Here is a 115,343-nt window from a genome sequence, read left to right on the forward strand (position 1 = left end):
GCGTTCGAGAAATAGCGGACCGCTGATGGCCGGGCGAATGCCCGCCGCGGCGATCAGACGATGGTGACTGTCGTACAGCCCCAGTAGCTCAGGCAGATAGTGATGGACGTCGGCGTGGTGAATGGACTGGAAGCGGGCATGGATGAACTGTTCCAGTTCGGCGCGTCCTGGGTCGGACACGCCATGCAGCAGCAGATGGGCCTGGCGCTCGGGATGCACGCCTATGGCCAATGGAAACATCGCGCCGCAATCGTTCTGGGTCATGGTATCCCCCTGGGTTCATGCGTTCGGCGCAGTATCCCGGAGAAATCTGAAGCCAGTCTGAAGTGGCTGTCCTGCGTTCACAGTCTGCAAGGCGTCCGCTACAGTTGCCCTTGCTCACCGCGTATTACAACAAGGAACAGCGATGCGCCACGAATTCAGCGAAGTGCTCACTGACTGGGTCGACTACTTTCTGGTCGGCGATATCCAGTTGCTCGAAAGCTACAAGCAGGCCCATGGCCTGCCAGACGATCTGGCCTACGAGTTCACCCATGGCGACAGCGGCGACCAGGCCGTGCGCGAGGGGGTCGTGCTGCCTTTGGCCGGCGTCGACAACCTGCCCTACCGCATCCTTTTCACCCTCGACGGCGACCCGCCCGCGCTGCGCCAACCCGGCAGCCGCCTCAAGCATCAACGCTCCGGCTATGTGTTGCGGGTTGAGAACCGCGCGCTGATGCTGTTCACCTGGCGCATCCTGCAACACTTCACCCCCAAGACCTTGGGCGACCTACTGGCACGTTACCAGGAGCCCGGGCGGCCGATCATCGAGCTCGATAACGGCTGGTATGACGTGGAGGTGCTGGCGGGTGCCGTGGTGCGCGAAGGGTTGTACGAGCCGGCATTCGAGTTCGTGTTGAACAAGCGCTGGAGCCGGGGTGAGGCCGCGCAGGTGGATATCGGCTACGCCTTCACCCTGCGCGGGTACTTCGATTGAGCAAGCACCTGCAGCGGCCCTTGGGCGGGTAAGCCCGTTCCTGGCTGCGTGGGAACGAGCCTGCCCGCGAAAGGGCCAATGAAGCCTCAACTGTGATGGATATCCCGATCCTTGGTCTCCGGCAAGAAGAAGATCCCCAGCACCGCGGTCATCACCGCAATCACGATCGGATACCACAACCCATAGTAGATATCGCCGGTCGCCGCCACCATGGCGAATGCCACCGTCGGCAGGAAGCCACCGAACCAGCCATTACCGATGTGGTATGGCAACGACATCGAGGTGTAGCGGATACGCGCTGGGAACAGCTCCACCAGCCAGGCGGCTATCGGCCCGTAGACCATGGTCACGTAGATCACCAGAATCGTCAGCAGCAGCAACACCATGGGGTAATGGATCTTCGCCGGGTCGGCCTTTTCCGGATAACCGGCATCCTTCAGAGCGCCCGCCAAGGTAGCGGTGAAGGCATCGCTCTGGGACTTGAAGTCAGCGGCCGCGAGGCCACTGCCATCGAAGCTCGGAATCACCCGCTCGCCGATACGGATCTGCGCGACGCTACCCGGCTCGGCCTTTTCGTTCCCATAGGGGATCGCACGCTTGGCCAGCAGGCTTTTGGCGATGTCGCAGGAACTGGTGAATTTGGCCTTGCCGACCGGGTCGAACTGGAAGGCGCATTGGTCAGGATCGGCCACCACCACAACAGGGTTCTGCTCCTGGGCGACGAACACGTCCGGGTTGCCGTACTCGGTAAGTGCCTTGAAGATCGGGAAGTAAGTCAACGCCGCGATGATGCACCCCGCCATGATGATCTTCTTGCGTCCGATGCGGTCGGAGAGGCTGCCGAAGACGATGAAAAACGGCGTGCCGATCAGCAACGAACCCGCAATCAACAGGTTGGCGGTCTGCGGGTCGATTTTGAGCGTCTGCAGCAGGAAGAACAGCGCATAGAACTGCCCGGTGTACCACACTACGGCCTGGCCGGCGGTCCCGCCAAGCAGCGACATGATCACCACCTTCAGGTTGTCCCAACGGGCGAAGGACTCGGTCAGTGGCGCCTTGGACGCTTTGCCTTCGGCCTTCATCTTCATGAACACCGGCGATTCGTTGAGCTGCATGCGGATGTACACCGATATCGCCAGCAGCAGGATCGACAGCAGGAACGGAATGCGCCAGCCCCAGGCTTCGAATGCCTCGGTCCCCATCGCGGTGCGGCATGCCAGTATCACCAGCAGCGACAGGAACAGCCCCAAGGTAGCGGTGGTCTGGATCCAGGCGGTGAAGAAACCTCGCCGCCCTTTGGGCGCATGTTCGGCCACGTAGGTCGCCGCGCCGCCGTACTCGCCTCCCAGAGCCAGGCCTTGCAACAGGCGCAGGCTAATCAGAATGATCGGCGCCGCAACCCCGATGGTCGCATAGCTGGGCAGGATACCCACCACCGCGGTGGACAAGCCCATGATGACAATGGTGATGAGGAAGGTGTACTTGCGCCCGATCATGTCGCCCAGGCGACCGAACACGATGGCGCCGAACGGCCGCACGGCAAAGCCTGCGGCGAAGGCCAGCAAGGCGAAGATGAACGCGGTGGTTTCATTGACGCCTGCGAAGAAGTGCTTGGCGATGATGGCCGCCAATGAGCCATAGAGGTAGAAGTCGTACCATTCGAACACCGTACCCAGGGATGACGCGAAAATGACTTTTCGCTCCTCTCGGGTGATGCCGCGTTGGGGTGCGCTATTGCCCGTGGTTGCGCTATCGAGTACCGCCATGGGTTGCCTCCGTCTTGTTGTTCTAAGGCCGGAGTACCTCACACCCATTTCAGCGTCGCACCCAGGCCCTGGGGCTTGCATTGGTTGCGCGAAGCACGACGAGGCAAGCCGCCTCGGATCGCAGCAAGGACAGTAGAAGCATAATCGGCTTTTCCAGGATATCCACTGGCCAGCATCGCCAGTGAGCGCCGAGGGCCCCGCGTTCCTCGCCCTGGGGTTCAGTCCTGCACTGGCCCCTTCAACTCGACCTGATTGCCGTCGGGGTCATAACAGTACAGCGACAACCCTTCCCCTTCGGCACCGTAGCGTCGTTCGGCAGGTTCGACACGGATTCCCTGCTCCAGCAGGTAGGCGGTCAGCGCCTGCTCATCGAAAGGCTCGATGCGCAGGCAGAAGTGATGCAGGTTGCGCCCTTGCGGCCCAGGACCCGCACCGCCCGGTTTACCCAGTGGACCATCGAGGGTGACCAGATCGATCATCGCCGAACCGGTCGCCAAGTGGACCATGCCCAGATCCTCCCGCTCGCGACTGACCCGACAGCCCAATACATCGCGGTAGAACGCAACGCTGCGCGCAAGGTCCGTGACCCTCAAGACCAGATGGTCGATATGGGCGATGGCGAAAGGTCGCATGCCGAGCCTCCCTATGGCATCCAGGCAATCATTGCCTGTCACCATAGCTCAGGACCTGACACCGTCGCCATAACCGTCACTCATTGACCCGTCGTTGCAGCAAGCTCCCCTCGTGGCGGGCCAGGATGCGCAGTATCTGGTCGACCAGCGCGCGATCAGGTGCTTCCAGGTGAAAATGGTGGCCACCCGGATGCCAGGAAACGCGGGCATGTTCAGGCAAGGCCGCCTTGCGTTGCTCGAACCCTTCACCGGTGAACGCCCCCTGGCGACCGAACATCAGATACAGCGGACAACGGATTTGCCGAAGCAGGTCGCAGGCTTCGCCCTCGGTCAGCGGCATGGGTTCGGGCAGCACCAGCCGTGGGTCGTGACGCCAGCAGTAGCCATCGCCCAGTTGCAGCAAGTCGCGCAGGGCCAACAGTCGCGTGGCCTCTTCGGACAATTCACCGTCCAGGCGCTTGCGCCGTTGCGCCAAGGCCATCTCGATGGTGTCGAAACGCTGTGTGTCAGGCTCGCCGAAGCCTTGCAACTGGCTGCGCTGGACCATGCGCTTGAGCCGATAGGCGCGCGCCAGGTGCTGCACGCGGTCATGCTCGGCAACCGTGAACGGGGCTCCCATGCCGTCGAGGAAGATCATGCTGGCGATGCCACTGGTCATAGCACCAAGCAGCGATGCGACCCCGGTGCCCATGCCATGGGCCAACACATGAAACTGCGACAGGCCCAGGCTGTCGGTCACCGCCAGCATGTCCTCGGCATGCTCCCACAGGTAGTAGCCGCTGTCATGGCGTCGATGGTCGGAGCGCCCGTGGCCAACCATGTCCGGGGCCACCACGAAACAACCGTCGAGCAACGGCCCGAGCCGTTCGAACGAAGCCGCGTTGTCCAACCAGCCGTGCAGGGCCAATACCGGGATCCCATCTTCAGGCCCCCACGTGCGCACGGCAATTTCAATGCCTTCGAGGTCAAGCAGATGATCCTTCGGACCGCATAGCGAACGCATGCAACTACTCCCTGGCTAAACCTGGCGCCATGGCCAGACGGAATTCGCCACCGTCCTCACGCCTACCCGGTGACACCGTGTATAGCCACACCATCCTCCAGAAGCCCCGGCAACGCTGCCCTCGTACCGACCCATACATGCGCGAGACCGACCCTTGTAGGCAAGTATCTACCGCATCCTGACCGCGAAACGAAGGTCGACTATCGCCTCTGAAGACCAGAGGCTCTCGCCATGTACAGCACACCCCCGCTCCACCAGGCATCTATCAGCCGCGCCCTGCCCGAATGGGTCACGATGTTGCATCCAACGCATACCCAGTACATCGTCGAGCAATTGCGTGCCGACTACCTCGCCGATGACGGCGCCCCCTTCAGTTGGTACAGCACCGCCTCGGATGATGATCGCCAGCGACTGCGCGCACTCATCGAAGCGCGCAACACCCACCAACGAGCCCTGCAAAAGAGCCTGCGCGGGTTCCAAGGGATCACCGAATTCTGCAAACCGTTGCTGACCCGCCGACTGAACATCGCTGTGGCCGTGGACAAGGCCCACTATGTGTTCCAACCCTTCGAACCCGCCAGCAGCAACTGGCCAGGCGTTCCCAACCCGGAGATACCGCTGGTACCGGAGCGGGAAGTGGACATCCTGGCCACCCGACCTGTCGGCGCGCCGCAGTCGCGCAGCCTGTTCGAGGCGGCCCTGCACAACTTCGAAGGCCTGGATGAAGTCGGCGCCTACAGCACACTGATCAACGCGCCAGACGATGACAGCCCACTGCAAGGGCTATCGATGGCGAGCTTCGTCAGGCATTGCCGGGAGCTGGACCTGGGTCGACAGTACCAGGCCCATCTTCAGTCGTACTATGACGGCCCGCGCAAGGCTGAAATCGAGCGACTGACCCTCGACACCCTGCGCCATTCATTACGGGTGCGGGCGCAGGTCGCGGCCCTTCAGGGACTGCTTAGCCAACGCGGCCTCCGCGGCCTGAACCAGCTGGCCGAAAACGCAGCTCGGCCAACCTATGGACAACACGACCTGCACTGCTGGCGCCTGAGCCTGTTCGACATTCCCCTCCACGACCTCCTGCTGATCGGGCCAGACCAACCCGACCAGAACAATCCATGCATCGTCTACATGCCGAATGACAGCGAACACCCGGTCAGGGAGTTCAGCTCACGCCAGGAGGCTGGACGGCATCTCAGCCACAGGCTGCTGCAGAGCACGTTCCGCCGCCTGTTGATCAATTGCGCCTACCAGGACAGACAGGCGGAGCTGAACCGCTTGCTTGAGCAGGCACTGTTCGAACCGCGTGACGGCCTCGTCCACCCGCGCCGAGAGATCGATCTGCGGTTCACCCCTTCGCGAGTCAATGGCGGGCTCTGGTCGGCGCTCTACGCGGCCAATGTCTCGCGGATGAAAGCAGATGCCAGGGCCATCGCCGTCCCAACCGCCGATGTCGACGCCAAGGCCCGCCAGGAACGTCTGGCCCATTGGGCCGAGACGGGCGTGAGCCTTCTCAATGTCGCCGCCTTTTTCGTCCCCGGCCTGAATACGGTCATGGCGGGCGTGTTCGCCTATCAAATCATGGATTCGGTGTTCACCGGGTTCCACGCCTGGGAGGAAGGCGATACTGCCCAAGCGTTGGGGCAATTGACCGCACTGGCCATCAATGCGGCGGTAACGGCGGGTTTTGCGGTAGGTACGCGGCTGGTGCAGGCCTCTGGCTTCGTCGATGCCTTGCAACGCGTCTGGCATGACGGGCAAGCATTGCTGTGGCACCCGCAAATGGCCCGTTATGCCAGCTCCACAGTCTTGCCGGAGGGTGCAGTGATGGACGCGTCAGGCTATTACCGGGTCGAGGGTAAGATCTACTGGATGCACGATAGCGCGATGTTCGAAATCTTCCGGGACGCCGAACAGCAGTGGCGTGTTCGCCATCCCCACGACCCCAATGCTTATGCCCCTCTTCTGCACCACCACGGTGACGGTCGTTGGCAACTGGCTTTCGAACGACCGGTGGAATGGGAGCCAGCCCAGTTGCTGCGCCGCCTGGGCCAGTTCAGCGCCGGGCTCGACGATGCCGAACTGGCCGCCGCCCTGCGTACTACCGGCATCGACAGCACGGTCCTGCGGCGCACCCAGGCTACCGGGCTGCAGCCTCCGGCACTGCTGCGCGAAACCTTGCTTCGCCTGCGCCTGGACAACCAGGTAGAGCACATCGTCGGCAGCGTACGCCATGGCCAACGCCTGGCCGCCTACAAGAACTACGCACTGCCAGAACTGCTGAACATGCCGCAATGGCCCCTGGATCATGTGCTGAAGGTGTACGACGGCCCGGAGCCTTGGGGCGATTCGGTGCGCTACGGCGCGCCACCGATGCTTGGCCAGGTGGAAATCGAGATCACTCGCTCGGACCTGGAAAGCGGCCATTTGAGCCAGACCGTGCTGGCCCAGATGGGTGAGCAACAGCGGCAATCCCTGCTGGGCGATACGCCTTCCGCGCAGCGTGCCAGCACCCTGGACCAACGACTGGCCGATCGCCTGGACAGCAAGCGCCAAGCCATTTTCGACAGCTTGCGGCACAGCCAGGGCAAATTGCGTAGCCCTGCCGAGCAAACACTGGCACGGCAGTTTCCTGGCCTACCGGACAGCGCGCTGGAGGAGATACTCAGACACATCGGTCACGGCGAGCGGCAACGACTTGCATCGGGGCGGGTGCCTTTGCGCATTGCCGAAGAAGCACGGTTGCTGCAAGCCCATGCACGGCTCGATCAGGCACTCCTGGGCTTGTATCGGCCCTCGCTGGCCAATGCCGACAGCCATTTGTTGAAACAGGCGTTGCTGGCCGAACACCCCGGCGCAACGGCCACCGAGCTGTTCGGCCACGCCACCGCCGACCGAGGGCATTGCGCTGCCCTGCTCGGCCAACAGCCCATCAGGCCGAGCGTGCGATCACCCTTGCGCCTGGCCAACGGCCGTCTGGGCTACCCGCTCAGTGGCCGAGGCGCCTCCACGAGCGTCGCCACCGGACGACTCCGGGCCCTCTACCCAACGCTCAATGCCGAGCAGCTCAGCGCGCTGCAAGCGCAACTGTCCCAAGCCGGTGACTTGGGCAGCGCAATCCAACGACTCGAAGAAGAACAGCGCACCTTGCTGAGCGCACTGAACCGCTGGCATCAGGCCGTCGAGCAGTCGCCCCTGCGTGACCAACGCCGGCAATGCAGCGAACGGCTCATGAGTGCATGGCGCCAAGAAGGCGAGCCCGACGCCTCGGTGCTGGTACTCGATGACCTGGAACTGACCGAACTGCCGGCAATCAGCGCACGCTTCCCCCAGGTCCGCGCCCTTACCCTCGAGCGTCTGACGTTGACCCGACTGGAAGGCGCCTTTCTGGCGTGCTTCCCAAACCTCTCGCAGCTTGAAGTGATCGACAACCCGCGAATCGACGCTGAGTCACTGTTCGACGCCCTGAGGTCGACCCCTAAATTACAGGCGCTGTCGCTGGGCGAAAACCGCCTCACCACCCTGCCCCCCACGGCGCTGCGGGCCCTGGGCGCCATGCGTGACCTGCGTGTGCTCAATCTGCATGGCAACCTGCTGGAGCTCAACGATGCCAGCCTGGATTGCCTGGCAGGATTACCGCTGGAGGCCCTGGGCCTGTCGGACAACCACATCACGCTGAACCCGGCACTGGCGGCGCGCTTCCAGGACCTGGTGCATCTCAAGGTGCTTCGACTGAGTGGCAATCCACTGCAATTGGCCCCCGACCTGCGTTACATGGCGCGGCTGAGGCAACTCGACCTGGACCGCTGCGACCTCAGCCAATGGCCCAACGGGCTGTCCACCCTAATGCGCCAGCCGCAGTACCAACTGCGCATCCTGGACCTTTCCCACAATCGCATCGGTACAGTCCCCGATCTGTCCGACGTGTTACAGACACCCTTCGCCCGCGATGTTGCCGCCCGTGTCGAAGGACGCAGCTGGCTGTTCAATTTCAACCCGCTCGAAGGCCCAACGCGTACTCGCCTGGCGAACGGTGGTGTCAACGTGACCGAGCGTACGCCACGACAAGGGGATCGGGGGATATGGCGTGACCAGGCCAGCAGTCACCAGCAACGACTCTGGAGCGACCTGTTCGAACACGGCGGGAACCGCCATCTGCTCAACGCTTTGGAGCGTTTGGCGCAATCGGCAGAAGCTCGCCAGGACGCACAAGGCGTTGCGACGCGCGTGTGGGCCATGCTCGAGAAAGCCGGACAGGACACCGGGCTACGAGAGCGCCTTGAACAAGTCGCCCAGGACTACCCACCCACCTGTGGGGATGCCGGTGCCGATGCTTTCAGCGCTCTGGAGATCGAGGTGCTGGCCCACGAGACGGCGGGTCGGCTCGGTGATCGCTCGCAAACGCTGCTGCACCTTTACCACCGGTTGTTCCGGCGCAGCAAAGTCAATGAACTGGCCGACCGCATCAGTCTGCGAAGAACGCTACGCAAGCAGGCCCTGCAAGATGATGTCTTTGACGAAGACTTGCCGCCATACGATGAGCTGGACGAGCCTTTGGCCTATCCGGATCTGTACCTGCAAACCGGCCTGGTCGACGATATCGAGGTACGACTGGCCTTGCGTCAATCGCTGGCCGCGCGCCTGGACTTCCCCGAGCCGAGCCGGGGCATGCTGTACCGTGACACCGCCAGAATCACACAAGGCATCATCGACAAAGTGGCTGCCGAGGTGGAACGGCTCGATCGTGACCACCAGGCTCGGGAGCGCTGGTTGATCGAGCAACCAGGTTGGGTCATGCACATTAAGACCCGCTATGCCGAGCAGTTCATCCTGCTCACCGATTTCTGGCGATCAGGCCATGACTACCTGTTCTACTGCCTGGATCGAAGCAATGAGCCTGTCACGCGCCTAGATACCTCGGTCACCACCGCTCTGGCGAAAGTCATGCCGGCCAGTCCCCTGGACGAACAGCACCATGTGCGCCGCGTGCAGCTCAACGACGGGCAGTTCAAGCAAGCCATGGATGCCCTGAACGCCGAGCAACAGCAGGTCGAACATGGCCTGTTGCTCAGCCTCACCCACCAGGTGGCAACCCTCGGCGGCTAGGTCGCGCTCACTGTCCGCGCAGGTCTTCGAAGAAGGCCTGCCGGCCATCCACCTGGCTGGACGCACGCGGCGCACTCGCCGCCTCGCCATTGGCAGCCTCGACATGCCAATAGCAGTGCCGGACCGCCCGCGTCACCGCTACGTAGGCCAAGCGCTGTACCTCTTCTTTCTGCGCGGTATCGAAAGGCTGGGCATCGCCTGAACGGCCCAATTCGGCCAGTCGATAGACCTGGTTCTTGTACGGCGAACTGGTCAGGTACTGGCAGTCGCCCAACATGAACACCGCATCGGCCTGCAGGCCCTTGGCGCTGTGATAGGTCAACTGACGCAGCCGACGCTGCTCGGCGGGCAGTGCCGCTTCGGCTTGCAGTACCGTTTGCAGGTGCTCACTCATCAAGGCCCGGTCACTGCCCTTGCGGTACAGCATCATCACCGACTCACCGCGCTGGTAGTGCTCGATCAAGGTTTGGCCCAGTGCCGCCTCGTCACGGTCGAACACCCGGACCGGCGAGCCCGGCAATTCCGCAGCCGGCCCCGCGGCACGCGCCTTCTTGCCCGCGATGGCCGGGGTCCCCTTGACCAGATGCTCGGCGGCGTCGATCACCTGCTGCTGGCAGCGGTAATTGTCGACCAGCATCACCCGGGTATTGGCCGGTGACGGGAAGGTCTTGGTGAACTCCATGAAGTACTTGGGCGAGCTGCCACGCCAGCCGTAGATCGACTGCCAGTCGTCCCCCACGCACAGCAACGACGAGTGCTGGGCATTACGCCCAGTATGCATGGCTGTGCCACGCCGGCGAATTTCAGCGAGGCTGGCCCGGAGCCAACTGACGATCTGTGGTGAAACGTCCTGGAACTCGTCGATCATCAAATGGGCCAACGGGCGCAGCAATGGGTCGGGCAACAGCTGCAGGTTCTCGGGATTGTTTTCACCAAACAGGGCGAACATGCGGTTGTAGCTCATCACCGGCGGCGACTGGGCGAGCAAATGCGCCTCCAGCGCCTTCCAGTACAATGCCAGCGCTTCGAAGAACAACCCATCACTGTCGCCTGCGGGGAAGCTCATCGCTGCGACCGCTCTGCCGACCTCAAGGCCAAGGTTCTCGATGAAACTTGCCGCGCCGACGAAGGCATCGAGCAGCGGCGCCGCTGCCAGTTCGCCCTTGACCTTGTACTCGAAACCCGGTCCCGACACCGCATCCCCCGCCAACGACGCCGCCAGGCGCCGGGCCATCGCGTAGTTGTCGAGCCAGATCAGCGGCTTGTCACAGTAGGCCTGCAACAGCGTGCGCTTGACCGCCCATTCCGCACGCACCGCAAGCTTGGCGCCGGGGCGTTGGTACTGAGCACTTTCCGAGGGGTCGAAGCCCAGCACCACCCAGGTATCCAGCCCTTCTAGACGCCCGTGGACATGGAAGCGACTGCCGCGAATGTCTACCGTCTCGCGGCACGGCTCGATGCCCCTGATCGGCCAGGCGCCCGCCGCGAACCACAGGTCCTCGATCACATCGCACAGCTCTTCGTCACGCTGGGCGGCCAGCTGGGTCACCTGCACACGCTTTTGCACGTCCGGGTGGTCCGGGTCCAGGGGCTTGAGCTGCAGGGCCTCGCGACGCAAGGTCGCGATGATCTGGGCAAAACGCGGGCTTTGATCGAGCAGTTGGCTGTAGCACAGGTTCAGCTGCTGACGCTGGGCGTCGTTCAGACGTAGATCGAACGGATTACTGTCAGCCTCAGCCTCTTGGCCGGCCGGTATCTCGCTGCCCAGTGTCTCGAATGCCCGTACCTGGCCAAAACCCGGCAGGCTGCGGACCAGCGGCAGAATGCGCGAATGGAAGGTTCGTACCATTTCCCGGGCACGGGCAGGCGACAGATCGATCTGCCAGCGTGCGAAGACCTGCACCAGGCGCTTGATGAAATCCTTGCGTGACTCGCGGGTGAAGGTGACCACGGTCATCGCGTCAAGCTCGTAGCCCAGGTAATGGCGTAGCAGCAATATCCGCAGCACCAGCGAGGTAGACTTACCCGCGCCGGCCCCCGCCACCACGCAGGTGGACGGTGTGTCGCTGAAAATCAGCTTCCACTGCGCGGCGCTGGGCTGGGCCTCGGCAGGCAGGCGCTGGGCGACATCGGCCTTGAAGCGCTTTTTCAACTCGGCGCTCAGCGGCAGACGCCAATCATCGAACAGTTTGTCGTCCTGGCCGGGAACCGCAGGCGCATCGGGGCGAGTGTCGCGAATCACCAGTACCTGGCGCCCGGCTTCGTAACCTTCCAGCCGTCCACGCTCGAAACCTTCTCGCAGGCCGTCAGCGTGGCCGCTACGTTGGCCAGTGGCGTGCCCCAGGAACCAGGAGTCGCGGTGTTGCGCTTGCAGACGGCTCAGGCCACGCCCAAGCAGGCGTGCGGCCAGGCGACGAAACCAAGGCAGCTGGGCTGGAGGGGTAAGGTCGGCGGGCGCCTGGGTTTGCTCGTGGGCCACGATCACTCCGTTGAAAATCGAATCAGCAGCCATGTTCGCTGCATCTAAGAAAAATCGCCAGCGAATCAGTGCATTAGGCGACAAAGCGGTCAAATGCCATCTGCAATTCAATCTATTTTATAGATTGTTTTAAGTCGATATTTACGCTTTTTTTCGATCTTTAACCCACGCATCATGGCGTCATTCCACCGAATCAAGGAGCACGACCATGCTGCAACTGCGACCGTTCGAAAGCCTTGGCCACGCCAATCATGGCTGGCTCGATGCCCACCACCATTTCTCCTTCGCCGAATACTACGACCCGGCGCGCATGCACTGGGGCAACCTGAGGGTCTGGAACGACGACTTGATCGCGGCCGGCAGCGGGTTTCCACCGCACCCGCACCGCGACATGGAAATCATCACATACGTCCGTGAAGGCGCCATCACCCACCAGGACAGCCTTGGCAACAAGGGCCGTACCGAGGCGGGCGATGTCCAGGTGATGAGCGCCGGGACCGGCATCGTTCATAGCGAGTACAACCTGGAAGACGTCGACACGCGGATCTTCCAAATCTGGATAGTGCCTGAGCGGGTTGGCGATGCGCCGTCCTGGGGAACCCGTCCCTTCCCCAAAGGCGAACGCGGTGAGGGCTTCGTCACCTTGGCCAGTGGCCGTGCCGGCGACGAAGACAGCTTGCAGATTCGCACCGATGCAAGACTCGTGGCAGCCACCCTGCGTGCAGGGGAAAGTGCCGAGTACCGCCTCGATGCAGGGCGCCGCGGTTACCTGGTGCCAGCCAAAGGACTGGTGGAAATCAATGGACTGCGAGCCAAAGCCCGCGACGGGGTGGCGATCGAGCAGGAAGAACTGCTGCAGGTGACCGCGATCGAAGACAGCGAGATCGTGCTGGTCGATGTAGCTTGAGTGAAGGGAACAACCGCCAGCAAGCTGGCTCCTACATCGCAATTTCTGTAGGGGCCGGCTGGCTGGCGATTGGGCTGCACGACAGCCCCTGTTTTAACCGTTTCGATCAGGCAATCGCCGCATCCACCAACACCTGGGCTTCTTGCACCAGACGCTGCAAATGCGCTTCGTCGATGAAGCTCTCGGCGTAGATCTTGTAGATATCCTCGGTACCCGAGGGCCGCGCGGCGAACCAGCCGTTGGCGGTCATCACCTTCAGCCCGCCAATGGCCTGGCCGTTGCCCGGTGCATGGCTGAGGATCTGCACGATTGGCTCGCCGGCAAGTTCCGTCGATGTCACCTGCTCTGGCGCCAATTTGCTCAGCAAGGCTTTCTGCCGTGCATCGGCCTTCGCCTCGACACGCGTGGCATACGGTTTACCCAGTGCTTTGGTCAGGTCGGCATAGGCCTGGCTTGGGTTGCGTCCGGTACGGGCGGTCATTTCCGCCGCCAACAACGCCGGGATCAAACCATCCTTGTCAGTCGCCCAGACCGTGCCGTCCTTGCGCAGGAACGAGGCACCGGCACTTTCCTCACCGCCAAAGCCCAACGAGCCGTCGAACAGGCCCTGGGCAAAGAACTTGAAGCCGACCGGCACTTCGTACAATGCACGCCCCAGATGCTGGGTAACCCGGTCGATCAGGCCACTGGACACCACGGTCTTGCCCACGGCGGCATCGCTGCGCCATTGCGGGCGGTGGCGGTACAGATAGTCGATGGCCACTGCCAGGTAGTTGTTCGGTTGCAGCAGGCCGTCGGGCGTGACGATACCGTGACGGTCGTGGTCCGGGTCGCAGGCAAACGCCACATCGAACCGCTCGCGCAGACCAATCAGTCCCTGCATCGCGTATGGCGAAGAGGGGTCCATGCGAATCTGGCCGTCCCAGTCGACGGTCATGAAGCGGAACGTCGGGTCAACCTCGGTGTTCACTACTTCCAGGTTCAGTTGGTAACGCTCGGCGATCGCCGACCAGTAGCGCACCCCTGCTCCGCCCAGCGGATCGACGCCCAGGCGCAGGTTGGCGCCACGGATGACATCGAAGTCGATGACGTTCTCAAGGTCTGCGACATAGCTGGAGACATAATCGTGACGCTGGGTGGTCGCTGCCTGCAGCGCCTGGGCGTGGTCCACTCGCTTGACGCCGGCAAGGCCCGCCGCCAGCAGTTCGTTGGCCTTGGCCTCGATCCACTTGGTCACATCACTGTCGGCAGGGCCGCCATTGGGCGGGTTGTACTTGAAACCGCCGCTCTGGGGTGGGTTGTGCGAAGGCGTGATGACGATGCCGTCGGCCAGGCCCTGGGTGCGGCCGCGGTTGTAGCAGAGGATGGCATGGGACACCGCGGGCGTCGGGGTGTACTCATCGTCCTTGGACAGCATCACCTGCACGCCGTTGGCGGCCAGTACCTCCAGAGCGCTGGCCGCTGCCGGGGCAGACAAGGCATGGGTATCGGCACCGATGAACAGGGGGCCGTCGATGCCCTGCTCCTGACGGTACAGGCAGATGGCCTGGGTAATGGCCAGGACATGATGCTCGTTGAAGCTCAGTTCAAGCGAACTGCCCCGGTGCCCCGAGGTGCCGAAGGCCACGCGCTGGGCCGCCACGGCGGCGTCGGGACGGCCGGTGTAATAGGCGGTGAGCAGGCGGGGAATATCGACCAGCACGCTGGCCGGAGCCGGCTTGCCTGCCAAAGGACTGAGCGTCATGCAAAAACCTCGAGTTCAACGGATGTTGGTGTTGGAACACGCAGTGTACTGGGAGTTGCAATACTGCGCGATGGGCCCGCCGAGGATTATTCGCCAGCCATGTGCCACCATCCCGGAAACATCTGCTGGACCCGCGCCTGGGCAAAGCGCTCGTCGATCAGCACCAGCACGCCACGGTCCTGATCGCCTCGTATGACCCGACCAGCGGCCTGAATGACCTTGCGCACACCTGGGTACAGATAGGCGTAGTCGAATCCGGCGCCGAACTGGCGACCCAGTCGCAACTTGAACTGTTCGTTGACCGGGTTGACTTGCGGCAGACCGAGGGTCGCGACAAAGGCGCCGACCAGGCGCGTACCCGGCAAGTCGACCCCTTCACCGAAGGCGCCACCAAGGACCGCGAAGCCAACCCCCTGGCCGTCGGCGACAAAGCGGTCGAGAAACGCCTGACGCGCCTGTTCGTCCATGCCCGGCGACTGCAGCCACAATGGGATCGTCGGGTGGCGACGGGCGAGCACGTCGGCGACCTGTTGCAGGTATTCGAAGCTGCTGAAAAACGCCAGATAGTTGCCCGGCATCCGCTGATACTGCTCGGCGATCAGGGTGGCAATAGGCTCCAGCGAGGCGTGCCGTTGGTGGTAACGGGTGGACACTTCGCTGGCGATACGCACTTGCAGCTGTTCACCCCGAAATGGCGCCGCCACCTCAAGCCATGCGGTATCCGAGGGCATGCCCAGGAGGTCGGCATAGAAATGCCTGGGGCTGAGCGTGGCCGAGAACAGCGTCACGCTCCGGGCAGCCTGCATGCGCGGGCCCAGCAGCCGCGCCGGCGTGACATTGCGCAGGCACAGGGTGGCCAGACGCCGATTGCGCTGACCGCTGCGCAAGCTGATATCGAACAGGAAGTGCTCATCGAACAGCTCGGCCACCCGATTGAACTGCAAGGCCTGGAAGAAGAACTGCAGCACCTGCGGGTCCACTTCACCATTGGACTGGTCCAGGCGTTCCTGGATGACCCCGATGCATCCCTGCAGGGCTCGCAGAAAAGCCTCCGGTAGTTTGTCGCTGGCCTGATACGGCGCCTGTTGGGCCTTGAACACGGCATTCCACTGCCGGTTCAGACGGTCCAGCGCGCTGCCAAGGCCCACTGGTTTACTCTGGCGCAGCGCAAGCAACTGGCCCTGGTCGAGACTGGCGCTGTACATGCCGCGGCCGCGCTCGATCAGGTTGTGGGCTTCGTCCACCAGCACCGCGACCCGCCACTGGTTGGCCTGGGTCAGGCTGAACAGCAACGCATGGGCATCGAAGTAGTAGTTGTAGTCGGCCACCACCACATCCACCCAACGGGCCATTTCCTGGCCCAGGTAGTACGGACACACCTGGTGGGCCAAAGCCACCTCGCGAAGCAGTTGCCGATCGAGCATCGGCAGGCGTGCTGCTGCCTCTCGCGCCGCCGGCAGGCGATCATAAAAGCCCTGGGCCAAGGGACAGGACTCGCCATGGCACGCTTTGTCGGGGTGCTCACAGGCTTTGTCGCGAGCGATCAACTCCAGGGTCCTCAACGCCGGCTGCGCCGAGGCATCGTCGATCTGTCGCAGGGCGTCGAGGGCCAGTGCCCGGCCTGGGGTCTTGGCCGTCAGGAAGAACAGTTTATCGAGCTGTTGCGGTGCCATGGCCTTGAGCAACGGGAACAGCGTACCCAGGGTCTTGCCGATCCCCGTGCTGGCCTGGGCCATCAGGCAACGGCCAGTGCTGACCGCCTTGTACAGGGTCTCGGCCAACTGGCGCTGGCCCTGGCGAAACTGCGGGTATGGAAAGCCCAATACCTGCAAACCCTGGTTGCGCTCGACCAGGCGCTGCTCCTGATATTGGGCCCAGGCGAGAAATCGCTGGCACTGGGTTTCGTAGAAGGTTTGCAATTGGCCAGCCTGGTAGCGCTCGCTGATCAGCGTCTGGCCATCGTTGTCGACGTCCAGATACACCAGCGCGACGTCGATTGACGCCAGCTGCCGGGCCTGACACAGCAGCCAGGCATATACCTTCGCCTGCGCCCAGTGCAGTTGCCGATGGTTGGCCGGCTGGCGCGCCAGATCGCCACGGTAGGTCTTGATCTCCTCCAGCCGATTGCAACTGGGGTCGTAGCCATCGGCACGCCCGCGCACCTGCAAACCCCGATACTGGCCTTCAAGGGTGATTTCCGACTCATAATCGGCCGCGCGCCGGGCCACCACTCGCCGATGCCCTTCGATGCCTTCCAGCGCCGTGGGCGATGGCGTGAAGCGCAGATCCAGGTCACCGACCTTGGCACTGAACTCACAAAGCGCACGTACTGCTACCGAGTAGGTCACGGCGCCTCGCTCCAGCGAACATGACACACCGCCACCGGCAAGTCATGCTCGGCGCAGAATGCCAACCAGCGCAACTGGTTGTCCTGCAGGCGATCTCCCGGCCCTTTGACCTCGACCATCTGGTAACGGCCTTGCTCAGGCCAGAACTGAATCAAGTCGGGCATGCCCGCACGGTTGTTGCGAATGTCCTGCAACAGCCGCGTGAAGCAGTGTTTCAGGTGGGCGGCTGGCAAGCAGTCCAGTGCCTGGTCCAGCAACGCCTCGCTCAACTGCCCCCAGAACACGAACGGCGACTGCAGGCCGTGCTTGGCGATGTAGCATTCACGCATGGCCTGGCGATAGCTACCATCGTCGAGCCTTGCCAGGCAGGCGTCGAACAGGGCGGCACGACGCTGCTGAAAGTCGCTGTCGTGCAGGTCTTGAGGCCCGCTCTGGAACGGGTTGAAAAAAGCCCCCGGCACCGGAGCGAATATCGCATCCCAGCACAAGAGGCCGAACAGGCTGTTGAACAGGGTGTTTTCCACGTAGTGGACCACTGCGCCCTGCCCGGCCAGATGTTGCCGCACCGCTTGCTCGACGCCCAGCGCTGCCAGCTCGCGGGGCAGCTCCAGTTCGAGCAGGGTCAAGGGCGCCGTACGGCTGCGTTTTTGCGCTGGACCACCGAGTTTGCGCACCAGCCTGGGCAACATGCGCTCAAGGGCCTGGACCTCAAGGGCGTTGGCCGGTGCGGCGGCCAACTGCTGGGCCATTTCAAGGGCTTGCGGCCACCGTTCACTGCGCTCCAGCACCCGCACCTGGCGGATCCGTGCCTGCGCATGGTTGCTTTGGGCGTACACCGCCAGGGCCTGGTCCCAATCGCCGAGGCGCTCGCACTGCTGGCCAAGGGCAAACAGCAAACGCGAACGGCGTCGTGCCAGCCAGGGGTTGTCACAACTCAGGCCTTGCAAGGTAGTGAGGATGGCCACCGGTGACTCGCCCTGCTCCAGGCCCTCGGCGCACCGATGCAGCGTCATCGCCAGATCGACCTCGGCCCGTTCACGCAAGGCGCGGGAGTCGTGGCTGAACGGCACCGTTTCGAAGCGCAGCAAGCCCAGGTCGGCGAGCACGAACTCTGACCAGTCCTGGTACAGGTTGCCGAAGAACAGCAGACGAATACGGTCGCACAGCACCTGCAGGCGCCACTGAACGATGCGCATGGGGGCATCGACGTACCATTCGGCCAACGGCCGGGGTTCGAGCGCCAATGGCTGCAGTTGCGCAAACATATCGCTTTTCGATGCTCTAGGCCGGGTCAACTGGCCCGCGAAACATGCCGCCAGCTCGTCCTTGCGCAGCAGGGCGAACAGGTGCTCCAGGCTCAGCGACGCAGGCTCAGCGACCCAACCGAGCGCTTGCAACGGCTGTAGCGCCAGCATGGGGTCACCGATTTCGGCGTAGTCCAGCCGGTCGCTGCGAAACAGCTCGCCCTTGCGCATGACCATGCGCACCATCAATGCCTGTGCTGGCACTTCCAGCTGGGCGAAGGCCTGGATGAACGCCAGCTCGTGCGTATCCAGCAAGTCGGCGTAACGTTGCTCGACCCACAGCAATACCTGACGAAAGTTATGCAGGTAGTAGAGCGGGTCGTCGACGGAATGGGCAATCACGAGTAGGGTCGGGCCACGGTCACAAAACACTGTTTATACATACAGATCATGGCGACTGGCAAGCGTGACGGATCAGCGGTCAGACCCGATCGGCCTCAGGCCAGCCAGCACAGGACTCCAGAACACGGGCCAAGCGCTGCAGTGCTTCTGCCAGCGCGTGTGGTTGATCAGCCAGCCAGGTCAGCGCGATGTGCTGGCGATACTGCCCCGAGGCGCTGTAGCGCTGCCCGGGCATGACCTGCAATACAGGCCCGGACAAGGCACCGAGCGGCTGCGACCGATGCAGGCGGACCCACAAGGTTCGCCCGCCTTCGGGCATCTTGAACGCCACCAACGCACCCAAGTGCCGCTCGACCAGTTCGCAGAGCAGTTCCATGCGCTGGCGCCATTGCCCTTGCAACAGCGCCAGATTGGCATCGACCTCGCCCTTGGCCAACAGTTGGGCGAGCGCCAACTGGCGCAGTGGCGCCAACAGGAAGCCCCGTTGCGCAATGGCCGGGCAGAGCAACGGGTTGCGGCATAGCACATAGGCATAGGGCGCCTCGGCCCCGACACTGGCCTCCAATGATCCGAGCACCATCAACCAGCACGGGTCGACCCAGTCGCGCAGGCGCGCAGCCGGCGGTGCATCGAAGCAGTGTTCGCTATCGAGATCGTTCTCCAGCAACCACACGGGATGCTGATCGAGCAACTGGGCGATGCGCCGTTGATCGTGCTGTGGCATCAGACGCCCCAGCGGCATCCCCAGGCAGGACGGCATCACCAACATGCGCACCGACTCGCGACCGAGCAAACACGACAAACGCTCCACATCCAGGCTGCCACAGTCGCGCAGAGGCACCTCCAGCACCTGCATGTCGCAACGTTGCAAAACCTGCAGCAGACGCCAGCAGCACGGTGAAGCGACCACTACCGTGGCACCTCGCAGCGACAATGCCTCCAGTACGGTCTCCAACAGCCCCTGCACATCGGAACCCAGGTGAACATCCTCACCGCACCAGTATTGCTGGGAGGACCGGGTGTAACGCTCGGCCAAGGCGTTACGCAGCCGTATGTCGCCGGTGTTCTCCCAGGTGGACGCCGCCCGCTCCCGTTGCCGGGCCAAGCGCCGCTCGTGAGCCAGCAGCACCCGCTCCAATGCCGGGTGTGCAGGCACGGCAGGCCGGCCAAGTGTCATTCCTTGTGACACCTGAACGCCCCGCTGCGGATCGGACTGTACGAAGTACCCCGACTTGGGCACGGACACCACACGCCCTTCATGTTCCAACAAGCTGTAGGCGCTTTGCACGGTAGCCAGCGACACACGTAGCCGCCTGGAGAGATCGCGTAACGAAGGCAAGCGCCGCTCTCCGCTTTGCTGGGCATCGGCGATCAGGGCTTGGAGATAGTGATACACCGTCTGGTAGGCGAACTCGCCCCGTGGCGATCGCACCATCAGGGGGATGCCTTGCACGGCGCTGGAGTCGAATGGGGCTGGCGGCGCAGCAACCGCAATTGCACGTCGCGCCGAGCCAGGGACGTCAGTATCTGCCTGGCTGAGGGCGGTATGCGCCCCTCGTAGATCGCCCTCATCTGCGCCAAGGTCAAGCCGCTGGTATTGACCAACCAGTCTTTGACCGGTTCAGGGCACGGCTTGCCCTGCAAGGCACGATGAAGGTACGGCAAGGCGACCAGCATGTCAGGCTGCCGGCATTGGAGGTAACGCTCCAGATCACGTCCGCGGTGGGCGAATGGGCTGAACAGCGCACAGGTAAGCTGCGCCTGGCTTATGCCATAGGTCTTCGCGAATCGGGCCTGCACCGCCTCATAAGGCCGTAACAGGGAAGACGCATTGGCCAGGCGCAATGACAATCTGGGGGTATCGGGATCGATGCACTGCGCACGCATCTCATGCAAATGCGTGATGGCCAGCGGATCGAGAAACGCTCCGAGCGGCTTGCCATCGAGGTTGGATTCAAAGCGGCACCCGAGCAGTTCATCCAGTGGGTCCGAACCAGGTTGTGACACGCACAGATCATCCACGGCGATGACCCTCAGCATTGCGGGCTCCGACGCCGGTAGCTCTGGATCGCGCGCCGGGTCCAAGGCTGTCCCGGCGACAGCATGCAAGGCACCCAGGCCATCAAGCACCTCAGCCAGGCACTGGGGCATGCCGCGCAGCCCTTGCTCACCTGCTTGGCGCAAGGTCCGCCGGGCCCAGGACAGGTAACGTCGCCGCTGACGCGCAGGCATGGCGGTAAGCACCACGTCCCCGCCTTTCTGCCCGGCCAGGGCCTGGCGCAAGGCATCGGCCAACTCCAGGTGCATACGACTGCCGAGCAGGGCTTCCGGGCGTGCATCGATCATGTGACCGAACAGCAAAAGGGCATTGCGGGCCAGTGTCCAACGCTCGGCCTTGGGCGTTGGGCGACGGCTGAATGGAACCACTTCACCGCCTTCGATCATCTGCAACTGCACCCGGACGTCATCGTGCATGAACAGAGTGTTGAACAAGCGCTCGTGGCTTTCCAGCTTGTGGTTGCCAAGCGCCGGCAGGCATACAACCAGCACCCGCAACCGGAACGTTTCCGGCGCGCGCAGGGCGATGGTCAACTGGGCGGCACGCAACAGGGTCAGCAGGCGGGCACTACCGCGGTCATTGCCCTGCACCACCAACAAACGCAGAGCCCCCATGTATTCCACGCCCCCAGCGGCCACCAGAAGACGCTGAACCAGTAATTGCAAAGATGCACGCTGCGCCTGCGACATGTTGCCCAACACACGCTCGAGCACCTGTTTGTAGATATAGTGCATCGCTTGGTCGTGAATAGCACTCATGCTGTCACCTCATCAACTTTATCCGTTCGCCACGCATGCTGAGAAAATGCATCGACGATTAGAAATTGAAGAAATTTCCTACAACTTATGGAAACAAAGAAGTGACAGATCACTGTCGCCAAGCCATTGAAAAAAAGCCATATCCCTGATGAAGGAGCGCTACCGTGCACTGCTCACCGCCTGGCCAACCCTCGCTCATTCCACGCTCCTTGCGCCAAACTATCACTGCGCCATTATCGAGCGTTGTAAAGTGAATAAAAGATACAGAGAGGGGTAAAAAAACCATTCAGCCCGTGCGTGTACACACAATGCCCATGGCTGCCGGCCAGTTCAACGGCCAACACTTTCCAGAATATTTCCCAGACAATCGGCGCACCTAGAAAGTATGTAGGAAACTTCCTTCGACAACGCCATTAAATGCCCAAAAAAAACCCGGAACGTTGTCCGGGCTTTTCGTATCGCCATTTTTCAAGGCTGCAGCATGTCCAGCGCCACACGGCCGCCGCAAGGGCATTCATCCATCAGGCGATGGGCTTCGACCACTTCACTGAAGGGGTACACCTTGATGTTCAGCGGCTTTACCAACTGGTCCGCGGTGAACTGGTTGATGTCACGCAGCGCACGCTGCAGAGCCACCTGGTCCTGACTGATGCCCAGCTCAGGCTTGCCGGTGAAGTTGCCGATGCAGTGCACGTAGAACTGGATGTTCTTGCGGAACGCCGCGCAAGCCGGGAACGGCGTCTGGTTCCCCCCCTGCAGGCCGTACAGCACCAGGCTGCCACGTGGCGCCAGGACATCGCCCAGCAGCGACATCTGCGGCCCCCCCATGCCATCGAGCACCATGTCGACCCCGCGCCCATCGGTGTACTTGCCCACCTGCATGACCAAGTCCTGCTCCTCGGTGACGATCACCTTGTCGGCACCCAGGCCCAACAGGTATTCACGTTGATCAGGATCCTTGGTGGCGGCGAACACCTTCAGCCCCAGTGCCTTGCCCAATTGCACGAATGCAGGTCCGGCACAATGGCTGGCATCGGTGATCAAGGCGGTTTGCCCGGCCTTGGCCCGGGCCAGGTCGACATAGGCGAAGTAGGCGATCAACAACGGCGTGTAATGCACGCTGGCCTGGATAGGCGTAAGGATGTCCGGGTAACGGGTGATGGCCGTGCGCGGCAGGACAATCACATCGCCGTATACCGGATGCTCGTTGGCGCTGGTGGCAGGGAAGCTGGCAACACGATCGCCGACGGCGATGTCATCGACGCCCTCACCGACTGCAGTCACAACACCCGCCATCTCGTGGCCGATCCCGGCCGGCAAGCGCGCCTGGGACGGCGCAAGGTTCTGCCGCCAAAGCACGTCGTACCAGCTAACGCCGATTGCCTCGACGCGGATCTGCACCTCACCCACAGCAGGGGACGGTTCGGCCTGCTCTTCGCATCGGAGCACATCGGCCGCACCGAACTTGTGGAAACGGATCATGCGGGACATCGCATACCTCGCCTGTTTGAACCTCTATTACCACGGACTTTATCCGGGCTTTTGCCTTTAGACCATCAGTGGCTATTAATAGTCGACATGCCTGTCATTGATTGGGCACCCCACATTCCTGTGCATTGGCCCCCGGAAATCGGTGCAGGTTAACAGCCTTTGGCCTTAAGATTCACCCCTGCCCCACTTTAGGTGAAGCGCACCGATGAATCGAAACGACCTGCGTCGCGTAGACCTCAACCTGCTGATCGTGTTCGAAACGCTGATGCACGAGCGCAGCGTGACCCGTGCCGCCGAGAAACTGTTTCTCGGCCAGCCGGCGATCAGCGCCGCCCTTTCGCGCCTGCGCAACCTGTTCGACGACCCGCTGTTCGTCCGCACTGGCCGCAGCATGGAGCCTTCCGCACGCGCCCACGAAATCTTCGCGCTGCTGTCGCCGGCGCTGGACTCGATTTCCACCGCAGTCAGCCGCGCTGCCGAATTCGACCCGGCCACCAGCAATTCGGTTTTCCGCATCGGCCTGTCCGACGATGCCGAGTTCGCCTTGCTACCGCAATTGCTCAAGCGTATCCGCGCCGAAGCGCCGGGCATCGTCCTGGTAGTACGCCGGGTCAATTACCTGTTGATGCCGACGCTGCTGGCTTCGGGAGAGATCTCGGTGGGTGTGAGCTATACCAACGAGCTCCCCGCCAATGCCAAGCGCAAGGTCCTTCGCCGCAGCAAGCCCAAGCTGCTGCGAGCCGACAGCGTGCCTGGCAGCATCACCCTGGACGATTTCTGCGCACGCCCCCACGCGCTGGTTTCCTTCGCGGGGGATCTGTCGGGCTTCATCGACGAAGCGCTGGAGGAAGTGGGCCGCAAACGCCATGTGGTCCTGGCCGTTCCGCAGTTCAACGGGCTGGGAAGCTTGTTGGCGGGGACCGATATCGTCGCCACCGTGCCGGACTACACCGCCGATGCACTGACCGCAGCCGGCGGGCTCCGGGCCGAAGACCTGCCGTTGGACGTGCGCAGCTTTGAATTGCACATGGCCTGGCGTGGGGCGCAGGACAACGATCCGGCCGAGCGCTGGCTGCGGTCGCGGATTCAGATGTTCTTCGGGGATCCCGATAGCTTGTGAATGAATCCCACTAAGCTCCAAAAAGCCAATAAAAATCAGTATATTATGATTTTATCCGTCCACTACCACCCGTCATATTCCACTCGATTCCGCAGCGCGTGGGGGCATACTTGGGGGCAACCACCGCATTCTGAAAAGTGATGCCCCCAAATGATATCCCCGGAAAAATCACCGATGCTTAGGCGAAAACTCAGCGACGCTTACATTCGCGCTTTGACCGAGCCAGGCAAATACACGGACGGTGAGGTGCCTGGCCTTTACCTAGAGGTCAGGGCATCGCGCAAGAGCGGAAAACCTGTATCCAAGCACTGGCGCTTGAAGTACCGACTGCACGGCAAGGAAAATCGTTACTCGATTGGCGGCTACCCAGAGGTAGGACTAAAGGCTGCCCGAGAATCTGCGCTGAGCGCGCGGCGGGACATTGCCAACTCCATAGCCCCCCTGAAAGCCAAAACTTCCAAAATCGAAGCACTACTACTGAACGAAGCGCGCACGTTCGAATATGTGGCTGAGCAATGGCTCACTTTCAAATCCGGGGATTTGGTCAGCAAATCGCTTGCTGGATTTCGAGGTGCACTGGATAACCATGTCCTCCCAGCGATTGGTAAAAAACCGGTCTCTGATATCAAACTGGAACACATTGGCTCGATCCTCACCACGCTTAGGCGGCGAGGTACCATGGCAATGGCAAAGCGTGTACGCACGATCATTCGGGCTGTGCTAGGTTTTGCTGAAGGGCGCGGTTGGGTAGATCGAAACGTCTCGTTAAGCAATATTGAGGAGCTCAAAGTCCGGCATGTAGTGACTAGCAACCCTGCGATAGAAAAACCTGCCGACCTTGGCAAATTTCTACTCCGGCTGGATGATTGCAGCCTGGGTAGCGTTTCGACAGCGATGCGGCTGCTGGTACTGCTACCGGTCCGCCCTGGAGAACTGGCGACAATGCGCTGGGAAGATGTCGATCTGGTAGGTGCCGATTGGCGCTATATCGTCGGTAAAACCAAGCATCTAGATAAGAGCAAACACATCGTGCCGCTGCCTCAGCAAGCCTTGGCGTTACTGCGAGAACTGTGGACGGATAGGGTAGCGGATGATCAAGGCAAAGGCTGGGTGTTCACCTCCCCCGTTTATCCAGGGCGTCCCATCAATCCGACCTCGATGCTCAAATCGTTCCAACGCATTTGGCCTGAATACAACATTACAGCCCACGGATTCCGCGCCACTTACCGAACCATTGCCCACGAACATCTGGGCATTGATCCGATCGTGCTCGAGCTCTCGCTGTCGCATAGGATGCCGGGCGCCCTAGGTGCCGTCTATGCCCGAGCCCAACTACTTGGCCAGCGTCGAGAAGCGGCGCAGATGTGGGCTGACTATCTCGATCAATTACGGACGAATGCAGTAAAGGACACGGCATACTGAGAGCAGTGGTCAGCGGCAGCCTGTGCCGATTCATTCGGAGCGGGAAATGATATTCGCATCTAGCTTTCGGATCGTAGGAACCGCAGAAATCAAGGGATTCAGTTATCCCTAAAATTGGGAGAGCCTTGATTCTGGACTCATTCAGCATCACTAACATGCCCGTTCAAGCGTACGTCGCTGGGCAGGACTACTTGCTGGCGGCCCTGTTCACGGTCTTCACTTTCGTGGTGCGTTTGACCGTTCTCACTCTGGCCACGCCCCTATTCTTGCTTGCTGTGATTACCGGCGTGGTCGATGGGCTGATGCGCCGCGACCTGCGCAAGTTTGGGGCGGACCGGGAGAGCAGCTTTGTCTACCATCGTGCGAAGCGGACGTTGCGGCCGCTGATGGTGGGCCCTTGGGTAATCTATCTGTCACTGCCTTGGTCGCTGAATCCGAACTGGATATTGCTCCCATGTGCTGCACTGCTTGGCTGGATGGTGGGAGTCACAGTTACAACGTTCAAAAAATATCTTTGAATGGCTTCAATCGCCTCAGAGCCAAAACTACCGCACTTTATACTCAAGCCCTGGGTTACTGGCGATGCCATGGTGAACGCCCCCCTGAATAATCGGAGCACAACCTCAGGCATCAAAAAGCGGCTTTGAATGTGGGGTTCATGGATCGCTTACCCCTCAATCTGGTCCTATAAGAGCTCAAATAATGAATGAGGATCACGGAGGAACTTTCACCCACAAGATTACGTCCATGCTAGGCGCACAGGAAGAATGCTCCGTATCTTACGATACAGAGCATTTTCTTAAAGGGCCGGACAGATTGCTAGCTTTTCACGCTGCCTGATCAAGCCTATATTTTACGACGATCCTAAGCTGAATCCATTACTACGCCATCAAGTTCTGAATCGCTGCACCAATCGATCAAGCTCTGCAGAAAGACCAGCAAGGTCATGAGAATCCCGGCGTGCTGCATCAGCAAGCTCAGCGACACTCTGTGCATCGCCATGAATTGCGTTTATATGCCGGCTGATGTCTTCAGCTACTTGATGTTGTTCTTCTGCGGCCGTGGCGATCTGTGTGTTCATGTCGCGGATGACCTCCACTGACTCCCGAATAAGCCCGAAACTATTACGTGCCAACCCGATTCGACTGACTGATTGCTGTGAGATCTCCAGACTGGCAAGCATTTTCTCTGAAACTTCTGCGGTGCGCAAACCCAAGTTGGCCAATAAACCATCAATCTCAGAGGTCGAGTCAGCCGTACGCTTGGCCAATGCGCGGACCTCGTCCGCGACAACAGCGAAACCGCGCCCTTGCTCACCCGCCCGGGCTGCCTCAATGGCGGCGTTTAGGGCCAGTAAGTTAGTTTGTTCCGCGATAGAGCGAATGGTGCTGAGGATCGACTGGATGTCATGGCTGTCGCGCTCCAGTTGCCTTATCGATTGAGCGGATTGATTAATCTCTTGGCTCAGCAGATCTACGCTATGTACGGCATCGTCGATTTGCTGCTGTCCTTCCCGAGCCTGTCGCAGGCCGCTATCTGCCGAGCTTGCGGCTAGATTGCAGGAACGAGCGACCTCACTAGCGGTGGCTACCATTTCATGGAATGCTGTAGACACCATATCCACAGCCTCACGCTGACGACTAGCTGCTTCAGCCATATCACCGGACACTTGGATAGACCTGTTTGAGGTGCTCAGAACCTTCCCTGCAACCATGCCGATATGCTGAATCAACTCCCGAATCGCGCCAAGAAACTGGTTAAACCAACTGGCTAACTGGGCGGTTTCATCGCGACCTCGGATTTCCAAGCTGCGTGTGAGGTCGCCCTCCCCTTGAGCGATGTTTTCGAGGCCATTGCTGACGGTGTTAATCGGCCGCACGATCAGTTTGGCGAAGGCCGCGCCAATAAGAGCAAACACAAAAGTCAGACCTAATACCACGGCACCGATCAACCACGTCAGCCTCGTCGAACTCTGCATGACTTCATCTTCTCGGATCAGACCTATGAAGGTCCAACCAAGTCGATCATCAGGGTAAACGTTGGCCATGTAGTTTTCACCGTTGACTATTACTCGAAGCACGCCTCGGCCTGCTTTGGCCAACTCCGCGTAACCGCCTCCCAAGCTGCTCAACCGTTTGAAGCTATGGCCTGGTTCACGAGGGTCGACGAGTACATTGCCATTGTTCTCTACCAGCATCAGATAGCCACTGTCGCCCAGCTTTATTTTGCTGAAAATCTCAGTTAACCCATTGAGCGTTACGTCAATGTTGACTACACCACCTGCCTTATCAAGACGATTTTCTACTGCACGTACGGTACTGATTAGCACTTGGCCGTCCGCGGCACCAGGATAGGCATGAGTTCGTATGGTCTTTCCCGGATTTGCCATTGCCAGTTGATACCACGGGCGTACCCGCGGGTCGTAGCTGACTAATTTCTGTCCTGGAGGCCAAGCGAAGATCCCACCATCACTGGATGCATAAGAAATGTAAGTATAATCAGAATGTGACTTCCCCAACGTATCGAAAAGTTTGTGCAGTTTTTCTTCATGCTCGCTCAACACTAAAACCGGAGTAGTGGCCATATACTTGCCCAACTCATGACCTGTACCGACTATAAGGTCATGAGCAGCAAGAAATTCAACGTTGTTCGAAATCCCGCTAAAGAAAATCGTCATGGATCTACTGATCTGTCTGATTTCCCGTGTACTGCCATCAATGAAAGCATCACGCGCCTCATTACGCAGATTAACAACGATCCATGAGGCGACAATTACAACGGGGATACAGGCGATGACTGCAAATGCCAGCGTCAATTTTTGTTTTATATTCATCAGCATTTCCACGACCAGCGGAGATCAGGCAACCCTGCTCACAGGGACAGAGTTGTGCCCTGCTACATTCTGGCCAAAACGTTGGCGAATGAAGTAGACCATTACGATGAAGCCTGTCACCCCAGCCGTGAGCAGCGTCTCATAGCGGTAGGCGTCAGTTAACAACATATACCCCAGGACAGTTAAGATCGTGCCGATCACTAGCCAAGTCAGCCAGGGGAACATCCACATTTTGAAATCAAGGACAGTTCCATCACGATCAGCGCGAGCGCGCATGCGTAGTTGCGATATGGCGATCACGAGATAGACCAAAAGCGCAATAGCACCGGTGGTCGAGAGCAAAAATCCGAATACTTTCCCTGGGAAAAAGTAGTTAACAATGCATCCGCCGAAACCTGCGAATGTCGAGAGAACCACTGCAACTGTCGGCACTCCGTTTCCTGAAATTCGCTTGGTTACTCCCAACGCTTCGCCCCTCACCCCGAGCGAATACAACATGCGTGACGCGGTATACATACCTGAGTTCATGCAACTAGTGACCGACACCAATACCACGATGTCCACCACGAGCTTCGCGCCTGGAACATTCAACACCTCCAAAACCCGCTGGAAAGAGCCTACAGTCGTCAGACTCGGGTCATTCCACGGCACGAGCGAGATCACGAGGAATATCGAAACTAGGTAGAAGAGCGCAATCCGGTATACGACAAGATTGGTCGAGCGCCGGATTTTTTCTTTTGGGTTGGACGTTTCCTCAGCAGCAATCGTGACGACCTCCGCCCCGAAGAAGGAGAAGATGGTAATCAATACACCGCCGAGAACTGCTCCCCAACCGTTTGGTACAAACCCGCCATTGGCCCATAGGTGACTTACACCAGAGGCCTCGGCTAATGGCCAAACCCCAAACACGGCGGTAGTACCAATGGCGATGAACGCCAAGATTGCCACTACTTTTATCAGAGCAAACCAGAATTCAAACGCACCGAAATTCTTCACGCTAACCAGGTTGCTGCCTGCCAGCCCCCCCATAATCAGGAAAGCAAACAGCCAGGAAGGCACGCTGGGAAACCAGGCGTGGAGGATATCTGCGCCAGCAATGGCCTCGACCGGAATGATCAGTACCCAGAACCACCAGTAAAGCCAGCCAATGGTGAAGCCAGCCCAGGGTCCGATGGCCTCGCCTGCATAGGTAGAAAACGAGCCACTGTTGGGGTTTGCCACGGCCATCTCGCCCAGCATGCGCATCACCAGCAACACCAACAAACCGGTCATGGCATAGGAGATGAGGATGGCCGGTCCCGCAGAGGCGATAGCGTTGGAAGAGCCGATGAACAGACCAGCACCGATGATACCGGCGATGGAAATCATGGACACTTGGCGCGAGGTCAGGCCATGTTGCAGGGAACGCTTTTTTTCTTGTTGGAGCGACGTCATCTGTAACCTTCAATCAACTTCACCGTCGCATGGGCGACGGCGAGACTAAGCAATGAATGCCCTTCAAGCAGCGGCAGTAATAATGATTTCAACCAACATGCCGGACTTGGCCATGCGCGCCTGCCCGGTAGAACGCACAGGGGCATGTGCCTTCACCACCCAGGCGTCCCACACACTGTTCACTTCTTCAAAGTCGCGGAGGTCGTCCAGCCAGAGGATGGCGCTGAGGATCTTGGTCTTGTCGGTGCCGGCCAACGCCAACAGATGATCGATCTTCGCCAGTACCTCTCGGGTCTGCTCCGCTGCAGACTCACCTGGCGTGCCCACCTGCCCGGTCAGGTACACCACACCGTTATGCTTGACAGCATGGTGAACCCGCGTATCGAACTCATACCGCTGAATGTTGCTCATTGCGCACGCTCTCCCAATAAGATGTAAGTCCCACATAGTCATCACTCCCCAAGATAGGCACGCTGGACCTGCTGGTCGTGGAGCAAGTCTTGGCACGCCCCCGTCAGGGCTATGCGCCCAGAGTCAATGACATAAGCGCGGTCACAGGTTTGTAGTGCCAGGCGGGCGTTCTGCTCTACCAGCAGCAAGGTCACGCCACCCTTCACTACCTCGCGGATGGTCTCGAAGATTTTCTGCACAATGATCGGCGCCAATCCCATGGACGGCTCGTCCAGCAGCAGCAACTTTGGCTTGCCCATTAGTGCACGGGAGATCGCGAGCATTTGCTGCTCGCCACCAGACATGGTGCCCGCCAACTGGAACGCGCGCTCTTTCAGGCGCGGGAAGATGCCGTACATGCGCTCGATATCGGCACCGATGGCATGCTTACCATCACACCGAGAAAACGCACCCATCTCCAAATTCTCGTGCACCGTCAGTTTGGGGAAGATGCCGCGCCCTTCTGGCACCAGTGCAAGTCCCTCGCGGATCAGGTTGAAGCCCTTGATCGCCGCATGCGCCTTGCCGTCAAAGGTGATTTTCCCGCCACTTGGGGTCAGCAAGCCGGCCAGAGTTTTCAGAGTCGTGGTCTTGCCCGCACCGTTGGCGCCGATCAAGGCGACCATCTCGCCTACGCCCACTTGCAGGTCGATACCCTTGATTGCTTGGATCGCACCGTAGGCAACCTTGAGGTCGTTCACTTCGAGAATGTTCTTCATGCCTCAGCCTCCGCACCGAGGTACGCCTCGATGACCTTGGGGTCTTTCTGCACGTCGGCGGGCAGGCCGTCGGCAATCTTTCGGCCAAATTCGAGTACCGTGACGTGGTCGCACAGGCCCATGACGAGCTTTACGTCGTGCTCGATCAGCAGCACTGTCTTGCCATCCGCCTGCATCTTGCACATCAGCTTGCGCAGGCCTTCGGTTTCCGAGGCGTTCATGCCAGCTGCCGGCTCGTCGAGGGCGATCAGCTTGGGCTCGGTTGCCAGGGCGCGGGCAATTTCCAGACGGCGCTGGTCTCCATACGAAAGGTTGCGTGCCAGCTCGCCACCCAGATGGCCAATGCCGACATACTCAAGCCAATAACGCGCAGCCTGGCGGATCTCCCGTTCTTCGCGGACACAAGCCGCAGTGCGTAGGATCGCCCCGAACACCCCGCTGTGTGTGCGCACATGGCGACCAATCATCACGTTCTCCAGGGCCGTCATGTTGTGGAACAGGCGGATGTTCTGGAAGGTCCGCGATATGCCGGCTTCCACCACCTTGTCCGGCTTACTGATGCGTAACGGCTTGCCATCGAAAATCACCCGCCCTTGCTCAGCCTGGTAAAGCCCCGTTAGCACGTTAAATAGAGTGGTTTTGCCGGCGCCATTTGGGCCCAGCAGACCGCGGATCTCACCCCGGCGAATAGTGAGATCGATGCCATGAAGGGCCTGAAGACCACCGAAGAACTTACTGACTTGGTGAAGTTCAAGAAGAACGTTGCTCATACCTTGCCCCCCTCTTTAACCGGGTGCTCAAAAGACGCTTGCGTGGCTGGAGCATGAACCACGGTATTCAAGGCAGTTGCTGGGGTTTCAAGCTCTGGATCACCCTCTTGAAGCTCAGCTCGACGCCTGTCCGATGGCCATAGGCCCTCAGGGCGAAAGCGCATCACCAGAATCAGCGCGAAACCGAACACCAGCATGCGCAGGGTCGAGGCATCCAGCACGTTGCGCAGGATGTCGCGACTAATGAAGGTAACGTTGTCCATCACCCAGGGCTGAATCCAGTTGACCAGGTCACGGAACAGTTCGGGCATCACCGACAAGATCAAGGCCCCCAGCACCACGCCACGGATCGAACCCATGCCGCCGAGCACCACCATAGCCAGGACCATGATCGACTCCATCAAGGTGAACGACTCAGGACTGACGAAGCCCTGGTAGCTGGAGAACAGCACACCGGACACGCCACCGAAAGTCGCACCCATGGCGAAGGCCAGCAACTTGAGGTTGCGCTTGTTCAGGCCCATGGCCTCAGCTGCCACCTCGTCCTCGCGCAGGGCCATCCAGGCTCGCCCGATGCGCGACACCTCCAGGCGTTTGGACAGCACGATGCAGAGGATGACGATGAACAGGAAGAACAAGTAGTAGCTAATCACCGGCGACACGTTAAGGCCAAACAGACTCCAGCTTTGCTGCAGCGACAGCACCGGTATGGCACCCTCGCCAGGCGCGTGCGCCCATGGCCCGAAATCTACGTGAAGTGGGGTAATGTTGCTGATGCCCTGGGGGCCGTTGGTAAGGTTTACCGGCTGGTCCAGGTTGTTCATGAAGATACGGATGATCTCGCCGAAGCCAAGAGTGACGATTGCCAGGTAGTCGCCGCGCAGCTTCAGCACCGGTGCGCCTATCAGCACGCCACAGAAGGCTGCGACTACCGCGGCCAGCGGAATAATCACCCACAGCGGCCAGTCCATCACCCCACTGGCGAGGCCCGCCATGTTCAGGTGGGGCGAGGCCAGCAAGGCGTACAGGTAGGCACCGATGGCGTAGAAGCCGATGTAACCCATGTCGAGCAGGCCGGCGTAGCCGATAACGATATTTAGACCCAGCGCCAACAGCACGTAGAGCATGGCGAAGCCAAGAATGCGCACCCAGGTCGGGCCGAGCATGGGAATGGCTTCGACCAGGAACGGCAATGCGATGAAGCCGAGGATCAGCAACAGGTATTGGGTTTTGAGACTTTTCATGGTTGCCACGCCCTCACGCCCGGTCGGCCTGGCGTTCGCCAAGAAGGCCATTGGGCCGGAACAGAAGCACCAGGATCAGCACCGCGAAGGCGAAGATGTCCTGGTAGTTGGCGCCCAGGAAGCCGCCGGTGAGCTGCCCGGTATAACCCGCAGCCAGCGACTCAATCAACCCCAGCAGCAGGCCGCCAGCCATGGCCCCGAACAGGTTGCCGATGCCACCGAGCACTGCCGCCGAGAACGCCTTGAGACCCAGCAGCAACCCCATGTAGGCGTCGGCCTGGCCGTAGTTGATAGCGCGCATCACCCCGGCGATCGCACCCAGGCTGGCACCGATCAGGAACGTCGCGGAGATTACCCTGTTGATGTTGATACCCATCAATCCGGCCACCTCCTGATTCTGTGCAGTCGCGCGCATGGCCTTGCCCACGCGGGTCTTGTCGACCAGCAGCCAGAGGCCGAACATGATCACCACGGCAATCACCATGATCGACATCTGCACGTTGGTCATGGTCGCGCCGAATACCTCGACAGGCTGGACCTCGACCACTTCCGGAAAGGTCTTGTAGCCACGACCCCAAATCATCATCGCCAGGTTCTGCAGGGCGATGGAGATACCGATGGCGAGAATCAGCGGGGTCAGGCGCGGCGCCTTGCGTAGCGGCCGGTAGGCAAATTTTTCCATGCCTTGGGCCAGCAGCATGCACACCACCGCCGCGGCCATGATCGCCAACAGAAGGGTGACGATGCCTGGGGCGAAACCGGCACCGGCGAGCATTGTCAGTACGGAAATGGTCACCATCGCACCTACCATCACCACCTCGCCATGGGCGAAGTTGATCAGGCCGATGATGCCGTAGACCATGGTGTAGCCCAGGGCTACTAGAGCGTAGATGCTGCCCAGTACCAGGCCGTTGAGGACCTGTTGCAACAAGATATCGAAATTACCGTCCACGAGCTGAATCCTCGAAACTGCGTTGTCGTCGGCGCGCATCGGCATTGCGCTACGCACTGACTGGCCTGGCAGGTGGGAAAAGTCTTCTTGTTATGTGGCGGGCCTGAGCCCGCTTGTTATAGTGTGGAACTCAGTCGCGCTCGACAGACAAGGTCTTCCAACCACCGTCGGCGAACTGGAACACTGTCGCCGCCGGGTTCTTCAGGTTGCCCTTGTCATCGAAGGCGATGGTGCCAGTCACGCCTTCGTAGCTCTGGTTCTTGAGCACCGGCAGGTACACTTTCGGGTCATCCGAACCGGCCTTGACCATGGCGTTGATCGCCGCCCAAGTAGCGTCGTAGGCAGCCGGTGAGGACTGCACCACACCGACGCCGAACTTGTCCTTGAGCTTCTGCTCGAAGGCCGCGCCCTTGGGCATATCCAGCAGCGGTGTGCCATAGTTCCAGGCGTAGGTGCCCTCGGCTGCGCTGCCCGCCATCTGCTTGAACGAGTCGTTAGGCAGGTTGCCGATGTTCATGAAGCGCGCCTTCAGGCCCAGGTTCTTCATCTGCTTGGCCATCGGTGCGGCCTGATAGTCAAGGGCGGCGAAGAACACCGCATCGGCCTTCTGAGCCTTGGCGGTGGTGAGGATGGCGTTGAAGTCAGTGGACTTATCGTTGGTGTACTCACGCACCACCACATTGCCACCAGCGGTCTTGACCGCCTTGGTCACTTCATCGGCCAGGCCCTGGCCATAGGCGGTGCGGTCGTCGAAGATGGCAATGCGCTGGGCCTTGAGTTGGGTCACCAGATAATTGCCGGCGTAGCGCCCAAGGGTGGCGTCGTCGTTGACCACGCGGAACACCGACGGGATGCCTTGTTGGGTCAGGGTCGGGTTAGTAGCCGAGGGCGAGATCTGCGGGATGCCGGCTGCGGCGTAGATCTTCGAGGCGGGGATGCTGGTGCCCGAGTTGTAGTGACCGATCACCACCGCCACTTTCGAGTCCACCAGACGTTGCGCGACTGCGGTGCCGGTGCGCGGGTCGGCCACATCATCCTCGGAAACCAATTTGAACTCAGCGACCTTGTCACCGATTTTCAGCTGCTGCTGATTGGCCTCATCAATCGCAATCTGCACACCATGCTCAACGTCCTGCCCCTGGTGAGCCGATGGTCCGGTCAGAGGACCGGCGAAGCCAATTTTCACGACCTGGCTATCCGCCGCCTGCGTCGCACCCATAGTCATTGCCAAAGTAACCGCAGTCGTGAGGACGGTCAGCCCACGCACTTTGTTGTTTTTCTGCATTTCTGGTGCTCCCAGTAGTGGTCGTATCAACATCGGGACACAGAGCAAGCGGGTGAGGAGCTAGAAAGCAATACGAGCACCTCGCCATCGCTCACCACACGCATTGGCGAAAACGACAATGCACTTGTAAGATAACAGTCAGCAGCTAACTGTCAATAGGGCTATGATTAGGTCGCGAGCATGGGCTGACGAGTTACGACGCTATCAAGTCGAGAAGGAGGAAATGAATCAGCAGAGATTTGTCGCGAAAACCCGCAAATTAGCGCGATTCGAGCTTTACCCCCGAGGAAGAAGTGACCAGAAACCAGTCAGAAATGAGCAATTGGTGATGAGACCAGCAACATGAGGAGAAAAACGTTATGAATGTTTCGTCAGGTACACGTCGCGCCAATTTGGCCGAAACCGTGATCCAGGAACTAACGACCCGGATCGACAATGGCACGTGGGGACCCGGGGAAAAGCTCCCGTCCGAACAAGAGCTCTGCAGAGAGTTCAGCGTTAGTCGGCCAGTGGTAAGGGAAGCAGTAGCCTCGCTGAGACTGGGTGGTCGCTTGCTGGCTCGCCAGGGGGTAGGGGTTTTTGTCGTTGAACAAGATGTGAAAAAAATCGGATTCGCAATCGACAGTGTCGTCGACGATGTGAGAGCTGCCGCTCAGATTCTAGAGTTACGCCTAGGCATCGAAAGCGAGTCAGTAGCTCGCGCGGCAGAACGCCGCAGCCCTGCCAGCTTAGCGCTGATCACTGAAGCATTTGATCGATTCAATGCTCTTGAAGATGCCTCGCTGGAAGAAGAGGCGAACGCCGATTTCCAGTTCCATCTCGCGATCGCTCGTGCCACGAACAATCCTCACTTCACTGAGCTACTAGAAGCCTTGGGACCAGAAATCATCCTGGACCTGAATATCAAGCACAGGCAGGTTCATGAAAAAAACAGGCAATCTCATATCCGCAAGATCGCCCGAGAGCATGGGGCAATCCTTTCAGCGATTAGCATGGGGGACGTCGTAGGTGCGCGTACAGCAGTACGCAAGCACCTTGATGAAAGCCTTTCCCGCTACCAGCGGCTGCTAGATAGCTAAGCTGCGACTAAAGGGTTACCGATGAGCTGCTGCCTGGTCAAACCAGCTTCAGTGTAACGATGCGGACGAACTCGCTTACGTCGGCAAAATCTTTTGAGACCTGCCACAGGGAAATCGCATCAACCGTTTGGCGGCCTCATGAAGGTTCTGCGTTCCGAGTGTCGCTGTAATAGGCATGCTAGAGGTGCTGGAGCCCGATTGGCATGGTCATCCTAATTTCCAACCCGATTGATCAGTTATTTGATAACATACAAGCATAATATCATTCCGTAATTTTTTGACCGTGACACCCAAGCTTTTGTGGAGACTCATCAATGGATGCATCTATCAACACTCGGAGGGGTAACCTCGCAGAATCTGTTATCCGCGAGCTGTCAAATCGCATCGACTCTGGAATTTATGGGCCTGGGGAGAAGCTTCCATCCGAGCAAGCCCTTTGCAAAGAATTCAACGTCAGCCGACCTGTTATACGCGAGGCTGTAGCGTCGCTGCGCTTGGGAGGCCGCCTCATCGCTCGCCAGGGCGTCGGTGTTTTTGTTGTAGAGCAAGATGTTAAGCGAATAGGGTTTGCCATCAGCAGCATCGTTGATGACGTTCGCGCTGCTGCGCACGTGCTGGAATTGCGCCTTGGCATCGAGACGGAGTCTGTAGCCCGTGCAGCCGAACGACGCACCCCTGCCAGCCTAGCGATGATCACCGAAGCTTTCGACCGCTTCAACGCCCTGGATGGGTCAAATCTCGAAGAAGAAGCAAAGGCGGACTTCGAATTCCACCTGGCTATTGCCAAAGCCACCAACAACCCGCACTTCCCTCAGCTGCTCGAGGCACTAGGCCCAGATATCATCCTGGATCTCAATCTCAAGCACAGTCAGGTTGGCGGAAAAAATCGTCTAGCGCACATCAAGAAGATTGGGCGCGAACATGGTGCCATCCTATCGGCGATCACCATGGGTGACGTAACAGGTGCACGAAATGCATTGCGCAAGCACCTTGAGGAAAGTCTTTCTCGCTATCAACGACTTTTGGCCGAAAGCAATTAATTGCTCCGCCATTGTGCAAGACCTCCAAGCGCTTCAGTCCAAACCGACGCATAGCCGACCTGGCGCAGCAATCGGTTTGAATCTGAAGTGGGAGGCAGGCGATCAAAGCCCGAGGCAGACGTACTTGATCTCGAGATAGTCCTCGATGCCGTAACGAGAACCTTCACGTCCAAGCCCGGAAGACTTCACCCCGCCGAAGGGGGCAACTTCGGTAGCTACCACCCCGACGTTCACTCCAACCATGCCGTACTCGAGCGCCTCCGAGACTCGCCAGATCCGCCCAACGTCTCTGGCGTAGAGATAGCACGCCAGGCCAAATTCCGTATTGTTGGCCTCAGCAATCACCTCCTCCTCCGTAGTGAAGCGGAAGATAGGTGCAACCGGGCCAAAGATCTCTTCCCGAGCTACGCGCATTTGCGGTTTTACATCGGCCAAAAGGGTCGGCTCGAAGAACGCCTCGCCCAGTGGATGACGGCGTCCACCGGTGACTACGCGAGCACCCGCCTCAACAGCCTCGGCGACCATTTGCTCCACACCTGTCGCTGCGCGGCCATCAATCATCGGCCCCACCTGAGTGCCAGGCTGGTCGCCCTTCCCTACTACCAGTTCCTTGACACGCTCAGCGAAGCGCTCAACGAAGCGATCATAAATTCCATCCTGGATGTAGAAGCGATTGGCGCACACACATGTTTGGCCGCTGTTACGGAATTTCGCGATCAACGCCCCTTCTACCGCTTTTTCCATATCAGCGTCGTCGAAGACAATGAAGGGCGCGTTGCCGCCAAGCTCCATTGTCACCTTCTTCACCGTCGCCGCGGATTGCTGCAACAGCTGGATCCCGATCGGCGTAGAACCGGTGAACGACAACTTTCGCACGATAGGGCTTGCTGTAATCTCGCCACCAATGGCCGCCGAATCACCTGTAACAACGCTTAGCACACCCGCAGGAATACCTGCGCGCTCGGCCAGCACACACAGCGCCAAGGCACTGAAAGGGGTTTGCGATGCTGGCTTGAGCACCAGGGTGCAGCCAGCTGCTAATGCTGGTGCAGCTTTGCGAGTGATCATCGCGGCCGGGAAATTCCATGGCGTGATTGCTGCACACACGCCGATAGGCTCCTTGGTCACGAGCAGTCGACGATCACCGCTTGGTGAAGGGATCACGTCTCCATATATCCGCTTCCCTTCCTCGGCATAGAACTCGACGTAAGACGCAGCGAAAGCGATCTCACCACGAGACTCCGCTAGCGGCTTACCCTGCTCAGCGGTCATGATCTGAGCGAGATCTTCCTGGTGGTTCATGATTTCGCGGAACCAAGCCTGCAAGCGAGCGGCCCGCTCTTTAGCGGTCAGCGCACGCCATGCAGGTAGTGCCCGTTCGGCGGCTTCGATGGCACGACGTGTCTCAGCCGCGCCCATTCGAGGGACGGAACCTAACATTTCGCCAGTGGCGGGATTGATTACATTGATGCGCTGGCCGCTATCTGCCGGCACCCAATCACCGTTGATGTAGCAAACTTCACGCAGCAAACCAGAATCGGCAAGTTTCATGTCGATTAGCTCGTTCGAAGAAAGAAAAAAGTGGGGCCGGTACCGCGCCCCACTTGAGGTGAACCTTATTTGGAGGCCAGAGCCTTTTCGCGGATTTGACTGAGCGTCATCCGAGGCGTCAGCGCTTCGGGGTCGACCTGCACTTCGATCAGTGCGGGTTTACCCGAAGCCTCGCAGCGCACAAACGCAGCAGCAAAGTCTTCGGTACGAGTGACCGTCTCCCCGTGCAGGCCGAACGCACGAGCCAGGGCTGCGAAGTCAGGGTTATGCAGTTCCGTACCGGAGACCCGGCCTGGATAGCTACGCTCTTGGTGCATCCGAATGGTGCCGTACATCCCGTTGTTCACGACAATTACAATCAGACGAGCGTCATAATGCGCAGCGGTCGCCAGCTCCTGGCCGTTCATGAGGAAACATCCATCACCCGCAAAAGCAACGACCGTGCGCTCCGGGTACGTCAGCTTCGCCGCGACTGCCGCAGGAACGCCATAGCCCATCGACCCATTGGTGGGACCGAGCAAGGTACGGAAGGTCCGGTGTTGATAACCACGGTGCACCCATCCGGTGTAGTTACCCGCACCGCAGGTCAGAATGCTGTCGATTGGCAGTGACTTGTTCAGCCAAGAGATGACTTCGCTCATCTGCACATCGCCCGGCGAACGAGGTGTTTCAAAGTTACCGCGATAGCCACGATTCAAACTGCTGACCCAGTCGGTGAAAGCATCAGGTTGGACTGGGGGCAGGTCGGCAGCCTGACTCAAGAAACTTGCGGGACCTGCGTTGATCCCCAGAGTAGGCTGATAGACACGGCCGATTTCTTCCGCACTTGGGTGTACGTGAATCAGAGTCTGCTTAGGAACTGGAATGTCCACCAACGCATATCCGCCGGTGGTCATTTCGCCCAGGCGCGCACCGATCACGATCAGCAGATCAGACTGCTTGACGGCGTCGACGAGTACCGGGCCAGCAGCCAACCCCATATCCCCTGCATAGTGCGGATCGGTATTGTCAAACAGGTCCTGGCAGCGAAACGAAGCAGCCAATGGCAGATTCTGCTTTTGCACGAACTGCTGGAGGTCTGCTACAGCATCAGAATTCCAAGCACCACCGCCGGCAATTACCAGCGGTTTCTTGGCCTTCGCCAGCAGCGTCTGCAGCTCGGTCATTTGGCTTGGAGCAGGCGCGGCTTCCACACGCTGCGCTGGCCGTGCGTCAGGCACATCTACCAAATCGGTCAACATGTCTTCAGGCAGCGCCACGACAACCGGACCTGGGCGGCCACTAATTGCACGCTGGAAAGCCTGGTTTACCAGCTCTGGGATCCGAGCAGCGTCGTCGATCTGGACAACCCACTTGGCCATCTGGCCGAACATCCGGCGGTAATCAACTTCCTGGAAAGCTTCGCGCTCAATCTGGTCCCGGGCGACCTGGCCGATAAAGAGGATCATCGGCGTTGAGTCTTGGAAAGCAGTATGCACGCCCACCGAAGCGTTGGTCGCACCTGGCCCGCGGGTAACCATGCAGATCCCAGGCTTACCTGTGAGTTTGCCGTAGGCCTCCGCCATGTAAGACGCACCACCTTCTTGACGGCAGACGATCAGTTGAATCTCGTCTTTCACGTCATGAAGAGCATCTAACACATCGAGGTAGCTCTCACCTGGTACGCAGAACGCGCGGTCTACGCCGTTGACTCGCAGTGCATCGACCAATACTTGCCCGCCGCTGCGCTTGCCTTTGGATGGATTATTCATTGTGTTGTACTCCTCAGGCCTGGGGTCAAATGACCGAGTCTTCCAGGAATGGCTTGTTGTCGATCACGCGCTGATAGGACAGCGCACTGAGGTCCAGCGAGCGGTAACCGCCGTAAGTGATCAGCTCGGACAGGCCGCGACCGATAGCTGGTGCTTGCTGCAGACCGTGGCCGCTGAAACCGTTGCAGAACAGGAAATTACTTACTTCGTTATGTGGACCCACAATGGCGTTGTGGTCCAGCACGCAAAAGTCGTAATGACCGGCCCAGTAGTTGACGACTTTGATGCCCTCGAAAGCCGGCACGCGCTCCGCCAGAATTGGCCAAACCTCCTCGTCGAACTCGTCGTGTAGGACTTCAAAGTCTTCGAAATCCACCTCCGGATCGTTCTTGGGATAGGTGCCACCGAGGTAGAATTTGCCCTCGGGCCGGAAGAAGACGCCAGTTGGATCGATCGTCAGCGGCACAGTACCTTCTAGAGGCGTGCGGCAATCGAACACAAACAGCGAACGCCGACGTGGCTCGACTGGAATGTCCAGGCCTGCCATACGCGCGACTTTGGTACCGCGAGTACCGGCACAGTTGACCAGCAGTCCACAACCGATGCGTTCACCGCTTGCCAGCTGTACGCCGGTAATGCGATCGCCTTCGCGCTGAATGCTAGCGACCTCGTTTTCGATGTACTCGATACCCATCGAGCGGGCTTTACGGCGGAATCCGTTGAGCATGCCCAGGCTATCGAACCAGCCTTCACCGCTTTGGCCATAACTCGCGCCCGCCAAGCCCTCGGTGTTTACCCAGGGGAATTTGCGCTTCAGGTGTTCTGGGTCCAGAAGATGGACGTCGGCACCGTGAGAGACCTGGGTATCGTGCAGACGCTGCAGCACTTCATAACCACGGCTGTCACCCAAGAACAGGTAGCCATTTTCATGGAAGGCCAAATCTGGACGGTCGCCATCTACTTCCATCACATCAGGGAAGTTGCGAACGAATTCAGCACCGAACTTGGAAATCTCGATATTGATCGGGTTGGAAAACTGCTGACGAATCGAGCTGCTCGAAAGAGCGGTCGCCGATTTGTTGTAGGTCCAGTCTCGCTCAATCACCAGCACCGAACCCTTGAAGTCTGGGTTATTGGCCAGAAAATAGGCGGTGGAGCTACCGTTGACCGCGCCGCCAACGATCACCACATCGTAGTTCTGTTGTTTTGCTGTGGAAGCCATGGAATAAGCTCTCTCGTGATGTGGGGGTTACTTGGGGTCTTCGAAATGCCCAGCCCCGGCGAAGTTGCCGCCGTGATATCTGGCCGAGGGCTCGTTAGGATCCAGGGGCGGATGCTCCGCAAATACTTTCTCGCGGTAATCGTCGGCGCTGTCTTTAGGTACATAGCCAATCGAGGAAGCCATGCGGTTGTCCCACAAAGACTCGCGGTTATTCGACATGCCGTAGACCACCATGTGGCGCACGCGCGGAGCCAGCAGAGAGCGCTCAGTCAGCTGGGCAAAATCGTCAAATGACAGCCAGGTAGCGAGCATTCGACGATCGAGAGGCTCAGGGAACGAGGAGCCGATTCGAAGGTTCACCGATTCGATCCCAAACTTGTCCCAGTAGTACCGACCCAGATCCTCGGCAAAGCACTTACTTACGCCATAGAGGCTGTCAGGCCGGTGTGGAACACCGGCGTCGATAGTCTCGGTACGGTCGTAAAAGCCAATTGCGTGGTTCGAGCTGGTGTACACTACTCGTTTGACGCCATTGCGTCGTGCAGCCTCGTAAATGTTGTAGGTACCTACGATGTTGCCGTTGAGAATGGCTTCGAAAGTGTTCTCAACTGGTACACCGCCAGCATGGACGATGGCGTCCACGCCTTCAGTCAGCGGCAATACATCGTCAAAGTTACCCAGGTCGCAGCGAATCAATTCCTCATGCGGAGCGGCCTGCCCCATGTCGGCGATATCGGTCAGACGCAGCTCATCTGCAAAGGCTGCAAGATGCTTGCGAAGGACGCTACCCAGGCGCCCTGCGGCGCCGGTGATCAGCAGTCGTTTGAACGGCTTGCTCATGTCTTACCTCGAATCAATCAGTGTTCAGACCAGTGCAGCGAAAGCTTCACGCAACTGACCCAGGGCCTGCTCCAGCTCCTGCTGGGACGTGGCAAAGGAAAGACGTACGTATGGCTCCAGCCCGAAGGCTGATCCAGGCACAGTCGCGACCTTGCCAACTCGCAGCAGATAGGCAGAAAGATCCGCATCGTTTGCGATGACCTGGCCATCTGGCGTGTGCTTACCGATGAACGCAGCGACATTCGGGAACGCATAGAACGCGCCTTCGGGCATCTGCAAAGACAACCCATCAATCTCTGCGAGACCTCGCACGACCAGCGCTCCGCGAGCTTGATACTCACGATTTGCTTCGCGGACAAAGTCCTGAGGACCATTAAGCGCGGCTGCTGCAGCCAGCTGCGAAATTACCGATGGGCACGTGGTGGTCTGCGACTGGGTCTTGTTCATCGCAACGATCAATTCTTTCGAACCGGCGGCGTAACCCAAGCGATATCCAGTCATGGCATAGGCTTTCGAAACGCCGTTGATCAGCAGCGTACGCTCGCGCAACTGCGGACACGCGACGACGAAGGACACAAACGGCTTGTCACCCAGAACAATGTGTTCATAGATCTCATCAGAGATCACCAAAACATGCGGGTGACGCTCCAGTACGGCACCGAGCGCGGCAAACTCTTCCCGGGTGTAGATGGCACCACAAGGATTGTTTGGCGAGTTCAACATCAACCAACGTGTGCGAGGCGTGATTGCTGCCTCCAGACGCTCAGGGTCCAGCTTGAAACCGTATTCTGCCCCGCAAGGGATAACCTTTGGGACCCCGCCATTGAGCATGGCCATATCGGTGTAGGACACCCAGTACGGCGCTGGTGTGATCACCTCATCTCCAGGCTCCAACGTGGCCAGGAAAGCATTGAACAGAAGCTGCTTGGCACCGTTGCCAACACAGATTTCATCCAACCCATATTTGAGGCCATTTTCCCGCTCGAACTTATCTACGATAGCCTGGCGCAATTCTTCCAGACCGTTCGGGGCGGTGTAGTGGTTATTGCCAGCCAGCATGGCTTGGTGAGCGGCTTCGATGACGTGAGCCGGCACATTAAAATCGGGCTCACCCAAACTCAGGTTGATCACCGGCTCGCCTTTGGCAAGCATCTGTTTGGCAAGAACCGACACAGCCATGCTCGGTGAGCTTTTGACCGCGCGAACGCGGCTGCTTTGAATTTCCATGACTCAGCGCTCCTGAGCGGCTTCGAAGCCGTAGTCTTCACGCGCCTGTTGGGCGCTGATATATCCGAAGCGAACATCGCGAGCTACTTGATCACGATCACGCTTCAGCGGGTCGCCATAGCCGCCGCCGCCAGGAAGGCTCAAGATCAGGCGGCGATCGGCTGGAACGAACTGCTGGCCTTTGCCTCGCAGCACCGTGCCGTCATCCAGGCCGACAAAGCCTTGAGCGCCTGACTTACCACCCTCCAAGCCACGAGCTGCATACTGGATACGGTCAAACATCGCGCTGAAGCGGAAGCTGTAACCTTCAGCAGCAGAAACTTCGATCTCCTGACCCAGACCACCACGGAGCTCACCGGCGCCACCCGAGCCTTCACGAAGCTCTTTGCGCCAAACAACGACAGGCCCCGCGTGTTCGGTCGCCTCTACTGGCATGGTATGCACCCCGCTTGGGAAAGCGGTTGCGCTCAAGCCATCCATTGCCGAGCGAGCCCCCATACCACCGCTGTTGAACATCAGCATTTCTGCGTTGCGCCCATTCGGGTTGCTCTCCAGCGGACGGACGCTCAGGTGCAGGTTCCACAGGGCGCTGGCGCCTTCAGCGGGCACCTTACCTGGCAAGCACTTATGCAATGCACCCAGCACCAGGTCCGGAACGAAGTGGCCCAGCACGTGACGCACTGAAACAGGAGCTGGATGCTTAGCATTCAGGATGCAGCCTTCCGGTGCCGTTACTTCAAACGGTGCCAGCGATGCAGAGTTGTTTGGAATTTCCGGAGCGACGATGCACTTCAAGCCGTAGCAGGCGTAGGCTTTGGCATAACCCAGCGGAACGTTGATACCAAATTGACTCATGCCGGAAGTACCGGTGAAGTCAGTGGTAATCCCGTCAGGACCGACAGTGAGGGTTACGACCAGGGTCACTGGCACATCGTAACCATCCAGGGTCATGCTATTGCTGTAAGTCCCGTGCGGAAGCGACTTGAAACACTCCAGAGTAGCGCGGCGGCTGTGCTCCAGAATGAAGCCACCAATGTGCTCCAGATCGTCCAGCTGAAATTCTTCCAGCATATCCAGCAAACGCTTGTGACCGGTCTCGTTACAGGCCGACAGTGCATAGAAGTCGCCAACGACGCGGTCGTTTTCACGCACATTGTTACGCAGGATATTGATGAAGTCGCGATTGACCTGGCCGCGCTCGAAGAGCTTGAGCACAGGGATCATCAGACCTTCCTCGTACACTTCACGCGCATCAGGACCAAAGCCGCGGCCGCCAATATCCACAACGTGAGCAGTACTTGCGAAGTAGCCGATCAGTTTTCCCTTGTAGAAAGACGGCGAGACGATGGTGATATCGTGCAGGTGGCCCGTCCCCTTCCATGGGTCGTTGGTCACGTAAACGTCACCTTCAAAGATATTGTCTGCACCAATGTCGTTGATGAAGTGCACCACTGCCTCGGCCATGGTGTTCACATGACCAGGGGTACCGGTTACAGCTTGGGCCAGCATGTTGCCCGCACGGTCGAATACACCAGCGGACAGGTCACCCGCCTCACGAACGCTAGTGGAAAAGGCGGTACGGATCAGCGTCAGGGCTTGTTCTTCTACCACCGAGACCAGCCGGTTCCACATCACCTGCATTTGAATGTCGATCATGGTTTCGCTCATGGTTCTTTCTTCCGATGTGGGGCGTTAGCGACGAACAACCAGGAGGCAGCCGTCGGGCTGGACCGTGGCGGTGAAGTTCGAAGTGACGAAAGTGGAGGTCTCGCGCTCGACAATGATGGCCGGGCCTTCGACGCGCGCACCAATCTGCAGCTCTTCACGCGGGTGAATACCCGCATCTACAAAGCCACCCGCAGCGACGTCAAATACCTTGCGACGCGAGATTTCTTGAGCGCGATAGGCGGCTCCGACTTCGTCGATGCGCTTCACAGGGGGAAGCGGCGAACTGGCTTTGACCGACCAGCTGACAATTTCAATGTCCGGCCCTTCGATTGGACGACCGAAGAAGCGGGTGTAGGCCTCTTCAAAGAGAGCCTTGAACTGGACGGTGTCAGCTGCAGTGAACGCTTTGAACGGCAAACCGACAGGGATTTCCCAACCTTGGCCGACGTACCGCATGAAAGCAGTGCAATCCATTTCAGCCTCGCCTTCCGGCATACCTTGGCGCAGGAAACCCATGGACTCAGCTTTCATTTCTTCGATCAATTTGTTGACTGCGGCTGCGTCGAACTCCGAAAGGCGAACAAAGGAGCTTCGAACAGCTTCATAACCGAACGGCGCGCGCAGGAAGCCAATTGCAGAACCGACGCCCGCACCGGCTGGTACTACGAATCGAGAAACACCCATCTTTTCGCACAGGCGCGCTGCGTGCAGCGGGCCACCGCCACCAAAGGTGATCATGGTGTAATCGGCGATATCTTTCCCGCTTTCGACTGCATGGACGCGACCAGCGTTAGCCATGTTCTCATCGACCACTTCGCAGACACCGAACGCTGCGGTATCAGGATCCATGCCCAGCGGGTTACCAATCACCCGCCCCATGGCTGCCGACCCCTTCTCCGTGGATAGGCGCAGGGCACCGCCAGCGAAGTTGTCAGCATCCAGTCGACCCAGCAGCAAGTTGGCGTCGGTAATGGTCGGCTCCAGGCCGCCTCGGTTATAGCAGGCTGGACCAGGTTCGGACGCAGCGCTGTGAGGACCCACACGGATCTGGCGCATGCTGTCGATGCTGGCGATAGAACCACCGCCTGCGCCAATCTCGACCATCTCCACAACCGGGATGGAAATCGGCATGCCGCTGCCCTTCTTGAAACGATAGGTCCGTGCCACCTCGAAGGTTTTTGCGGTCTTAGGCACCTGGTTTTCAATCAAACAGATCTTGGCAGTCGTACCACCCATATCGAAGGAAACAACCGAGTCAAGCTTGTAACGACGGGCGATATCTGCTGCGAAGATAGCGCCGCCAGCTGGCCCCGACTCAACCAGACGCACCGGGAACTCAGCAGCACTCTCAACCGAGATGATGCCGCCGCCGGAGTGGATCATGAAGACCGGGCAATCGGCGCCTTCTTTTTTTAGCGTGACAACCAGGCGGTCCAGGTAGGACTTGATCAGTGGCTTGACGTACGCGTTGGCGCAGACAGTGTTGAAGCGCTCGAACTCGCGCATTTGTGGCGAGACTTCGCTGGAAATCGAAATGGACAACTGAGGCAAACGCGCCTGCAGTGCATCGCGCAACTGGCGCTCGTGGGCACCGTTCACATAGCTGTGGATGAATCCGATCGCGACACTTTCATAGTCGCCTTGGGCGATTCGTTCCACCAGAGCGTCAATTTCCGCTTTGGCCGGGGCGATCAGGACATTACCTTTCACACCCAAGCGCTCGCGCAGGGTGAAACGGTCTTCTCGAGGGATCAGCGGTGGCGGCAAGGCGATGTTGATGTCGTACTGCTCGAAGCGGTTCTCGGTACGCATTTCCAGCGTATCGCGGAAACCTTCAGTGGTGATGAAGGCAGTGCGTGCACCGCGGCGCTCGATCAGCGCGTTTGTCGCCAGAGTCGTGCCATGGATCAACTGATGGATGTCAGAGAGAGTCAGGCCGGCTGCTTCTACGACCTGCTTGACGCCGGTCATGATCGCTCGCTCAGGCAACTCGTAATCGGTCAGGATCTTAGTCGAATGGAGCACGCCATCCACATCCAGCGCGATATCAGTAAAGGTGCCGCCAATGTCCACGCCGACCCGGCATGATGTCGCAGTCATCGTCATATCCCCTGCTTTGTAGTTGTATCCGCCCACTAAATGGCCGGCTTCAATGTAAGTTATATGTTGTCTTACAGGTGGTCAAGGGGTTGGGCACCAAGATTTGAGGCCAAATGGTCATAAAAAATGATTCGACCCAAAATAAAAGCCACCCCTCCAAGAAGTCTGGATAGCTCCAGACCTTTTCCTTGCAAGGGCGGCCTCGCCTTTTACCCGTGAAGCTTCATGCCAAGGCGTTAGCCAAGTGTTTTGACCATCCTTGCCCCGCCGACAGCTTGCGCAGTCGGGAATACTTCGAGACGGGACACATCAACGGCGGCAGGCATGCGCAAAGCGGCCAGCAGCAGCTCAGCGATGTCTTGCGGCTGAATAGACTCATAGCCGTCATAAAGTTCACTACCAGCAGCTTGCATGCCCATAGCAGTGCGGTACAGCTGGGTCTGAACGCGGCCAGGCGCGATTTCTGTAACACGAACACCTGTCCCCAGAAGATCACAACGCAACGCATCACAGAACAGGCTCACGCCGGCTTTGGACGCGCCGTATACCGCAGCGCCTGGATGTGGAGCCCGCCCGGCACTGGAGCCAATGAAGAAGAGATGACCGGCGTGTCGCTCGACCATGCCAGGTAGAACTTGCCGAGCGAGGTAAAGCGGCGCCTTGAGATTGATATCGAGCATGTTGTCGATCTCAGTCTCTTCAATTTCCTGGAAGGACGCGCGCGTGGAAAGGATACCGGCGTTATTGACCAACACATCAATCGCCTGTCCTTCGAGAGCAGCCTTGAGCGCGCCCACATCGCGAACGTCAGCCTCGAGAGTAGTGACGCCTGATTCACCAGCCAGCTCTGCTAGCGCTTCGCGACTCCGCCCAACGGCAATGACTTCCAACCCTGCATCGCGCAAGGCCAAGACGATTGCCTTACCAATGCCACTGGTAGCACCAGTGACTAACGCGCGTCGGTAGCCTGCCGGCAATACTGCATTAGGCATAGATGTACCCCCCACTAACGATGACGTTTTCGCCGGTGGCATAGCTGTTACGGCTGCTACCCATCATCACGATCCACTCAGCAATCTCAGCCGGTTCAGCAGCACGACCCAGCGGGTTAGCTGCGGCCAGCTCGCCAAGGAAACCAAGCTGCTTAGCACGCTCAGTCGCGAAACCTGCCGGAGCTACCGAGTTCACGAGAATCTGATCCTTTGCACACGCATGAGCAAACGACTTGGTGAGGCTCACGACTGCAGCTTTGGTTGCAGCGTAATGGGCGTTCTGCGGGTGAGCCTTGAAAGCATCAACCGAGGTGACGTTGACGATACGGCCGGTCACAGCCGGGGCCGCGACGTATTGCTGCATGTGACGCACAGCAGCCACCATCATATGGTACGTGCCCTTGATATTGACCGCGTTCTCCAGATCCCACTCGTCATCAGTGATCTCGAGAATGTCTTTCCGAGGGTAAATGGCGGCACTGTTCACCAAACAATGCACACGACCAAGCGCATCCACGATCTGCTGGAAAGCAGCATGGGCAGTTTCCTGCCGAGCGATGTCACCGATCGCAGTTGCCACCTCGACGCCCTGCCCACGTAACTCCTCAGCAGCCTGCACCAGCAACTGCTCGTTACGGTCGATCAGGCCAATCTTACTTGCCCCACGCTTCACCATCAATCGAGCCGTTTCCAGGCCCAAACCCGACGCACCACCCACAATCACTACGGTTTGATCGTTCATGCCAAGCTCCTCCGATAAAAGCTTTACTGTAAGATGCCTGTTGTCTTACATTTAGTCAACCAATCCCGGCAATAGCGAAATACAAAAGGGCCTCGGTCATGACAGCTTCCGACGTGAAAAACGCCCGCGATCGCATCCTAGAGGGCGCTTGCGAGCTCTTTGCAGCTTACGGCTATCAAGCAATTGGATTGCGGGATTTGGCAGATCACGTTGGCATAAAGGCTGGGTCCCTTTATCACCACATCGAAAGTAAGCAGTCCCTCCTATTTGAGCTCATGGAGGACGCGATCAGTGAGCTGCTGTTTTACACACGGCAGAACCTCCGCCGTAAAGCGCAGGCGAATGAACGACTGAACTGCTTCATCGACACCTTCCTTGCCTTCAAGCAACGCTCGAATAGCAGAGCAGCCCTGCTGGCTCGTGAGCAGATCAACCTAACCGAAGCGCAAGTAGAAGAATTCAATGCCCTTAAAGCCGAATACATCCAACTGCTTTCGGACATCATCAGGGACCTCATCAGGACAGTCCACCTGCCGCAAACGACACTCTCGATGGCTGCGGACGCGGTCATCGGCATGCTTTTCAACCAGGCGCAGTGGCTCAATACGGACATCAACGTCAGCCAGAAAAACCCCGTTCTAAAGCGTTTTGCTTACGGGATTATCGCAACGATGAATGTCGAGGCGGCTTAAGTTGCGGACGGTTGTCTGACCGACTCGTCCGGAGATGAGCCCGAGCCGTGAGCAGGTACTACTGACCCTGTTGCACCGAATCGGGCTGCTACACCTCGCACGCAAGCCGTGAAACCGCAGGCAATACATGCCTGCTTCTACTGAAAATAACTAAGGTAACCGCCCAAATGGCCAAGGCCGCTGATGTCGTCGTGCAATGCCTGGAAAACGAAGGTGTCGAGTATGTGTTCGGCATTCCCGGTGAGGAAAACCTCGACCTGCTGGAATCCCTGCGCAAGTCGAAGATCAAGCTGGTTCTGACCCGCCACGAGCAGTCCGCGGGCTTCATGGCCGCCACCTATGGTCGCCTGACCGGCAAGACCGGCGTCAGCCTGTCGACCCTGGGCCCTGGTGCTACCAACCTGGTGACCGCCAGTGCCTACGCCTACCTGGGCGGCATGCCGATGATGATGATCACCGGCCAGAAGCCGATCAAGAAGTCCAAGCAGGGCCGTTTCCAGATCATCGACGTGTGCGGCATGATGGACCCCATCACCAAGTACACCCACCAGTTCGCCTCGGCCGACAACATCCCGGCCCGTATGCGCGAAGCGTTCCGCCTGGCTGAAGAAGAGAAGCCGGGCGCCGTGCACCTGGAACTGCCGGAAGACATCGCCGCCGAGCAGACCGATGCGCTGCCCATTCCACCAAGCCTGCACCGTCGTCCGCTGGCCGAGCATAAAGCGATCGAAGCCGCCATCGAAAAACTGTGCACTGCCCGCAGCCCGATCCTGGTGATCGGCGCCGGCGCCAACCGCAAGATGACCGCCAAGGTCCTCAAGCAACTGATCGACAAGACCGGCATCCCGTTCATCACCACCCAGATGGGTAAAGGTGTGGTCGACGAGCGTCACCCGCGCTTCCTCGGCAACGCGGCGCTGTCCTCCGGTGACTTCGTCCACCGCGCCATCGAAGCGGCCGACCTGATCATCAACATCGGCCACGACGTGATCGAGAAGCCGCCGTTCTTCATGGTCCGTGGCGGCACCGAAGTCATCCACATCAGCTTCCGCTCCGCTGAAGTCGATGCCGTGTACTTCCCGCAGGTGGAAGTGATCGGCGACATCGCCAACGCCGTGTGGCAGATCAGCGAAGCGCTGACCGACACCACGCATTGGGACTTCACCCGCCTGATGACCATCCGTGAAGCGAACGAAGCGCAGATCGCCGAAGGCGCCGACGACAACCGCTTCCCGGTCTACCCGCAGCGTATGGTCGCCGACATCCGTCGCGTACTGCCGTCCGACGGCATCGTCGCCCTGGACAACGGCATCTACAAGATCTGGTTCGCCCGCAACTACAAGGCGCACAAGCCGAACACCGTGCTGCTGGACAACGCCCTGGCAACCATGGGCGCCGGCTTGCCATCGGCCATGGCAGCGCACCTGGTATACCCGGACCGCCCGGTCATCTCGGTGTGCGGCGACGGCGGCTTCATGATGAACAGCCAGGAGCTGGAAACCGCAGTGCGCTTAGGGATGCACATCACCGTGGTGATCCTGCGTGACGACGGCTATGGCATGATCCGCTGGAAGCAGGCCAACATGGGCTTCACCGATTTTGGCCTGGATTACGGCAACCCAGACTTCGTCAAATACGCCGAAGCCTACGGTGCTCAAGGCCACCGCGTGGAATGCGCAGACGCCTTGCTGCCGTTGCTTGATCACTGTATTTCTAACCCAGGTGTACATGTGATCGATTGCCCAGTCGACTACAGCGAGAACGATCGCATATTGAATGCAGAACTTCGGGAGCGTGCATTGGCAATCTAACGGGGGCGGCCGCCGCTTGCGGACGAAACCTCGCGGGCCGTGGCCACCATTCGAGAATCGGCAATCATTTCAGGCTGGATTTCTTATGCACCCTCAACGCTTTGCCTTACACAACGAGCTCCATGCCCGACCTTCCCTTTACTTCAATGGGCCGGCTCACGTCTTTCATGTCGCATTTCTGGGGGACAGATCCGACTGCAAAAAGGTATTAGAACGCTGCGGAATCGAAACAGAAAGCACTGAGGTTGCTCAGGGCATCACAAATTTTGCCGATCACCCATTCAAGTGGGAACAACACAGTGAGTTTTTTACACTGACGCTGGTGGTATCTAGCAACAGAGATGAACCTGATTGGCGGGAGATGCCACCAGCGTTGACGGAAGCCATCTCGCCCTACTACAGTCAAGTTATAAATGCCATTCAAATCATAGTACGCAGCGACCAGGATCTCGACGTCAGTCGCTATGGATTTAAGGATCCGTGTGGCTCCTGCGTAGGCGGTGGTGATGCTGCTGTATGGAGCGATTTCCGCCTGACTGATGATGGTATTAACCGGTTCCTGTTTATCAATCGTCGCCTCAACGCCTATCGTCAAGGCCGTATGATCAGACGTCTATTAGAAATCGAAACCTATCGAATGATGGCCTCGCTGACCCTTAGCACTGCAAAAAAACTGAGTCTAGAATTGGACCGTTTTGACAATATACTGGTGAGTCTATCGGAGCGAAGCGCGCGCAACGATGCCGATGACTCAAAAGGACTACTGGAAGCAATCGCCCACCTATCCCGTCAAGTGGTCAGCCGCACGGTCACCACCCGTCATAGATTCGGAGCAACTCAAGCCTACGCTCAGCTAGTTTTTGAACGGCTTGGAGAACTAAGAGAAAGCCACGTCGGGGATTGCCAACGGGTTGGGGTATTCATCGAAAGGCGGTTCAAGCCTACTGTGCGTTACTGCGCAGCCACAGAGCAGCGACTGGAGCAACTGGCCAAGAACGTGGCGAACCTAGGAGACCTTCTTCAAGCTCGCGTGCAGGTAGAGATGGAGGAGCAAAACGCAGAAATTTTGCGAGGGTTGAACGCCCGAGCCGATGCACAAGTGAAAATTCAGCGCGCCGTTGAGGGGCTCTCAATTATAGCAATAACTTATTACCTCTTAAATTTATTCAAGCTGACCTATAACGGCCTCAACGTAGTCGGAGTTCACTTGACAGCCCGCGAAGCCATTCTGAGCATGGCACCCTTAGCGTTGATTTCACTAACACTAATATTTATTAGAATACGCAAGGCCAAACACCACTGAGGACGCATCAAGCATAGACCAACCCGAGCCTACGCAAAGCATCGCCCCAAAACTTACAGACACACGCCTTATCTAAAACATTGCACAGGCACTGCTATCACCATGCGCATTCAAACCTTCATTGTTTATTACCAGATATAAAAAATTTTTTATCTAGCTCAGCAACTTTGTCAGCCATCCGAACTATGGTGCGGGCCATGCCACGAGCAAGATTGAGCAGCAACAAGCCAAAAGCCTCAGGCTCCTGCTGATGGAGCTCAAAAAATTGTTCAATACTAATCTCCAGGATAACTGCATCCTGTTCAACAATCGCTGTCGCAGTACGATTGCTTAAGCTAATCATATGCACGAAACCTAAATCATCACCAGGCTCGTGATGTCGCGAGATAACCATAGATCCGTCTTGGCCGGGAATAAAATTATTAATACTGCCTTGAAGAACTATATAAAAGTAAGCTGTCCGATCTCCCACCGAATAAAGGACTTCGCCACTTTTAAGTTGCAACACACGGCCCGCCGTGAGCATATTCAACAAAACAGCATCCTGTATGGCGCCGAAAGTAGATAGCTCACGAAAATAACCAGGCCCCAAATCCTGCCATATTTGACTTGCGTTCACTTGTTGCATGATCGGCTACCTTATTACGTTTTCGAGCCATCCGTCTCAGTATAGTAGGCCTGCGGGATTCAATGGGATGGTCGAGACCTCAACGCCTTACCTGTATTCCAACTCGGCCCATGCGAAAGGCAGCACCCTATCGACGTAGGGCGAGCGCCCATCGCCAAGGAGGTCAACGAATGGCTCGTCGAAACGCACGCTCGGACACTGGGTGATGCAACGGCACAGTTGTTACCGACATCCCGAAGCGCACTCGTTTCAACTGACCTGCCAAATAGGCAGCGAACAGGAAAGGGTCCACGACCGGCTATAAAGGGTCGAAAATAGACGCTTGCAGGAGGTCGCTAGCATCAACAGGCCCTGGCTCGAGGGTGTATGATAGAGTGTAATCAGGATACGGGGCGGACGGCGAACCAGTTGCTCGCCAGAACCCAAAACGAGATCCGAGCGCTTAAGTCAGATGGCCGAATTCCGAGGCTACAAACCACTCTAGGGGACCATCTAGCTGCGCGTCCATTATCGGCCCGCTCACGCAATCCTCGAACGAAAATGACCCCACACGATATAGATGCCCCTCAGGCATTCGCTGCAGTATTCGTGAGGCCTGCAGCGCTCGCAGATTGGTATCGTCCCCCGAAAGGTTGAACTCCAGCCTTACCCCGCTTCTGTCAACCTCGCAAGAAAGCGAAAGGCCGAGAATCCCTTTAACTCGTGCCTCAACTCGCCCGCGCAGTAATGGTGGTGACCAGAGATTGCTCTGGAGCCCGCCATGAGGACGTACGCCTTCCCGTTGCTTGTGATTTGTTTAGCAACAGTCCCAGTTGTTGCACAAGAAAGTCGCGAGCGCTCGGATCTAGTACTCGTACAACGACAGCTCGTTGCCATCGAACAGTTGGCCGATCAGGCGGAGAACGGCTCAGACGAAGCCGCTGGGGCGCGTTATCACTTCGACTATCCGAGGTTTGCGGCTGACCTCGAGCGTATGCGTCAAGGCATCCACAAATACCTGTCGCCCTCCCGCGCGCAGCCAGCCGACCTAGTGGAACTGACGGGTCAGTACCGAGCTGAAGCGCCTCACACGAGCCACTCCGATGAGCATGACTGATGCCCAACTCAGCGCGTTTTCGGCCGTTGCCGGGTTTTCCCCACAGCTCAGTTCGGTGCTGTGGCGCTCAACGCCTGCCTATCGCGAGCCAGATGGCCCATGCGCATCAGCTGGATGAGGCGCAGCTCCACGCCCCCAGCCAGGCAGTAGTCGAGCATCGGGAGGATCTGTTCGTGGTTGTAGCCACGCAGCGGCACCATGTTGCTCTTCACACGCAGGCCTGCGGTGAGCGCCTGGTCGATGCCCGCCAACACCTCAGTCAGCTCACCGCCACGGGCGATACGGCGGAATGCAAGAGCATCCAGCGAATTGAAACGTTGATGCGTTTGATCCCGGCCGCAAGCAGCACCCGCAGCTTGCGCGACAGCAGCTGACCGTTAGTGGTCAGCGACACATCCTCGAAATCGAAGCGCCCCAGCGCCGCCATGAAGTCGTCGAACAGCGGGCTGATCAGCGGCTCGCCGCCGGTGATGCGCAGAGTGCGCATATCGTTGACCTGCTTAAGGTACTCCACCGCCAGCAACAGCTTGGCCAACGGCAGCGCGTTTGGGTCCGGATGCAGACGTTTGCCGTTGGGCACGCAGTACACGCAGGCGTAATTGCAGGCACTGGTCAGGCTCACCCGCAAGTTACGCAGGTGCCGCCCCTGCCATCGACGATCGGGCTGGACGGCTGGTTTGGCGTGACCGCCTCAAAGCGCATCGCGCGGCCGGCCCCGGTAAACGCGGACAACATCGGCGATGGCCGCCAGGGCTATCTCCGCCGGCGTCTTACTCCCCAGCGCCAGGCCTACGGGCATGTGCAGGCGGGTAATCTCGGCTTCGCTCAGGCCACCGACGCGGCGCAGCCGTTCGGCGCGTATCGCCGAGGTGCGCTGCGACCCCATGACGCCGATGTAGAAGGCGGGCGTGCGCACGGCCTCGATCATCGCCAGGTCATCGATGCGCGGGTCGTGGGTAAGCGCCACTACCGCCGTGGCACGGTGGCAACCATCGGCGGCGATGAACTGCGAGGGCAGCTCCTTGCGCAGTTCGACGCCTGGCACATCGAACCCCGAATACGCCTCCTCGCGTGGATCGCAGACGATGACCTCAAAGCCCAGAGTACGGGCGAACTCCGCACAGATCACCGAAACCGGCGAGATGCCGGCGATGATCAGACGCGCCGCCGGGCCGACGCGAATCTGCAGCGAGAACCCGTCTGCGGCCTCGACTACGCGCAAGCCCAGGCCATCGTCCTCACTCAAGGTCGCCTGGCCGTTGCGCAAATCGACACTGCGCAACAGATGCTGTTGGCCATGCAGGGTCGCAAGCAGGCGCTCCAGTTGCGCCCAGGTAGCGTCATCGGCCGGCAGGCGCTCAATCAGGACCTTGAGAATGCCACCGCAGGGTAGCGCTATGCGCGAGCCTTGTGGCCCTTTTGGGTCGCCATAGCGCAGGACGGTGATTGCTTGTTCAAACTCACCCTCTTGCAGGCGTTCGAGAAAATCTTCTTCGACGCAGCCGCCTGACAGTGAGCCGACATGGCCGCCATCGCGCCGCGCCGCCAATAGCGAACCTGGTTCGCGCGGGGAGGAGCCGAAAGTGGCCAACACGGTGCATAGCCACACCACCTCACCCGCCCGCGACCAGGCCAGGGCCTGCTCGATAACCTGTACATCCAGATGCTGCATGCTCAACCCACCAACTGCTGTCCAATGGGCAGACGGCCAATACGCTTGCCGATGGCCGCCGCCAGGGAATTCAACACGGCAGGCGCCAACGGCGGCTCGCCGATACCGGTCGGCGCGGTCGCCGATGGCACAATATGCACCTCGACCTTGGGCATATCGGAGATACGCAGCGGCATGTAGTTATGGAAGTTGGACTGATCGACCTTACCTTCGGTAAAGGTGGCCATGCCGCAACCAAACTTGGTACCAGTGAGCTGCAGGGTGTCGCGTAGAACCCACAGCAGAGGGGTATCAGGCGCAACGCCGACGCGTTGATCCTGGCCATTGATATTCAGAGTAATCATGGGTTGTTCCGATCTAAGTTTGAAGACTGAAACGCCTATGCCACGCACCAAGATCATCAATAAAACATAGCGGAGGCACAGCCTAAGGCCATGCTGCCGAATCGCGCCGTCACCGCTACGACGCCTATGGCCTGGCGTAGCGCAGAGCATCCACAACCAGGGTAAAGGCCGGGGATGGCTGCCTGCGGCTCGGGTAATAGAGGTAATAGCCCGGGAATGACGAGCACCAATCCTCTAGCACACGAATCAAGCGTCCCTCTTCAAGATGAGGAGCGAATTCCTCTTCGGGTAACCAAGCGATACCCAGTCCCGCTAACGCAGCATCCACGACATTGGGTGAGGTGTTGAAAATCAGCTGCCCATCAACTCGGACATTCACCTGCTTATCCTTGCGCTGAAAACCCCACACATAGAGGCCCCCACCGGACTGCATACGCATGTTGATGCAGTTGTGGTTGACCAGGTCGTTCGGTTTTTTCGGTTTCGGGTGCGCAGCGAAGTAGGCCGGAGCCGCTACGACAGCCATGCGCTGCTGCGGCCCGATGGGCACTGCGATCATGTCCTTGTCTATGGTGTCGCCCAGGCGCACGCCGGCATCGAAGCGATCGGCCACGATATCGCGGAAGCCGTAGTTGATATCGAACTCCACCTTGATGTCTGGGTATTCCAGTAGCAAGGGGGTGAGCTTGGGCAGAAGCACCGTACGCTGGATGTGATCCCCACAGGTAATACGGACCGTGCCGCTTGGCTTGTCGCGCAGGGCCGACAGCTCATCCAGCTCCGCTTCTATTTCGTCAAAGCGATTGCCAATGGCGTTCAACAGGCGCTCTCCCGCCGCAGTGGGAGAGACGCTGCGCGTGGTACGGGTGAGCAGGCGGATCTGCAGCCGCGCCTCCAATCCGCTTATCGCCTGACTCAATGCCGACTGCGTCACGCCCAGTTGGGCGGCGGCGCGGGTGAAGGTGCCCTCGCGCGCGACGGTGACGAAGGACAGCAGGTCGTTAAGGTTACGTTTGATCATGGCCGAAGTTTTCCACGAATCATTGATTAGTGGAACTTATAACCTCTTTAAGAATTGATTAGCTAGTAACGACTGGTCGCATGCCTGAAGATGCTCCGGGAATACTCAACGTTGCTCTCTTTTCTTGGGGCAAGCCATCGCCTCTCCCGGTCGCTCTCATTGCAATCAGCGGCTTTCATTTTTCGTTAATTCTTTGAAAACCAGGTTCTGCATGACAGACAGCACAACCACTACCGTCTACGACATCTCTGAGCAGTCGGGCTCCTGGAGTGGCGTCCTGGCCATTTCGGTTTGCGCCTTTGCGCTGGTCGCATCGGAGTTCCTGCCGGTCAGCCTACTAACGCCCATTGCTGATGACCTGCGTGTTACCGAGGGTATGGCAGGCCAAGGTATCGCCATCTCGGGGGCCTTTGCCGTACTCACCAGCTTGTTCATCTCTTCACTGGCCGGCAGCCTGAATCGCAAGACACTGTTGCTGGGTTTAACGGCGGCCATGGGTGTATCCGGTGCCATCGTCGCGCTGGCACCAAACTACTTAACCTACATGCTCGGTCGGGCACTGATCGGCGTGGTGATAGGCGGCTTCTGGTCGATGTCGGCCGCCACGGCCATACGCCTGGTGCCAAGCCGTGATGTGCCGCGTGCACTGGCACTGGTCAATGGCGGCAACGCACTGGCGACAGTGGTTGCCGCACCGCTGGGCGCCTGGCTCGGGACTTTCATCGGCTGGCGCGGTGCCTTTCTCTGCCTGGTGCCAATTGCGCTGGTCGCACTGGCCTGGCAATGGAAAGCGCTGCCGTCCATGCAAGCCGCTGCGCGCGCCTCCGGTCTCCGCAACGCGTTTCAGGTGTTCACACTGCTCAAGCGCCCCAGCGTTATAGTCGGCATGCTGGCCAGCAGCCTGTTCTTTATGGGCCAGTTCTCCCTATTCACCTATGTGCGCCCGTTCCTAGAGAACGTCACCGGGGTGCATGGCGCCGAAATTTCACTCGTACTGTTGGTGATAGGTGCGGCAGGCTTCATCGGCACCCTGCTGATCGGTCGGGTGCTGCAGCGGCGCTTCTTTCAGACGCTGATCGTTATGCCGTTGCTGATGGCTCTGATTGCCGTAGCCCTGACAGCCTTCGGTCACTGGACCGCCATCGTTGTCGCCATGCTGGGGCTGTGGGGGCTGATCGGCACCTCGGCCCCTGTCGGCTGGTGGTCCTGGATCGCCATGGTGTTCCCCAAGGATGCCGAGGCCGGTGGTGGTTTGTTTGTCGCCGTGGTGCAACTCTCGATCGCACTGGGCTCCACTTTGGGAGGACTGCTGTTCGACCACAGTGGCTATCAGGCTACCTTCTTCGCCAGTTCAGCCATGCTGATGTTAGCGGCCTTGCTCGCTTTCCTCACCTCGCGCTTGCCAATACGGCATGCGGCTTGAGCCGAGCGCCACGCCCGGAGGGTCCAGGACCATGAGCCTCGTTACTCCCCGTACCAGCGACTGCCAGACTGCCATTGGACACCATATCTCCTGTTACCCGCAGGCCATACGCGTGCTGTGCCTGTTATCCAGCCTGCTGATCCTTGGCGGGCGTGCCGAGGCTCAATCAGCCACGGTCGCTCCCAGCGACTTCTCGACCACTGCGGCAACGGCAACCGTACAAACGGAGGAATCTCGTATGTGGATGACCGTCGGCGAACGTCGCTTCGCCATCACCCTAGCCGACACCGAAGCAGCTAGCACCTTCGCCGCCATGCTGCCGCTCACGATCGACATGCCCGATCTCAACAGCAACGAGAAGCACGCCAAGCTGCCGAAGGCACTACCGGCGAGCAGCAGTCGCCCCGGCACGATCCACAACGGCGATCTCATGCTCTACGGGGCACAGACACTGGTTCTCTTCTACCTGACATTCGATTCGATCTACTCGTACACGCGCCTTGGCCGTGTGGACGCCCCCGCTGACCTGGCGCAAGTGCTCGGCAGAGGGACCGCACGGATCACGTTCTCCAGGGACTAGCTAGCCATCGGCGAGGCAGTTCTTCATGAGAATGCTTGTGCTTCTGTTCGGCTGCCTTGCTGCTCTCCTGGGCAATTATGCCCGCGTAGCTAACGCCAAACCCAACACGAACGGCGACAGACCTGAGGCCTACCGCTGACTTTCGATGCCCAAAGGGAACGGATCGGAGTAGTCGCACCCTCCATATACTACTTACAGGAGATACGATGACCGCAGCAACCCTGAATCTTACGAACATAAAGCGTCGCACCACCCTCGGGGAGTTTGTCCGACGCTCAATCCTTGCCAGCCTGGCTCTGGCCTTCGGCGATCAGGTGGCACAGGCGCAGACCTCCTCGGCAATGCTCCAGATGGGCGGTCTGCAACTGACGCAGGAATGGGACAAGGTATTTCCCAAGAGCGACAAGGTCGACCACCAGAAGGTCACCTTCAAGAACCGCTACGGTATCACCTTGGCAGGTGACCTATACCTGCCGAAGAATCGAGGCAACCAACGGTTGGCGGCTCTCGTCGTCGGCGGCCCGTTCGGCGCGGTGAAGGAACAGTCCTCTGGTCTGTATGCGCAAACCATGGCCGAACGCGGCTTCGCCACGCTGGCCTTTGATGGTTCCTACACAGGGGAAAGCGGCGGCGAACCGCGCAACGTCGCTTCGCCGGACATCAACACCGAGGACTTCATGGCTGCGGTGGACTTCATTGGCCTACAGCCCTATGTCGATCGCGAACGCATCGGGGTCATCGGCATCTGCGGCTGGGGCGGCTTCGCATTGAATGCTGTGGCGGCCGACAAGCGCGTCAAGGCCGTCGTTGCCAGCACCATGTACGACATGACCCGTGTCATGTCCAAAGGCTACAACGACGTCGTAACCCCCGAACAACGCACGCAGACATTGGAGCATTTGAGCCGGCAGCGCTGGGAAGACGCCGAGAACGGCAAGCCAGCCTATCAGCCGGCCTACAACACCTCGCCCAAGGGCGGCGAGCCGCAGTTCATGGTCGATTACCACGACTACTACGGGACACCGCGCGGCTACCACCGCCGCGCAGTGAACTCCCTCAACGCATGGACGGTCACCACACCACTGTCGTTCATGAACATGCCGATCCTGACGTACATCAAGGAGATCTCGCCGCGTCCCATCCTGATCATCCACGGTGAAAAGGCCCACTCGCGCTACTTCGCGGAGACGGCCTATGCGGCGGCGGCAGAACCCAAGGAGCTGGTGATCGTTCCGGGGGCCAACCATGTCGACCTTTACGACCGTATGGACAAGATCCCCTTCGACAAGATGGCGGCCTTTTTCGACGAACACCTGAAGCAAGCGGCAGCAAAATAAATATAAGGAGTCCAAAGAGCATGAAAACTCAGCGCTTACCTCGGCTCACACGGCTTACGATGATCACCTCGTTCATCCTGGCTTTGCTGTCGACAACCACGGCGTTCGCGCACCATGGCTGGGCCTCCTTCGAGACGGATCGCCTCGTCTACATTGCCGGGACGGTGTCATCGCAGGGGGTTTGGGGGAATCCGCACTCGCTCTTCGATGTGACCCTGGATAGCGAGTTGCCTGCCCAGACGCCCAAGCTGGCGATTCCCGAGCAGCTGCAAGCCCGCGAAGACAGCGTTCGAGTCAGTGCCGCCCCCTCATATAGGGGGCCTCACCAGAAATTGGAGATTGTCATTGCTCCCCCGGCCTGGTCAGGCAAGTGGGGCCTTGGCCGTGCGCTGGCCATCGGGGAGCGCTTCCAGGCAGTCGGCTACATCAAGCGTGCCGATGATGGTCTGTTTCGGCCAGTTGTGTTCTGGTTCGGGGATGATGCCGTGCCGGTGAACCAGGTACTCGGCAATACCCTCCCGGTTCGTGCGCCCTTACCTGACCCTGCGCGGTATTGAGGTGGTACATATGCCTGACGTGCTCAATACATGGCTGATGCTGCTGCAGGACTCCTCACTCGGCGAGGGCGTCAGGAATGGCCAATTTCTTTATCCCGTGCTGGAGTCCATACACATACTTGGGATCGCGCTACTTGTGGGGCCAGCGTTCACTTTCGATCTTCGATTGTTGGGAGCTGGGCAGCGCGTCATATCAGTAACCACCGCCGCGCGTTTTCTGCTGCCCCTCTCCCATGCTGGCCTGGGTATTGTCGCAATTACGGGCATCGCACTGCTCAGTGCGCAGGCCACTGTGGTTGCCGCTGCAGATGCGGCGCCCTGGAAGCTCGGGCTCATCGTTGTGGCCGGGATCAACGTACTGGTTTTTCATAAGGGCATCTACCGCACGGTAGCGGATTGGGATGTCCATGCTGCTCCGCCACTGGCAGCCAAGGTTTCTGCATGGGTATCAGTTCTTGTATGGACTGGAGTGGTCGTCGCCGGCCGCTTTCTCGCGTACTGATATCAAGAACACCTAGGCCACTAGAGCCGAAAATCAACTCGAAGGCGTTCACGTTGGCATGAAAATATTCTGGAGCCGTTTCTCCGCTGTCCTAGTTGGCATTTCCATCCTCAGCGTGATGGGTGTTCTCGGCTACCTGCAGCATCCCGTTTTCGGTGAGCTGCCCAGCGGCGAGCGACTGGCACGCATCGAGCGCTCGCCCAATCATGTCAACGGAGAATTTCACAACCAGATCGACACACCGATGCGTACGACCGATCAATCCGAGTGGTCAATGTGGATGCAAACCCTCTTCGGCAAGAAAGGCCAACCTCGCCCACCGGGCGTGATTCCAGCGATCAAGACTGACTTAAAGGCGCTCGCCCGCACACAAGATGTGGTGATCTGGCTGGGGCATTCCTCCTACTTTCTGCAATTAAGCGGACAGCGCATTCTGATCGACCCGGTGTTCAGCACGAATGCGGCGCCCATCCCTTTCGCGAACAGAGCCTTCGACGGCACCAACGTCTACACGGCCGACGACCTACCCGAACTCGATGCGCTGCTGATCAGTCACGACCATTACGACCACCTCGATTATCCGAGCATCCGTGCGCTCAGGCCCAAGGTCCGGCAGGTGATCGTGGGACTTGGCGTTGGAGCGCACTTCGAGGCCTGGGGGTATGACTTGCGCCGCGTGCACGAGCTCGACTGGAACGAGAGCGTCGAGCTGAAGTCGGGTGTGCGGATTCAAGCCACCCCGGCACGCCACTATTCCGGGCGGACCTTCGAGCGCAATCAGTCGTTGTGGGTTGGCTACGCTCTGCTCTCGGCTGAACGCCGTCTGTTTTTCAGCGGTGACAGCGGCTACGGGCCGCACTTTGCAGAGATCGGTCAGCAGCTCGGCCCATTTGATTGGGTAGCACTCGACATGGGCCAGTACGACCCACGCTGGGCCAACGTCCACTTGACGCCCGAGCAAGCTGCACAGGCTGCCGAGGATCTGCGGACCAGAGTGCTGACTCCCGCACATGCGGGCCGATTCTCGATCTCGCCGCACGATTGGGACGACCCATTCAAGCGCATCACTGCCGCCAGTAAGAGGCGTGCCTTTGCACTGTGGACACCGGAGATCGGCCGCCCGATCCAGCTGGATGGGCGAGCGCAGACCTTCACTGCATGGTGGGCAGAAGGCTCTGATGGTTCACCCAGGTTCACGTCTGTCGCCGAGTAACCTTAGTGGCCGCCAGATCTCGCCCTGGTTTCTTCAGGGACTCCAAACTCGCTTGAACTCTGGGCAATCTTGGCGGCTCAATTACGCTGTAAATGCTCAGGCTGCAGCAGCGGCCCGCCACTCGACTCAGTAGCGAGGAAATAGCCTGAATGAGAGCTTGCACATCGGCTTGAGTGAGGAAGGTTGATGCGAGGACAAGGCGATGGGTACCCACGCTCCTCGCACGACCCATCCCCTGGGCGCAATTCTTTCCCGCCAGTCCTACTACGCATACCGCGCCTGACTCGTTTAACTGCCCTCGGCGGCTTTCATCATGCCGGTCAAGACCCTAGCCGCTTCGAGTGCGTTGCCCCAGCCGCTGTAGAATGCGACATGAGCCAGCGACTCGCCGATCTCCAGCTCAGTCACGCCGAGTGCCAGTGCATGGGACAGGCCGGCCGGCAACAACCCAAGCTGACCTTGAGCCGCATGTGAGACGAGCGTCGCCAGCGCACGGTCGCGTGCCGCCAACCCGGGTCGCCGCCAGACCTCACCGTACAGCAGCTCGTCGCTGAAGTGCCGCAATGCCTCGGAAGCCTGAGCAATGTGGGCAGTGAGGAATGCCTCGCGGTCTGACCCGCGGGGCAACACATCTTCCGTCGCCAGCAGCGCGGGCGACGCACCAGGCAACTGGTCGATGCCGATGCTGCGCTCTTCGAAGATCCCCTTGAGCACTCCCACTGCGCCAAAGGCATAGCCAAAGCCGGTGTAAAACGCTAGATGGGCAAGCAGCTCAGACAGCTCGGCTGGAGTCACGCCTATGTCCAAGGCCTTGTTCAGGTAATGGGCATAGGCGCCGCTAGCGTTGCGCGATACCAGAATTGCTACCGATACGATGGCACGCTCTCGTGGCGCAAGACCGGGCCTGCTCCAGAGCTCGTCCACGATCCGGATCTTGGTATAGGGCACCAGCACTGGAGCGACGGCGCCGATCATCTGGAACAACGGATCAGTTTCCTGGATGTCAGGCAATGAGCTCATGCTTCTTGCTCCTGCAGAGTGGCCATATCGATAACGAACCGATACTTCACATCGCTCTTAAGCAAGCGTTCGTAGGCCTCATTGATCTGCTGCATCGAGATCACCTCGACATCCGACACGATGCCGTGCGCGCCACAGAAATCGAGCATCTCCTGCGTGGCCGCAATACCACCGATGAAAGAACCTGCGATGGCCTTGCGGCCGAATACCAGTGCGCCCGCTGCCACGGCCTCGTCCAGCGGGCCCATGTAGCCAACTAGCACAAGCGTGCCGTTGAGGGTCAGCGTCGGCAGGTAGGGGTTGACGTCATGCTCGTAGGGCACGGTATCAACGATCAGGTTGAACTGGCCTGCGACGGCGGTCATCTGCTGCGCATCGTTCGACAGCACCACGTGATCGGCGCCCAATCGACGCGCATCAGCCTCTTTGCCGGGCGAACGGGTAAACAGCGTCACCTCGGCACCTAGCGCTTTGGCCAGTTTAAGGGCCATGTGGCCTAGACCACCAAGACCGACAACGGCGACCTTCTTACCGGGGCCCGCGCCCCATTGGCGCAACGGTTCCCAAGTCGTGATTCCGGCGCACAGCAGGGGCGCCGCTCCGGCCAGGTCCAACCCATTCGGGACGCGCAAGGCGAATTTCTCTGACACGACCATCTGCTTCGAATAGCCACCGAACGTCGGCAGGTGGTCGTGGCGGTCGGTGCCGTTGTAGGTGAACACCGCACCCTCTGCGCAGTGCTGCTCGTAGCCGTGCTGGCACGGATTACAGTGCTGGCAGGAGTCGACCATGCAGCCAACGCCGATGGTGTCACCGATCGTGAAACGGGTTACGGCACTGCCAACCTGAGTTACCCGGCCGATAATCTCGTGTCCGGGTACGACCGGGTAGCGCGTGAAGCCGGAATGATTGCGCGCAATGTGCAAGTCGGTGTGGCAGACACCGCAGTAGAGGACGTCCAGCACAACGTCATCGGGCCGCGGTTCACGCCGCACGAACTGCAATGGTGCCAGTGCGTCGGTCGCAGCATGCGCTGCATATCCCAAGGTCTTCATGAAGGCGTCCTCCGCTATATCAGCCGCGTCCGGCGACAAACTGCTGGGTCAATTCGGCAACTCGTTTGCCGAGGTGCTGGGCCGTATCCAGGTCGCTCTTGATGGGCGACAACTCCGGTGATTCATCCTTGGAGAACGCCATCGCACCCAGCCACCCGCCGACACGGTTAAGTTCATCGTTGCTCTTACCCGGAAACAGGTCCAAGCCGACCCAGACCATGCCGTGCTGGGCCGCAAACAGAGCCAAGGTGATCAGGGAGTTAAGCTTGTCGCCATGCATGGAGCCAGAGTTGGTGAAACCGGCGGCAATCTTGTTGCGCCAGGTTTGCGGCACCCAGGCGGTCCGGGTCGAATCCTCCATGAACTGCTTGAAGCGCGCGCTGATGGTGCCATTGTAGGTCGGCGAGCCGAAAATGATGGCGTCGCTAGCAGCCAGTGCTTCCCAATCGATCGGGCCATCGGACACAGCAGTCAAACGGACCTCGGCGCCTGGAACGCTGCGGACGCCTTCGGCAACAGCCTCAGCCTGCTTCTTAGTGTGGCCATAGCCACTGTCGTAGATGACACAAATGGACATTGGAGCTCTCCTGTTCAGAATATGGCGCCCATGGTGCCTCCCATGACAATTAACCAGAAGTAGATGATTGGTTGTTTCCATGAAAACTATTTGTTAACAATAGACACGATCGTCGACTGACTTTGAGGGTGGCCGGATCAGGAGGACACATGGATTCAGCACATCGGGTACGGGCCATCCTGTCGTTTGTCCAGGCGGTGGATGCAGGCAGCTTTGCGGCAGCCTCTCGGGTGCTGGGAGTAACGTCAGCCGCTGTCAGCAAGAACGTCGCGAGTCTCGAAGCGTCGCTGGGGGTACGTCTGCTGAACCGCACGACGCGCACCCTCAGCCTCACCGATGAAGGCACGGTGTTTCTGCGACAGGCACGGGTCGCTCTCGAAGCACTGGATGCCGCCGTTGATGCCGTCGCAGCGCAACGCGCCGAACCCCATGGCCGCGTGCGCATCTCGACCAGCGCCGCATTCGGCAGAGAACAGTTAATGCCTGTATTGCCTGGCCTCCTTGCGCGTCATCCGGGGCTATCTATTGCTGTGGATTTCGATGATCGCGTGGTCGATCTCGTTCGGGACGGTTATGACCTGGGCCTTCGGGGGGGGCACATCAGGGACTCGGCGCTGGTATCGCGTCCGGTTTGTCATCTCAACACGGTGCTAGTTGCATCAGTCGACTACCTCAACCGCAACGGGGTGCCGCGCACAGCCGAAGACTTACGCGAGCACAGACTGGTCGCGAGACGATTCTTGAGCGGTACGGTGGATGTTTGGAGCTTTAAGGATGCCGAAGGCGGCATCATCACCATCGACCCCGCGGACTCCGCCATTTTGACGCTTTCCTCTCCAGAAGCCCTGGTCGATGCGGCGTGCGATGGGATTGGTATCGCCCAGGTCGCCGTGCATCTCGCCTGGGAGCATTTGGAGGCTGGAAGGCTGAAGGCCGTCTTGCGACAAAAGCATCACCCGGGTACCTACGAGATGGTGATTCAGTATCCGCATCGCGCCCTCGTTGCCCCCCGTGTTCGAGTCGTGCTGGAGTATCTGCTAGAGGCGTTTGCGCAAAACAGTACGCTCCACGTACCACTTGAAAGACTTGCTGAGTACGCCAGCTAACGCCTTCGAATCGAGCCTATTTTCTTAGGCACGGCCTTATCTCGCAGCGTCCGACGCCTACTCAGAGTTGAGTAGAGCACTACGCATAGACCACCAACTGGAACAACCTGGCACCCAGATAGGATTTCCAGTCATTGCTACGGCGCACATCGTGCTACCTCACCAGCCTAGAGTCGGCTCTAGAGTACTTATAACTAACCAAACGCGTCGGCAGAAATCCTGGCACCACGCGGTTCGGTTGCTTGGTTGGCAGCGGCTGGCAGGTGCCGCCACCGTGCGCCGGGTTACTGACTGGCCAGATGCCGTTCCAGTGCTAGGCGGGCCCGGTCGGCGGCCTCGCTATTGACGCGCTTGCCCAGCAGCAGAATCAGTTGGCGCAGCTTTGCGGCACTGATGCCGGTGTTCATGCTCATGCGCATGTGCGCCTGAAGCTGCGCCTCGGTGCCAGGCAGCGCTGCGAGCATGCTCACGGTGGCCAGCTCTCGACTCTGCCAGTCGAGGTTGTCCCGCTCGAAGATGTCACCGAACAGATGGTTGCGCAGGTATTCGTTGGCCACCGGCGCGAAGTCGAACAGTGGACCTTCAACCACGGCGCCAGCCAGCTTGGTCTGGTTTTCAGTGCCGACGGCCAACAGCGCATCGCCTTTGGGTGCTGGATGGCTGGGCTCTCGGCCGGGTGCATCCTTGATCCCTCTGGCCTTGCGCGCCTCGACCACCTTCATCAGCTCGGCCAGTGCATTGAGGCTGCGCGGGAAACCGGCGTAGGCATACAGTTGCACCAGTACCTCGCGGGCATCACTGATAGTCATCCCGGCGTCCAGCCCTTGGTTGAGGGCCGAGCTGAGACCGGCAATGTCTCCAACAGTAGCAAACGCCGCTACCGGCACAATGGCCTGCTGACGAACGCTGAGAATTTCGCTGACGTTTACAGCAGCAGATTCGTTCATGCTCGCTTGCTCCTTGGCAATGGCTGTCTGGCTCAATTCACCCAACCCCAGCGTGACGCTCAGCGCTCCGATGACAAGGCCGGACTTAGTCTTCATGCGTTTGGCTGTACTGCTCATCGCTCACTTTCTCCATCCAGTTGACGTTCTTGCCATCCAGGACTCCAGTGACAGCCATGTGCGTCATCGCCGTGGTCGGCGCGGCGCCATGCCAGTGCTTGACGCCAGGCGGACACCAGACTACGTCACCAGGACGTATTACTCGGATCGGTCTGCCCCATTCCTGGGTCAGTCCAACGCCGGAGGTGACCACCAGACGCTGACCAGCCGGATGGGTGTGCCAAGCGGAACGCGTTCCCGGCTCGAACGTGACCTGCGCACCGGAGGTATTGATGTGCTCATTGGCTTGCCAGACTGGATCGATGCGTGCACGCCCGGTAAAGAACTGCTCTGGGCCGGCAATCGATGCCTGCTCACCGGCATGGACAATCTGCTGCCCGGCCGTAGCCGCATCTTCGGCACTGGCCAGACCGACGTGCAGAACCGCAGCACAGACTGCCAGCTTGAATATCTGCTTGTTCATGCTCTTCAACTCCTTGAGTTAACGCGTGGCATAACGCTGCCGCAGGAACCTCAGTCTTTCTTCACCGGGCCCGCGAGGAACACCTCGTCGGTCACAGGCTCCAGCCAGTCGACTGGCTTGCCGTCGAGATACTCGTTTATGGCTACGTGCTGCATGGCCGTGGTGGCGGTAGCGCCGTGCCAGTGGCGACGTCCACAGTTGCACCAGACCAGATCGCCGGCACGAATCTCGGTCTTCGGTCCACCTTCGCATTGAGTCCAACCCACACCGTCGGTGACCAGCAGCGCTTGGCCCAGCGGATGGGTGTGCCAGTTGGTGCGGGCACCTGGCTCGAAATTGACCACGGCGACACCAACCCGAGCCGGGGCTGGAGCGGTGAAAACGCGGTCAATGCGCACTCGACCGGTGAACCACTCGCGCGGGCCCTCAATAGCTTTGGTTGAGCCAGCGCGATGGACTTGCATGCCTACATTGGTCGGATCGGTGTCATTCATGGCGCTTTCCTCGCTTGGTTGAGACCCTGGAAATTTAGCCTCTGACAATTATTTCGCGTATATGCAAAATACAGAACTCGGTATGAAGCAGGGCTTAATAATGTTTGTAAACGGGATGAACGATCTGGTGGTCTTTGTCACAGTGGCGCGGGAGGGAAACTTCACCCGCGCAGCCGCGCACCTGAGAGTCTCCCCCTCAGCAGTAAGCCAAACGATTCGTGGGCTGGAAGAGCGACTGGGCGTGCGATTGCTGACACGCACCACCCGCAGCGTGACACGCACAGAGGCAGGTGAAAGACTGTTTAATGAAATTTCCCCGCTGCTGGACCAGCTAAACCATCATCTGAGTGCTATCTCTGACCTGCGCCAGCACCCGTCTGGAACTGTGCGAATAACCGCCGACGAGTTCGCGGTCCGCCATGTTCTATGGCCGAAGCTGCTTCCTTTGCTGGATGCCTACCCGGACATAACGGTGGAATTGATCACCGACTACGGACTTACCGATATCGTTGCCGACAGATTCGATGCTGGTGTGCGCATAGGCGGCATCATTGATGCCGACATGGTGGCCATTCCGATAGGCCCTGAAATGCGAATGGTCACCGTCGCATCACCTGAGTACCTGGCCAAATATGGCTCGCCTCCTCGTCCAGAAGATCTCACCGAGCACCGCTGTATCAACCTTCGGTTGCCAACGCATGGAGGCCTTTATCCCTGGGAGTTCGGTAGCGGAGAGAACGAGTTTCGTGTTCGGGTCAACGGCCCATTGGTCATGAACAGCGTACTGCAAATTCTTGATGCATGTCTCGCTGGCGTCGGAATTGCTCAGTTACCCGATGGCCAGGTTAAACCACATCTGGATAACGGCACCCTTCAAGAAATTCTAGGGAAATGGTCTGAGCCTTTTCCTGGATACCACCTCTACTATCCGAGCCGCCGGCAACAGACGGCAGCATTTCGCGTGGTGGCTAATCAATTACGTTTTGAGAAGTGTGAATCGCCCCGGCTTTCGTAGACACTCAACGACGGCTTTTGGCCGTTTGCGGCCCTCTGCGAACGGCCGCTATGGGTCGATAGCGGCCATCCAGTATCCACAATTCGCAAAGCAGTTGGTTGGATGCGGACATCTGGCGATTAGTCAGCCGCTTGACGAGCAGTAGTGCGAACCTGGCCTAATTCATTGCTGTTTAGCCGTCATGACTATCGTGGCAGCCGTAGCCGACGCCATCACTGCTCCCAAACACTACGTGCAGCGCGCCCAGTTACGGCTTACGCACACCAGCCGCGCGGGTTGAGCGAGCGATCAAGTTGAAGTGATAGATCCGCACGGAAGCGGTGAAGTCCTACCACGCGCTTGGCGCCGTACACTAGGCAACCAATCATCAGGCATGCTCCGAACAAGCCGAGACTGGCGTACACTGAAGGCCGCTGAAGACCACCCTGGTCCGTGTCAGAAATCGCCAGTCGCGATCGCCTACGCACCCGCTGAGACTGGGGGCAAAATTGGGGGCATAGCTTTAAAATCCCATCCTGAAACGACCGCCCTAGAGCCTAGTCAAAATGTTCTTTGGGGCCCCTGAGAGTCTTTAGGTGTCGTCAGGCCAGCTGTTCATCTGATCATTTCTGCCTTTTCATAGGCCATGGAGATCCATCCATTTCCAGAGGATCACTACATTGGGGGCATATCTGAGGGCATGCTTTGGATGGTTTGATAAGGTTTCCCCCAACCGAAGATGCTCACCGCCCGCCTGGTTGGCTCACTTGAGGCATCCCAGATGTATCGCCTTTACTCGTCCTCCAGCTCCATCGCGCGCCTTTCGTCTGCCTGCCGATCTATGTTGTCCTTGGCGTGCTGAAGCAGTCCCCCGTAGAGCCTATACGCTGGGTCCATCCTGCTCATACCTTTGAGGGTCTTTTCTGCATGTTCCCTAGGTTCTGTATGAAAACCTTTGAAACCTCACCGGAGTCTCTGGAGGCCTGATTTTCCGTAGAGTTCTCGCTTTTTAGGCGAAGGATTCTGCCATGTCCAAGCGATACGAACTTTCCGACGCAGAATGGGAAGTAGTCGCGGATCTCTTTACCGCACATCGACGTACAGGACGCCCAAGAGTTGACGATCGCTTGATGCTCAACGGCGTGTTGTGGGTGCTGTGCTCAGGTGCAACCTGGCGGGACATGCCTGAACGATTCGGGCCGTGGTCGACGGTCTATCAACGATTTCGAGACTGGCGAAACCAAGGAACCTTCAACAAAATGCTCAAGCGGTTACACCTCAAACTCAATGCACAGGGCCAGATTGACTTGACCACCTGGTGCATCGACTCAACCGCCGTGAGGGCCACCCGAGCCTCTGCCGGAGCAGGCAAAAAAGGGGGGCTGAAGAACCAAAGGACCACGCACTTGGACGAAGCCGGGGCGGGTTGACGACGAAAATTCACATGGTCAGTGACGCCCGTGGCATCCCACTCCACTTCACGCTCTCTGGTGGTAATGCCAGCGACATCTCCCATGCTCAGCGCCTGCTGGACGGTGTCCACATCCCTTCGAATCGAGGTAGGCCACGCAAGCGCTGCCGCTGGCTCCTGGCCGACAAAGGCTATGACGCAGAATCCTTGCGGCAATACTGCGACCGCTATCGGATACAGCCGGTGATTCCGCTGCGTGACATGAAACGCAAGCCGAAGCCGGGCTTGCCGCGGCTATTTGACAAGCCCAAGTATCGGCAGCGGAACGCTATCGAACGGCTATTTGGTTGGTTGAAGGAGCACCGCCGCCTGGGTACACGCTATTGCAAGCTAGCGGAAAGCTTCGCTGCGATGGTCACGCTGGCTTGCTGGCGGCGGTGTTTACGACATTACTTTTCGTACAGTGCCTAACCACCTTCAAAAACCGGGCTGCTTCAGCAGACCTGGCGCGGAGGATTACCGGCCCTGACCAACGACCAGAGACTGCGGTAGTGCTCGCGACTGGGGATCCAGAGAGTCTTTGAGAGTGCGCCAAGCCAGTAAAGGAACGCCCGCAACCCTCGCAGCACCCCGCTTGATCAGCTCCTAGACCTTCGGCATACCCACAGCACGGGTTACGTATCGCACGCAATGCACGCACCCACCACTTCCCTGATAGCCACTTAACACTATAAGCTTAGGATCCAATTTTACGCCAACGGCTATTCAGGGACTTCTATGGAACAGAACGCTATCTGTCGCCCCCTCACATTCGACGAGTCGCACCAACTTCTCCAGTCGGATGAACAAATGCTGGCCGCACTGGACAAGGTGGCCCAGCTGGACTTCTCCATGCTGGGGCGCAAACTGATGGAGGAGCGCGGCTGGACTCGAGAATACTGCGATGAGGTCGAAAGCCTGTACCGAAAGTTTCTGGCGCTCAACGTGCGCTACCCGGGCAAGAAAATCTGCCCGTCGGGGCCTATCGATGATTTCTGGCACGCGCACATTCTCGACACGCATGCCTACTTTGCGAACTGTGAGTTCCTGTTCGGTGAATACCTTCACCACTTCCCGTACTTCGGCATGCGAGGCAAAGAGGACCGGGCAAACTTGGAAGCCGCTTTCGAAGAGTCGCTGAACCTGTTCGTGCTGCACTTCGGTGTGGACCCAACCGCAGGCGATACTCAGGCGCGGAGCTGCCGTCCGCAGCGGTGCCCTTGAGTGTCAGAGGTCATCCGCACCTACTTCTTCGATCATGAAGAAGACCAGCGCCTGGAAGAACGCAACATCCATTTCTGGCGTGCGCTCGCCGGCCATATACAGGCGGATCGAAGCATGCCTTCTGACGCCACGGTGCTCGACATCGGCTGCCACCGCGGCGGCCTTCTCGAGTTGCTGCAAGAGCGGTTCAGGCCGGCAAGACTTCTGGGCATTGAACCGCTCGTGAGTGCAAGGCGAGTGGCTGAGCGGCGTCTGGCCCGGTTCGCAGCGCACAGCCAGCTGTTTGGTGCAGAGAGCTGGTCGAAAATTCCAGATGCCGGGGTGGATCTGGTCGTGGGCCATGAAGTACTGCAGTACATTAGCGACCTGTCGCTATTGATGACCAACTTACGCCGTGCCATCAGACCTGGCGGTTTCGTGTACCTCGCCTTGGGCTGCCATACGGAAAACCCTCTATGGGTCACCTGGAAACATGAGTTGGAAGCATTGGGTCACGGTGTGTATGACCACTCCCCCCTGGAAATAATGGCAGCGGGAGCACGCGTGGGGTTGGCGCCATCGGTTCGCCCCTTAAGGGACACAGGCTGGGTCTATCACGACCCCAGCGTCTCGGAGTCATTCTCCTATCCCTCGGTCGGTGCGCTGCTTGAGCACCAATTTCGCCACAAGTTGCTTTTTCGATTCGAGTGCTGCACATGAGCCTTCCAGAACTGACCCTGCCCGCCAGCGTGAAAGACGCGCTGCTGGCTGTGACCGCGCGCGACACACTCGAATCGCTGGAGACGCGCGCACTCAACACGTCACTGCGACGTGTACTCGCCCGAGAACTGTCATCCCTCGAATGGCAAGCCTTTCTCGTCGAGCTTTCACACGCATGGAACCGCTTTGATCATGTAGTGGTACGCGGCACCCCCGCCTTGAGCGACGAGCGAATCGCCCTGCTGCTCGCACTGGCGCTGGATTCTGGGTTCAAACCCTACCGTGGAAGCAAGATCGTCAAGCATTTCAAGATGTCGCCCTGGACCACAGAGCTGTCTCAAAGCCTGCGCGACGGGCACTTTCATACCGACCTGAACACTGCGAGCGAACCTCCGCGCATCACCTTGATCCATTGCCGGGTGCCCGATCCTACCCCGGGCTATGGAGTTCTGCGCGTCGCCCGGGTTCGTGACCTACTCGCAGAGCTTCGACGACGCGGTGCCGACAAGGCCCTTAGACTTCTTCTACGCGACACCGTAGACATGGTAGATGATCGAGCGCGGGGGGCTTGGTCAGGCACCATGGCTAGCGAGTCGACCATTCGCTTTCATCCCGAAACCTTGAAAGCAGCGCAACGCCGAGGCGCGAGCTTCATCGACCCACTCGAGGAGCAACTGGATACGATCCATCAGGCGGCGCTGGCGGTGTCCCATCCCATCGAGCTTGGCATGGGGGACACCTTGTTGGTATCAAACGTCCGCGCGCTCCACTACCGCGGCGAATGCACGGTTCAATACCTGGACTTCCCTCGACACTTCCAGGCTCGGCAGATACACGTACTTCACTTGCTCGATGAGCCCTCATGGCCCGAATGAAAAACGATACCATCGATGTCGTCGGTGCGGACGCCAACAACCTGCGTGATCTCAACATCAGCTTCCCAGTCGCAGAGGTGTCGATGGTGGTAGGGGTCTCAGGATCGGGGAAGACCTCGCTGCTCCTGCACACCCTAGCGCGCGAAGGGGGCAAGCGTTTGAGATCCTTCCTGGGAGTCAACCAGGATCACCTCGCCCCCCCCATGAGCCGCGCCTTCGTCGGCCGAATGCCGCCTACCCTCCATATCGGCCAGCGTGCATTCCGGGCTTCTTCACGCACGACGGTTGGAACCTCGAGTAGTCTCCTCCCTCTGCTCCGGCGTATGTTCATCAAATGGTCCAATCCCGTTTCCGAACACAGCGGTGCCCCCGTACCGCCTCCCGGGATCGGCATCTATGCCGCGTGGTTGCTGCAGCATCAGCAAGGCCCGCTCGATATATGGGCAATCCCCATCTCATTTGAGGCCAGCGACGGGATAGCCATGGCGGAACGTCTGCGGGCCCTAGGCTTTTCCAGCGTCATCGTGCGCAGCGAGACCGACTCAACCAAACAGTGGGAAAAAGGACGTGTTCTCAAACTGGATCGATTCAAACCACTCGCCGTGCGCACCCGGCATATTGTCGAGACCCACGTCGGAAGCGTAGAACTCGGTACGGGGGAGACCACAGCGCTACAATTGGAGCAACTGCTAGCACTGGCCTTCGAGGCTGGCGAAGGGCGCGTTCTAGTCGACTCTCCCCAAGGCATCCTGCTGGACTCCCGCTACCACTGGGTTACACCAGCGGACCCTTGCCGATACCGGCCCGCAAGCGAGCACCTACTCTCGTTCAACGCTCCAGACCACGAGGATACGGGTGCCTGCCCAACCTGCCGCGGGCTCGGTGAAAGTACTATCCTGAACCTGGACGCGCTGGTAGCGCACCCGGACCGATCCCTGCACCAGGGTGCCCTCTCGCTCTGGACAGAGAAGAACTACAAGTACGTCAACATCCAACATGAGACGATCGAAGGCCTACGCGACCTCAACGGCTTCGATCCCGATCTCCCATGGTCGAAGCTCGATGCGAAGGCTCGCCGCCTGATCATCGAAGGCGCGGGTGAAGCGCTGATTGCCGACCGCGATCTCAGCAATGGGCGCACGACAAGCACACCACGCCGTTTCGATGGGTTTCAGTCGGCGATCATCGAACGGGTGAACAAGCGTGGCACAACAGCCGAACGGCTGGCCTACCTAGTGAACAATGGCTCGTGCCCCAACTGCTTGGGTAGCCGCTGGTCAGTCCAGGCCCTCGCCTTGCGCCTAGGTGGATATTCGATCGGCCACCTTCTGGCGCTGCCTTTCGAAGCACTGTCTTCGCTGTGCAGTCCAGGGTCCGACTTTTCCAGAGCGCTGCCTGACCAGGCGGCACCGTATCTGAAGCAGCTGCACCGGTTGGCCCGAAGTTTCGTTGGTGCAGGCCTTGGCCACCTAAGCGGCGACCGCGGAATGCTGGAAATCAGCGAGGGAGAGTCACGCCGCTTGCGCTTGGCAGCAGCCCTGGACGGCCATCATTCTGGCCTTTGTCTGTTGCTGGACGAGCCGGCACGCGGCCTGCACGATGAAGACGTTGATCGGTTGGCTGCAACGTTGGCCGAATTGCGTGGAACCCACAGCCTGATCATCAACGATCATCGTCGGCGGTTGGCAGCCGCCGCCAGCTTCTTCGTCGAGATCGGCCCCGGCGCCGGCCCCGAAGGTGGGCGTGTAACCTACTCAGGGAAGGTCCCGGAACACTGGTGGTCAGAGGATCCCCGACTGCAGCGCAGCGCAGTTCCTGTCCAAGTGCAGACACCGAGGCTCCTGCTCAAGGACGTCCACATCCATAATGTGTCGGGCGTCGATGTGGCCGTTCCACTGGGTCACCTGATCAGTGTGGTGGGTGTTTCGGGATCCGGGAAGTCTAGTTTCGTTCTCGGAGCACTCGTACCGGCACTCGCAGTCGCGTTCCACACCGCGCAAGACGCTCTGGAAGTGGATGTTCGCCGCGGGCGCTGGGCATCGCTATCGGGCACCGAACACCTCAGCGGGTTCGTTGCTTTGGGCCAGCGAACGCCAACACCGAACAGGCGAAGCACGGTGGCCACCTTTCTGGGGCTCGCTGAACAGCTGCGAAACCACTTCGCCAAGCTGCCGGGTGCTGCCGCCGCCGGCCTCCAAGCCAGCGATTTCGGGCTCAACGCTGGGCAGGGGCGCTGCGATCGGTGCCTAGGCATCGGGGAAATAGAAGAAGCAGGCCATTGGGTCGTATGTCCGAGCTGCGCGGGAAGCCGTTTCGGAACCACCGTGCTGACCATTCTCGACGAAGGGTACGACATCGCCCAGATACTCGATCGCTCGATCACTTCGCTGCGCTGCGCACCCTTCCCCGCTTTCGACCAACAACTGTCGCTTCTGGACACCCTGGATGAAATGGGGATCGGGCATCTGTCTCTCGGACGTCGGCTCGACACCCTCAGCGGTGGCGAACTCCAGCGCCTTCGCATCGCCCGAGAGCTGAGTAAACACGCCTCGCAACGGTTGATGTTCATTCTTGATGAGCCTGCGGCGGGTCTGCATCGCGACGACGTCACGCGCCTACTCGGGACACTGGATCGAATGGTCAAGCAGGGCCACACTGTCCTGCTGGTCGAACACAATCTTGAACTCGTCGCTGCGACCGACTGGATCATCGAATTCGGCCCCGGCTGCGGTCCGCTGGGAGGCCAGTTGATCGCTCAAGGCCCTCCGAGCCACGTGCGCGAGCAGGATACCCCAAGCGGTCGAATGCTCCGAGAGGCATCGAAACCGCGCGAGAATGCCGGGCAGCTGGAACGCTATCAACACCACCGTCCCTCTAGCCTGCCCGAGGCCAGCAGCGCGGCGCGCTGGTTGAAAAGATTACTCGGCCACGACCTGCCACCGCTGGAGCAGGAACTTGAGCATGAAGGCGGACAACCGGCAGTCGTGCTAGACGCGCACAACTTGAGAGATCTACGCCTGCTTGAGTTTGGAGGGCTCGATCATGAGTTGGCCTTGCTCATGCTCGAAGGCGGGAACGCGCAACAAGCAGATATCACCACGCTGGTGGATGTCTGGGAAACCGCTGCAGATGCCGAACTGACAATCTGCCCCCTACTCCAGGCGATCCACACGTGGGGCGCACACGTTCCCGCGAGCGTCGTCCGGGACCTGCGCAGACAACTAAAAGTACAGGGACTGCGATGGACAGAACACGAGGTTGCATCCCGCATCCGTGCATTCGATGGCCCTCTTGCCTGCGACGCTGCTAGTGATCGCAGTGCACGAACACGTGCGGTGAAACTGGCGCTACTGCTCGGTGGCGGCTACATCGAGCTGGTCAGAGGGCAGGAAGTGATAGCGACCTGCAATGAACGAGCGACGGATCTTGATCGTTACCTGATTGGCCCCCGCGTAGTATCTGCCTCCGATTTTGATCGACACACCGTGCGCGGGCAGTGCCCATGCTGCCTAGGTCGCGGCCAGGTCGTCAGTTACGATCCGAGGTTGTTGATCAACGACGAAAAGAAGGCCGTGGAGCAGAGCGGCTTCCTGCAGCCAGAGGCGCTGGACGTGCTCAAAGGCGTACATCGCAATGCACTGGTGCCTTTCTTCAAACGCCTGGTCAAGGAAGAAAGATGGCCGGCCGAGCGTCCCATCGAGCGACTCTCGACCCAGGAGTACAACGTGCTCCTCCATGGATTCTGGGTCCCCTCCGGTGCGGGTGCATTTCTGCGCACCCCGACGAGCAATCCGAAGGAAGTCGCGAGCTGGTTGCGCTGGGACGGACTGTTTGCGCATGTGCGTGACAATCTTTCGCGCGGCTCCCGCCCCTGGCGCGACAAGGTACTGGCTTCCCAGCGCATGGTCCGCTGCCCCCTGTGTGTTGGATCAGGCTTGCGCCAACATGTCTTGTTGTTCGAGCTCGGTAGTCGCAGCTACGCGGATTGGGTCAAAACAGGGACCGTTGCCGAGCTCTGTCAGGCGTTGAAGCATCTGGCCTCACCCAATGCACGCAGTGCGCGCCGACAGTCTCGTCTGGTCGAGGCACTTGCCCCCCTCGATAATGAACATTTCGGCGCCACGAGGCTGTGCGATCTGGCGGCGGACAGCCCCTACACCCTCTTCGGGCCTGCCGTCGCGCAAGCCTTCACCACCATGCCGGTGCTCACTCAGGAGGATCTATGAGCGATGATCGGACCTACAAACTCTACGGAGAGTTTGGGGATCGCTACGACCTGCATACGCCACCACACCACTACGCCGATGATCACGGCTTCGTGATCGAGCGGGCGCGTGGCCTGAAGGGGCAAGGCCGAATGCTGGATCTCGGTTGCGGGACCGGCATACTGCTCGAAAAAGCGCTGCAGGCCGGCCTGGATCCGGTGGGTCTCGATTCGGCGCCCCGCATGCTGGAATTGGCGCAAGCGCGCGTCGGCACGGAACGCGCACAACTCCGACGTATGCAGGAGCTGGACCTCAATCAGCAATTCGATTGCATCGTGTCACTTTCCTGGTCGCTCAATTACTGCCGGGGCGTTGCCGAACTCCGAGATATACTCCTGCGCTGCCATCACATGCTGCGCCCAGGTGGCGGCTTGATCCTGCAAGTCGCCCATGCCCCCAACGCCCAGCAAAACAAGCCGCCGTTCACCGTCGACCGAGAGCTGGGGCCTGGCGGGCCGGAGGATATCGTATTGAGCTACCGTTTCTGGTCGGACGGCGCCGAAACGATGCTCGCCGACTACCGGTTCGAATGCATCTCCACCGCGGAGCACTTCGAGGAGCGCCATGAACTGAGCGTGGCAAACGTGCAGCTGTTTACGTCACTCTTGAACGACCTCGACTTCAGTGAAGTCGAGGTTCTCGACAGTTGGCGGGGCGAGCCCTTTGATCGTGCCATCAGCCCCTTTGTTGCCGCGCGACGTAAGCCTTGATGATCAATCAGATGCTGCGACTGAGCCGATTCATCGTCTTCGTAGATTACGCCGACTTCATCGAGGTGCAGCACGCGGCGCGCGGGGAGCGGCACCGTATCGATCTTGCGACATACGACGAGCTGCTTGGCCATGCCAGGTTTCGTCGCGCCTCGCCTGCCGCTGCGCAATGGATCGAGCGCGGTGTACTCGTCGCTCCATTCACTGACATGCTCCTCCCGGAGGGGGCTATGCAAGGCTCGGAAACAGCCTTGGCGGCGGACTATCACCGCTGGTATTGGAAGCACGAGGTTGAAAGTGAGCGGGATTACCGTTGGTTCGGCGAAGTCGTGCTCAAGATGCCGAGCGATCTGTTCTACCTTCAGGAGCTTCTCACTGGCATGCGCGCTCAACGCGTGCTGGAACTCGGCAGGGGGCGTGGCGGTGGCGCCTGGTTCCTCTCGAGCATCCTGCAAATGCAGGGAGGTGGCCTGGTGGTGTCGTTGGACATCGACCCCCATGCGTCCGCCATCGATGGGTCCCGCTGGACCGAAGTCGAACAACATGATTGCGTCGGCGATGCAATGAACCCAGAAACTCTCGACCGGGTGCGCAGCATTTGCTCTGCATTTGAGTTGATCGTCATTGACCTGGGTGGAGACCCGCAACGAAATCTGCGTGCGTTGCGGCTCTGGGCTGAGCTGCTAGCCAGCGGCGGGACCGTGGTGATCGAAGACTTGTGGGGCAGCGATGAAGCAAGCGCGGTACACGAACTTGACCGTTTCCTGTTGGATAACCGGCAATTCTCATTATGCCCTTGGGCCCTGCGGCATCCGCTGTTGAAAGGTATCGGGTTGAGAAAAGACTGACGTGACGGTATGCCTGACACGGGGGGCAGCAGAAAACCAAAATTGACCAAGTAAGGATAATTCCTTACCACTCATTCGAAACATCTGGGAGAACGCTCATGCCTGCCATCCACGAAATCGCCACATTGACCTCGAAGGGGCAGATCACACTGCCAAAATCCGTTCGCCAGCTACTGGGCATTGACGCAGGTGGAAAGATTGCATTCGACGTGCGCGGGGGTGAGATCGTGGTCAGCCGCGTAGAAACCACCCACGAAGACCCTGCCATCGGTGCGTTCCTGGGTTTGCTGGAGGCTGATATCCGAGGGGGCCGCAACCTCACCACTCTGCCGGAAGACTTGGCGCAAACCATGCTCGCCAACGCAAACCACTACGTGAACCTCGACGAAGATATCGATGGTGAGGTCGCGATCTGATGCTGCGAAATGGTTGGACACTGTTGTTCCATGAAGGTGTGACTTTACAGCTACGCAAATTGCACGACGCCCGAGCAGAACAGAACGATCCGCAAGGTTTTGAGAGCAACGCCAACGTCAAGCTGTTCCGGGCATTGAGCCATCTGATCATGGAGGCTGTACCTGCCGACCCAGGCCGTGATGAGTTCCACCAAGGCAACACGCTGGGCACCGCCTACAGACATTGGCGCCGCGCAAAAATCGGCAGGCGCTTTCGGCTGTTCTTTCGCTACGACTCAAGGTCCAAGGTCATCGTCTATGCATGGGTCAACGACGAAGACACCCTACGCTCCGCTGGCAGCAAATCCGATCCCTACGCAGTATTCGAGAAGATGTTGGGCTGCTGTAACCCTCCTGATGACTGGGATGCGCTGACTGCTGCGACGCGTAGCGACTGGGACGACCCCAAAGCATAAGTTGCGCGACTGGGTGAGGGATAAATCTTCTCAATCATGCGGTCGCCGATGTACTTACCGGTGTTCTGATCACAGCTGTTCCGTTAGCTGCTATTTCTGTACTCGATCAGAACAAAGGCGAGTTCCTATTCCGCCGCATCGACACCAAGGCACTAGACGTCCCTGACGTAACCGCAGAGCCGAGGCCGACATCGGTATTAGCGGTACCTGGGCACGCGGGCGCTCGCATTCGACCGCCCGCGAGCCGCGCCTGACTACCCGACACATGTCGAAACCGCACCGGCCACTTTGCGTTAGCGGGGCCGAACAAGAACTGGGCTGCGCATAACCAGCTTTGGTTTCCAGGTCACCGAGGGAGAACATCTGGGCGTTCCACTTCCCTACCCCAGTTTGGGCGTACACTGAAAGCCACCCAGAGCCATGCTGGAATTTGTCAGGAATCGCCATTCGCGATCGCTCGCACAGCCAATGCGGTTGGGGGCAATAATGGGGGCACATTTGACTTTTTTCTGCCTGAAAATACCGTCCTAGAGCCTAGTCAAAATGTTCTTCGGGGACCCTGACAGTCTTTGAAGCCTTGGGGCAGACGGGCTGTTGATAAGGATGAATGGACTGAGGGAGATTTGTGCTCCGAGCACGCCCTCCTAGGTCATGGCTCAGTCACCGTGAGCATGTCGACCAATGCGCTGTACAAATGCAAGCAGATGTAAAAAAGGTGATGGCATAACGCCTCAGCAACCGGCAAAATCCACATGTCCCCAACGGATTTAAGGACCGGTTCCGATGACATGGCCAGTCATGCTGCAACTTGACAGCGCAGCCTACCCGCTCAGCGTAGTGCAACGCGCCGCTTACTCTCTGGCCGACACCGTGGCGATCCAGATCGGTATTGAAGCGGATCAGATAAGCCTCACGGTCCTTCCCGCTGCTGCAAGGCTGACGCTTGCTTCTGAGCAGGCTCACTCGCTGATCCTCCAGCATTTGAACGACTTCGCCCTACGCGACCATATCAATCGCGAAACAGCAGGGTTGCGCGAAGTCCTTGTCCGAGCCGCACTCTCTGGCTGTGGAATTGCCCAGTGACTCTCATTGCCACTGACGCTAAGCAGTACCGCTTGCTGCCTTTTCGATTCATGCGGATGAACAATGGAAACGACCGTGACATCTTGCTCACCGCCGATACCGGGGAGTATTTGCACGTGAACGATGTGCAACTACAAGCACTCAGTCACTTCGACGTTCAAGCAGGCACGCCTCTTTACAAGGATCTGCTGGCCCGCCACTTCATCTACGAACCGGGCCGCTACGACCCGCTTCCGGTAATGGCCGCTCAGTATCGCAGCCGCAAGGACTTCCTCTTCCAGGGCCCTGCACTGCACTTGTTCGTGGTTACACTGCGCTGTAACCACACCTGTCAGTACTGCCAAGTGTCGCGGGCCCCTCTGGGTGGATCCGGCCACGACCTGTCGGAAGCGGATGCACAGGCGGCGATCGATCGCCTGTTCGAATCGAACGCTCCCGCCCTGACTGTGGAGTTTCAGGGTGGCGAGCCGCTTCTGGCCTTCGAGCGAGTCCGCCAGATTGTCGAATGGATCGTTGAACGGAACGTGGTCGAACAACGGGATATCCAGTTCGTCATCACCACCACGCTGCACCACCTGACGGAAGAAATACTCGACTTCGCAGAACAACATCGCATCCAGTTTTCGACCTCGCTCGATGGGCCAGCGCCCCTGCACAATGCCAACCGCCCTACCCCGTCACGAGACTCCTACGAACGCACTGTAAAAGGCATCCAGTGGGTCCGTGAGCGCCTAGGCCATGATGCGGTTTCCGCACTGACCACGCTGACTTCAAGAAGCCTCGAACAACCTGAAGCGATCATCGATGAGTATGTAAACCAGAGCTTCTCCAGCATCTCGCTTCGGCCTCTGAGCCCTTATGGGTTTGCCACCAAGAGTGCCCATCGACTTGATTATCCTATTGAGCAGTACGTGGCCTTTTACAAGAAAGCACTGGCCTATTTGCTGCACATCAATCAACAGGGCGTATACCTCTCTGAGAGTTATACGAGTCTGTTGCTGAAGAATATCTTGACCCCTTTCTCCTCCGGCTATGTAGACCTGCGCTCCCCTGCTGGCGCTGGTACTGCCGCGCTGGTTTACAACTATGACGGTTACGTCTATCCCTCGGACGAAGCCCGAATGTTGCTGGAAATGGGTGAGGACGGCTTGAGGCTTGGCACCGTACAACAACCCTTGTCTGAATTGCTCGCATCGCCCGTTATGAATGCGTTGCTCGCCAGTGGTGTTGCAGAGGCGCTGCCTGGCTGCTCCGATTGCGCACTTGTCCCGTACTGTGGTGCTGACCCCATCGAACACTATGCCCGCCAAGCTGATCCGATCGGACACAGAGTGTTCAGCAACTTCTGCAAGAAGAACATGGGGCTGCTGAAGCATCTTTTCGGCCTGCTTTGCGATGGCAACGACAACGTGCAGAGGGTTCTGCTGTCTTGGTTGAACAGGCGCTCTTACAACGATGTCCGGTTCCCGGGTTACAGGGGCTGAAGGCGATGCTGCGCAAAGATACCCACTTCGAAATCCATCACCTGAATGAGCCGAAACTGCTCAAAGTCATCACTCTTGATGAGTTCATCGAACAAGGCCTGGCTGTTTGTGCCGGAAGCGCTGAGTTCGGTGATCTGCTGCTTTGGTTGCCAAACGAAGAACGGCTACGGAGCCCGCATCTGCTCTCGTTACCATTGGGTGGATTCCTGATACCGGAGCCATTGATCGGCGACTTCAACAGCGCGCGGCCACATCTGCACACCCCCAGAGATGCGGATGTCGTGCAGCCCGGCGATGTCATTGCCATCACACCAGGCAACACGTTGGTGCGAGTGCTCTATCGACGAGGCTCAGACAGCAACCTGCTGTTCATGACCGATCGTTGCAACAGTGTCTGTCTGATGTGCTCGCAGCCGCCCAAAGATATCGATGACCGTTGGCACATCGAAGAGAACCTACGGCTGATCGACCTGATGGACCCGGGCGAGGAAAGTCTGGGAGTCAGCGGCGGAGAACCAACGCTTTATCGCGACGGCCTGCTCGAAATCCTGGCCAAGTGCAAAGCCATTTTGCCGCAGAAATCCATTCATGTGCTCAGCAACGGGCGTCTGTTCCACGACACGAGCTGGATCGCAGCGCTCTCTGCAATCGGCCACCCTCAGCTGAGCTGGGGTATCCCGCTGTATGCCGACAATGCCGAGGATCATGACCATGTAGTACAGGCTCCAGGCGCGTTCAGCGAAACCCTGCAAGGTCTTTACAATCTGGCGCGCGCCAAGCAGATCATCGAGGTACGCGTGGTGCTCAATCGCCTGACTACGCCACGCTTGCCAGAGCTCGCCCACTACGTGTTCAGGAACTTGCCCTTCGTGCGGCATGTTGCGCTGATGGGTATCGAAAGCACCGGCCTGGCCAGGAAGAACTACGAAGAGCTGTGGATTGACCCGGTGGACTATCAAGAATCGTTAAGCCAGGCTGTGTATTTCCTGTTCAACCGCGGAGTGCCGGTTTCGATCTACAACTTGCCTCTGTGCCTAATCCCGGCACACCTTTCGCGTTTCGCTCGCCAGAGCATCTCGGACTGGAAGAATCTGTTCATCGATACCTGCCAGCAATGCGCTGCAGTGAAACATTGTTCTGGCTTCTTCAAATCGCATACCGACCGCTGGCAGAGCCGCGGCGTACAGCGACTATCGACAGAGGCGTTTAGCGCCTATGCAAGGAGTGCACAGTGAAATTGTTCGACCGCTGGAAAGTCCTGATTAGTGGGATCAGCTTGCTGCCAATGGCTGGTACCACCCTGGCCCAGGCGGGGCATCCGCCGCTCGCCGATGTGAACTGGCAACCCAACGATATGTTACAGCCCCCGGTATTTGCCGATACGCTCAATGCGCCAGACACTGTCAACATCTATGCGGCACATCGCTCGCACAGTTCGCACCGTTCCCACAGTTCGCTCAGCTCTCATCACAGCGGCTCGGGTGGCTATAGCGCACCTCGCTATTACAGCCCACCCGCTACCAGCACCCGAAGCTATAGCGCGCCGAGTGCTTCGAGCGGCACGTCCAGCAGCAACAGCCTTTATCAGTCGTCTGGCACTACGAGCGGGACTAGCTCGAGCAATTCAAAGAGCCGTGCGACCAATGAGCAGAAAAGCAACCTGATAACCCGTGTGCAGACCGCGCTGATGGTGCGCCAGTATTACCAAGGCACCATCGATGGGGTGATGGGCAAGGCGACACGTGGTGCGTTGATGGCCTTTCAGATGGACAGTGGGCTGACCGTAAATGGCCGGATGGATACGCCATCGCTGAATGCGTTGGGTATCAAGATTCCATAAGCCGCTTCAGGGTTAAAGCGTCCATTCAGCAACGAAGGAGTTATCCAATGCAGCACATCATTCAAGTCGACCACACACTCTGGGCATTGATCAGCCGCCTGAAAGGCAAGGAACTGCAAACACCGTCGCGTAGCGCCCGTTTCCGTATTACGACCGTTGATGCAAATCGCGTTGTGATTGAGACCGGATCAGAAAACTCGCAGTTGGCGCTGACTCGAGCAGCTTTTCAGCAAACGCTGGCCTACCTCGCCAGTAACAATCATTTCGGCCAAGCACAAGCTGTGGAAATCAGCTCTAACCATACCTACGAAAAAGCCGGCCCACTTTGCCGGGCGGCCCGTTACAGAGCAGAGGGTAAACCGGGCCGTACCAACATCACCTACATTCTGCCGATTCTGGAGCAGTGCCAGGCAGTCGGCATCCGGTCCACCACCCCCAACAGCACTTGGCTGCTGCCCTGAACAGCTCCTGATATCTTTACAAGGACGCCAACATGTACGCCAAAATGGACACCTTCCGCCCCAGCAGTGCCGCGTCGTTTGATCAACCCTGCAAGGTTACGATCGACATCGAGTTTATCACCGTATCCTATGACGACGCGGGGCAGACCTGGCAATACCGAGGCCAAGCAAAAGGCCCGGGGCATTACGAACTGCAAGCAGAAGGCTTCGACGGCAGAGCAACGCTGCACTGCTTCGAAGGCTCGAATGTGCTGGAAGGCACTTGGGTCGAAGACGGCGTACGCGGCATGTGGCGAATTGTCTGCCAGCCGATTGATTCGTCATTCGTGCCCACATAAATAAACTGAACTCGTGGGGGTTTGATGGGCCGCCTAGGGGTCATCCACCTCAACTGGCAGAACAGGACGTACATCAAGGCGGCCAAGTATTGCTATCCGCATGGATTTTTTTGGCGTTCGTCTACAGCCTGCCGAAAATTACGATGTCATCGTGTCGACTATTCCGCCTTTCAAGGTTGCAATGACAACCATGGCAGACACGTCAAGCAATCCCCCGCGCTGATTCGGCTGCTCAGCAGCGCTGCTTCAGAGATTAAGCCTTACTCGATGCCGCGTTAGCTCTGGTTGCTGAGCCAGCAGGACGGCAGCTTAAGACATCAGTGGATGAGTAAAGGTGCATCAGTGGCTCTCCACCGATCCATTTCTTACAGGGGCATAGAAGAGCTTAAGCGGCGGGATCTGCATCTTCCAGCCCCTGAACCTCCAAAACCAAAAAAGCCGTCGATACAGATAAATGGCTTTAAAAAGACAATGGAGGAAAGACTTTGATCTGGTATGGACTACCAATAGGACCCTATTTGTTCCTGATCAGGAGAGACCAAGATTGACCATGTAAGGATTATTCCTTACAATTCATTCTGTACATCCGGGAGAACGCTCATGCCTGCCATCCATGAAATCGCCACATTGACCTCGAAGGGGCAGATCACACTGCCCAAATCCGTTCGCCAGCTTCTGGGCATTGACACTGGTGGCAAGATTGCATTTGACGTGCGCGGGGGTGAAATCGTGGTCAGCCGTGTAGAAACCACGCATGAAGACCCTGCCATCGGTGCGTTCCTGGGTTTGCTGGAGGCTGACATCCGAGGCGGCCGCAACCTCACCACTCTGCCGGTAGACTTGGCGCAAACCATGCTCGCCAACGCAAACCACTCGGTAAACCTGGACGAAGATATCGACGGTGAGGTCGCAATCTGATGCTGCGACATGGCTGGACATTGTTGTTCCATGAAGGTGTGATTTTACAGCTACGCAAATTGCAAGAAGCCGCCGCCCGGGCCGAGCAGAACGACCCGCAAGGTTTTGAGAGCAACGCCAACGTCAAGCTGTTCCGGGCATTGAGCCATCTGATCATGGAGGCAGTGCCTGCCGATCCGGGCCGTGATGAGTTCCGCCAAGGCAATACGCTGGGCACCGCCTACCGACATTGGCGCCGCGCAAAAATCGGCAGGCGCTTTCGGCTGTTCTTTCGCTACGACTCAAGGTCCAAGGTCATCGTCTATGCATGGGTCAACGACGAAAACACCCTACGCTCCGCAGGCAGCAAATCCGATCCCTACGCGGTCTTCGAGAAGATGCTGGGCCGCGGCAACCCTCCTGATGACTGGGATGCGCTGACTGCTGCGACGCGTAGCGACTGGGACGAGCCCAAAGCATAAATTGCGCGAGAGGGTGAGGGATTGCACCTTTGAAACCGATCCCTCCTTGTTGCGTCCACTGCAATCCACTCGTAGCTGCTGTTGAAAGGGGTACATCTGCGGGTACAAATCCAATTTCCCATTCATAACCATTTGCTTTATGTGAATGTCCAAATGTTCTTTGGCGACCCTGAGAGTCTTTAAGGGCTTCGCGCACGCTTGTTAGCTGATCATTTCTGCCTTTTCCTAGATCATGTCCCTGGTAGTGGTGTAACTCACCCTGTGGCGCTACTAAGCGTCCTCCCTGCCTGTGCTTGATCAGCAGAAAACCAAGATTGACCACGCAAGGATTATTCCTTACCAGTCAATTAACAGATCCGGGAGAACGCTCATGCCTGCCATCCACGAAATCGCCACGTTGACCTCGAAGGGGCAGCTCACACTGCCCAAATCCGTTCGCCAGCTGTTGGGCATAGACACTGGAGGCAAGATCGCACTCGACGTACGCGGGGGTGAAATCGTGGTCGGCGCGGCAATCCTCCTGGGATGCGCTGACTGCTGCGACGCGTAGCGACGGGGTCGAGTTCAAAGCATAAGTTGCGCAAATGGGTGAGGGTTTGCAGGTTCTGCGCCCGCCCCGCCCCCGGTGCGTCCACTGTAATCCACTCGTAGCTGCTGTCAAAAGGGGTGCATCTGGGGGTACAAAACCAGTTCCCCATTCATAACCAATGGATTTCCATGAATGGCCAAATGCTCCTCCGCGACCCGGATAGTCTCCAAGACCCCGTCTGGAAAACACCCTGGAAGCCCTTGAACACGGGGTTTCATCCACCATTGAGCCCAGGATTGGGGCACGCGCGAGTTACCAATCCCTCATTGTTCATGCCCCCCTCCAGCCGCGTTGCCACTGCCATCGCCACCTCGATGAAAACCCGCACTGCGGCACTCTGATAGGCCCCCTTGCGACGCACCAGCGCAGCGGTGCGCTGTAAGCGCACTGGCTCGAGCGCGATGGCCACCAAACCCTCATGGGCCAGTGCAATGTTGGCGGGAAGCAAGGTCGACAGTGTGGTCCGACGGACGATCTCGATGACCGCGCTGATGGTGTTGGCCTCCATCCGTACCTGCGGCTGAATGACGTGTTGCTGGCAGAATCGGTCGATCTGCTCACGAGTAGCGAACTCCGGACTGAGCAGCACCAGCGACTGCGCGCTCAGTGCCTCCAGCCCGATGGAACGCGCCGTGGCCAGCGAGTGCCGCTCGTTGACCACCAGCGCCAGCGTCTCGACCAGCAGCGGACGGGCTTCGACATCGTGGGCCTGTACGTCCTCGAACGCGATCCCCACATCCAGCAGATCCGCGACCAGCAGCTCCTCCATGCGCTCCTGGGAGAGTTCACGTACGTCCAAGGTGATAGACGGGTAACGGCTGTGAAAGGCTTCGACCAAGGGGCCCACGAGGTAGGTGGTGAAGGTTGGCGTGACCGCCACCCGCAGCGAACCCCGGCTGAGGTCGCTGACATCGTGTAGGGCGCGCTTGGCCTCCTGCAGCTCTTGAGCTGCCCGGCGTGCATAGCGCAGGTAGACCTCACCCGCATCGGTCAGCCGCGTCGTACGCCCCGACCGGTCGAACAGCTGTGCGCCAAGGCTTTCCTCCAACTGCCTGACCTGCTGCGACAGGGCCGGCTGGGATACATGCAAGGCCGCCGCGGCCCGCGTGAAGCTCAGATGCTCCGCCACGGCGAGGAAGTACTGGATGTGTCGGGCAAGCATGACCACTCACATAAGATTATCTGATTCATTCGATAATAAATGAGACTTTTACCTTATGCCATCTGCTCCGTAACCTTTGCCTCACACACCGCGAGACCGAGGCAACAGCCATGAAAGACATCATTGATGGGTTCCTGAAGTTCCAGCGAAACGCCTTCCCGCAGCGGGTCAAACTGTTCAAGGACCTGGCCACCCAGCAAAACCCACGAGCGCTGTTCATCTCCTGCTCCGACAGCCGTCTGGTGCCGGAACTGGTGACCCAGCGTGAGCCAGGCGACCTCTTCGTCATCCGCAATGCCGGCAATATCGTGCCGTCCTACGGACCTGAACCAGGCGGTGTATCCGCCTCGGTCGAGTATGCGGTGGCGGCGCTCAAGGTCGCGGACATCGTGATCTGTGGCCACTCTGACTGCGGCGCCATGACCGCCATCGCCACCTGCAAATGCCTGGACCACATGCCCGCCGTCGCCGGTTGGCTGCGCTATGCCGACTCCGCCCGGGTGGTCAATGAAGCCCGTCACCATGAAGACCAGCACGGCAAGGTCAGGGCCATGGTGCGTGAAAACGTCATCGCGCAACTCGCCAACATCCAAACCCATCCGTCGGTCCGCCTCGCCCTCGAAGAGGGCCGCGTCACCCTGCACGGCTGGATCTACGACATCGAGAGCGGCCTTATCGACGCATTCGATGGCAGCACCGGCAAATTCGTGCCCCTCGCGGATAACCCGCAGGTACACGCTGTTTCCCATCCACCCAAGCACGTTGCCTGAATACGGCTATCCACCCTAGGAGAAAACGCCATGATCCAGACCCAAGCCACCCAAAGTGTTCGCCAGGCCCTGACCGAAGTCATCCTTATGGCCAAGGCCCGCAAAGACCTGTCGTATGCCCAGATCACCGAGGGCACCGGCCTGTCCGAAGCGTTCGTCACCGCCGCGCTACTGGGCCAGCACCCGCTGCCCGCCAGCGCAGCGCAAGTGGTCGGCGACAAGCTCGGCCTTGACGCCGATGGCATTGCCCTGTTGCAGACCATACCGGTGCGCGGCTGCATGGAACGCGGTGTACCCACCGACCCTACCATCTACCGCTTTTACGAGATGCTCCAGGTCTACGGCACCACACTCAAGGCGTTGGTACACGAGAAGTTCGGTGACGGCATCATCAGCGCCATCAACTTCAAGCTGGACGTCAAGAAGATCGAAGATCCGGAAGGCGGCTCCCGCGCGGTGATCACGCTCGATGGCAAGTACCTGCCGACCATACCGTTCTAATTCCACGGTAAACGGCCCGACGCCGGGCGGCGTCTGGGCCCCTCCTCCAGGACAGGTAAACATCGATGAAAGCATTACTGACTCTGCTTCTTTGCGGCCTTTGCTCCCTGGCGATGGCAGAGGAGCCGTCGGCCGACACCGGGCATATCCCAGTCGAGCCATACAGCTATTCCCACCCCCTGGATATTGCCAGGGTCGTCTCCCTCAGCAGTGTCCCAGATGTCTGCGAAGTCGTGCCCGCGCGCATGACTTATGACGACTCCCATGGCCATCGACACATTGTTGAGTACCGCGTCTTGGGCAATGGGTGCTCCAACAACTGATGCACAACTGATCGCGGCTCTCGCTGACAACTTCCGTCAGTTGCAGCGCCAGCCCCTCTTCCCCGCGCTGACCTGCTGGAGAAAGTCAGCGATACCGGCGGAGCGAAAAAATCGTCTCATGCCAACTGGATGAATACCGCATAGGCGCCGAGGATCACCCAGAACACCAGAAATATCCATGGCGTGCGCAGAGAGAACAACAGCGACTTACGGTGCCCGACCTGTGAAGTTTCCGCCTCGCTGAACAGCGGCGATTCGTCATAGGCCAGACCCATCAATGGCTCGCTGCGCAGCAGATTGCTCTGTTTCAATTGCCAGTGTTCGATGATCTTGTAGGCCGCGCGAATACCCGGCCAGGCATTGAGCGAGCTCAATACGCCCAGCAGGGCGAGAAATGGAGGGACGAGCAAGGTGAACATCTCGCCCCAGCTTTGGTTGAGGTTGCCCATCGACGATACGAAGGCGATCACCAGAAACGACTGGGCGGCAAGATAGGCGTCAGTGCGGTTGGCGAGAATGCTGGTCTCGTATTGGATTTCGCAACGATAGAAATCCAACCGTTCCTTGGGTGACCCGAACATGCGGGCGTTGTGCTCACTGATTTCGTGTTCAGGAGTGGTCGGGGTGATGATTCGCGGCACGCGCTGGCTCCTGGGCATTGACCGTTCGTGTCCGGTAGATGCGGCTGAAGCAACAAAGATTCAGTGCAATCGAGTCAGGTCATCGACGACGAACCCATACCGCAGCCAGTACACCCAATAGCCGGTGCGCTGATCATCCGCATTGAACCTTGCCGCTTGCGCCCTGCTCCACTGCTGGCAGCCGTAACTTTTCCCAGCCGTGAAGAGGTGCCCCATGAACGCAATCGAATTGTTGATCCAAGACCATCAACTGATGAAGAAACTGCTTGAAGAGTTGTCCTCGACGACCGAGCGCGCGGTGAAGAAGCGTGCCGAACTGCTTGCGCGTATCAAGCAGGAGGTCAGCATCCATACGACCCTCGAGGAGCAGATCCTGTACCCGGCGATCAAGCAGGCAGGCGGCAAGGAAGAAGCAAAGATGTACTACGAAGCCAAGGAGGAGCACCGCACCGTCGACTCATTGGTCCTCCCCGACCTGTTGCAGACCGACACCGGCACGGTTGAATTCGCCGGTCGGGTAAAGGTGATGAAGGAATTGCTGGAGCATCATATCGAGGAAGAGGAAAGCGACCTCTTCCCGACAGCCCGAAAGCTGCTGGGCAAGACGGCGCTGGAAGAAATGGGCCAGGCCATGGAGGCGCAGAAAAAACTACTCAAGGGCGAGCTACGCGCCGCCTGATAAAGCAACCTGCGCGCCTCCCCGGCGCGCAGGTTTGACCGTCGGGGAAGCCCCAAGGAAGACGCGATGGCCCAATGGCGTCCGTCCGTCGATCTCGATGCACCCTTGCCCAAGCCTGCAGGACCAACAGAAGGTGAACATACCCAAAAAAGGACCATCACCATGAACGTCATGAAGCCCCATTCACTGATGCTCGCGCTGTACCTGGGCGCCTGCCCACCCTGGGCCCTTGCTGCCCCTGACAGCCAAGATCAACCGCGCACGCACAGCCAGGACCACAGGCAAATGGACGACCGGGGACGAGCCACAGGGTCCGGCACCCCTGCGGATGGCATGGGCACCGGGTCGGGTGGAACCGACAGTAATGACACCGACCGCACTGGCGGCGACGGCACCACCCACGACTCAAGCCAGGGGTCTGGCACCGATGGTTCTAGAAGCAATGACACAGGGACTGACAAAGATAACGGCGCAGGTTCCGGCAGCGGCGGTACGGGTGGTAACGGTGGCTAAAGAATCGCCATGACGACCCAGGCATTGCAGCGGCCAAGCGGTGATTCGGGCCAAGAGCGCTTCTACGGTACTGTTCTCCATCATCTTGTGCCCGTACATTGGCGCCACGGCGCCAACTGCGTTGTCGTGCCGCCTGTGCAGCTGCTTGCGATTGCGCCTCCCCACCAGCGCCGGCATTGCCGGTGAATACACAGGCATCACTCCGCCGCTCAGGAGTTCACCCCAGCACGCTAACGGGGTTAGGTCGACCTGACCATCGATAGCTCGCTCTGGATTGGCGCAGCGCTGGGCGCGATGGGCGCAGTGGTCCTTGGCCTTGGTACTCACCGACGTTGTGGGGTGTCGCAGCCGACCGGCGCTCGCTCAAGCACATCGCCCCGGCCGCTTCGCAGGTCAGCGACAATTGAGCGGTGCCGCGCCGGCGGTGGGTTTTTCCTGGGGCTGAACCAATGACTGGGCGAGCAAGCGCATCGGTTGCGCAGGCTCGCCCCACCGCATCACCAAAGCGCAATATCGTAGGTCAGGTAAATCCGATTACTGTCGCGACCGCGCGAGAAATCAGAACGGTAGACATAGTTGCGCAGTTTCACGCCCAACCCTTTGATAGGCCCGGATTGCACCACGTAGGCAAGCTCTACGTCTCGCTCCCATTCGCTGATCCCTGCGTCAGCGGAGCGACCATTGTCGCCGCTCAGGTAGCGTGCCATGAAGGTGAGGCCCGGGATACCGGCCGCCGCAAAGTTGTAGGCATAGCTCGCCATCCAGGTTTTCTCTTCCTCCTCGATGAACTTGCCAATACCAACGTTACTGAACGAGTAGACCGTCGCACCGCTGATGTACGGCAATCCCGCGTCGCCATCGAGGACCTGGTACCCGGCACCAACGGTATGCCCGCTGTGGGCGTAGGAAACCTGACCGCTGAACATGTCGTTGTCGATCTTGCCACCGTAGGCGGCCCCGCTGTCGCGGCTCTTGAAATAGCGCAGGTCGGTGGTGAACACGCCGCCGGCCAACGGCAGGTCGTGTACCAGCCCGGCATAGTCCTGGCGGTAGAAGTCCTCGAGCTGCCCATGGAAATAGCTCACGCGCAGCTGCTTGCTGATGGCGTAGTCGGCACCTGCGAAGCTGAAATCGCCAGACTCGTCGCCACCATAGCCATCGAGGTACAGGCCTGTACTGTCGGAGGAGTCGCGCTGCTTGAAGCGGTCCAGGTGGCCGGCAGTCAGGGTCAGGCCGTCGATGTCGTTGCTGGTCAGTTGCGTGCCCTGGTAGGTCTGCGGCAGCAACCGCGCGTCGTTATAGACCAGCACCGGCGTCTTGGGCAGCAAGGTGCCATGCTTGACCACGGTCTGGCCCAGGCGCGCCTTGGCGGTCACCCCGGCACTGGCGAACTCGTCGGCGGCGCGACCATCGTCATGCACCGGCAGCAAGCCCGTACCGCTGCGTCCGCGCCCCGAATCGAGCCGTACACCGACAAGCCCCAGGGCATCGAGCCCCAGGCCGAGCGGGCCTTGAGTGAACCCTGATTGGTAGTCGAGCAGGAACCCCTGCGCCCATTCCACCCGCTCGCTCTTGGCGTTCGCGGCAGCACGGGCGCTCATGCCCTGCTCGTCGCGGAAGTTTTCGTTGAAATAGACGTTGCGCAGCTGCAGTTTGAGCTTGCTGTCGTCGATGAATCCGGAAGCGCCGGCAACAGGCAGCCAGCCGCAGAGCAGGCCACAGGTGGCCCCACGGAAAACAGCTCGGGACATGATCGGTACTCTTTTGTTGTTCTTGGATAGAGTTGGGCGCCACGGGCGCCCGGTGCAGATCAGACGAAGAAGGACAAGGCTCCGGTGAGCAATGCCAGCGCGGTGATGACCAACGACGTCAGCACCGCCCATTTCACGGTGGCTTTCTGGAAGTCGCCGATATCGCGATCGACCATGCCCACCAACAGCAGGGTCGAGGCCACCAATGGGCTCATCAGGTGCACCGGCTGCCCCAGCACCGAGGCGCGGGCAATTTCAACCGGGTCGATGCCATAGGCCGCGGCCGCGTTGGCAAGGATCGGCACCACGCCGAAGTAGTAGGCGTCGTTGGACAGCACGAAGGTCAACGGCATGCTGGTCACCGCCACCACCAGCGGGAACCAGTGGCTCCAGGCCTCGGGAATCCAGTCGACCAGGGTCTGCGCCAGGGCATCGACCATCTTGGTACCGGAGAAGATGCCAGCGAAGATCCCCGCGGCGAAAACCAGCAGGACCACGGTCATGGCGTTGCCTGAGTGGGCGAGGATGCGCTCTTTCTGAAGTTCCAGCTGCGGATAGTTGATCATCAGCGCCGCAACGAAACCGATCATGAACAGCAGCGCGGAATGCATGACGCCCAACACCAGGGCGGTCATCACCGCAATCACCAGCGCCAGGTTCACATACGCCAGCCGAGGACGCTTGTGCGGGTTGTCGCCGAGGATTTCCTTGATATAGCAGTTGCCACCACCGGACTCCAGGGCAATGTTGCCGATCCGGCGACGCTCGGCACGACCGAGCAGGTAGGCGGTGAACACCACCCAGACAGCGCCACCGATCACGGTCGGCAGCATTGGAATGAAGTATTCGGTCGCATCCAGTCCGAGCGCAGCGATGGCTCGAGTAGCCGGGCCTCCCCAAGGGCTCATGCCACTCATGATGCTCAACGACAGCATCGACACCGTGGCCAGGATCATCGGATTCATGCCAATGCGCTTGTACAACGGCAGCATTGCCGCGCAGGTGATCATGTAAGTGGTGGTGCCGTCGCCATCGAGTGCTACCAGCAACGACAACAGCGCGGTACCAATGGCGATCTTGATCGGGTCGCCATTGACGCGCTTGAGAATCTTGCGGATCAGCGGGTCGAAAAGACCGGCATCGATCATCAGGCCGAAGAACAGAATCGCGAACAGCAACAGTGCTGCCGATGGCGCCACCATCTTCAAGCCATCGAGCATCATCTTGCCCAGTTCGGGGGCAAAGCCACCGATCACCGCGAAAACGATGGGTACCACGGTGAGCGCAACGATCGGCGACAGGCGTTTACTCATGATCAGGTAGGTGAAGGTCACCACCATGATCAGGCCCAGGAGTGCGAGCATGGTTTTTTCTCTTGTTTTTATTCTATTGCGGCCATCGCCAAGGCAGACGGCCCCCTACCCCACTCGACATCACTGGGATGTTGAGTGGGATTCTAAGTCAACGATGGGAAGTGGAAGCGACTTTCAGCCGTGACGCCGAGGCTCGGCAGACCATTCGACCTCTTCGGCTCCCGTTTCTGCCTGCGCTACCGGAACGCCATTCAGGCGGCGCAGCAGGGTTTCCCGTTCACAGGCGTTTTCCGACAACGAGATGACCACGGTCGCCACAGCGTTACTTGCCAGGCTGGTCAGCGCGCGCGCTTCCGACATGAAGCGGTCGATGCCGATCAGTAAGGCCAAGCCGGCCAGCGGGATGTCGTGGATGACCGTCAGGGTCGAGGCCAGCGCCACGAAACCACTGCCGGTCACACCCGCAGCGCCTTTGGACGACAACAGCATGATTGCCAGCATCGTCACCGTCTGCCCCAGGGTCAGGTCGATGTTGCAGGCCTGGGCGATGAACACCGCCGCCAGCGACAGGTAGATGGCGGTGCCGTCGAGGTTGAAGGAATAGCCGGTTGGCAACACCAGCCCCACCACACCCTTCTTACAGCCAAGTTTCTCCAGTTTCTCCAGCATGCGCGGCAGAACGGGCTCGGTGGACGATGTGCCGAGCACCACCAGGAACTCCTCCCGGAAGTATCGCAGCAGCTTCCACAGGCTGAAGCCATGCGCACGGCAGATACCACCGAGCACCACCAGCACGAAGAACGCGCACGCGATGTACAGCGTCCCGACCAGCTTGGCCAATGCCCCAAGGGACGTCACCCCGTACTGTCCGACGGTGAACGCCAGCGCACCGAAGGCGCCGACCGGGGCAAAGCGCATCAGGTAGCCGAAGATGCGAAAAACCATGGTCGAGACGGACTCCAGCACATCGAGCACCGGCTTGCCCTTCTCGCCCATCGATGACAGGGCGAAACCGCTGAGCACCGCAATGAACAGCACCGGCAGCACTTCACCCTTGTTGAATGCACCGATGAAGGTGTCAGGGATGATGTGCATGAAGAAATCGACCACGCTGAGCTTCGCCGCAGAGGCGGCGTACTGGCCAAGCCCCTCGGTGCTGAGCGTGGCGGGGTCGATGTTCATGCCGACACCTGGGCGCAACAGATGCACCGCTGCCAGGCCGATCACCAGGCTGACGACAGTCAGTACCAGGAACAGCAGCAACGTCTTGCTCATCAACCGCCCCAGGGAGCGCTTGTCGGTCATGCCGGCAATACCGGTGACGATGGTGCAGAAAACCACGGGGGCGATCATCATCTTGATCAGCTTGATGAACGCATCACCCAGTGGTTTGAGCGCAACGGCCTGTTGCGCCCAGAAGTGGCCGACCACCACGCCCAGCAGGACGGCGCAGAGGATCTGGAAATACAGTGACTTCGCGAGTTTCATGAGGCATCACCCATTGTTGAAATTGTGCGGATGTGCTGGTTGCCGATGTGATCGGCCTGTTGCCTACCCTGCCAGCCTGCGCAAGGTTGGGGCGTAGACGAAACCTGAGAACAGCCGGCGGGCGGTTCGTACCACAGAGGCCTGGAGCGTCTTGCCGTCGGCACCGCTGCGCGAGAGCGCCACGTCGATGCCACCGCTCGGATGTTCCAGACGGACTTCTTCCAAGTGCTGGGCTTGCTCGCCGAGCATGTCCATGATCACGGTGCCAGGGCTGACGCAGGCAGTCGCCAAGCCAATAGCACCGGTGATGGCCAAGGCCCGGTGGCAGTTATGAGGCATGAAGTAACGCACCTGGAGCGTGCCGTCATGACGCGGCGGAGAAACCAGGACAGGCTTCGGGATCACCATGCCGCTGACATCGCCCAGCCCCATCGCCTTGCCGGCCTTCAGGCGCAGGGCCTCCAGCCGTTGCAGCAGGCGGGTATCGGCATCCAGTTGCGCCGGGGTCTCTGAACCGGTCATGCCCAATTCGCTGGCATGGACGATCATCATCGGCATGGCCATGTCGATGCAGGTGACCGGTACACCGTCGATCACATCCTGGGCCTGGCCAGTGGGGAACAGTTTACCTGTCTTGCTACCGACCGCATCGAGGAAGGTCAGGTGCACCGGGGCGGCAGTCCCTGGTACGCCGTCGATTGCCGTGCGGCCTTCGTATCGCACGATGCCACCTGGTGTTTCCACCAGCGAGTTGACGAAGGTGTTGGTGTTGAGGTTGCGGATGCGAACCAAGGTCTTGCCATCCTGAGGCTTGACCAGGCCTTGCTCGATGGCGAACGGGCCAACGGCGCAGAGCATGTTGCCGCAGTTGGGCGCGGTATCGACCCGGCGCTGGGCAACCATGACCTGAACGAAGAGGTAGTCGACGTCTGCGTCGGCATGCAGCGAAGGGCTGATGATCGCCACCTTGCTGGTTTGCGGGCTACCACCACCGATACCGTCGATTTCCAGTTCGTGCCCGGAACCCATCAGGTTGATCAGCAATTCGTCGCGTTCGACCACATTGGCAGGAAGATCCCATGCGTGGAAAAAAGGCCCCTTGGAGGTGCCACCGCGCATGAGTACGCAAGGAATTCGTTGCATGATTTCGCACTCTTGTTGATCAATGGACATCATTGATGTTGTGGACACAAGATTGACAGGGATGGATAAATCAATCCAATGCAAATATCGTAGGCATTATTGCGAATCATGGATTAATTCACCGCTAAGGCCGGGAGCGAAATCAGATGGAATATGAGCTGCAAGATATACGATCGTTCGTGAAAATCGCCGAACTTGGCAGTTTCCATGAGGCTGCGGAAGCGCTGCATTTGTCGCAGCCGGCCCTGAGTCGGCGGATAAAGAAACTCGAGGAAGGCTTGGGCACCTCGCTGCTCGAACGCACCACCCGTCGCGTCAGCCTCACCAGTGTCGGGCGGGACTTCCTGCCCAAGGCCAGACGCTTGCTCGATGACTTCGAGGACTCGATCCTGAGCATTCGCGAACTGGCCGAACGACAGACCGGCCAGGTCACCCTCGCCTGCATTCCGACCGCAGCGTTTTACTTCCTGCCTTCGGTGATCCGCGACTACAACGAGCAATACCCGAAGATCCGCATTCGCTTGCTGGACCTTAGCGCCAATGATGGGCTCGAGGCCGTGCTGCGGGGTGAGGCTGACTTCGGCATCAACATGATGAGTGGCCAGCACCCGGACATCGAATTCGTCTCCCTGGTGCAGGAACACTTCGTCCTGGCCTGCCGCCGGGACCATAAGCTGGCGACCCGCGACGCCGTCACCTGGACGGAACTTGCCGACTACCGCCTGATCGGCGTAGGCCGCCTGAGCGGCAATCGGATGCTGCTGGACCATGCGCTTTCCGGGCTCAACCTGCGGCCCAAGTGGTTCTATGAGGTCCAGCACCTGTCCACCTCGCTGGGCATGGTCGAGGCCGGGCTGGGGGTGTCGGCCATGCCCAGCCTGGCGATGCCCAGCGCCGACCACCCGACGCTGGTCAGCGTGCCGCTGATCGAACCCCAGGTGACCCGCACCCTGGGCCTGGTCTATCGCCGAGGGGCGTCGCTGTCGCCCGCAGCGGAGAAATTCGTGTCGATCCTGCTGGACAAGTGGCCTAACCGTTGAGCGAGAGGTCTTGCCTGTGGTTTGGCGCAACGCAGGGCGAATGCCAGATGCGATCATGGCTCATTCCCCTCCCAGGCCCAGCGTGTTGGGTCGGCGTTTCTCGATCGCGAACTTGAGCAATGCCGCGCTGCGGAACAGGCCATGGGCGAACTTGCCGTAGGGCAACGTGATGAACAGCGCCATGACCGTACCCAGGTGAATCGCCAGCACGATCGCCATCGCAGCCGTGTCACGCAGGCCCAACAACGCCAGGCCCGTGGCGCTGACCAGCAGCAGAAGCAAGATGAACGCCCGGTCCATGGGACGCTGGGCGACATCGCCCTGCTCCGGCGCCCTGCGAAGGTTGAGCGCCAGCAGCCCGGCTGGCCCGACGATCAACCCAAGACCGCCCAACGTGCCGAGCAACACCGGTGCACTCAACAGGGGGTATGGCGCCTGGTAGCCCAACAGGTAGTGATACCCGGTGGCAACCACTGTGGCGGCGAAACACAGCATGAAGCCGTAGAAGGTGAAGTGATGGAAACGTCGCCGCCACAGTGTGTAGCGATCGTCGGCGTTGTTGCAGCCCTGGCCATGCCCTCCATCGAGATACTTGAGGGTCAATGCCGCACTCGACGCCTCCACCACAGCCCCTTTGACTGGTTGCGCCTGCGCCTCGGCCGGCGAGACCGAACGCCAGAAACGGCGTACCGCGACCGCCAGCGCCAGACTCGCCGCAGCGAAGACACCGCCGAACATCAGCGCCAGGGTGTTATGCGGGAAAACTGCATAGAAATTCCCCTCCAAGCGACCGGGCAACAGCGTGCCGTTGGCGCACAAGGTCAACAGCAAGAACAACGACAGTGCCACTGCCAAAGCACTGGCGACGAAGATGCCGTTGTGTCGATACAAACGTCCGAACAGGGCCGGCCAGGCGTACTCGGCGTAGGTTTGCCCACGCACCTTCGCCATAGCCTGCGGCACGTTGACGGCAAATTCGTGGGGTTGAGCGTACTGGCAAGCATGCAGGCACGCACCGCAGTTGTGGCACAGGTTGGCCAGGTAGTGGATATCTGCCTTGCCGAACTCAAGCCTGCGGGTCATGGCCGGGAACACCGCGCAGAAGCCCTCGCAGTAACGGCAGGCGTTGCAAATGCGCATTTGCCGGTCGACTTCCTGCTCCTCGACGTTCAACACCGGGATCAAATCGAATGCGGGCTGGGCGGCATCAGGCTGGAATGGTTCAGGCAGTTGCGCGGTCATGGCGTTTCTCTTTTTCTGGATGTTCGTAGCCTGCCGCAGCAGCGGCGCTGGTCCCGGCGATGCGCCCGAAGGCGGTACCGATGGACATGCCGACACCGGCGGTGTAGCCCTTGCCCAGCACATTGCCCGCCATCATCTCGCCGGCAACAAACAGGTTCGGGCTGGGATTCCCATCGAAATGGACGGCGGCCGTTTCATCGGTGCGCAGCCCCAGGTAGGTGAAGGTCACACCCGGTCGCAGCGGGTAACCGTAGTACGGAGGTGTATCGATCGGGCGCGCCCAGTGGCTTTTCACAGGCGCCAGGCCTACGGTGTGACAGTCGTCCAGCTGCGTGTGATCGAAGGTACCCACCTGACAGGCATGGTTGTAGGCGCGCACGGTTTCGACGAAGGCTTGGACAGGCAAGCCAAGCAGGCCCGCCAACGCCTCAAGGCTGTCGGCGGTAGCGCCCGGAAACACCGGCGGCATGAATCGACCCAGGGCTTTCTGGTCGATGATCGAGAAACCCACCTGCCCAGGCTGATGGGCCACCAGACGCCCCCAGATGGCATAGCGCTTGGGCCAGAAATCCTCACCTTCATCGTAGAAGCGCTGCCCGTCGCGGTTGACCACCACGCCCAGCGACACACAATCGATGCGGGTGCAGATCCCGCCGTCGTAGAGAGGCGCACGGGCGTCGATCGCTACCATGTGTGCCTGCGTCGGGTCGCCAATCTTGTCTGCGCCCTGTTCGATCAGGCGGCGTAACAGAACCCCGTCGTTGAAACGCGTGCCGCGAATCAGGAAATTGTCCGAGGGCCACTCCCCTCGCGGGTTCTGCCCCCAGGCCTCGCGCAACCACTGACGGTTGGACTCGAACCCCCCGGCTGCAAGCACACAAGTGCGCGCCTCGATGCGCTCGGCAGGAAGGTGCCGGCCCTGGACCTCACGCGCCGGCACATGGGCTGCAACGAAGGATCCCTCTTGCAGTTCAATGTCGGCGACAGGCGTGTCGTAACGTACCTGCACCCCAAGGTTCTCGGCGCTGCGATAGTAGGCATTGATCAGCGCCTTGCCGCCGCCCATGAAAAAGGCGTTGGTTCGTGCGGTATGCAGCGCACCAGATAACGAGGGCTGAAAGTGCACGCCATGACGGCGCATCCACCCGCGGCAATTGGAGGAGGCACGGATCACCAGGCGCGCGAGCTTTTCGTCGGTCTGGCCACCGGTGACCTTCAGCAGGTCCTGCCAGAACTCTTCTTCCGGATACGCGTCGACCAGTACGTCCTGCGGGGCATCATGCATGCACCGCAAGTTACGCGTGTGTTGGGAATTGCCACCCCGCCAGGCGCGGGGGGCAGCCTCAAGCAGCAGTACGCTGGCTCCGGCTTCCCGCGCCATCAGCGCGGCACAGAGGGCGGCATTGCCCCCTCCAATGACTAGCACATCGATCATTTCGCCTCCAAGTCACGAAGCGCCGAATGTTCGGCTGCTCCTCGTGACCAGGGACTCTAATGAGTACCCAGAGGGTCCGAAACGCGATTAGCGGGGGGAGGCATTCAGTTTTTCTAAAGGCTACGGATGGCAATGCCGGGAGACTGAGTCAAAGCAACTGCGCTCCGGGCCATCGGTCCTGCTCCACCAACTCCCGAGAAACCTCCTGCAGCACGATCCGTGTCGCCAAGGCGGCCGGCGAGAGCTCGTCATCGGTCAGGCTGACGATCAGGTTCCGGCGCTGCGCCTGTGCTTCGTCAATGGCGAACACCCGCAAGCCTGCGTGATGCGCCCGTGCGACGGTCGCGCCGGGCTGGATGGTGGCGGCATGCCCTGCACACACGCAATCCATCAACAGCGACAGGCCATCGACTTCCATGACGATCGAGGGTTCCAGCCCGGCCCGTTCGAAGATCGAGCGCAGCGTGGTGCGCAGGCCGTGCTGTGTGCTGGGCATCACCAAAGGCAGCGAGGCGATTTGTTGCAGGGTCAGGGCCTCGCCCCAGTTGGCATCGACCAGCGCGGCGGGAACCAGGACGAACAACCGCTCGTTGAGTAGCGGCCGGACCTCCAGCCTAGGCCCCGCGTCTGCCTGGAACAGCACAGCAAGGTCAAGGTGCCTGGCGTTGAGTTGGTTCATCAGGTAGCCCGACAGCATCTCCACCAGGTGCAGACGGATATCGGGATAGCGTTCGCGCATCCTGTCGATCAACGCCAGACCAAGAATGGATGCAGTAGTCGGTGCCAATCCGACACTGGCATAACCGCTCATACGGCCGCTTTGCGCGGCTAGGACAGCATGATCCGCCTGCCGTAGCGCCAGCCGTGCATGGTATTCGAAGGCCAGGCCCGCTGCCGTCGGCGAGACACCGGTACTAGACCGCGTCAACAACCGAGTACTCACTTCGCTTTCCAGCTTCGACAGTTGCTGGCTCAAGGCAGAAGCGCCAACCCCAAGCTCAAGCGCAGCACGGCCAAGGCTGCCGCACTCCAATACACTGAGGAAATAGCGAAGTTGACGTAATTCCATGTGGGTCTCTTTCAGCGATATGGGTCTGGTCTGGCCCCATGGTAAAGGCAAAAGTGCAATGGCCAAGGTGCGAAAGCCTCAGCGCAACCCGGTGGCCTCAAACGACTCTACACGTCACTGCACGAAAACCCGCACCCGGGCGCTCAAAAGGCGATTGGGGGAATAGACCATAGAGATCGGATTGGACTCAAGCGACCAGCACGCCAGCAACCGAACCCGTGCGTCAGACTCGAAATGCGGTTCGACCATGCCCGCTTCGCGGGTCAAGCCGCTCCCAAAGTGGCCTGGACGCACACTGGCGTATCAGAGCAACAGCCTGTGGTTCTGCAGTGCCTTCCTGACCGCCAACGCTGCTTCAAACAGGGACCGTTCCTCATAAGGCGCGAATCCCAGCAAAAAACCTGCAGACACCGGCGCTTGGAAAAATGGCGAAAGTGGCAGTACATCAACGTTGGCTTCTTCGATTCGACGACCCGCTTCAGACTCGCTACCGACCAGCAATGAGCAAGCGATGTCCAGGCCAGCACGAATCTCCGGCACCTCGATCAAACCCTGCCAGTGTGCTTGAGCTGCGCAGTTGAGCGCCTCAGCACGCAGCGAATAGCGTTTGCGCATGCGTCTGACATGCCGTTCGAAATGCCCTTGATCGAAAAATGCCGCCAGCACCGCCTGACTCAGGCTGTTAGGGTGTCGTGAGGTCAACGCTACCGCGCGGGTAAAGACATCGACCAGATGTGTAGGGAGCGCCAGATACGCCAGGCGAGCGGACGGGAACAGCAGTTTGCTGAATGTGCCGGCGAGGATTACCGACTCATCGGCACCCGCCATGGCGCGCAAGGCTGGAATGGGCTTGGCAATGAATCGATACTCGCTGTCGTAGTCATCTTCAATGATATAGGCCCCAGAAGCGCTCGCCCAACGCAGCAATGCAAGCCTCCTGGCGGGAGACAGTTCATGGCCGGTGGGCATTTGCCGCGAGGGCGTCACATAAGCGAGCTTAGCCTTAGGGGCGGCCTGAATACCATCCTCGACCCGCATACCCTGTTGATCCACCGGGACGCCCACGACCTCACAACCTGCCACCGCCATAAGCTGACGTACCCCCGGGTAACCCGGGTCCTCCATCCAGACGCTCTCCCCTGGCGGAACCAATAAGCGCAAACATAGATCGATCCCCTGTTGCACGCTACTGAGCACCACGATCTGGTCAGCCGAAATATGCACGCCTCGAGCGCAGCCCAGATAGTCGGCGATGGCGTGACGCAAACTCGGCAACCCGGCGGCATCATAATCGAGCAGCGCTTCCAGTTTGGAACTGCGCATCTGCTGGATATGCAGCTTGCGCCAAAGGTCTATCGGGAATGACCGAACGTCACTACGCATCGGGAAGAAAGGACGAAGTCCAGGCGCGACCTTGCGCCTAGCGAATGCCGGCGTGGCAGTCTGCAGCCGCTCGACCCATTCCGTGCTTGGGGGAACCCGCCGCACCGGGATTTGCGCTCCACCGCCTCGCTGGCGGGGAAACACCCGTTGTTTGGCATCAGGCAGCTCCAAGCACACACGGGTGCCACTGCCTGTTCGGCTGACCGCGTAGCCCTCAGACAAAAGCTGCTGATACGCTGCCTGTACCGTTCCGCGTGCGACGCCGAGTCGTGCAGCCAGCGTCCGGCTTCCCGGGAGCTTGCTTCCTGCAGCCAGACGCCCGGCAAGCATTGCCTCGCGCAACTCCAGATACAGCCACTCCTGAAGATTGACGCCCGCAGTTGACCTTCCCGAGGGTAGCGCTATCGCACCGAACAGGGTCGCATCGGATGGCATGGGCACCTCAAAAGTGGATCAGTGAATTAGAGTCCAAGTGGATCAATACTATAGTCCGCTTCATGACCACAATTGAACCCTACCCAAGCTTCTCGCGCTGTGTGCGAACCGGGCCAGGGAATCCCACAAATGACGCCCCGCATGTCGCGCGCTCACCACCGTCCCGAAGAAAGGAAACAACCCATGAGTCGCCTCAATTGGTTTCAAGCTTCGCCTGGCGCAGCCAAGTCCCTTGGAGGTCTGCATCATTTCGTGACCACGGCTACGAATCTGCCGGCCCCCCTCATCCATCTGGTGTTTCTCAGAGTGTCCCAGATCAATGGATGCGCCCACTGCATTGATCTGCATTCACGGGATCTGATCAAAGAAGGTATGTCGGTGGACAAGCTGGTGTTAGTACCGGTATGGCATGAAGCGCAGGACTTGTTCACGGATCTGGAACGCTCGGCTCTGGCCTGGGCAGAGGAAGTCACACGGGTTAGCGAGACCCATGTGTCGGACGAAGCATACGCAGCGGCCTCGGCGATGTTTGCAGAGAAGGACCTCGTTGATCTGACGGCGGCCATTGCCGCCATGAATGCTTTCAACCGTATGGGAGTCAGCTTCCGGTTACGGCCTGCTGCCGAGGCTTGATCCCGAGGTTCATGAAGAAGGCAAAAAAAGGCCCGCGCTAGAACGGGCCGAAGACCTGATTGGGAACGTCGAACGAACGTTACATCTGTTCTGATGAGCGCCCCCGGCAAAGGTTTTTCAGCGATACGGATCACACCGACGAACGGCAACCTCCGCCACGTGCCAGCCTCAGCGCCAATGGGTCATCGGCGCGCCTGTGACGGGGTCCTGCACGGGGCCTGGTACGACAGCGATGCGCGCAATTGCCTGAGCGTAGGTGTGGGCATCAGGCCGCTGGATGTCGTAGTCCTCCTGCCCGCGGGGATAGGCCCCGACCACCAGGAAGTCTTCGCTGCACTCGACGCAGCGATGGCCCGTCCCGGCCGGCAACACCAGCACATCGCCAACCCTCACGCTCAGCGTCTGACCCGCTTCGCCACCGAGGGTCACCTGGGCGCGGCCCGCGGCGACGCCCAATACCTCATGGGCATTGGGATGAAAGTGGTGATAGTCGAATATCCCGGCGCGCCAGAGCGGCGTCCAGCCATGGCCGGCGAACAATGCCTCGAACGCACTGGCATTGTCATTATCAGGGTCGAGCTGCAAGCGATAGCACAACACGGGGAAACGGTTGTTGGGCGTTGCCCCGTCGTCTTCGAAGTGCAGGGTCTGCAGCGCGCCACTGCTGGTGTCGATGTCATTCATCTGTGTCCCGTCCCGATCAGGTTGTCGATGTGCCTGGGAACCCCTCGCCCGAGATGAGGTTCCGGTTAGCCGACCGACGTGAACGCCGTTGAAACTTTACCGGCGCGTGCCAAGTCCAGACCCCTATCGAGGACAGACCGGGAGAAGACAATGAGCGGCACGGTAGGCCACTTTCTGGTGGAGCGCTTGTATCAGTGGGGGGTACGGCGCATCTTCGGCTACCCCGGCGATGGCATCAATGGCATGTTCGGCGCACTGTGCTGATCGAATTCAAGACCGACCCCAACGTGCCGCCGCTACCGCCGCATATCAAGCTGGAACAGGCGAAGCAGTTCGCCAGCACCCTGCTCAAGGGCGCCCCGAACCAGGCTGGGGTCATCGTGCAGACCGCCAAGCAGGTACTCAGCTCGGTACTGCCCGGCAAGAAATACCCCACCGTGAGGACCTGCCATGAGTGCCATTTCCCTAATGGGAGCGAAAACGCACCGCCCGCAGCCAGATCCTCGGGGCGTGGTGTGGGGCGTGGCCATTGGTCGGCGTTGCTGTGGCGGTGGCCAATGCGGTCTACCACGCCACTGGCAAACGCGTCAGGGAGTTTCCGATCACCCTCGACAAACTCCTGTAACCCACTACCTGCGCCCGCCCAGTTCGATCCAGGCGGGCGCGTGGTCGCTGGCCTTGACCTGGTTGCGTACCCAGGCATCGACCCCCGCCCGTTTCAGGTAAGGTGCAAGTTCGGGGTTGAGCAACAAATGGTCGAGGCGTAACCCGGCATTGCGCGCCCAGTGATTGCGAAAGTAATCCCAGAAGGTGTAAACGCGTTCATCGGGATGCAGGTGGCGAATGGCATCGACCCAGCCCACCTCCAGCAGCTGCTGATAGCAGGCGCGGGACTCGGGCTGCAGCAGTGCATCCTTCTGCCATGAGCGCGGGTCGTAGATGTCCAGGTCGGTGGGCACCACGTTGAAGTCGCCCGCCAGCACCGTTGGATGGCCGTTGCCGTGCAGACCCTTGGCGTGCTCGATCAGGCACTCGAACCAGCGCAGCTTGTAGTCGAACTTGGGCCCCGGCTGCGGGTTGCCGTTTGGCAGGTACAGGCAGGCGACCAGCACCCCGTGAACGGCTGCCTCGAGGTAACGGCTCTGCGGGTCATCCTCCATACCCGGCAAGCCCCGGCGCACTTCCAGCGGCTCGCTGTCACGCGCCAGGATGGCTACGCCATTCCACGACGGCTGCCCCTGATAGAGGCAGCCATAGCCTGCCATTTCCAGGTCATGGCGCGGGAATTGCTGATCGGTTGCCTTGAGCTCCTGCAGGCAGGCAATGTCCGGCTGCTCGCGCTCCAGCCAGTTCAGCAGGGCCGGCAGGCGGCTGCGAATGCCATTGATGTTGAAGGTTGCGATTTTCAGCGTTTTCATGCGTCAGGGGCGCTCCCTGGGGCCTGCACGAAGTTTCCAGCGCATGCACACGGGCCGGGACGGCCCGCGTCTTGAGCGCCAGGTCTGTAGCGACATGATGGCAGGCTTTGCTGGACAGCGCACCGCCGAGGGGGCGCCGAATAGACTCCAGTTGCCCCAGGACATGATGGCCAGGTTGGTCGATGCTCATCTGCCGTGAGGTGGGCGCACGCCGACCGCGTACATCACGCATGACAGGTGCGGGTCTATGCCCTACCTGGGAGAACGTGCAGGTGCTCGCGCAGAAAATCGATGAACGCCATCGCCCGTGCCGAATGACGCCGCTCACGACTGAACACCGCACTGACTGGCAGCGCGGTGGCCTTGTAACGGTCGAGCACACTTTGCACGCGGCCTCGTTCAACGTCTGCAGCGAAAAGCCATTGTGGAGAGAGGGAGATGCCCAAGCCGCAGAGGACCATTTCACGAATGGCCTCGCTGCTGTTGCTGGTGACGTTACCGGTGATGGCGATCTCGAACTCGTGCGCCCCGCGCGTGAAGCGCCAGCGGTCGTAATGCTCCAGCAAGGTGAAACCGATGCAATTGTGACCTGCCAGTTCACTCGGCTCCAGGGGCACACCGCAGCGTTCTAGATAAATAGGCGAGGCGTATACCCGTCGCGTGGTTGTGCCTAATGATACCGCCACCAGGCCCTCGGTCTTCACCACTCCAATTCGGATCGCCAGGTCTATGTTTTCCATGAGCAGGTCTTCGTTGTGATCGCTCAGCCGCAGGTCAATTCGCACATCGGGATAGCGCTGCAGAAACGTCCCGATCAGAGGCGCGATGCATAATCGCCCGTAACTGACCGGTGCGGCGACGCGCAGGGGGCCTGCGACCTGCTCCTGGCCACTAGCAAAGCTGCGCGTGGCGCTTTCGACTTGCCCGAGAATTTCCTGGCAGTGGCTGTAGAAACGTTGCCCCTGGTCGGTTAGCGCGAGGTGTCGGGTGCTGCGGGCGAACACTGGCCCGCCCAGGTACTGCTCCAGAGCGCGGATCTGCTTGCTGACGGCGGGCTGGCCCATGTTCAGTTCCCGAGCCACTGCCGAAAAAGACCCACGCTCCACGACCCTCACGAAGACGCGCATGCTGTCGAACAGGTCCATGCCACCAGCCCTCTCTTGGGAATGAGTCATATGCAAATTTAGCTTCTTATCGGAATGGCTCGAAGGGAGCAACTTGTATGCATCCACTCAAACAGAGGTTTCCGTCATGAGTCAGACCATGCTTGCCGCTATCGCCGAGTCCGCCCACGCTCCACTGGTCGTACGGCGCATTGCTCGTCCAGTTCCCGGTAAGGGGCAGATCCTCGTCAAGGTGCACGCCGCCGGGGTCAACCCGCTCGATACCAAGATCGCCAACGGTGCTGGGGCACACGCCCGTCAGCCGCTGCCGGCGGTGCTCGGCCTGGATTTGGCCGGCACGGTCGTCGAGCTCGGCGAGGCGGTAGAAGGCTTCACGCTCGGCCAGGAGGTCTTCGGCATGGCCGGTGGGATCGGCGGGACCCAGGGCACCATGGCCGAATACATCGCCGTGGATGCCCGGCTGATCGCACCCAAACCGCACGCTCTGGACATGTGCGAGGCGGCCGCCTTGCCTTTGGTGTTCATCACCGCCTGGGAAGGTTTGGTGGATCGCGCCAATGTCCGCGCAGGCCAGCAGGTGCTGATTCACGGCGGCGCCGGTGGAGTCGGCCAAATGGCCATCCAGCTGGCCAAGGCGCGTGGGGCCAAAGTCTACGCCACCGGATCGGCCGCCAGCCTCGACTTCATACGCGCCCTGGGAGCCACGGCGATCGACTACCAGGCCCAGCACGTAGCGTCCTATGTGGCGCAACATACGGCCGGGGAAGGTTTCGACATCGTCTATGACACCGTGGGCGGTAGCACGCTGGATGCATCGTTCGAGGCCGTGAAGCCCTATACCGGGCACGTGCTGAGCTGTCTCGGTTGGGGCCAGCACAGTCTTGCGCCGCTATCGTTCAGAAGCGCCACCTATTCGGGCGTGTTCACCCTGACTCCGTTGCTTACGGGCAAGGGCCGCGAACACCACGGAGCAATCCTGCACGAGGCGGCTGAGCTGGCAGATGCCGGGCAACTGAGGATCCGGGTGGATCGGCAACGGTTCGCACTGGACGAGGTCAACGACGCCTTCCGCCAGGTTGCTGAAGGCCGAGCCAAGGGCAAGACGATAATCCAGTTGCCGAGCGAATAGAGTCGAGACGATTGGAAGCCAAAGTACCCGTCCAGCATTTGCCGAGCGGGACCGAAGGCAGTCTGTGGGCAAGGGCAGCTAACGGCCCAAGCAGTAAACAATTTCGGTGATGCGGCGAGCCTTGAGGGCTCGCCGTCGTCCTGTTGATTGCAGCCGTCGATTACAGCGTTGAGATGGTACCGCCGTCGATACGGTGCTCGGACCCTGAGATCGAGGCAGCACGGGGGGACGCGAGGAAGACGATCAAATCGGCAACCTCTTGAGGTTCGGCCGGCCTGCCCAGTGGGATTCCGCCAATCGACTCCATGACAATTCGTTTGCCTCCTTCGTAGTCCGTTCCTGCCTGGGCAGCCAACCGCTCTGCCAGCCTTACGGACGCCTCGGTCTCAATCCACCCAGGCGCGACGCTCAGCACACGAACCCCCTTTGGCGTCACTTCCCTTGCAAGGGATTTGCTGTAGGTGGTGAGCGCTGCCTTGGCGGCGGCGTAGGCGGTGGTGGATTCAGGCAGAGGCATCATGCGCTGAATCGAGCTCACATGGATGATAACGCCTGAGCCCTGGGCAAGCATGGACGGCAATAGCGCGCGATCCAGGCGTACGGCAGGCATCAGATTGAGGTTCAGCTCTGCTAGCCACTGCTCGTCACTGATGGCGGCAAAGCCACCACCTGGAGTGCTTGAACCACCGACCACGTTAATCACGATATCGACCCCGCCCCAGCTCTGCAGCACGGTCTGCGCGACGTGAGCCACGCCTTGTGCCGTCGTCAGATCGGCACCGATATAGGTGACGCCATCCACCGGTCGTGCCGACACGTCGCGCGCCGACGTTGCGACTCTGGCACCAGCCTCCACGAGGGTCTGCACGACTGCAGCGCCAAGGCCCATCGTGCCGCCAGTGACGACTGTGCGCAAACCCTTGAGTTGAAGGTCGAAGCTCATGCCGTTATTTCCAGCGATGCGATCAGGCCGCGTTCAAGACGAAAGCGGTACGACAGAACGATCGGGCTGCCAGGGAACTTGCCAGTGACGTTGGCGCGCACCAGTTGGAGTCCGTCCTGGCGCTCAATGGCAAAGGGCACGCTCGTCGCGCTGTACTTGGCCGAGGCCTCGGCCATGAATGCCTGGATGGCGTTGATACCCGTGTAGGTGTGACCGTCGTCCTTCAAGACGGCTTGCGTATCGAAGCAATGTGCCAAAGCTTCAGGGTCGTGTTCGGCAGCGAAGTACGCAGCAATCGGATCAGGTAGGGTCAAGGTATGCATGTTGTTGGCTCCATGGGGTCAGTGACAGCCTTAGGCTCTGTACGAAAAGCCTTGAAACTCGGTGATGCTGCGCTGAAAACAGCCTCGGAATGCTCATTTACAACCGTAAACTCCGCTTCCTCGGCTGTTTTCGCCTTGCCTGACCTTCGTCTCAATACTTTTTGTACAGCCCCTAGGATGCGTACCGGACAGCATTAATTGAATGCTCTAGAATCCGAATGGACTATGTAGAAGCGAATGCATAATGCGTGGATCCGAATTTGCTGAGCTAAAAGCCTTTGTGGCCATCGTGGAGCGTCAAAGCTTCGCGCGGGCCGCCGATCATCTGGGCTTATCGCCCTCTGCACTCAGCCAGACCATTCGACAGCTCGAACGTCGCATCGGCGCACGCCTGCTCAATCGCACGACCCGAAGCGTCGCGCCATCGACGAGTGGCGAGCTGCTCTACAGGCGTGTCGCCCCCTTGTTTCGAGAGATAGCTGTTGCCGTCGCCGAAGCCAGTGAGGCCACAGGCCAGATAAGCGGCACGCTGCGTATCAATACGCTGGGGATCGCAGCGAGAACCCTCATTGCGCCCCGGCTGGCACGCTTCCATCAGGCACACCCTGACGTGGTGCTCGATATCGTGGTCGACGACGCACTGGCCGATATCGTTCTTGGCCGTTTTGACGCGGGCATCCGTGTAGGTGGCCGGCTTGAGAAAGACATGGTGGCCGTCCGCCTGACGCCAGACCTGAACATGGTCGCCGTGGCGTCTCCGGACTACCTCGCACGTCGAGGCATCCCTCAGTCACCTGCTGAGTTGCAGGATCATGCATGCATCAACTGGCGGCTGCAGATGGACGGTAGGCCGTATCGCTGGGAGTTCCAGGAACGGGGACAGCCGCTGGAAGTGGCGGTCGACGGCCCCGTCGTCACCAATCACCCTGACATCGGCATCGCTGCCGCCCTGCATGGGCTCGGCATCGCCTATCATTTCGAGAAAGAAGACGTGGGCGAGCTGTTGGCCCAGGGACGGCTGATCCAAGTCCTTGCTGACTGGTCGATTTCACGTCCAGGGCTGTTCCTCTATTACCCGAATAGGCAACACCGGCCAGCCGCCCTAGGAGCGTTCATAGACTGCCTATTGGATCGCAAACCGTTCGATCAGGCCCATTTCGAAACCCATCGATGATAAGCGCGAGGCAGGGGTAGCGGGAAACATGACATTGAGCCCCTCGAAACAACAGCGGACGCGACGGTAGCGTTTGAGTGCTTGTCCTGCGCCATCCCATCTTCCTTCGAAGAATGCCTGCAGGTCAGTAGCTGATCTGCAGGGCATCGGTATTCATCCGATGCAGCGATGTAGATGAAGCCCTGCTTGCTCAGCTGCGCTCGGCCATTTCCAACATTGGTGACTTTATGGGCAGTGATCAGAATGTGTGTGTTATCGACTGCTGTTTGTACGTTGTGGCCAACCGTGCCTCGGCCACTCGTGGCCATTTAGCGGCGATCAAAACGTTAGACAATCGCAGGTGTCTTCACACAGCCTGGCCTCAATTGGTGCCCTTCATACCGAGTAGCCATGGGACAATGTAGTTGAAAAAGTCGGATTATCAGCCCGTCAGAACTTGGCGCCATGTGACAAGTCTTGAGGCGAAGGTCAGGCGAGGCTGTTCTCAACGCAGCCTCACCGAGTTTCAAGGCTTTTCGTACAAAGCCTAGCTGCTTTTGGCTGATCTCTGCCCTTCATGAATGGCAGCTTCGGGCCGAAAGCAGCCGGTCGTGAGTGACTGCTTTCGACCCATAGCTGCCTTTCGCGGAAGACAGCTAATCTCACTGGGACGCTCTAACGTGGCATTGGAATTTGGGATAGGAAGCTTATTGGAGCCTCGGGGCGAAGGCCTTCGTCTCCGAAATCAAACCGCCAATACCCCACATCATGCCAAGCATCGAGCTTGAATCCGACCTGCGGAAACGTACCGATGTGCTGGAAACCGAGTCGCTCGTGCAGCCCGACACTGCCTTCATTCGGCAAGGCAATGCCGGCATACGCCGAGCGATATCCCAGACGCTTCAGAACTGCCAGCAGCACGTCATAGAGCTGCCGACCAACTCCGCTGCGGCGCTGGCCCTCGGCGACATAGACCGTCACATCCACCGCCCAGCGGTACGCCGCACGCGCCCGGTGCTGACTGGCGTAGGCGTAGCCGACTACCTGCCCCTCCTGAGCCGCCACCAGATAGGGATAAGTTTGCAGCGTCGTGGCAATCCGCTCACGCATTTGCTCCACGCTCGGCACTGCCTCTTCGAATGAAATGGCCGTGTTGAGCACGATGGGCGCGTAAATGGCCTGGATCTCTTCTGCATCCTCTGATCTGGCGACACGAATCTCGATTCCGCTATGCATCCGTCTGCTCCAAGCTGTTCAGGTATTCCACTACTTCGTTTACGGTGCTGCGCGCGGTACGGGTGACGCCGATCAGCGTCGCCGAGGCCAGGCCGGTCCAGTCGCCATATCCGACCAGCCAGAGGCGGGGCTCGCGAATAGAGCGCGACCCGTCAACCTCGACCTTACCGCTGTCATCCAGCACGTCCAAGTCCCGCAAGTGATCCAGAGCCGGCCGGAAACCGGTACACCAGATCACCGCATCGACCTGGGTTTTCTCACCATTGGGCCAGACGACCCCGTCAGGCGTGAATGAGACAAAAGGCCTTACAGACCGCAGGGCTCCTCGCTCGCGGGCCCGGACCACCGGGGGCACCATGACTATATCGCCAAGCCCGCCGACCGGTGCGTTGATAACACGGCCCTCCTGTTGAGCCTTGAGGCGCTCGGTAGCCCGTTCGAACAGCACCCGGCCATCGACGTCATCAGGCAGAAACGCCGGCTCCTCCGAGGTTACCCACGTTGCGTCTGCGACCTCGGACAGCTCCGCATAGATTTGCGCCCCCGAGTTGCCACCACCAACGACCAGCACGCGCTTTCCTTGGAAAGCCTCCGGCGACTGGTAATGGGCGGAGTGAATCTGCTGTCCCTGGAACAGCTCTATCTCCGGATAGGCCGGAACATAGGGGTTGCTCCAGGTCCCCGTTGCGCTGATGACGGCACGAGCCTCCCAGTCGCGGTCCTTCGAGCGTACACGAAGGCCACGCCCGGTCCGCTCCACAGCCGTGACGCTAACGGGTCGAGCAATAGGGAACCCGTATCGCGCCTCGTACTGCTCCAGATAGCTGATCACTTGATCCCTATTTGGATTACCTTCGGTGACTGGCGGCATCGGCCAGCCCGCAATCGAGCTCCATGCGGAGGGAGAGAACAGCGTCAGCGAGTCCCAGCCATGGCGCCATGCCCCACCCGCGGCCTGTTCGGCGTCGAGCAGCAGGAATGACAACTTGGCCCGCTTGAGGAAATAGGCCACCGTAAGCGCGGACTGCCCGCCGCCAATCACGATGACATCGAGTAGTTCGCCGTCGGTGGCCATGGTCTCTCCTGTCTGGCTGGAGCGCTCAGTCTTCGCCGAATTGATTGATGTAGTTGATGTGCGCAGGCTTCTGAATCGCGCGTGGGCGCAGTTCCTGCACCCATGCGATCGCCTCGCGGCGCGGCATTCCGGTTTCGATCAGCAGACGGGCAGCGAACAGCCCGGTGCGGCCGGAGCCGCCCTTGCAGTGGATGGCCAGGGCCTTGTTGGATGCGAGCAAAGCGTCCAACTGGTGGCGGATCTCTCCCACCCCGACCTCGAAGTTTTTATCCGGGGCGTGATCATCCTCGATCGGCAGTTGGTACCACTC

At 59.5% G+C, this 115,343-nt stretch carries 101 protein-coding genes and 6 pseudogenes (2 of these 107 only partly in view); 47 read left to right on the forward strand and 60 right to left on the reverse strand.

Annotated features, from left to right (window positions below; genetic code table 11):
* Window positions 1–264, reverse strand: the start of a protein-coding gene (locus P3R38_RS13750) for a thermostable hemolysin (protein WP_023380865.1). Its footprint begins 414 nt before the window's first position; 264 of the gene's 678 nt are visible here — the first part of the coding sequence; the start codon lies at window positions 262–264; its stop codon lies off the left edge, out of view.
* 142 nt (window positions 265–406) lie between these two features.
* On the opposite strand from P3R38_RS13750, the gene P3R38_RS13755 reads away from it, so the two are divergent.
* A complete protein-coding gene (locus P3R38_RS13755) occupies window positions 407–976 on the forward strand; it encodes a hypothetical protein (RefSeq protein WP_023380866.1) in 570 nt (189 codons plus the stop codon).
* 86 nt (window positions 977–1,062) lie between these two features.
* Here the strand turns inward: P3R38_RS13755 and P3R38_RS13760 are convergent, their stop codons facing one another.
* The 3 genes from P3R38_RS13760 to P3R38_RS13770 form a co-directional block, all read right to left on the reverse strand.
* Window positions 1,063–2,742, reverse strand: coding sequence for an MFS transporter (locus tag P3R38_RS13760; RefSeq protein ID WP_023380867.1), 1,680 nt, complete (start codon window positions 2,740–2,742; stop codon window positions 1,063–1,065).
* Window positions 2,743–2,960: 218 nt separating this feature from the next.
* A complete protein-coding gene (locus tag P3R38_RS13765; protein WP_104881679.1) occupies window positions 2,961–3,374 on the reverse strand; it encodes a VOC family protein in 414 nt (137 codons plus the stop codon).
* A gap of 76 nt (window positions 3,375–3,450) precedes the next feature.
* Window positions 3,451–4,377 carry an alpha/beta fold hydrolase gene (locus P3R38_RS13770; protein WP_023380869.1) on the reverse strand — a complete coding sequence of 309 codons (927 nt, stop codon included), beginning with the start codon at window positions 4,375–4,377 and terminating at the stop codon, window positions 3,451–3,453.
* A 231-nt stretch (window positions 4,378–4,608) separates the two neighbouring features.
* On the opposite strand from P3R38_RS13770, the gene P3R38_RS13775 reads away from it, so the two are divergent.
* Window positions 4,609–9,486, forward strand: a complete 4,878-nt coding sequence (locus P3R38_RS13775) for an NEL-type E3 ubiquitin ligase domain-containing protein (protein WP_347176201.1) — start codon at window positions 4,609–4,611, stop codon at window positions 9,484–9,486.
* Between the two features lie 7 nt (window positions 9,487–9,493).
* Here the strand turns inward: P3R38_RS13775 and P3R38_RS13780 are convergent, their stop codons facing one another.
* Window positions 9,494–11,998 carry a UvrD-helicase domain-containing protein gene (locus P3R38_RS13780; RefSeq protein WP_277686260.1) on the reverse strand — a complete coding sequence of 835 codons (2,505 nt, stop codon included), beginning with the start codon at window positions 11,996–11,998 and terminating at the stop codon, window positions 9,494–9,496.
* 175 nt (window positions 11,999–12,173) lie between these two features.
* Between P3R38_RS13780 and P3R38_RS13785 the strand changes: the two genes are divergently transcribed.
* On the forward strand, window positions 12,174–12,872 hold the full coding sequence (locus tag P3R38_RS13785) for a pirin family protein (protein ID WP_023380872.1): 699 nt from the start codon (window positions 12,174–12,176) through the stop codon (window positions 12,870–12,872).
* A 106-nt stretch (window positions 12,873–12,978) separates the two neighbouring features.
* Here the strand turns inward: P3R38_RS13785 and pgm are convergent, their stop codons facing one another.
* The 6 genes from pgm to P3R38_RS13815 form a co-directional block, all read right to left on the reverse strand.
* A complete protein-coding gene (pgm, locus tag P3R38_RS13790; protein ID WP_023380873.1) occupies window positions 12,979–14,616 on the reverse strand; it encodes a phosphoglucomutase (alpha-D-glucose-1,6-bisphosphate-dependent) in 1,638 nt (545 codons plus the stop codon).
* Window positions 14,617–14,702: 86 nt separating this feature from the next.
* Window positions 14,703–16,964 (reverse strand): ATP-dependent DNA helicase, encoded by a 2,262-nt coding sequence (locus tag P3R38_RS13795; protein WP_027906698.1) that lies wholly within the window; start codon window positions 16,962–16,964, stop codon window positions 14,703–14,705.
* On the reverse strand, window positions 16,961–18,610 hold the full coding sequence (locus P3R38_RS13800; protein WP_023380875.1) for a VRR-NUC domain-containing protein: 1,650 nt from the start codon (window positions 18,608–18,610) through the stop codon (window positions 16,961–16,963). Before P3R38_RS13800 ends, P3R38_RS13795 begins: the two co-directional genes overlap by 4 nt.
* A 79-nt stretch (window positions 18,611–18,689) precedes the next feature.
* Window positions 18,690–20,045: an aminotransferase class I/II-fold pyridoxal phosphate-dependent enzyme gene (locus P3R38_RS13805; protein ID WP_104881675.1), complete on the reverse strand. Its 1,356-nt coding sequence runs from the start codon at window positions 20,043–20,045 to the stop codon at window positions 18,690–18,692.
* Window positions 20,045–21,427 (reverse strand): hypothetical protein, encoded by a 1,383-nt coding sequence (locus P3R38_RS13810; RefSeq protein WP_104881674.1) that lies wholly within the window; start codon window positions 21,425–21,427, stop codon window positions 20,045–20,047. The genes P3R38_RS13805 and P3R38_RS13810 overlap by 1 nt, the downstream gene beginning before the upstream one ends.
* Window positions 21,428–21,895: 468 nt before the next feature.
* Window positions 21,896–22,918 (reverse strand): zinc-dependent alcohol dehydrogenase family protein, encoded by a 1,023-nt coding sequence (locus P3R38_RS13815; protein ID WP_023380878.1) that lies wholly within the window; start codon window positions 22,916–22,918, stop codon window positions 21,896–21,898.
* A gap of 205 nt (window positions 22,919–23,123) precedes the next feature.
* On the opposite strand from P3R38_RS13815, the gene P3R38_RS13820 reads away from it, so the two are divergent.
* The 3 genes and pseudogenes from P3R38_RS13820 to P3R38_RS13830 form a co-directional block, all read left to right on the forward strand.
* The gene (locus tag P3R38_RS13820) at window positions 23,124–24,038 is read left to right on the forward strand and encodes a LysR family transcriptional regulator (protein WP_023380879.1); all 915 of its coding nucleotides are present in this window, start codon (window positions 23,124–23,126) and stop codon (window positions 24,036–24,038) included.
* A gap of 150 nt (window positions 24,039–24,188) precedes the next feature.
* Window positions 24,189–25,460 carry an integrase arm-type DNA-binding domain-containing protein gene (locus tag P3R38_RS13825; protein WP_277686261.1) on the forward strand — a complete coding sequence of 424 codons (1,272 nt, stop codon included), beginning with the start codon at window positions 24,189–24,191 and terminating at the stop codon, window positions 25,458–25,460.
* A 170-nt stretch (window positions 25,461–25,630) separates the two neighbouring features.
* Window positions 25,631–25,978 (forward strand): annotated as a pseudogene (locus P3R38_RS13830) (TIGR03747 family integrating conjugative element membrane protein); the annotation flags it as partial.
* Window positions 25,979–26,349: 371 nt separating this feature from the next.
* On the opposite strand, the gene P3R38_RS13835 reads toward P3R38_RS13830, so the two are convergent.
* The 8 genes from P3R38_RS13835 to P3R38_RS13870 all read right to left on the reverse strand — a co-directional run bounded on the left by P3R38_RS13835 (window position 26,350) and on the right by P3R38_RS13870 (window position 35,048).
* Window positions 26,350–28,293, reverse strand: a complete 1,944-nt coding sequence (locus P3R38_RS13835) for a methyl-accepting chemotaxis protein (RefSeq protein WP_277686262.1) — start codon at window positions 28,291–28,293, stop codon at window positions 26,350–26,352.
* A gap of 24 nt (window positions 28,294–28,317) precedes the next feature.
* Window positions 28,318–29,727, reverse strand: a complete 1,410-nt coding sequence (locus P3R38_RS13840) for an amino acid permease (RefSeq protein WP_277686263.1) — start codon at window positions 29,725–29,727, stop codon at window positions 28,318–28,320.
* A 63-nt stretch (window positions 29,728–29,790) separates the two neighbouring features.
* The gene (locus P3R38_RS13845) at window positions 29,791–30,138 is read right to left on the reverse strand and encodes a RidA family protein (protein WP_277686264.1); all 348 of its coding nucleotides are present in this window, start codon (window positions 30,136–30,138) and stop codon (window positions 29,791–29,793) included.
* Between the two features lie 41 nt (window positions 30,139–30,179).
* Window positions 30,180–30,896 carry an ABC transporter ATP-binding protein gene (locus P3R38_RS13850; protein WP_277686265.1) on the reverse strand — a complete coding sequence of 239 codons (717 nt, stop codon included), beginning with the start codon at window positions 30,894–30,896 and terminating at the stop codon, window positions 30,180–30,182.
* Window positions 30,893–31,666, reverse strand: coding sequence for an ABC transporter ATP-binding protein (locus P3R38_RS13855; protein WP_277686266.1), 774 nt, complete (start codon window positions 31,664–31,666; stop codon window positions 30,893–30,895). The genes P3R38_RS13850 and P3R38_RS13855 overlap by 4 nt, the downstream gene beginning before the upstream one ends.
* A complete protein-coding gene (locus P3R38_RS13860) occupies window positions 31,663–32,910 on the reverse strand; it encodes an ABC transporter ATP-binding protein (protein WP_277686267.1) in 1,248 nt (415 codons plus the stop codon). Before P3R38_RS13860 ends, P3R38_RS13855 begins: the two co-directional genes overlap by 4 nt.
* A gap of 13 nt (window positions 32,911–32,923) precedes the next feature.
* Complete coding sequence (locus P3R38_RS13865; protein WP_277686268.1) at window positions 32,924–33,862, reverse strand: branched-chain amino acid ABC transporter permease; 939 nt, start codon at window positions 33,860–33,862, stop codon at window positions 32,924–32,926.
* Window positions 33,863–33,992: 130 nt separating this feature from the next.
* Window positions 33,993–35,048 (reverse strand): branched-chain amino acid ABC transporter substrate-binding protein, encoded by a 1,056-nt coding sequence (locus tag P3R38_RS13870; protein ID WP_277686269.1) that lies wholly within the window; start codon window positions 35,046–35,048, stop codon window positions 33,993–33,995.
* Between the two features lie 458 nt (window positions 35,049–35,506).
* Between P3R38_RS13870 and P3R38_RS13875 the strand changes: the two genes are divergently transcribed.
* Window positions 35,507–36,226 (forward strand): FadR/GntR family transcriptional regulator, encoded by a 720-nt coding sequence (locus tag P3R38_RS13875; RefSeq protein WP_277686270.1) that lies wholly within the window; start codon window positions 35,507–35,509, stop codon window positions 36,224–36,226.
* Between the two features lie 314 nt (window positions 36,227–36,540).
* Window positions 36,541–37,266: a FadR/GntR family transcriptional regulator gene (locus tag P3R38_RS13880; RefSeq protein ID WP_277686271.1), complete on the forward strand. Its 726-nt coding sequence runs from the start codon at window positions 36,541–36,543 to the stop codon at window positions 37,264–37,266.
* A 102-nt stretch (window positions 37,267–37,368) separates the two neighbouring features.
* Here the strand turns inward: P3R38_RS13880 and P3R38_RS13885 are convergent, their stop codons facing one another.
* The 9 genes from P3R38_RS13885 to P3R38_RS13925 form a co-directional block, all read right to left on the reverse strand.
* Window positions 37,369–38,817, reverse strand: coding sequence for an NAD-dependent succinate-semialdehyde dehydrogenase (locus tag P3R38_RS13885; protein ID WP_277686272.1), 1,449 nt, complete (start codon window positions 38,815–38,817; stop codon window positions 37,369–37,371).
* Window positions 38,818–38,882: 65 nt separating this feature from the next.
* Window positions 38,883–40,568: a thiamine pyrophosphate-binding protein gene (locus P3R38_RS13890; protein ID WP_277686273.1), complete on the reverse strand. Its 1,686-nt coding sequence runs from the start codon at window positions 40,566–40,568 to the stop codon at window positions 38,883–38,885.
* Window positions 40,569–40,593: 25 nt separating this feature from the next.
* Entirely contained in the window at window positions 40,594–41,790 is a 1,197-nt protein-coding gene (locus P3R38_RS13895) for an FAD-dependent oxidoreductase (protein WP_277686274.1), read from the reverse strand.
* Between the two features lie 27 nt (window positions 41,791–41,817).
* The gene (locus P3R38_RS13900; protein WP_277686275.1) at window positions 41,818–42,630 is read right to left on the reverse strand and encodes an NAD(P)-dependent oxidoreductase; all 813 of its coding nucleotides are present in this window, start codon (window positions 42,628–42,630) and stop codon (window positions 41,818–41,820) included.
* Window positions 42,631–42,654: 24 nt separating this feature from the next.
* Entirely contained in the window at window positions 42,655–43,857 is a 1,203-nt protein-coding gene (locus P3R38_RS13905) for a pyridoxal phosphate-dependent aminotransferase (protein ID WP_277686276.1), read from the reverse strand.
* A 3-nt stretch (window positions 43,858–43,860) separates the two neighbouring features.
* A complete protein-coding gene (locus P3R38_RS13910) occupies window positions 43,861–45,525 on the reverse strand; it encodes a hydantoinase B/oxoprolinase family protein (RefSeq protein ID WP_277686277.1) in 1,665 nt (554 codons plus the stop codon).
* Between the two features lie 24 nt (window positions 45,526–45,549).
* Complete coding sequence (locus P3R38_RS13915; protein ID WP_277686278.1) at window positions 45,550–47,625, reverse strand: hydantoinase/oxoprolinase family protein; 2,076 nt, start codon at window positions 47,623–47,625, stop codon at window positions 45,550–45,552.
* 236 nt (window positions 47,626–47,861) lie between these two features.
* The gene (locus P3R38_RS13920; protein ID WP_277686279.1) at window positions 47,862–48,536 is read right to left on the reverse strand and encodes an SDR family NAD(P)-dependent oxidoreductase; all 675 of its coding nucleotides are present in this window, start codon (window positions 48,534–48,536) and stop codon (window positions 47,862–47,864) included.
* Window positions 48,537–48,609: 73 nt separating this feature from the next.
* A complete protein-coding gene (locus tag P3R38_RS13925; RefSeq protein WP_277686280.1) occupies window positions 48,610–49,359 on the reverse strand; it encodes an SDR family oxidoreductase in 750 nt (249 codons plus the stop codon).
* Between the two features lie 98 nt (window positions 49,360–49,457).
* Here P3R38_RS13925 and P3R38_RS13930 point away from each other — a divergent pair, with 98 nt between their 5' ends.
* From P3R38_RS13930 to P3R38_RS13940, 3 genes are all read left to right on the forward strand, one after another.
* Entirely contained in the window at window positions 49,458–50,051 is a 594-nt protein-coding gene (locus tag P3R38_RS13930; protein ID WP_277686281.1) for a TetR/AcrR family transcriptional regulator, read from the forward strand.
* Between the two features lie 167 nt (window positions 50,052–50,218).
* Entirely contained in the window at window positions 50,219–51,862 is a 1,644-nt protein-coding gene (locus P3R38_RS13935; protein WP_277686282.1) for an acetolactate synthase large subunit, read from the forward strand.
* Between the two features lie 85 nt (window positions 51,863–51,947).
* On the forward strand, window positions 51,948–53,165 hold the full coding sequence (locus tag P3R38_RS13940; protein WP_277686283.1) for a DUF3422 domain-containing protein: 1,218 nt from the start codon (window positions 51,948–51,950) through the stop codon (window positions 53,163–53,165).
* A 118-nt stretch (window positions 53,166–53,283) separates the two neighbouring features.
* On the opposite strand, the gene P3R38_RS13945 is transcribed toward P3R38_RS13940, so the two are convergent.
* Window positions 53,284–53,793, reverse strand: coding sequence for a cyclic nucleotide-binding domain-containing protein (locus tag P3R38_RS13945; protein ID WP_277686284.1), 510 nt, complete (start codon window positions 53,791–53,793; stop codon window positions 53,284–53,286).
* Between the two features lie 760 nt (window positions 53,794–54,553).
* On the opposite strand from P3R38_RS13945, the gene P3R38_RS13950 reads away from it, so the two are divergent.
* Window positions 54,554–54,889 (forward strand): RAQPRD family integrative conjugative element protein, encoded by a 336-nt coding sequence (locus P3R38_RS13950; protein WP_277686285.1) that lies wholly within the window; start codon window positions 54,554–54,556, stop codon window positions 54,887–54,889.
* An 80-nt stretch (window positions 54,890–54,969) separates the two neighbouring features.
* Here the strand turns inward: P3R38_RS13950 and P3R38_RS13955 are convergent.
* The 5 genes and pseudogenes from P3R38_RS13955 to P3R38_RS13975 all read right to left on the reverse strand — a co-directional run.
* Window positions 54,970–55,526, reverse strand: a pseudogene (locus P3R38_RS13955) (radical SAM protein); the annotation flags it as partial.
* Between the two features lie 54 nt (window positions 55,527–55,580).
* On the reverse strand, window positions 55,581–56,561 hold the full coding sequence (locus tag P3R38_RS13960) for an XdhC family protein (protein ID WP_277686286.1): 981 nt from the start codon (window positions 56,559–56,561) through the stop codon (window positions 55,581–55,583).
* A gap of 2 nt (window positions 56,562–56,563) precedes the next feature.
* A pseudogene (locus P3R38_RS13965) lies at window positions 56,564–56,773 on the reverse strand (hypothetical protein); the annotation flags it as partial.
* A 9-nt stretch (window positions 56,774–56,782) separates the two neighbouring features.
* A pseudogene (locus P3R38_RS13970) lies at window positions 56,783–56,905 on the reverse strand ((2Fe-2S)-binding protein); the annotation flags it as partial.
* 124 nt (window positions 56,906–57,029) lie between these two features.
* Entirely contained in the window at window positions 57,030–57,926 is an 897-nt protein-coding gene (locus P3R38_RS13975; RefSeq protein ID WP_277686287.1) for a LysR family transcriptional regulator, read from the reverse strand.
* A gap of 211 nt (window positions 57,927–58,137) precedes the next feature.
* Between P3R38_RS13975 and P3R38_RS13980 the strand changes: the two genes are divergently transcribed.
* From P3R38_RS13980 to P3R38_RS14005, 6 genes are all read left to right on the forward strand, one after another.
* On the forward strand, window positions 58,138–59,349 hold the full coding sequence (locus P3R38_RS13980; protein WP_277686288.1) for an MFS transporter: 1,212 nt from the start codon (window positions 58,138–58,140) through the stop codon (window positions 59,347–59,349).
* A 31-nt stretch (window positions 59,350–59,380) separates the two neighbouring features.
* Window positions 59,381–59,929, forward strand: a complete 549-nt coding sequence (locus P3R38_RS13985) for a cyclophilin-like fold protein (RefSeq protein WP_277686289.1) — start codon at window positions 59,381–59,383, stop codon at window positions 59,927–59,929.
* A 206-nt stretch (window positions 59,930–60,135) separates the two neighbouring features.
* The gene (locus tag P3R38_RS13990) at window positions 60,136–61,266 is read left to right on the forward strand and encodes an alpha/beta hydrolase (protein ID WP_277686290.1); all 1,131 of its coding nucleotides are present in this window, start codon (window positions 60,136–60,138) and stop codon (window positions 61,264–61,266) included.
* Window positions 61,267–61,286: 20 nt separating this feature from the next.
* Complete coding sequence (locus tag P3R38_RS13995) at window positions 61,287–61,823, forward strand: DUF6152 family protein (RefSeq protein ID WP_277686291.1); 537 nt, start codon at window positions 61,287–61,289, stop codon at window positions 61,821–61,823.
* 10 nt (window positions 61,824–61,833) lie between these two features.
* Window positions 61,834–62,325, forward strand: a complete 492-nt coding sequence (locus P3R38_RS14000) for a hypothetical protein (RefSeq protein WP_277686292.1) — start codon at window positions 61,834–61,836, stop codon at window positions 62,323–62,325.
* A 58-nt stretch (window positions 62,326–62,383) separates the two neighbouring features.
* Window positions 62,384–63,538, forward strand: a complete 1,155-nt coding sequence (locus P3R38_RS14005) for an MBL fold metallo-hydrolase (RefSeq protein WP_277686293.1) — start codon at window positions 62,384–62,386, stop codon at window positions 63,536–63,538.
* Between the two features lie 288 nt (window positions 63,539–63,826).
* Here P3R38_RS14005 and P3R38_RS14010 read toward each other — a convergent pair whose 3' ends face one another.
* From P3R38_RS14010 to P3R38_RS14020, 3 genes are read right to left on the reverse strand one after another with little or no spacing between them, the layout of a single operon-like run.
* Window positions 63,827–64,558, reverse strand: a complete 732-nt coding sequence (locus P3R38_RS14010) for a carboxymuconolactone decarboxylase family protein (protein WP_277686294.1) — start codon at window positions 64,556–64,558, stop codon at window positions 63,827–63,829.
* A complete protein-coding gene (locus P3R38_RS14015) occupies window positions 64,555–65,613 on the reverse strand; it encodes an NAD(P)-dependent alcohol dehydrogenase (RefSeq protein ID WP_277686295.1) in 1,059 nt (352 codons plus the stop codon). Before P3R38_RS14015 ends, P3R38_RS14010 begins: the two co-directional genes overlap by 4 nt.
* Before the next feature lie 19 nt (window positions 65,614–65,632).
* Window positions 65,633–66,190 (reverse strand): flavodoxin family protein, encoded by a 558-nt coding sequence (locus P3R38_RS14020; RefSeq protein WP_277686296.1) that lies wholly within the window; start codon window positions 66,188–66,190, stop codon window positions 65,633–65,635.
* A 149-nt stretch (window positions 66,191–66,339) separates the two neighbouring features.
* On the opposite strand from P3R38_RS14020, the gene P3R38_RS14025 reads away from it, so the two are divergent.
* Complete coding sequence (locus P3R38_RS14025; protein ID WP_277686297.1) at window positions 66,340–67,296, forward strand: LysR family transcriptional regulator; 957 nt, start codon at window positions 66,340–66,342, stop codon at window positions 67,294–67,296.
* Window positions 67,297–67,580: 284 nt separating this feature from the next.
* Here the strand turns inward: P3R38_RS14025 and P3R38_RS14030 are convergent, their stop codons facing one another.
* The 3 genes from P3R38_RS14030 to P3R38_RS14040 are packed head-to-tail and all read right to left on the reverse strand — an operon-like array spanning window position 67,581 to window position 69,317.
* On the reverse strand, window positions 67,581–68,360 hold the full coding sequence (locus tag P3R38_RS14030) for a carboxymuconolactone decarboxylase family protein (protein WP_347176202.1): 780 nt from the start codon (window positions 68,358–68,360) through the stop codon (window positions 67,581–67,583).
* Window positions 68,329–68,823 carry a cupin domain-containing protein gene (locus tag P3R38_RS14035; RefSeq protein WP_277686298.1) on the reverse strand — a complete coding sequence of 165 codons (495 nt, stop codon included), beginning with the start codon at window positions 68,821–68,823 and terminating at the stop codon, window positions 68,329–68,331. Before P3R38_RS14035 ends, P3R38_RS14030 begins: the two co-directional genes overlap by 32 nt.
* A gap of 50 nt (window positions 68,824–68,873) precedes the next feature.
* Window positions 68,874–69,317 (reverse strand): cupin domain-containing protein, encoded by a 444-nt coding sequence (locus P3R38_RS14040; protein ID WP_277686299.1) that lies wholly within the window; start codon window positions 69,315–69,317, stop codon window positions 68,874–68,876.
* A 100-nt stretch (window positions 69,318–69,417) separates the two neighbouring features.
* Here P3R38_RS14040 and P3R38_RS14045 point away from each other — a divergent pair, with 100 nt between their 5' ends.
* From P3R38_RS14045 to P3R38_RS14135, 19 genes and pseudogenes are all read left to right on the forward strand, one after another.
* Entirely contained in the window at window positions 69,418–70,332 is a 915-nt protein-coding gene (locus P3R38_RS14045) for a LysR family transcriptional regulator (RefSeq protein ID WP_277687221.1), read from the forward strand.
* Between the two features lie 1,007 nt (window positions 70,333–71,339).
* A protein-coding gene (locus P3R38_RS14050) for an IS5 family transposase (RefSeq protein ID WP_277686300.1) occupies window positions 71,340–72,193 on the forward strand; the annotation gives its coding sequence in 2 pieces (ribosomal slippage) (window positions 71,340–71,681 and window positions 71,684–72,193; 852 coding nt in all).
* 306 nt (window positions 72,194–72,499) lie between these two features.
* Window positions 72,500–72,985: a hypothetical protein gene (locus tag P3R38_RS14055; protein ID WP_277686301.1), complete on the forward strand. Its 486-nt coding sequence runs from the start codon at window positions 72,500–72,502 to the stop codon at window positions 72,983–72,985.
* The gene (locus tag P3R38_RS14060; RefSeq protein ID WP_277686302.1) at window positions 72,986–73,684 is read left to right on the forward strand and encodes a class I SAM-dependent methyltransferase; all 699 of its coding nucleotides are present in this window, start codon (window positions 72,986–72,988) and stop codon (window positions 73,682–73,684) included.
* The gene (locus P3R38_RS14065) at window positions 73,681–74,559 is read left to right on the forward strand and encodes a TauD/TfdA family dioxygenase (protein ID WP_277686303.1); all 879 of its coding nucleotides are present in this window, start codon (window positions 73,681–73,683) and stop codon (window positions 74,557–74,559) included. The genes P3R38_RS14060 and P3R38_RS14065 overlap by 4 nt, the downstream gene beginning before the upstream one ends.
* Window positions 74,547–78,785, forward strand: a complete 4,239-nt coding sequence (locus P3R38_RS14070) for an ATP-binding cassette domain-containing protein (protein ID WP_277686304.1) — start codon at window positions 74,547–74,549, stop codon at window positions 78,783–78,785. The genes P3R38_RS14065 and P3R38_RS14070 overlap by 13 nt, the downstream gene beginning before the upstream one ends.
* Window positions 78,782–79,534, forward strand: a complete 753-nt coding sequence (locus P3R38_RS14075) for a class I SAM-dependent methyltransferase (RefSeq protein WP_277686305.1) — start codon at window positions 78,782–78,784, stop codon at window positions 79,532–79,534. The genes P3R38_RS14070 and P3R38_RS14075 overlap by 4 nt, the downstream gene beginning before the upstream one ends.
* Window positions 79,534–80,382 carry a CmcI family methyltransferase gene (locus tag P3R38_RS14080; protein WP_277686306.1) on the forward strand — a complete coding sequence of 283 codons (849 nt, stop codon included), beginning with the start codon at window positions 79,534–79,536 and terminating at the stop codon, window positions 80,380–80,382. Before P3R38_RS14075 ends, P3R38_RS14080 begins: the two co-directional genes overlap by 1 nt.
* Before the next feature lie 98 nt (window positions 80,383–80,480).
* The gene (locus P3R38_RS14085) at window positions 80,481–80,798 is read left to right on the forward strand and encodes a type II toxin-antitoxin system PrlF family antitoxin (RefSeq protein WP_277686307.1); all 318 of its coding nucleotides are present in this window, start codon (window positions 80,481–80,483) and stop codon (window positions 80,796–80,798) included.
* On the forward strand, window positions 80,798–81,253 hold the full coding sequence (locus P3R38_RS14090) for a type II toxin-antitoxin system YhaV family toxin (RefSeq protein ID WP_277686308.1): 456 nt from the start codon (window positions 80,798–80,800) through the stop codon (window positions 81,251–81,253). Before P3R38_RS14085 ends, P3R38_RS14090 begins: the two co-directional genes overlap by 1 nt.
* 783 nt (window positions 81,254–82,036) lie before the next feature.
* Window positions 82,037–82,336, forward strand: a complete 300-nt coding sequence (gene hxsD / locus P3R38_RS14095) for a His-Xaa-Ser system protein HxsD (protein WP_023380880.1) — start codon at window positions 82,037–82,039, stop codon at window positions 82,334–82,336.
* Window positions 82,333–83,820, forward strand: a complete 1,488-nt coding sequence (hxsB, locus tag P3R38_RS14100; protein WP_023380881.1) for a His-Xaa-Ser system radical SAM maturase HxsB — start codon at window positions 82,333–82,335, stop codon at window positions 83,818–83,820. The genes hxsD and hxsB overlap by 4 nt, the downstream gene beginning before the upstream one ends.
* A 5-nt stretch (window positions 83,821–83,825) precedes the next feature.
* A complete protein-coding gene (hxsC, locus tag P3R38_RS14105) occupies window positions 83,826–85,055 on the forward strand; it encodes a His-Xaa-Ser system radical SAM maturase HxsC (protein ID WP_023380882.1) in 1,230 nt (409 codons plus the stop codon).
* Window positions 85,052–85,660 (forward strand): His-Xaa-Ser repeat protein HxsA, encoded by a 609-nt coding sequence (gene hxsA / locus P3R38_RS14110; protein ID WP_277686309.1) that lies wholly within the window; start codon window positions 85,052–85,054, stop codon window positions 85,658–85,660. The genes hxsC and hxsA overlap by 4 nt, the downstream gene beginning before the upstream one ends.
* A gap of 47 nt (window positions 85,661–85,707) precedes the next feature.
* Window positions 85,708–86,121: a hypothetical protein gene (locus P3R38_RS14115; RefSeq protein ID WP_023380884.1), complete on the forward strand. Its 414-nt coding sequence runs from the start codon at window positions 85,708–85,710 to the stop codon at window positions 86,119–86,121.
* Window positions 86,122–86,153: 32 nt separating this feature from the next.
* Entirely contained in the window at window positions 86,154–86,459 is a 306-nt protein-coding gene (locus P3R38_RS14120; protein WP_023380885.1) for a hypothetical protein, read from the forward strand.
* Between the two features lie 600 nt (window positions 86,460–87,059).
* A complete protein-coding gene (locus P3R38_RS14125) occupies window positions 87,060–87,377 on the forward strand; it encodes a type II toxin-antitoxin system PrlF family antitoxin (protein ID WP_023380886.1) in 318 nt (105 codons plus the stop codon).
* On the forward strand, window positions 87,377–87,838 hold the full coding sequence (locus P3R38_RS14130) for a type II toxin-antitoxin system YhaV family toxin (protein WP_253096175.1): 462 nt from the start codon (window positions 87,377–87,379) through the stop codon (window positions 87,836–87,838). The genes P3R38_RS14125 and P3R38_RS14130 overlap by 1 nt, the downstream gene beginning before the upstream one ends.
* Window positions 87,839–88,208: 370 nt before the next feature.
* Window positions 88,209–88,343: pseudogene (locus P3R38_RS14135) on the forward strand (AbrB/MazE/SpoVT family DNA-binding domain-containing protein); the annotation flags it as partial.
* A gap of 298 nt (window positions 88,344–88,641) precedes the next feature.
* Here P3R38_RS14135 and cynR read toward each other — a convergent pair.
* On the reverse strand, window positions 88,642–89,589 hold the full coding sequence (gene cynR / locus P3R38_RS14140; protein ID WP_277686310.1) for a transcriptional regulator CynR: 948 nt from the start codon (window positions 89,587–89,589) through the stop codon (window positions 88,642–88,644).
* Window positions 89,590–89,699: 110 nt separating this feature from the next.
* On the opposite strand from cynR, the gene P3R38_RS14145 reads away from it, so the two are divergent.
* The 3 genes from P3R38_RS14145 (at window position 89,700) to P3R38_RS14155 (ending at window position 91,183) form a co-directional block, all read left to right on the forward strand.
* Window positions 89,700–90,359: a carbonic anhydrase gene (locus tag P3R38_RS14145; protein ID WP_104883624.1), complete on the forward strand. Its 660-nt coding sequence runs from the start codon at window positions 89,700–89,702 to the stop codon at window positions 90,357–90,359.
* Between the two features lie 30 nt (window positions 90,360–90,389).
* Complete coding sequence (cynS, locus tag P3R38_RS14150; RefSeq protein WP_277686311.1) at window positions 90,390–90,860, forward strand: cyanase; 471 nt, start codon at window positions 90,390–90,392, stop codon at window positions 90,858–90,860.
* Between the two features lie 65 nt (window positions 90,861–90,925).
* Window positions 90,926–91,183 carry a DUF2790 domain-containing protein gene (locus P3R38_RS14155; RefSeq protein WP_081669618.1) on the forward strand — a complete coding sequence of 86 codons (258 nt, stop codon included), beginning with the start codon at window positions 90,926–90,928 and terminating at the stop codon, window positions 91,181–91,183.
* Window positions 91,184–91,299: 116 nt separating this feature from the next.
* On the opposite strand, the gene P3R38_RS14160 is transcribed toward P3R38_RS14155, so the two are convergent.
* The gene (locus tag P3R38_RS14160) at window positions 91,300–91,824 is read right to left on the reverse strand and encodes a hypothetical protein (protein WP_023380894.1); all 525 of its coding nucleotides are present in this window, start codon (window positions 91,822–91,824) and stop codon (window positions 91,300–91,302) included.
* Window positions 91,825–92,038: 214 nt separating this feature from the next.
* On the opposite strand from P3R38_RS14160, the gene P3R38_RS14165 reads away from it, so the two are divergent.
* Together P3R38_RS14165 and P3R38_RS14170 are read left to right on the forward strand one after the other, a co-directional pair.
* Window positions 92,039–92,503, forward strand: a complete 465-nt coding sequence (locus P3R38_RS14165; protein ID WP_277686312.1) for a hemerythrin domain-containing protein — start codon at window positions 92,039–92,041, stop codon at window positions 92,501–92,503.
* Window positions 92,504–92,665: 162 nt separating this feature from the next.
* Window positions 92,666–93,016, forward strand: coding sequence for a hypothetical protein (locus P3R38_RS14170; RefSeq protein WP_023380896.1), 351 nt, complete (start codon window positions 92,666–92,668; stop codon window positions 93,014–93,016).
* Between the two features lie 497 nt (window positions 93,017–93,513).
* Here the strand turns inward: P3R38_RS14170 and P3R38_RS14175 are convergent, their stop codons facing one another.
* The 4 genes from P3R38_RS14175 to P3R38_RS14190 form a co-directional block, all read right to left on the reverse strand.
* Complete coding sequence (locus P3R38_RS14175; protein ID WP_023380897.1) at window positions 93,514–94,767, reverse strand: OprD family porin; 1,254 nt, start codon at window positions 94,765–94,767, stop codon at window positions 93,514–93,516.
* 59 nt (window positions 94,768–94,826) lie between these two features.
* A complete protein-coding gene (locus P3R38_RS14180; protein ID WP_023380898.1) occupies window positions 94,827–96,131 on the reverse strand; it encodes a citrate:proton symporter in 1,305 nt (434 codons plus the stop codon).
* A gap of 123 nt (window positions 96,132–96,254) precedes the next feature.
* Window positions 96,255–97,568, reverse strand: a complete 1,314-nt coding sequence (gene dctA / locus P3R38_RS14185; RefSeq protein WP_023380899.1) for a C4-dicarboxylate transporter DctA — start codon at window positions 97,566–97,568, stop codon at window positions 96,255–96,257.
* Between the two features lie 63 nt (window positions 97,569–97,631).
* A complete protein-coding gene (locus P3R38_RS14190; protein ID WP_023380900.1) occupies window positions 97,632–98,711 on the reverse strand; it encodes a 4-oxalomesaconate tautomerase in 1,080 nt (359 codons plus the stop codon).
* Between the two features lie 146 nt (window positions 98,712–98,857).
* Here P3R38_RS14190 and P3R38_RS14195 point away from each other — a divergent pair, with 146 nt between their 5' ends.
* Complete coding sequence (locus P3R38_RS14195; RefSeq protein WP_023380901.1) at window positions 98,858–99,751, forward strand: LysR family transcriptional regulator; 894 nt, start codon at window positions 98,858–98,860, stop codon at window positions 99,749–99,751.
* Window positions 99,752–99,811: 60 nt separating this feature from the next.
* On the opposite strand, the gene tcuB is transcribed toward P3R38_RS14195, so the two are convergent.
* From tcuB to P3R38_RS14215, 4 genes are all read right to left on the reverse strand, one after another.
* On the reverse strand, window positions 99,812–100,993 hold the full coding sequence (gene tcuB / locus P3R38_RS14200; protein ID WP_277686313.1) for a tricarballylate utilization 4Fe-4S protein TcuB: 1,182 nt from the start codon (window positions 100,991–100,993) through the stop codon (window positions 99,812–99,814).
* Window positions 100,974–102,428: an FAD-dependent tricarballylate dehydrogenase TcuA gene (tcuA, locus tag P3R38_RS14205; protein WP_104883621.1), complete on the reverse strand. Its 1,455-nt coding sequence runs from the start codon at window positions 102,426–102,428 to the stop codon at window positions 100,974–100,976. Before tcuA ends, tcuB begins: the two co-directional genes overlap by 20 nt.
* A 148-nt stretch (window positions 102,429–102,576) precedes the next feature.
* On the reverse strand, window positions 102,577–103,497 hold the full coding sequence (locus tag P3R38_RS14210; RefSeq protein ID WP_104881666.1) for a LysR family transcriptional regulator: 921 nt from the start codon (window positions 103,495–103,497) through the stop codon (window positions 102,577–102,579).
* 303 nt (window positions 103,498–103,800) lie between these two features.
* Window positions 103,801–105,315 (reverse strand): PLP-dependent aminotransferase family protein, encoded by a 1,515-nt coding sequence (locus P3R38_RS14215; RefSeq protein WP_023380905.1) that lies wholly within the window; start codon window positions 105,313–105,315, stop codon window positions 103,801–103,803.
* Between the two features lie 183 nt (window positions 105,316–105,498).
* Between P3R38_RS14215 and P3R38_RS14220 the strand changes: the two genes are divergently transcribed.
* A complete protein-coding gene (locus P3R38_RS14220; RefSeq protein ID WP_023380906.1) occupies window positions 105,499–105,948 on the forward strand; it encodes a carboxymuconolactone decarboxylase family protein in 450 nt (149 codons plus the stop codon).
* 168 nt (window positions 105,949–106,116) lie between these two features.
* On the opposite strand, the gene P3R38_RS14225 is transcribed toward P3R38_RS14220, so the two are convergent.
* From P3R38_RS14225 to P3R38_RS14240, 4 genes are all read right to left on the reverse strand, one after another.
* Window positions 106,117–106,632, reverse strand: coding sequence for a cupin domain-containing protein (locus tag P3R38_RS14225; RefSeq protein ID WP_104883619.1), 516 nt, complete (start codon window positions 106,630–106,632; stop codon window positions 106,117–106,119).
* 296 nt (window positions 106,633–106,928) lie between these two features.
* Entirely contained in the window at window positions 106,929–107,084 is a 156-nt protein-coding gene (locus P3R38_RS14230) for a hypothetical protein (protein WP_177429940.1), read from the reverse strand.
* Between the two features lie 177 nt (window positions 107,085–107,261).
* The gene (gene xth / locus P3R38_RS14235; protein ID WP_023380908.1) at window positions 107,262–108,050 is read right to left on the reverse strand and encodes an exodeoxyribonuclease III; all 789 of its coding nucleotides are present in this window, start codon (window positions 108,048–108,050) and stop codon (window positions 107,262–107,264) included.
* A 245-nt stretch (window positions 108,051–108,295) separates the two neighbouring features.
* Window positions 108,296–109,195 carry a LysR family transcriptional regulator gene (locus P3R38_RS14240; RefSeq protein ID WP_027906708.1) on the reverse strand — a complete coding sequence of 300 codons (900 nt, stop codon included), beginning with the start codon at window positions 109,193–109,195 and terminating at the stop codon, window positions 108,296–108,298.
* 106 nt (window positions 109,196–109,301) lie between these two features.
* Here P3R38_RS14240 and P3R38_RS14245 point away from each other — a divergent pair, with 106 nt between their 5' ends.
* Window positions 109,302–110,303, forward strand: a complete 1,002-nt coding sequence (locus P3R38_RS14245; protein ID WP_027906709.1) for a zinc-dependent alcohol dehydrogenase family protein — start codon at window positions 109,302–109,304, stop codon at window positions 110,301–110,303.
* A gap of 160 nt (window positions 110,304–110,463) precedes the next feature.
* Here P3R38_RS14245 and P3R38_RS14250 read toward each other — a convergent pair whose 3' ends face one another.
* Complete coding sequence (locus P3R38_RS14250; protein WP_277686314.1) at window positions 110,464–111,246, reverse strand: SDR family oxidoreductase; 783 nt, start codon at window positions 111,244–111,246, stop codon at window positions 110,464–110,466.
* Window positions 111,243–111,569, reverse strand: a complete 327-nt coding sequence (locus tag P3R38_RS14255) for a nuclear transport factor 2 family protein (RefSeq protein ID WP_023380912.1) — start codon at window positions 111,567–111,569, stop codon at window positions 111,243–111,245. Before P3R38_RS14255 ends, P3R38_RS14250 begins: the two co-directional genes overlap by 4 nt.
* A 244-nt stretch (window positions 111,570–111,813) precedes the next feature.
* Here P3R38_RS14255 and P3R38_RS14260 point away from each other — a divergent pair, with 244 nt between their 5' ends.
* Window positions 111,814–112,743: a LysR family transcriptional regulator gene (locus tag P3R38_RS14260; RefSeq protein ID WP_277686315.1), complete on the forward strand. Its 930-nt coding sequence runs from the start codon at window positions 111,814–111,816 to the stop codon at window positions 112,741–112,743.
* 110 nt (window positions 112,744–112,853) lie between these two features.
* Here the strand turns inward: P3R38_RS14260 and P3R38_RS14265 are convergent.
* From P3R38_RS14265 to P3R38_RS14280, 4 genes and pseudogenes are all read right to left on the reverse strand, one after another.
* Window positions 112,854–113,063: pseudogene (locus tag P3R38_RS14265) on the reverse strand (IS5/IS1182 family transposase); the annotation flags it as partial.
* 334 nt (window positions 113,064–113,397) lie between these two features.
* A complete protein-coding gene (locus P3R38_RS14270; RefSeq protein WP_277686316.1) occupies window positions 113,398–113,958 on the reverse strand; it encodes an arsinothricin resistance N-acetyltransferase ArsN1 family B in 561 nt (186 codons plus the stop codon).
* A complete protein-coding gene (locus tag P3R38_RS14275; protein ID WP_238066187.1) occupies window positions 113,951–115,033 on the reverse strand; it encodes an ArsO family NAD(P)H-dependent flavin-containing monooxygenase in 1,083 nt (360 codons plus the stop codon). Before P3R38_RS14275 ends, P3R38_RS14270 begins: the two co-directional genes overlap by 8 nt.
* A 25-nt stretch (window positions 115,034–115,058) precedes the next feature.
* On the reverse strand, window positions 115,059–115,343 hold the 3' portion of the coding sequence (locus P3R38_RS14280) for a cyclin-dependent kinase inhibitor 3 family protein (protein ID WP_277686317.1). Its footprint extends 219 nt past the window's final position; only the last 285 of its 504 coding nucleotides appear in the window; its start codon lies off the right edge, out of view; it ends in the stop codon at window positions 115,059–115,061.

Origin of the sequence: Pseudomonas sp. NyZ480 (assembly GCF_029537255.1) — a bacterium.
Lineage (GTDB): Bacteria > Pseudomonadota > Gammaproteobacteria > Pseudomonadales > Pseudomonadaceae > Aquipseudomonas > Aquipseudomonas taiwanensis.

Coding starts and splice junctions, on each gene's coding strand:
- P3R38_RS13755 (WP_023380866.1), top strand. CDS start 407: ATGCGCCACGAATTCAGCGAAGTGCTCACTGACTGGGTCGACTACTTT.
- P3R38_RS13760 (WP_023380867.1), bottom strand. CDS start 2,742: ATGGCGGTACTCGATAGCGCAACCACGGGCAATAGCGCACCCCAACGC.
- P3R38_RS13765 (WP_104881679.1), bottom strand. CDS start 3,374: ATGCGACCTTTCGCCATCGCCCATATCGACCATCTGGTCTTGAGGGTC.
- P3R38_RS13770 (WP_023380869.1), bottom strand. CDS start 4,377: ATGCGTTCGCTATGCGGTCCGAAGGATCATCTGCTTGACCTCGAAGGC.
- P3R38_RS13775 (WP_347176201.1), top strand. CDS start 4,609: ATGTACAGCACACCCCCGCTCCACCAGGCATCTATCAGCCGCGCCCTG.
- P3R38_RS13780 (WP_277686260.1), bottom strand. CDS start 11,998: ATGGCTGCTGATTCGATTTTCAACGGAGTGATCGTGGCCCACGAGCAA.
- P3R38_RS13785 (WP_023380872.1), top strand. CDS start 12,174: ATGCTGCAACTGCGACCGTTCGAAAGCCTTGGCCACGCCAATCATGGC.
- pgm (WP_023380873.1), bottom strand. CDS start 14,616: ATGACGCTCAGTCCTTTGGCAGGCAAGCCGGCTCCGGCCAGCGTGCTG.
- P3R38_RS13805 (WP_104881675.1), bottom strand. CDS start 20,045: ATGGTGCGATCGCCACGGGGCGAGTTCGCCTACCAGACGGTGTATCAC.
- P3R38_RS13810 (WP_104881674.1), bottom strand. CDS start 21,427: ATGAGTGCTATTCACGACCAAGCGATGCACTATATCTACAAACAGGTG.
- P3R38_RS13815 (WP_023380878.1), bottom strand. CDS start 22,918: ATGTCCCGCATGATCCGTTTCCACAAGTTCGGTGCGGCCGATGTGCTC.
- P3R38_RS13820 (WP_023380879.1), top strand. CDS start 23,124: ATGAATCGAAACGACCTGCGTCGCGTAGACCTCAACCTGCTGATCGTG.
- P3R38_RS13825 (WP_277686261.1), top strand. CDS start 24,189: ATGATATCCCCGGAAAAATCACCGATGCTTAGGCGAAAACTCAGCGAC.
- P3R38_RS13835 (WP_277686262.1), bottom strand. CDS start 28,293: ATGAATATAAAACAAAAATTGACGCTGGCATTTGCAGTCATCGCCTGT.
- P3R38_RS13840 (WP_277686263.1), bottom strand. CDS start 29,727: ATGACGTCGCTCCAACAAGAAAAAAAGCGTTCCCTGCAACATGGCCTG.
- P3R38_RS13845 (WP_277686264.1), bottom strand. CDS start 30,138: ATGAGCAACATTCAGCGGTATGAGTTCGATACGCGGGTTCACCATGCT.
- P3R38_RS13850 (WP_277686265.1), bottom strand. CDS start 30,896: ATGAAGAACATTCTCGAAGTGAACGACCTCAAGGTTGCCTACGGTGCG.
- P3R38_RS13855 (WP_277686266.1), bottom strand. CDS start 31,666: ATGAGCAACGTTCTTCTTGAACTTCACCAAGTCAGTAAGTTCTTCGGT.
- P3R38_RS13860 (WP_277686267.1), bottom strand. CDS start 32,910: ATGAAAAGTCTCAAAACCCAATACCTGTTGCTGATCCTCGGCTTCATC.
- P3R38_RS13875 (WP_277686270.1), top strand. CDS start 35,507: ATGAATGTTTCGTCAGGTACACGTCGCGCCAATTTGGCCGAAACCGTG.
- P3R38_RS13880 (WP_277686271.1), top strand. CDS start 36,541: ATGGATGCATCTATCAACACTCGGAGGGGTAACCTCGCAGAATCTGTT.
- P3R38_RS13885 (WP_277686272.1), bottom strand. CDS start 38,817: ATGAAACTTGCCGATTCTGGTTTGCTGCGTGAAGTTTGCTACATCAAC.
- P3R38_RS13890 (WP_277686273.1), bottom strand. CDS start 40,568: ATGAATAATCCATCCAAAGGCAAGCGCAGCGGCGGGCAAGTATTGGTC.
- P3R38_RS13895 (WP_277686274.1), bottom strand. CDS start 41,790: ATGGCTTCCACAGCAAAACAACAGAACTACGATGTGGTGATCGTTGGC.
- P3R38_RS13900 (WP_277686275.1), bottom strand. CDS start 42,630: ATGAGCAAGCCGTTCAAACGACTGCTGATCACCGGCGCCGCAGGGCGC.
- P3R38_RS13905 (WP_277686276.1), bottom strand. CDS start 43,857: ATGGAAATTCAAAGCAGCCGCGTTCGCGCGGTCAAAAGCTCACCGAGC.
- P3R38_RS13910 (WP_277686277.1), bottom strand. CDS start 45,525: ATGAGCGAAACCATGATCGACATTCAAATGCAGGTGATGTGGAACCGG.
- P3R38_RS13915 (WP_277686278.1), bottom strand. CDS start 47,625: ATGACTGCGACATCATGCCGGGTCGGCGTGGACATTGGCGGCACCTTT.
- P3R38_RS13925 (WP_277686280.1), bottom strand. CDS start 49,359: ATGAACGATCAAACCGTAGTGATTGTGGGTGGTGCGTCGGGTTTGGGC.
- P3R38_RS13930 (WP_277686281.1), top strand. CDS start 49,458: ATGACAGCTTCCGACGTGAAAAACGCCCGCGATCGCATCCTAGAGGGC.
- P3R38_RS13935 (WP_277686282.1), top strand. CDS start 50,219: ATGGCCAAGGCCGCTGATGTCGTCGTGCAATGCCTGGAAAACGAAGGT.
- P3R38_RS13940 (WP_277686283.1), top strand. CDS start 51,948: ATGCACCCTCAACGCTTTGCCTTACACAACGAGCTCCATGCCCGACCT.
- P3R38_RS13945 (WP_277686284.1), bottom strand. CDS start 53,793: ATGCAACAAGTGAACGCAAGTCAAATATGGCAGGATTTGGGGCCTGGT.
- P3R38_RS13950 (WP_277686285.1), top strand. CDS start 54,554: ATGAGGACGTACGCCTTCCCGTTGCTTGTGATTTGTTTAGCAACAGTC.
- P3R38_RS13960 (WP_277686286.1), bottom strand. CDS start 56,561: ATGCAGCATCTGGATGTACAGGTTATCGAGCAGGCCCTGGCCTGGTCG.
- P3R38_RS13975 (WP_277686287.1), bottom strand. CDS start 57,926: ATGATCAAACGTAACCTTAACGACCTGCTGTCCTTCGTCACCGTCGCG.
- P3R38_RS13980 (WP_277686288.1), top strand. CDS start 58,138: ATGACAGACAGCACAACCACTACCGTCTACGACATCTCTGAGCAGTCG.
- P3R38_RS13985 (WP_277686289.1), top strand. CDS start 59,381: ATGAGCCTCGTTACTCCCCGTACCAGCGACTGCCAGACTGCCATTGGA.
- P3R38_RS13990 (WP_277686290.1), top strand. CDS start 60,136: ATGACCGCAGCAACCCTGAATCTTACGAACATAAAGCGTCGCACCACC.
- P3R38_RS13995 (WP_277686291.1), top strand. CDS start 61,287: ATGAAAACTCAGCGCTTACCTCGGCTCACACGGCTTACGATGATCACC.
- P3R38_RS14000 (WP_277686292.1), top strand. CDS start 61,834: ATGCCTGACGTGCTCAATACATGGCTGATGCTGCTGCAGGACTCCTCA.
- P3R38_RS14005 (WP_277686293.1), top strand. CDS start 62,384: ATGAAAATATTCTGGAGCCGTTTCTCCGCTGTCCTAGTTGGCATTTCC.
- P3R38_RS14010 (WP_277686294.1), bottom strand. CDS start 64,558: ATGAGCTCATTGCCTGACATCCAGGAAACTGATCCGTTGTTCCAGATG.
- P3R38_RS14015 (WP_277686295.1), bottom strand. CDS start 65,613: ATGAAGACCTTGGGATATGCAGCGCATGCTGCGACCGACGCACTGGCA.
- P3R38_RS14020 (WP_277686296.1), bottom strand. CDS start 66,190: ATGTCCATTTGTGTCATCTACGACAGTGGCTATGGCCACACTAAGAAG.
- P3R38_RS14025 (WP_277686297.1), top strand. CDS start 66,340: ATGGATTCAGCACATCGGGTACGGGCCATCCTGTCGTTTGTCCAGGCG.
- P3R38_RS14030 (WP_347176202.1), bottom strand. CDS start 68,360: ATGAGCAGTACAGCCAAACGCATGAAGACTAAGTCCGGCCTTGTCATC.
- P3R38_RS14035 (WP_277686298.1), bottom strand. CDS start 68,823: ATGAACAAGCAGATATTCAAGCTGGCAGTCTGTGCTGCGGTTCTGCAC.
- P3R38_RS14040 (WP_277686299.1), bottom strand. CDS start 69,317: ATGAATGACACCGATCCGACCAATGTAGGCATGCAAGTCCATCGCGCT.
- P3R38_RS14045 (WP_277687221.1), top strand. CDS start 69,418: ATGTTTGTAAACGGGATGAACGATCTGGTGGTCTTTGTCACAGTGGCG.
- P3R38_RS14055 (WP_277686301.1), top strand. CDS start 72,500: ATGGAACAGAACGCTATCTGTCGCCCCCTCACATTCGACGAGTCGCAC.
- P3R38_RS14065 (WP_277686303.1), top strand. CDS start 73,681: ATGAGCCTTCCAGAACTGACCCTGCCCGCCAGCGTGAAAGACGCGCTG.
- P3R38_RS14070 (WP_277686304.1), top strand. CDS start 74,547: ATGGCCCGAATGAAAAACGATACCATCGATGTCGTCGGTGCGGACGCC.
- P3R38_RS14075 (WP_277686305.1), top strand. CDS start 78,782: ATGAGCGATGATCGGACCTACAAACTCTACGGAGAGTTTGGGGATCGC.
- P3R38_RS14080 (WP_277686306.1), top strand. CDS start 79,534: ATGATCAATCAGATGCTGCGACTGAGCCGATTCATCGTCTTCGTAGAT.
- P3R38_RS14085 (WP_277686307.1), top strand. CDS start 80,481: ATGCCTGCCATCCACGAAATCGCCACATTGACCTCGAAGGGGCAGATC.
- P3R38_RS14090 (WP_277686308.1), top strand. CDS start 80,798: ATGCTGCGAAATGGTTGGACACTGTTGTTCCATGAAGGTGTGACTTTA.
- hxsD (WP_023380880.1), top strand. CDS start 82,037: ATGACATGGCCAGTCATGCTGCAACTTGACAGCGCAGCCTACCCGCTC.
- hxsC (WP_023380882.1), top strand. CDS start 83,826: ATGCTGCGCAAAGATACCCACTTCGAAATCCATCACCTGAATGAGCCG.
- P3R38_RS14115 (WP_023380884.1), top strand. CDS start 85,708: ATGCAGCACATCATTCAAGTCGACCACACACTCTGGGCATTGATCAGC.
- P3R38_RS14120 (WP_023380885.1), top strand. CDS start 86,154: ATGTACGCCAAAATGGACACCTTCCGCCCCAGCAGTGCCGCGTCGTTT.
- P3R38_RS14125 (WP_023380886.1), top strand. CDS start 87,060: ATGCCTGCCATCCATGAAATCGCCACATTGACCTCGAAGGGGCAGATC.
- P3R38_RS14130 (WP_253096175.1), top strand. CDS start 87,377: ATGCTGCGACATGGCTGGACATTGTTGTTCCATGAAGGTGTGATTTTA.
- cynR (WP_277686310.1), bottom strand. CDS start 89,589: ATGCTTGCCCGACACATCCAGTACTTCCTCGCCGTGGCGGAGCATCTG.
- P3R38_RS14145 (WP_104883624.1), top strand. CDS start 89,700: ATGAAAGACATCATTGATGGGTTCCTGAAGTTCCAGCGAAACGCCTTC.
- cynS (WP_277686311.1), top strand. CDS start 90,390: ATGATCCAGACCCAAGCCACCCAAAGTGTTCGCCAGGCCCTGACCGAA.
- P3R38_RS14155 (WP_081669618.1), top strand. CDS start 90,926: ATGAAAGCATTACTGACTCTGCTTCTTTGCGGCCTTTGCTCCCTGGCG.
- P3R38_RS14165 (WP_277686312.1), top strand. CDS start 92,039: ATGAACGCAATCGAATTGTTGATCCAAGACCATCAACTGATGAAGAAA.
- P3R38_RS14170 (WP_023380896.1), top strand. CDS start 92,666: ATGAACGTCATGAAGCCCCATTCACTGATGCTCGCGCTGTACCTGGGC.
- P3R38_RS14175 (WP_023380897.1), bottom strand. CDS start 94,767: ATGTCCCGAGCTGTTTTCCGTGGGGCCACCTGTGGCCTGCTCTGCGGC.
- P3R38_RS14180 (WP_023380898.1), bottom strand. CDS start 96,131: ATGCTCGCACTCCTGGGCCTGATCATGGTGGTGACCTTCACCTACCTG.
- dctA (WP_023380899.1), bottom strand. CDS start 97,568: ATGAAACTCGCGAAGTCACTGTATTTCCAGATCCTCTGCGCCGTCCTG.
- P3R38_RS14190 (WP_023380900.1), bottom strand. CDS start 98,711: ATGCAACGAATTCCTTGCGTACTCATGCGCGGTGGCACCTCCAAGGGG.
- P3R38_RS14195 (WP_023380901.1), top strand. CDS start 98,858: ATGGAATATGAGCTGCAAGATATACGATCGTTCGTGAAAATCGCCGAA.
- tcuB (WP_277686313.1), bottom strand. CDS start 100,993: ATGACCGCGCAACTGCCTGAACCATTCCAGCCTGATGCCGCCCAGCCC.
- tcuA (WP_104883621.1), bottom strand. CDS start 102,428: ATGATCGATGTGCTAGTCATTGGAGGGGGCAATGCCGCCCTCTGTGCC.
- P3R38_RS14210 (WP_104881666.1), bottom strand. CDS start 103,497: ATGGAATTACGTCAACTTCGCTATTTCCTCAGTGTATTGGAGTGCGGC.
- P3R38_RS14215 (WP_023380905.1), bottom strand. CDS start 105,315: ATGCCATCCGATGCGACCCTGTTCGGTGCGATAGCGCTACCCTCGGGA.
- P3R38_RS14220 (WP_023380906.1), top strand. CDS start 105,499: ATGAGTCGCCTCAATTGGTTTCAAGCTTCGCCTGGCGCAGCCAAGTCC.
- P3R38_RS14225 (WP_104883619.1), bottom strand. CDS start 106,632: ATGAATGACATCGACACCAGCAGTGGCGCGCTGCAGACCCTGCACTTC.
- P3R38_RS14230 (WP_177429940.1), bottom strand. CDS start 107,084: ATGGCAGGTCCTCACGGTGGGGTATTTCTTGCCGGGCAGTACCGAGCT.
- xth (WP_023380908.1), bottom strand. CDS start 108,050: ATGAAAACGCTGAAAATCGCAACCTTCAACATCAATGGCATTCGCAGC.
- P3R38_RS14240 (WP_027906708.1), bottom strand. CDS start 109,195: ATGGACCTGTTCGACAGCATGCGCGTCTTCGTGAGGGTCGTGGAGCGT.
- P3R38_RS14245 (WP_027906709.1), top strand. CDS start 109,302: ATGAGTCAGACCATGCTTGCCGCTATCGCCGAGTCCGCCCACGCTCCA.
- P3R38_RS14250 (WP_277686314.1), bottom strand. CDS start 111,246: ATGAGCTTCGACCTTCAACTCAAGGGTTTGCGCACAGTCGTCACTGGC.
- P3R38_RS14255 (WP_023380912.1), bottom strand. CDS start 111,569: ATGCATACCTTGACCCTACCTGATCCGATTGCTGCGTACTTCGCTGCC.
- P3R38_RS14260 (WP_277686315.1), top strand. CDS start 111,814: ATGCGTGGATCCGAATTTGCTGAGCTAAAAGCCTTTGTGGCCATCGTG.
- P3R38_RS14270 (WP_277686316.1), bottom strand. CDS start 113,958: ATGCATAGCGGAATCGAGATTCGTGTCGCCAGATCAGAGGATGCAGAA.
- P3R38_RS14275 (WP_238066187.1), bottom strand. CDS start 115,033: ATGGCCACCGACGGCGAACTACTCGATGTCATCGTGATTGGCGGCGGG.